This is a genomic window from Buttiauxella sp. AC038 (assembly GCF_979253565.1).
The window spans coordinates 3,630,855-3,746,197 of the sequence record NZ_CEEDCQ010000001.1; the positions used below are offsets into that span (position 1 = coordinate 3,630,855).

The following is a 115,343-nucleotide window of genomic DNA, read 5'->3' on the forward strand; positions in this document are numbered from 1 at the left end:
ATTGAAGAGATACTTCTCGAACAACTGAAGCAACATCTCAGTTAGTTTTAGTGCTATGTCCTGGTATGCGATTTTGCAGTCTGTGCACACCGGGGCGATAGCAGTTTCCGCACCACGAAGTGTTCTGCTATGATTGCCCTATCTGTGGCCAAATAGCAGCCACCATACCATTAAGTATCAAGAGGTTATTTTACTCATGGCAATCGTAGGCATTTTTTTCGGCAGCGACACTGGTAACACCGAAAATATCGCGAAAATGATTCAAAAACAGCTCGGTAAAGATGTTGCTGAGGTGCATGACATTGCTAAGAGCAGCAAAGAAGACCTGGAAGGCTTCGACATTCTGCTTCTCGGCATTCCAACCTGGTACTACGGCGAAGCCCAGTGTGATTGGGACGATTTCTTCCCAACTCTGGAAGAAGTTGATTTCAATGGCAAACTGGTAGCGTTGTTTGGTTGCGGTGACCAGGAAGACTACGCAGAATACTTCTGTGACGCATTAGGCACTATCCGCGACATCATTGAGCCGCGCGGTGCAGCTATCGTCGGTCACTGGCCGACTGCGGGTTACCATTTCGAAGCATCTAAAGGTCTTGCAGACGATGACCACTTTGTTGGCCTGGCGATTGACGAAGACCGTCAACCAGAACTGACTGCTGAACGCGTTCAGAAATGGGTTAAACAAGTTTCTGATGAGCTCAACCTGGCTGATATCATCAACGCCTGATTCTAAACCCTGGCTACTTTAAGATGCAGGCTGGCAATAAACCTGCATATTCAAGGGCGATGGGCATCAATGTGGCGAGACTATTGGGTTTCGCCACATTGATAGTTATTTCCGATTAAAATAATTGCTACAAATTTTTAACTTTTCAGCTTGTCCCTGTACAATGAACTCCTGACAAATAGCTATCAAGGCCATCAAATCGCGACTCAACCGCAATTTTTTAACTTGGTTATGCATAATACTTGCGGTTCCCATTTAGAAGGGGCAGTTCTATAATGAGACGCATTCATCTTAACGCTCACCCTGACTCCGAGCGAATCGTTAAGCAACAGGACAATTTCCGCATGACTGACAATAATACCGCATTAAAGAAGGCCGGCCTGAAAGTCACGCTTCCTCGATTAAAAATCCTTGAAGTGCTGCAGGGGCCGGTGAACCACCACGTCAGTGCGGAAGACTTATATAAACGTCTGATTGATATGGGCGAAGAGATTGGTCTCGCCACCGTTTATCGTGTACTAAACCAGTTTGATGATGCAGGCATTGTGACGCGCCATAACTTCGAAGGCGGCAAATCCGTATTCGAACTGACACAGCAGCATCACCATGACCACCTGATTTGCCTGGACTGCGGCAAAGTAATTGAATTCAGCGATGATTCAATCGAAGCCCGTCAGCGTGAAATCGCATCACGTCATGGTATTCGTCTGACTAACCACAGCCTGTACCTTTATGGTCATTGTGCTGAAGGTGATTGCCGTACCGACGAAAACGCACACGAAATCAGCGAAAAGTAATCTGCACCTCCGGCACCCAGAGTTGGGTGTCAGGCAATAAAAAAACCGGTGAGGAAGCTCATCGGTTTTTTTATTGCCTGAATACAGCGATTACTTATTGTTGGCGCGGATCTCTTGCCAGATTTTATCGCATTTTGCTTTCACGGCCTGGTCATTACCGGTACGTGTTGCCTGAATGCAGTTCTGGTAATCCAGGGTACGAACCGTTTCTTTCTTCGCAAACTCCTGGTGTTCCTTATCCTGAGCCAACACATTCAATACGCTTTGGCAGGCCTGAATTTTATCCGGATTGCCTTCTGCGGTGTTAATACAGGCGCTATACGCTTGTTTTAGTTTTGTGTCTTCCGGAGCCGTTTTAGGTTGTTGCTGCGCACACGCACTTAAACCTAACGCCATCACCACAGTCAGAACGATTTTTTTCATGTTTGATATCCTTAAGAAAACCGGGCGTTTTCACGCCCGGATTCGAATCAGAAGATGGTGAACGGTGCGATGACGATGAATTTCACGTCGCGCTCATCCTGGAAGATGTTGCCGTAACCACCGCCCCAGCTTGGGATGTCTGAATGGTTGTCGTACTGAGTGAAGTGCAGTTTGAACAGCGTGCCTTTCGCACGACCATCCTGAACGGTGTACAACGCATCAAGGCTGTACGCAGATTCTTTCAGGCGATTATCAGCATCGTAGTAACCGTCAGTGGTTGGTTTAGAGCTTGGTTTAGCATCCCATGCGTACACATAAGAAGCACCCACTGCCCAACCTGCCAGGTTCCAATTGCTCAGGTCATACATCGCGCCTGCAAATACTGCTTTTTCACCGTTGGCGTTGAAGTCAGAGCGGTTATCCCACCACACATCAAGACGACCGTTTGAAGATGCATAAGTTGGGGTCATACGCTGCAGGAAGTAACCTTGCTGGCCATCGGCCTTAACAATAGTTCCTTCAAGACGCAAATCAACCTGACCCACTCTGTATCCGAGAGTCAATGCCTGCAACCATGCAGTGCCGTCGTACAGATCGTTAACGCTGCCATCTGAAACTTTGTCACGCGTACCGTAGAACTGGTAGCTGGTTGTTAACGGGCTGCCCGCGATATCAAACTTATAGCTTGCTTTGGTGAAATACTGATCAACGTAGCCTTCAGCCTGCCCAAATGCCGCTTCGAGAATGAAATCATTTTTGAAGTCATACTTCGCGCCAAGAGAGTGTAAATATTCAACTTTGGTTTTTTTGTCGTTCTGATAGAACTTGTCCATTTCCAGGTGCCATGGAGCTTTGTACTCGTTGGTCCACATGTAGGAGAAGCTCAGCGCACCAGAATCGCCGTAATCAAAGTTTGCACCGGCTTCAGCGCCCTGGTAAGTACCAGGCATGAAGCTCCAGTGTGGTGCGAGCAAGGTTTGCCCGGTTGGCTGAATGTAACCGCCACGTGCCCAAACCGGGCCGTATTTGAATTTAGCTGCGGCTTTATAGAGGCTAATACCGCTCTTATCACCTGAGTAATCTTCGTCGTAAGCTTTGTTTACAGAGGAGAATGCGATTTCGTTCGGGTGACCGCTGTTACCATTTTCTGCCATTTCGATAGCAGTAAAGGCCGCAATATCCAGACCGAACATGTCAGCGGCGAAACCAGACTGGAAGTCCAGGTTGGCGTTCCAGGTGGAATGCGCAAGGTTAGTTTCATATTTATCAGTCGTAACATCTTTACGGTCACGCTCACGCTGCCAGTAATAAACACCACCGGTCAGAGTCGAGTCATCAACAAAGCCTGCTGCGCTTGCCTGAGGGATGACTACAAGTCCTGAAAGAGCCGTGACACCTGCAATTGCAAGCGCCAGTGCACTACGTTTGCCACTAAACGTACGCATATATTATTCCTCTTTGACGTATCAATAATCGCCGGACGTTAAAAGACGCCTTATGGCGAAAAAAAGTAAAAATGCCTAACGGCTAAAGCGGTTATGAATATTTGCCCGCATTACTGCTGCCCTTAAGACTATTTTTCGCGACGCGAATTATCAATGACTTTGTAAGAGTTCATTCCGATATTATGACAGAGAGCACATAATTTATGAGCATTTGTAACAAATAACGACACAAGAGTTTTATCTTGATAATTACTATTTATAAAATACAAAACTCCATATGAGAGCGCTCACATAATTAAAATAAGAATTTTTAATGTTCCGAGGTTGACCATAAAAAGTAGAGAGGAAGAAGTGTAAATAACATTAATTCGCAACGCGAATGTGAAGATATATTTAAGCAAATGATTATAAAGCGAAAAAAAACGCCGCAATTTGCGGCGTTTTTGTCAGATATTGACCTAGTAAAAAGGGACTATTCGCCCATTTTCGCCCAAGTATCACGCAAGCCAACGGTACGGTTAAATACCAGTTTTTCGGCAGTTGCATAACGGCTGTCCAGGCAAAAATAACCTTCGCGCTCGAACTGATACGCTTTGCCTTTTTCGGCATTTTGCAGACTTGGTTCGACGAAGCCTTGTTTGATAACCAGTGATTCCGGGTTAATCGTTGCAAGGAAATCTTCTGCAGCCCCTGGGTTTGCAACACTGAAAAGGCGGTCATAAAGGCGAATCTCAACAGGCAATGCATGTTCTGCACTCACCCAATGAATCACACCTTTAACTTTACGGCCATCAGCTGGGTCTTTGCTTAATGTGTCCGGATCGTAGGAGCAATGCAGCGTGGTGATATTCCCTGCATCATCTTTCTCAACGCGATCGGCTTTAATCACATATGCATTACGCAGGCGTACTTCTTTGCCCAACACCAGACGCTTATATTGCTTGTTGGCTTCTTCACGGAAGTCAGCACGATCGATATAGATCTCACGGCTAAACGGCACCTGACGGCTACCCATCTCTGGTTTGTTAGGATGGTTAGGCATCGTTACCATTTCAACTTCACCCTGAGGGAAGTTTTCGATGATAACTTTAACCGGGTCGAGAACAGCCATAGCGCGTGGTGCGTTCTCATTCAGGTCATCACGAATACAAGATTCCAGAGATGCCATTTCAACGGTGTTGTCTTGCTTAGTCACACCAATGCGCTTACAGAACTCGCGAATAGAAGCGGCGGTATAACCACGACGACGCAGACCAGAGATGGTCGGCATACGTGGGTCATCCCAACCCTCTACAACCTTCTCAGTCACCAGCAGGTTAAGCTTACGCTTAGACATGATGGCGTACTCGAGATTCAGGCGAGAGAACTCGTACTGACGCGGATGCGCAGGAATTGTGATGTTATCCAACACCCAGTCGTACAAACGACGGTTGTCCTGGAATTCCAGCGTACAAAGCGAGTGTGTAATGCCTTCCAGCGCATCGGAAATGCAGTGGGTGAAGTCGTACATTGGGTAGATGCACCACTTATTACCAGTCTGGTGGTGTTCGGCAAATTTAATACGATAAATCACCGGATCACGCATCACGATAAATGGCGAAGCCATATCGATTTTCGCACGCAGGCACGCAGTCCCTTCAGCGAACTCACCGTTACGCATCTTCTCGAACAGCGCGAGGTTCTCTTCAACCGTACGGTCGCGATATGGGCTGTTTTTCCCAGGCGAAGTCAATGAGCCGCGATATTCACGAATCTGCTCCGGAGTCAGTTCGTCAACATACGCCAGACCTTTATTGATCAGCTCAACCGCATAGTTGAACAACTGATCGAAATAATCTGAAGAATAACGCACGTTGCCAGACCAATGAAAACCAAGCCATTCAACGTCGTGCTTAATTGAGTCTACGAATTCGATGTCTTCTTTTACTGGGTTGGTGTCATCGAAACGCAGGTTGCACTGGCCTTGATAATCTTGCGCGATACCAAAGTTCAGGCAGATGGATTTTGCATGACCGATATGCAGATAACCATTTGGCTCTGGCGGAAAACGGGTGCAAATACTGTCGTGCTTACCATTGGCCAAATCTTCATCAATAATCTGGCGAATAAAGTTAGTTGGGCGGGCTTCTGCCTCACTCATCGCGGGTTCCTCTGTGCAAAAACTTTAGTTATCGACACATGATCTTATAAGCAAGCGTCGGAAACAACCTTTAGTTGCATAAATAAGGGTATCGGGGAGGACGGACGGGAGGGCATAAAAAAGCGGCTGGAGAAAAGACTCTCCAGCCGCTAAAGGCACAATCTTACCCTTCATACTTCAAGTTGCATCTTTGTTGGCTACGTTCACTCACCCGACAAATCTGCCAGGAGCAGATTTGAACGCTGTGAGTAGCACCCCGAAGGGGTGAGGCCCACGGATGGGCCGAGTAATCAACTTAGTACACTAAGCTCATCGGGACTCGTTCTCTTGCCGCCGCGATGCAACTCGCATTATTTTGGGTACATAACTCAGGAGCGATTATTTGCCTTTAATTTCGTACAGAGGTGTTTGCCCCGCAACAACAGAACCTTGTGCCTGGAGTACCAGACCACTGTAGTCGTCGATGTTGCTACAAACTACTGGGCTAATCATGGAGCGGGCATTAGCATTCAGGAAATCAAGATCCATTTCCAGAATCGGCTGGCCAGCAACCACTTCAGCACCCTCTTCTACCAAACGAGTAAAGCCCTGGCCGTTCAGTGCAACAGTATCAATGCCCATATGGACAACGATTTCTGCACCTTTCTCGGTTTCCAGGCAGAACGCATGGTTGGTATTAAAGATTTTTACGATAGTACCGGCAGCTGGAGCGACAACTGTTTTTCCAGTTGGCTTAACAGCAACACCATCACCAACAGCTTTGCTGGCGAAGGCTTCATCAGGAACCTGATCCAGCGCAACCACATCACCTGTCACTGGTGAAACCAGAGCAGCGATGGTTACAGCATTTGGAACTGCTTGTGGTTTAGCAGCAGCCACTGGCGCCGCGGCAGCTGTACTCACAGGAGCAGCAGCAACTTCACCTACAGTCTTCATAGAGTTGGCGATTTTCTCAGCTACAAAGCCAACAATAATTTGCACGCTGGTTTTGTTCAGACGGATAACACCGGTTGCACCCAGACGTTTCGCCAACGCTTCATTAACCAATGAAGAGTCTTTCACGTTCAGACGCAGACGAGTGATACATGCATCAATACCAGTCAGGTTAGCTGAACCACCTACCGCTGCGATGTACTGACGAGCCAACTCATTAACATCTTGATTGGTATTGCCGCTGACATTCACGTCCTGACCATCAGTTTCATCACCTGCAACAGCCAGTTCACGACCTGGAGTCAACAGATTGAATTTGAGGATAGTGAAACGGAACACAACGTAGTAAATCACGAAGAACACGATGCCTTGCGGAATCAGCATGTACCAATGTGTCGCCAGTGGGTTACGGGTAGAAAGCACCATATCCACCAGACCAGCACTGAAGCCGAAACCAGCAATCCAATGCATGCTTGCTGCGATAAATACAGAGATACCGGTCAGCACTGCGTGAATCAGATACAGAACTGGAGCCACGAACATGAAGGAGAATTCTAACGGTTCGGTGATACCAGTAAAGAAGGCAGCAAACGCACCCGCCATCATGATACCCAATACTTTGGCTTTATTTTCAGGACGCGCGCAGTGGTAAATTGCCAATGCAGCACCTGGAAGGCCAAACATCATGATTGGGAAGAAGCCAGCCTGATAGCGACCAGTAATACCAACGATACCAGTACCTTCAGCGATAGATTTAGCACCGCCAAGGAATTTAGGAATATCGTTAATACCTGCAACATCAAACCAGAACACGGAGTTCAAAGCGTGATGCAGGCCAACTGGAATCAGAAGACGGTTAAAGAACGCATAAACACCTGCGCCAATTGAACCCATTTTCTGGATGTGCTCACCAAAGTTCACCAGGCCGCTGAAAACGATTGGCCAGATAAACATCATGATGAAGGCAACAGCAATCATCACAAATGAGGTAAGAATTGGAACCAGGCGACGACCGCTGAAGAAGGACAACGCTTTCGGCAACTCGACGCTGCTGAAACGGTTGTACAACTCTGCGGAGATAATCCCCACCATGATGCCCACAAATTGGTTTTCAATTTTAGTGAACGCCAATGGAACCTGATCCAACGGAATGTGTTTGATCATGGAAACAGCGGCTGGCGAACAGAGAGTCGTCAAAACCAGGAAACCGACAAAACCGGTTAGTGCAGCAGCACCATCTTTATCTTTGGACATACCGTAAGCCACACCAATGGCAAACAGCACTCCCATGTGGTCAATGATTGCAGCACCAGATTTGATGAACAACGCAGCTAATGCGCTATCACCACCCCAGCTAACCGGGTCAATCCAGTAACCAACACCCATTAAAATGGCTGCGGCTGGTAGCGTGGCTACCGGCACCATCAGCGCACGGCCAACCTTTTGCATATAACCTAGAATACTCACGTTAATTCCCCCTATGAGACCCCGTTAAGGCTCGTTCAAAGCAGTTTTATTATTGTGTAACAAACCTTGAAAGCATGACGAAGATTCGCCAACTTTCAGAGTGTGTGAAAAATTAATTCGTATCGCAAATTAAACACCCTTTTTTTGTGATTAAAATCACCAAATATTGTTATTCCACTCCCCTTTGGCTAGCTATCGACTAAAACTTATTTTATCATCCGAAAAATCAAGACGGATTGATCCCGTAATAACTGGTTCTAAACTGGTTTACCCTTAGAGGGTTCGGATAACAATCTGGCTAAAGCTACTTTCTATTAACTTATGAGGTGAATGATGAGACTGATTCCCCTGGCTACCCCAGCTCAAGTTGGCAAATGGGCAGCACGCCATATCGTTAAGCGTATCAATGCGTTTAATCCGACAGCAGATCGTCCTTTCGTGCTCGGCCTGCCAACCGGTGGTACTCCACTTGAAGCATATAAAGCGCTGGTAGAGATGCACAAAGCGGGCCAGGTTAGCTTTAAAAACGTCGTCACCTTTAATATGGATGAGTACGTTGGTCTGCCAAAAGAGCATCCAGAAAGCTATCATACGTTCATGCACCGCAATTTCTTTGATCATGTTGATATTCCAGCGGAAAATATCAACCTGCTGAATGGCAATGCTGATGATGTTGACGCAGAGTGCCGTCGTTATGAAGAAAAAATTCGTTCATACGGTAAAATTCACCTGTTTATGGGTGGCGTGGGCAACGATGGTCACATCGCGTTCAACGAACCGGCTTCTTCTCTGGCTTCACGTACTCGTATCAAAACGCTGACTCATGACACCCGTGTTGCAAACTCCCGTTTCTTTGATGGCGATGTTACTCAGGTTCCAAAATTTGCGCTGACTGTGGGCGTGGGCACTCTGCTTGATGCAGAAGAAGTGATGATTTTGGTAATTGGTCATCTGAAAGCGCAAGCTCTGCAAGCAGCAGTGGAAGGCAACGTGAATCACATGTGGACTATTAGCTGTCTGCAACTGCACCCTAAAGCAGTCGTCGTGTGTGATGAGCCATCCACCATGGAACTCAAAGTTAAGACGCTGAAGTACTTCAACGAATTAGAAGCAGAAAACATCAAAGATCTTTAAATACTAACTTATACCCTAAATAATTCGAGTTGCAGCCAACATCCCTGCAACTTGAAGTATGAAGGGTATAACCGGGGGTACCTATGTTTGCATTAACTCACGGTCGAATTTATACCGGCCATGAAATTCTTGATGATCACGCGGTTATTATCGCGAACGGCCTGATTGAACGCGTTTGCCCGCGCTCAGATCTCCCTGCGGGTATTGAGACTCGCGATGTGGGCGGTGCAATCATCGCCCCCGGTTTTATTGATGTGCAGCTTAATGGTTGTGGTGGCGTTCAGTTCAACGATTCCGCAGATGCGGTTACCGTTGAAACGCTGGAAATCATGCAGAAAGCCAACGAGCGTTCTGGCTGTACCAGCTACTTACCGACACTGATCACCAGCAGCGATGAGCTGATGAAGCAAGGCGTGAAAGTGATGCGCGAATACCTGGCGAAATATCAGCACCAGGCTCTCGGTCTGCATCTTGAAGGCCCATGGTTAAACATGGTGAAAAAAGGAACGCACAATCCAAGCTTCGTACGTAAACCTGATGCAGAACTAGTTGATTTCCTGTGCCAAAACGCAGATGTGATCACTAAAGTCACTTTGGCACCAGAAATGGTTGGGCCTGAGGTGATTAGTAAACTGGTTGCTTCCGGCATTATCGTTTCAGCCGGGCATTCCAATGCCACTGTAAAAGAAGCTAAAGTCGGCTTCCGTGCAGGCATCACCTTCGCAACCCACCTTTTCAACGCAATGCCGTATATTACTGGCCGCGAACCGGGTCTTGCTGGGGCAATTTTTGATGAGCCAGATGTTTACTGCGGTATCATTGCCGATGGTTTACATGTGGACTATGCCAATATTCGTACTGCGAAAAAGGTCAAGGGCGATAAGCTGTGCCTGGTGACTGATGCAACTGCTCCGGCAGGCGCAAATATCGATGAGTTCATTTTCGCAGGAAAAACAATATACTACCGTGATGGTTTATGCGTAGATGAGAACGGTACGCTGAGCGGTTCAGCCCTGACGATGATTGAAGGGGTGTGTAACCTGGTTGAGCATGCGGGCATCGCATTAGACGAAGTCTTACGTATGGCCACCCTCTACCCTGCCCGTGCAATGGGTGTAGAGCAGCAATTAGGTACTATTGAAGCAGGGAAAGTCGCCAACCTGACGACCTTTACCCGCGATTTTAAAATCACCAAGACCTTTGTTAATGGTAACGAGGTCGTAACTGAGTAATTAAGGCATGACGACTGGCGGACAGGCTCAAATTGGTAATGTCGATCTGGTAAAACAACTGAATAGCGCGGCGGTATATCGCCTGATTGACCAACATGGGCCAATCTCTCGCATTCAGATTGCCGAACAGAGCCAGCTAGCACCTGCCAGCGTCACGAAAATTACTCGCCAGTTAATTGAGCGCGGACTGATCAAAGAAGTTGATCAACAGGCTTCCACCGGGGGCCGCCGCGCTATCTCAATTATCACAGAAACCCGCAATTTCCATGCTATTGGCGTACGTCTTGGCCGCCACGATGCAACCATCACGCTATTTGACCTTAGCGCTAAACCGATTGCCGAAGAGCATTATTCTCTTCCTGAACGAACTCAGGAAACGCTCGAGCATGCACTGCTAAACGCTATTGCCCAATTTATCGAACAAAACACACGTAAAATGCGTGAGCTGATTGCGATTTCCGTAATCCTGCCAGGCCTGGTCGATCCTGAAAGCGGTGTGATTCGTTACATGCCGCATATCCAGGTGAATAACTGGTCGTTAGTCGATAGCCTGGAAAAACAGTTCAAAGTGACCTGTTATGTGGGTCACGATATCCGTAGCCTGGCTCTTGCCGAGCACTACTTTGGTGCAACGCACGATTGCGATGACTCCATTTTGGTGCGAGTCCACCGTGGTACAGGTGCGGGGATTTTGTCTAATGGACGTATTTTTATTGGCCGCAACGGCAACGTTGGTGAAATTGGCCATATTCAGGTTGACCCATTAGGCGAGCGCTGCCACTGCGGGAACTTTGGCTGCCTGGAAACTATCGCCGCCAATGCTGCTATTGAACACCGTGTGCGCCATTTACTTGAGCAAGGTTATAACAGCCGCCTGACACTTGAAGACTGCGATATTACCGCGATTTGTAAAGCTGCGAACAAGGGCGATTCCTTGGCCTGCGAAGTGATTGAACATGTTGGTCGCCACTTAGGCAAAGCCATTTCCATCGCGATTAATCTGTTTAATCCGCAAAAAGTGGTCATTGCTGGGGAAATCATCGAAGCCGAAAAAGTGCTTCTCCCCGCTATCGAAGCCTGCATCAATACTCAGGTATTGAAAGCATTCCGTAAGAACCTACCCGTCGTGTGCTCAAAACTCGATGACCGTTCAGCCATTGGTGCCTTTGCTTTGGTAAAACGTTCGATGCTGAATGGCGTTCTGCTTCAACGTTTGCTGGAAAGTTAATCCAGTCACACGCTTTTTTACGCTATAGTTACGCCTTCTTTACGCCCTCCAGAAATGTGAGCATGAGCTGTTAATGACCATTCAGAATGTAATTTGTGATATTGACGGCGTGCTGATGCACGATAACGTCGCCGTACCGGGTGCTAATGAATTCTTAGCCCGCATCATGGAAAAGGGTATGCCGCTGGTTCTGCTGACTAACTACCCGTCGCAGACAGGTCAGGATCTCGCGAACCGTTTTGCATCCGCGGGTATTGATGTGCCGGACAGCGTCTTTTATACCTCCGCAATGGCAACCGCGGATTTCCTGCGCCGTCAGGAAGGAAAAAAAGCGTACGTTGTTGGTGAAGGCGCATTGATTCATGAGCTGTATAAAGCAGGCTTTACTATCACCGATATCAACCCTGACTTTGTAATTGTCGGTGAAACCCGTTCTTATAACTGGGAAATGATGCATAAGGCCGCCTACTTCGTAGCAAACGGTGCGCGCTTTATTGCGACTAACCCAGATACACATGGCCGTGGTTACTATCCAGCCTGTGGTGCGCTTTGCGCGGGTATCGAGAAAATTTCTGGCCGCAAACCATTCTGTGTTGGAAAACCAAGCCCGTGGATTATCCGCGCAGCACTTAACAAGATGCAGGCGCATTCAGAGCATACCGTTATTGTTGGCGATAACTTGCGTACTGATATCCTCGCAGGCTTCCAGGCTGGTTTAGAAACCATTCTGGTACTGTCGGGTGTTTCGACGCTAAACGACATTGATGCTATGCCGTTCCGCCCTTCCTGGATTTACCCGTCAGTCGCTGAAGTCGATATTATCTAATTCTTGATTCGCCCGGTTTTTGCCGGGCGTTTTATCGATTCAACAATCATTTTATCTTTCACTGAATGCCAGCCTGGCGATTTCACCAATAATTGCTGATCCGCTAATTATTCCGCTCATTTTCTCATCATTTTTCAGTAATCAATAATCACCATTGAACTATTTATCCCTCCAGGGCTAAAGGACTTGCTTTCACATCAATGATTGCGCATTTTCATAGTCATGCGATGCAGCATAACTATTTAATGGCTCAAAGAAGCATTACGGAGAGAGTTCTATGTGTTCAATTTTTGGTGTTCTGGATATCAAGACCGATGCGGTCGAATTGCGTAAGAAAGCACTCGAGTTATCTCGCCTGATGCGCCATCGCGGCCCAGACTGGTCTGGTGTTTACGCTAACGATAAAGCCATTCTTTCCCATGAACGTCTCTCCATTGTTGACGTTAACGCTGGCGCCCAGCCGCTATACAACAAAGAAAAAACTCACGCTCTGGCTGTGAACGGCGAAATCTACAACCATCAGGCTCTGCGTGCAGAATATGGCGACCGTTACGAATTCCAGACAGGCTCTGACTGTGAAGTTATCCTCGCGCTTTACCAGGAAAAAGGCCCTGAATTCCTTGACGATCTGCAAGGTATGTTTGCCTTCATTCTGTATGACGAAAAACAAGACGCCTACCTGATTGGCCGTGACCATATCGGTATCATCCCTTTGTATATGGGTTATGACGAACACGGCAACATGTACGTTGCTTCCGAAATGAAAGCGCTGGTTCCTGTTTGCCGCACTATTAAAGAGTTCCCGGCAGGCAGTTATCTGTGGAGTAAAGACGGTGAAATCCGCAGTTACTACCAGCGTGACTGGTTCGAATATGATGCAGTAAAAGATAACGTGACTGACAAAGACGAATTGCGTCAGGCGCTGGAAGATTCCGTAAAAAGCCACCTGATGTCTGACGTACCATACGGCGTGTTGCTGTCCGGTGGTCTGGATTCATCTGTTATTTCAGCAATTACTAAGAAATTTGCTGCACGACGCGTAGAAGATGAAGAGCGTTCAGAAGCCTGGTGGCCACAACTGCACTCCTTTGCGGTTGGCCTGGTCGGTTCTCCTGACCTGATAGCAGCGCAAGAAGTGGCAAACCACTTAGGTACTGTGCACCACGAAATTCATTTCACCGTGCAAGAAGGCCTGGATGCGATTCGCGATGTTATCTATCACATTGAAACTTACGATGTGACAACCATTCGTGCCTCTACCCCAATGTATTTGATGTCACGCAAAATCAAAGCAATGGGCATCAAGATGGTCCTGTCTGGTGAAGGTTCTGATGAAGTGTTTGGCGGCTACCTGTACTTCCATAAAGCGCCAAACGATAAAGAGCTGCATGAAGAGACCGTTCGTAAGCTGCAAGCTCTGCATATGTTTGACTGTGCCCGCGCTAACAAAGCAATGTCAGCCTGGGGCGTTGAAGCTCGCGTACCGTTCCTGGACAAGAAATTCCTTGATGTAGCGATGCGCATCAACCCGAAAGACAAAATGTGCGGCAACGGCAAGATGGAAAAACATATCCTGCGTGAATGTTTTGAATCTTACCTGCCAGCAAGCGTTGCATGGCGTCAGAAAGAGCAATTCTCTGATGGGGTAGGTTACAGCTGGATAGACACGCTGAAAGAAGTTGCGGCGGGCCAGGTCACCGACCAACAGTTGGAAACCGCAAGCTATCGCTTCCCGTACAACACACCAGGCTCTAAAGAAGCTTATTTGTATCGTGAAATCTTTGAAGAGTTATTCCCACTGCCAAGCGCTGCGCAGTGCGTTCCAGGCGGCCCGTCTGTTGCCTGTTCTTCAGCTAAGGCCATCGAATGGGATGAAGCATTCAAAACAATGAATGATCCATCAGGCCGTGCAGTAGGCGTTCACCAGTCCGCTTACAAATAATTGAGCAAAATGAAACACACGGGCCTACGGGTCCGTTTTTGTTTCTGCAATATACCTCACCTCTTATCTGGGCTTTTCCCTCACATATAACCACGAAATAACCGATTTTTGACGAATATTGCATCAAGCTGTTCGTAAGCTAATCAAACAGACAATTTACGCCAATTTTCGGGAAAAAATTGTTGACGCTAGAAGGCCAACTACGCATAATGCGCCCCGCAACGCCGATAAGGTTACGCAGAAAAAAGAAGGCTACTTAGCTCAGCTGGTTAGAGCACATCACTCATAATGATGGGGTCACAGGTTCGATTCCCGTAGTAGCCACCATTATTCTTTTTTAGCGCGGGAGTGGCGAAATTGGTAGACGCACCAGATTTAGGTTCTGGCGCCGCAAGGTGTGCGAGTTCAAGTCTCGCCTCCCGCACCATTTTAAAGCGTTGCATAGTTGGGGTATCGCCAAGCGGTAAGGCACCGGTTTTTGATACCGGCATTCCCTGGTTCGAATCCAGGTACCCCAGCCAATTTTTTGACATAGCACGTTAGTTTTGTGCGCCCACAGTTGGGGTATCGCCAAGCGGTAAGGCACCGGTTTTTGATACCGGCATTCCCTGGTTCGAATCCAGGTACCCCAGCCAGTCGAAGAATAAAGTTTTAAAATTAGGCTACTTAGCTCAGCTGGTTAGAGCACATCACTCATAATGATGGGGTCACAGGTTCGATTCCCGTAGTAGCCACCATATTTTTGGGGTATCGCCAAGCGGTAAGGCTCTGGTTTCTGATACCAGCATTCCGAGGTTCGAATCCTCGTACCCCAGCCAAAAATGAAAAGCTCGCTTCGGCGAGCTTTTTGCTTTTCTGCATTTGGATAATCTCGTCAGAATATAAGTCGGATGTCGCTAACGCTAATCCGACCCACAAAAACTATCGACTTATAACCCTAACGCATACTTCAGCGCCTGCCGTTTTAGCACGCCTCCGCGTTCTGCCGCCATCAGCCCTAAGTTTCGGATCACGCGCAACGGCCCTAAAGTATTGCTAAAACCTGCGTAGAACAGATCCATACCGCTTTGCATCAGGAAATTATCCGCCTGCCTGCGCGTCTGGTAGCGCTTCAAAATACGTGCATCTGCCCAGTGTTCACCGTAGCTACGTGCTTTAAGCATGACATCCAGCAACGCATCCACATCACGATAGCCAAGATTCACGCCCTGCCCGGCTAACGGGTGGATGGTATGTGCCGCATCGCCGATCAGTGCCAGCCCTTGTTGGGTGTATTGCAACGCATGGCGGCGAGTCAGTGGGAATGCACCGCTGGCGACAGGTGTTACCTGACCTAATCGTTCCGGGAAATTCGCTTCAATCGCCTTTTGCAGCTGCGGCATTGTCATATTCTGCAACTGGCGAATACGGGCCGGAGAGTCGTACCACACCAGCGAAGCCCAGTTATCAAAGAGGGGTAAAAACGCGTGCGGCCCTGCCGGGGTGAAATGCTGCCAGGTGCTATCGCCCGGCGTTTGTTCGCACTTAACCGTAATTAGCATGCACGATTGACGATACTGCCAGGCATGAATACCAATTCCTGCCCAACGTCGTACCTGCGAATTTGCTCCATCCGCACCAATCACCATCGGCACCGTTAAGGTCTGCTCATCGGCAAAATGGAGCGTCCAACGCCCTGCCTGCTGGTGCATGCTGTCAATGCGCGCGGGACACAGCAATCTGACATTTGGATGGGCTTCTAACGCCTGCCATAGCGCGAGTTGTAAAACCTGGTTTTCCACCATATAACCGAGTTCTGGTAGCCCAAGCTCCTGCGCATTAAAGCTAACGTGCGCACTTTCCCACTCCCAGGTTTCGAGCTGGCGATACGCATGGCTACGCATTGCCCGAACGGTATCCCACACACCAAGGGATTTGAGTAACGCGACTGAGGCGCTACTGATGGCCGAGATGCGTACATCAGGTGGGCTTGCGGCATCAAAAGCTGCCGGAGCCTGATGCTCAATCACCGCGACCTGAAAACCATTTTGCGCGAGGCCAAGGGCTGCAGCCGCACCGACCATCCCCCCGCCCACTACCGCAACATCAATTGACTCATTCAACATGATGATTTTGTCCTTAAATTGTCTATGTTGATTCTACCGGATTTTTACGCCAGTTTCGTAGGCTGGTCACATCAAGGCCAAAGCATTACAATACGCCGCCTGAATTCCTGGCTTTAACTGAGCAATGGCAAGTCGATGACAAAAAAACTCCATATCAAAACCTGGGGCTGTCAGATGAACGAATACGATTCATCGAAGATGGCCGATCTGCTGAATAGCACACATGGCTATACGCTTACGGATAACCCAAAAGAAGCGGACGTATTGCTACTCAATACCTGCTCGATCCGTGAAAAAGCCCAGGAAAAAGTGTTCCATCTGCTTGGCCGCTGGAAACTCTTAAAGCGTAAAAATCCCAATATCATTATTGGCGTTGGCGGCTGCGTTGCTTCACAGGAAGGTAAGCTGATTCGTAGCCGTGCACACTATGTTGATATTGTTTTCGGGCCGCAAACGCTGCATCGCCTGCCTGAAATGATCAACAAAGTGAGTGGCAACCGTAGCCCAATCGTTGACGTCAGCTTCCCGGAAATCGAAAAGTTTGACCGTCTGCCAGAGCCAAAAGCCGATGGCCCGACAGCTTTCGTTTCTATTATGGAAGGCTGTAACAAGTATTGTACTTACTGCGTGGTGCCTTATACCCGCGGTGAGGAAGTGAACCGCCCGTGTGATGATGTGCTGTTTGAAATCGCACAGCTCGCAGCGCAAGGCGTGCGTGAAGTGAATCTGCTCGGCCAGAACGTGAATGCTTACCGCGGGCCGACTTTCGATGGCGGTATCTGTTCATTCGCTGAACTGCTGCGCCTGGTGGCTGCAATTGACGGTATTGACCGTATTCGTTTCACCACCAGCCACCCGATTGAATTCACCGACGATATCATCGAGGTTTATCGCGACACGCCTGAGCTGGTGAGTTTCCTGCACCTGCCGATTCAATGTGGCTCAGACCGTGTGCTCAACCTGATGGGCCGTACCCATACCGCGCTGGAATACAAATCCATTATTCGCAAACTGCGCGCCGTACGTCCTGACATTCAAATTAGTTCTGATTTCATTGTTGGCTTCCCTGGTGAAACCCAGCAGGACTTCGAGCAAACCATGAAGGTCATTGGCGATGTGAATTTTGACGTGAGCTACAGCTTCGTCTTCTCTTCCCGCCCAGGCACACCCGCCGCCGATATGGTGGATGACGTGCCTGAAAAAGAGAAATTGCAGCGCCTCTATATTCTGCAAGAGCGTATCAACCAGCAGGCCATGGAATTTAGCCGTAAGATGGTTGGCACCACGCAGCGTGTCCTTGTCGAAGGCACCTCACGCAGAAACATTATGGAGCTGACCGGACGTTCCGAACACAATCGTGGCGTCAACTTTGCGGGCACCCCGGACATGGTCGGTAAATTTGTCGATGTCGAAATTACTGAAGTGGCCACTAACAACTCACTGCGCGGTAAAGTCGTTCGTACCGAAGATGAGATGGGGCTGCGTATTGCCGAGTCTCCGGAGTCAGTAATTGCTCGCACACGTAAAGAGAATGAGATAGGCGTAGGGTTCTATCAGCCTTAGTCCCCCCTAAATGCCCGTGGGTTCGCTAACGCCGTGACCCCATGGGCATTTTCATTGTTTGCACTTGCATTCTGAACAAGCCACCCAAATATCGAAAAGCAGGCTTGCGCCATCCGCCCACGCCGTAAATAATCATTTTTATGGCCTGCATTAATGCAGCAATACATTCTACTGGCCCTGCGAGGATAAGTTTGAATATCGAAACACGTGAAATTACGCTAGAACCCGCAGACAATGCGCGTCTGCTAAGCCTGTGTGGCCCATTTGATGACAACATCAAGCAGCTTGAACGTCGGCTGGGGATCGAAATCAATCGTCGTGACTATCACTTCAAGCTCACGGGCCGCCCGATTCTGGTCAATGCTGCCGCAGATATTCTGCGTAACCTGTATGTCGATACTGCGCCGATGCGTGGTGAAATTCAGGATATAACACCGGAACAAATCCACCTCGCCATTAAAGAAATTCGCGTGCTGGAACAGTCTGCCGAAAGCGTTCCAGAGTACGGAAAAGCGGTCAACATCAAGACCAAACGTGGCGTCATCAAACCACGTACACCAAACCAGGCGCAGTACATCGCCAATATTCTCGACCACGACATCACCTTTGGTGTCGGCCCAGCAGGGACCGGTAAAACTTATCTTGCGGTTGCAGCAGCAGTCGATGCACTGGAACGCCAGGATATCCGCCGCATTCTGCTGACCCGTCCGGCCGTCGAAGCGGGTGAAAAGCTCGGCTTCTTGCCAGGCGATTTAAGCCAGAAAGTGGACCCTTACCTGCGCCCGTTGTACGACGCGCTGTTTGAAATGCTCGGCTTTGAGCGTGTTGAGAAGCTGATAGAGCGCAACGTTATTGAAGTCGCGCCACTCGCCTATATGCGTGGCCGCACGTTAAACGATGCATTCATCATTCTGGATGAAAGTCAGAACACCACCATCGAACAGATGAAAATGTTCCTGACGCGCATAGGCTTTAACTCAAAAGCCGTGATTACCGGCGATGTCACGCAAATTGACCTGCCAAAAAATCTGAAATCGGGCTTACGTCATGCAATCGACGTACTGGCCGAAGTCGATGAAATCAGCTTTAACTTCCTTAATAGTGAAGACGTTGTCCGCCACCCGGTTGTGGCACGTATTGTGAATGCCTATGAAGCGTGGGAAAACGCGGAACAGGTTCGTAAAGATGAACTCGCAGCAGAGCGCAAGCGAGAAGCGATGGCTATTAATGCCGCCGCTCAGGAGAGTAAATGAGTCAGGTTATACTGGATTTGCAGGTCGCGTGTGAAGACGCAAACGGCCTGCCGACGGAAGAACAATTTCAGGCATGGCTTGATGCGGTCATCCCACAATTTCAGGAAGAGTCAGAAGTCACGATTCGCCTGGTGGATGATGCAGAAAGTCACGATTTGAACCTCACTTACCGTGGGAAAGATAAATCCACAAATGTGCTTTCGTTCCCGTTTGAAGCCCCTCCAGGTATTGAACTGCCACTGTTGGGAGACCTGATTATTTGCCGTCAGGTTGTGGAACAAGAAGCAAAAGAGCAACAAAAACCACTGGATGCGCACTGGGCACATATGGTCATCCACGGCAGTTTGCATCTGCTTGGTTATGATCATATTGAAGATGGAGAAGCCGAAGAGATGGAATCCCTGGAAACAGAGATAATGCTTGCTCTTGGGTATGCTGATCCGTACATTGCCGAGAAAGAATAGTCGCTACGGTAAATGATTACCGTAACGCATCAGGTGCAGGCAGCGAGCCATTAACTGCCTGCTATCTATTAATTAACCGAGGGGCCACAAACCTAACGCCATGAGCGACGACAATTCCCAAAACAGTGACACACCTGCCAGTAAGAAGGGATTCTTTTCCCTGATTCTCAACCAGCTATTCCACGGTGAGCCTAAAAACCGTGACGATCTGCTGACACTCATCCGTGATTCTGAGCAAAATGATCTGATCGATCAAGATACCCGCGACATGCTTGAAGGCGTGATGGATATCGCCGACCAACGCGTCCGCGACATCATGATCCCTCGCTCTCAAATGGTAACGCTCAAACACAACCAGACGCTGGACGAATGCCTCGATGTGATCATCGAATCGGCACACTCCCGCTTCCCGGTGATCAGTGAAGACAAAGATCATATCGAAGGGATTCTGATGGCTAAAGATCTGCTGCCGTTTATGCGCAGCGATACTGAGCCATTTAGCATGGAAAAAGTGTTACGTCAGGCAGTTGTTGTGCCGGAAAGTAAGCGTGTTGACCGAATGCTCAAAGAGTTTCGTCAGCAGCGCTACCACATGGCGATAGTGATTGATGAGTTTGGCGGTGTATCCGGACTTGTCACCATCGAAGATATTCTCGAACTGATTGTTGGGGAAATTGAAGATGAGTATGACGATGAAGAAGATGGTGATTTCCGCCAGTTAAGCCGTCACACCTGGACGGTTCGCGCTCTGGCCTCAATCGAAGATTTTAACGACACCTTTGCTACCCATTTCAACGATGACGAAGTGGATACCATTGGTGGATTGGTAATGCAGGCCTTTGGCCACTTGCCTGCCCGTGGCGAAACCATCGAAATTGATGGTTATCAGTTCAAAGTCGCGATGGCAGATAGCCGCCGTGTTATTCAGGTTCATGTCAGAATTCCGGACGACTCGCCACAACCGAAACTGGAAGATTAATTCAAAGATGTCTATAGCCCTACTCCTTCAACGCCAGCGTGTGCGTCTGCTGCTGGCGCTGCTTTTTGGTGCCTGCGGAACGCTGGCTTTCTCCCCTTACGATTTTTGGCCTGCCGCGATTGTTTCTCTGGCAGGGCTTCAAGGGCTGACACTAAATCGACGCGCTATTCAAAGTGCGTGGATTGGTTTCTTCTGGGGGCTGGGGCTATTTGGCTCGGGCATTAACTGGGTTTATGTCAGCATCGCGCAGTTTGGCGGAATGCCTGGCCCGGTTAATATCTTCCTGGTGGTGCTGCTTGCGGCTTACTTGTCGCTGTACACCGGTTTGTTTGGCGGTTTCCTCAGCAAGCTTTGCCCCAAAACCACCTGGTGGCGCGTGGCTATCGCAGCACCCATGCTGTGGCAACTCACCGAATTCCTGCGTGGCTGGGTATTAACTGGCTTCCCGTGGCTGCAATTTGGTTATAGCCAGATTGATGGCCCGCTAAAAGGCATCGCACCGATTCTCGGTGTTGAAAGCGTGACCTTCCTGCTAATGATTATCAGCGGCCTTCTGGTGTTTGCACTGCACGAGCGTAACTGGCGTCCTGCGGTCATTGCCACAGCCCTGCTGCTCCTGCCGTGGCCATTGCGTTCTATTCAGTGGTATCAGCCACAAACTGCACGCACGATTGATGTCGCGATGGTTCAGGGTGATATCCCGCAATCCCTGAAATGGGATGAAAACCAGCTGCTTAATACTCTGAAGATCTATCTCGATAAAACGCAGCCGCAGATGGGGAAATCCCAACTGATTATCTGGCCTGAATCGGCAATCCCGGATCTTGAGATTAACCAGCAGCAATTCCTGACGATGATGGACGACCTGCTGCGCTCGAAGCACAGCTCGCTCATTACCGGTATTGTTGATGCGCGTTTGAATAAGCAGAACCGCTACGACACATACAACACCATCATCACATTGGGTGAAGGCAACCAGTACAGCTATAACAGCGCCGATCGTTACAACAAAAACCATCTGGTGCCGTTTGGCGAGTTTGTGCCGCTGGAATCGATTCTGCGCCCACTGGCCCCGTTCTTTGATTTGCCAATGTCATCATTCAGTCGCGGCCCATATTTACAGCCGCAGTTGGAGTCCAATGGTATTAAGCTGACACCTGCGATTTGCTACGAAATTATCCTGGGAGAGCAGGTGCGCGATAACTTCCGCCCTGATACTGACTTCCTGCTGACTATTTCAAATGATGCATGGTTCGGCAAATCGATTGGCCCATGGCAGCATTTCCAGATGGCACGTATGCGTTCACTGGAGCTGGGTCGTCCGCTTCTGCGCAGCACGAACAATGGTATTACCGCCGTGATTAATGCTAACGGTGATATCGACGCAATGATCCCGCAGTTTACTCGCGAAGTTCTGGAAGCGAAGGTCACGCCAACGCGCGGTATTACGCCATATGCACGCTTTGGCAACTGGCCACTGTGGGGCGCAACACTCATCTTTGGCTTTGCCTCTGTTCTGTTGGCACTGCGCACACGCCGCAAATCCTGATTCTGCATTACCTAAAAATGGCCAGCTCATGCTGGTCATTTTCATTTCTGGCACAACCTTTGCAAAATATTACTCACTAGAAAGATACAAAATGCTGAATCACTACCCTGTGAGCAGCATGAAGCATTGAGATGCACCAAACGATGACAAACCCAGCACCAAAGTAGTGCAATGGAAGATTTTTGCCTCTAAACGGTGCGGCACGCTTCGCAAAAATAAACATCTGGATAGCAAAATCTTTACATTAAGCTAGGTTAAGTGTTAACAAAAAGACAAAGAATTAAGCTTATTCAATAACACACAACAACAAAAATATACCTGGCAGCATTCAGCCACTGCGGCTCGAGGGACGACAGGTAAAACACTCACAACGGGTATCAATGCCTCATGGCATTAAGATAAAGGAGTTGGTAATGCAATTACGTAAACTAGCCTCAGCTTTGCTGGTTATGGGTTTAGGCGCTGGAATCGCACACGCCGAAGATGCTAAACCTGCAGCTCAACAAAGTACTCTTGATAAGATCGCCGCAAACGGCGTCATTGTGGTCGGTCACCGTGAGTCTTCTGTTCCTTTTTCTTACTACGATAACCAACAAAAAGTCGTCGGCTATTCACAGGATTACTCCAACGCTATCGTTGAAGCCGTGAAGAAAAAGCTCAACAAGCCTGACCTGCACGTTAAGTTGATCCCGATTACTTCTCAGAACCGCATTCCATTGCTGCAAAACGGCACCTTTGATTTTGAATGTGGTTCCACCACTAACAACCTCGAGCGCCAGAAACAAGCATCGTTCTCTGACACGATATTCGTCGTCGGTACCCGTTTGCTGGTTAAGAAAGGTGGCCCGATTAAGGACTTCGCTGACCTGAAAGGCAAAGCAGTTGTTGTGACTTCTGGGACCACTTCTGAAGTTCTGCTGAACAAGCTGAATGAAGAGAAGAAAATGGATATGCGTATCATCAGTGCTAAAGACCATGGTGACTCATTCCGCACTCTGGAAAGCGGTCGTGCCGTTGCCTTTATGATGGATGATGCCCTGCTGGCTGGCGAACGTGCTAAAGCGAAGAAACAGGATAACTGGGAAATCCTCGGCACTCCGCAATCCCGCGAAGCCTACGGCTGTATGCTGCGTAAAGACGACCCAGAGTTTAAGAAGCTGATGGATGACACCATCGCTCAGGCACAGACATCTGGTGAAGCGGCGAAATGGTTTGATAAGTGGTTTATGAATCCAATTCCACCGAAAAACATCAACATGAACTTCGCTCTGTCTGACGACATGAAAGCCCTGTTCAAAGAACCAAACGATAAAGCACTGAACTAAACATACCCATTAGCATTCGAGTTGCAGGTAGGCGGCCAGTGAGCTTATCCCGATGAGCTTACTTCAGTAAGTGATTCGGGTAAGTGAGTGCAGCCAACACCCCTGCAGCTTGAAGGATGGTGGGTATAGAACAAGGGGCCGGGATGACCCAGCCCTCTCGATTGACGAACTGAAGCTCGGACAGACTATGCGTCGGATGGCCGTTCCCCATCCGGCGTGAAAGTACCCCCAAAATCTCAGGCATAGATCTGAAATCGGGGTACAAGCTTCTCATCAATCTTCGAGGGTAGCGCAGCTCGCTACCCTCAATTTTTTCTCGGAGTATGTTATGTCTATAGACTGGAACTGGGGAATATTTCTACAGCCCGCCCCGTTCGGCAACACCACCTATTTGGGCTGGATTTGGAATGGCTTCCAGGTCACCGTCGCCCTGTCCATCTGTGCATGGATAATCGCTTTCCTCGTCGGCTCTCTGTTCGGCATTTTACGTACCGTTCCCAATAAATGGCTGTCGAGCCTTGGCACGCTGTATGTCGAGTTGTTCCGTAACGTGCCGCTTATCGTGCAGTTCTTTACCTGGTACTTAGTGGTGCCGGAATTACTGCCTGAAAATCTCGGCATGTGGTTTAAATCTGAGCTTGACCCGAATGTTCAATTCTTCTTGTCATCGATGATTTGCCTTGGTTTGTTTACCGCAGCTCGTGTATGTGAACAGGTCCGTGCAGCCATTCAGTCACTGCCTCGCGGGCAAAAAAATGCCGCACTGGCGATGGGTTTGACGCTCCCACAAGCTTACCGCTATGTGCTGCTACCAAACGCCTATCGCGTAATCGTGCCGCCAATGACATCTGAAATGATGAACCTGGTGAAGAACTCAGCTATTGCATCAACCATCGGCCTGGTCGATATGGCGGCGCAGGCGGGTAAATTACTGGATTATTCCGCACACGCTTATGAATCCTTTACAGCAATCACCCTCGCGTATGTCCTCATTAACGCTGTGATTATGCTGGTGATGTATGTCGTTGAACGCAAAATTCGCCTGCCTGGCAATATGGGAGGCAAATAATGTACGAGTTTGACTGGAGTTCTATTCTCCCCGCGATGCCTTATCTGATGCAGGGGTTGATCATTACCCTGAAAATCACCGTTACGGCGATTATCTTCGGTATCGTGTGGGGTACGCTGCTGGCGGTGATGCGCCTGTCGCCGATTAAGCCCATAGCCTGGTTTGCCAGCGCCTACGTCAACGTTTTCCGCTCTATCCCGCTGGTGATGGTGCTGCTGTGGTTTTATCTGGTTGTGCCAGGGATCCTGCAAAAAGTGCTGGGGCTTTCACCGCAAACAGATATTCGACTGATCTCTGCCATGGTGGCGTTTTCAATGTTTGAAGCCGCCTACTATTCAGAGATTATTCGTGCCGGTATCCAGAGTATCTCTCGAGGGCAGTCCAATGCCGCCCTTGCGCTGGGGATGACGCACTGGCAATCAATGAAACTGATTATCCTGCCACAGGCGTTCCGCGCCATGGTGCCATTGCTGTTAACGCAAGGTATCGTCTTGTTCCAGGATACGTCACTGGTATATGTGTTAAGTCTGGCTGACTTCTTCCGTACCGCTTCCACCATTGGTGAGCGCGACGGAACCCAGGTCGAAATGATCCTGTTTGCCGGTATGGTGTATTTCGCAATCAGCCTGAGTGCTTCGCTGTTGGTCAGCTACTTGAAGAAAAGGACAGTGTGATGATTTCCCTGAAAAATGTTTCTAAATGGTATGGTCACTTTCAGGTGCTAACCGACTGCTCAACAGAAGTCAAAAAAGGTGAAGTGGTGGTCGTTTGTGGGCCATCGGGTTCCGGTAAATCAACGCTTATCAAAACGGTAAATGGACTTGAGCCGGTGCAAAAAGGCGAGATCGTGGTTAACGGCACCCAGGTTAACAACAAGAAAACCAATCTTGCTGAGTTACGCTCGCACGTCGGAATGGTGTTCCAACACTTTGAGCTGTTCCCGCATCTGTCGATTATCGAAAACCTGACGCTTGCTCAAGTAAAAGTGCTCAAACGCAACAAAGAAGAGTCGCGTAAAAAAGGGCTGAAACTGCTCGAGCGCGTTGGGCTAACCGCTCATGCCGATAAGTTCCCGGCACAGCTGTCCGGCGGCCAGCAGCAGCGTGTCGCCATTGCGCGTGCGCTGTGTATGGACCCCGTGGCAATGCTGTTTGATGAACCGACCTCGGCCCTTGACCCTGAGATGATCAATGAAGTGCTGGACGTTATGGTTGAGCTGGCAAACGAAGGGATGACCATGATGGTGGTGACCCACGAGATGGGCTTTGCCCGTAAAGTGGCAAATCGCGTGATATTTATGGATGAAGGGAAAATTGTTGAAGACTCGAATAAAGAGGATTTCTTCAACAACCCACAATCTGAGCGTGCAAAAGACTTCCTGGCGAAAATCCTGCACTGATTCGGTATTAAGTCGCACAATCACCCTCTCGAGCGGTGGTTGCGCGGCAAAATCACTTCATAGTCTCGTTCATTAACGCTGTGACTTTATTCATCACCGGACCTGCGTCCTTCACGCCTTTACTCTCTTGCTCTTTCACCCATTTGCTTTGCACATCCTGGTAATGGGTCGCCGTTTCCCAATGCTTAACTTCATCAGGTTTCAGCTCGCGAATAGCCACGCCGTTATCACGCAACTCACTCACCATGCCATCGAAACTGCTGTCCATAACCGAGCCTAAAGTTTGATACGCTTTTTGAGCGGCGCGTTGAATGGCTTGCTTGTCTTGATCGGCAAGTTTATTCCAGGTGTCTTTATTCATCACCAACGGATAAACATGGCCCAACCACAGATCTTTGGAGATCAAAACATTAGGAGCCGTTTTATGCACGTTGAGCTCAAAACCGCTGTCGACGTTAACCATTAATCCGTCCAGACTTCCCGCTTTCAGCGCGTCATAAATTCCCTCGCCCCACGGCATAGAAACGGGAATTGCACCGCAATTTTTCAGGAAATCCTGATGCCAGAAACTGGCTGAACGCCACTTTGTTCCTTTGATATCACCTAATGCGCTCAGGGGTTTAGTACTGAAAAAAGCCACGGGATAGCCGGTCGCAAGGAAGATGTTAACCACATTTTGCTTTGCTAACTCAGCCTGGAACTCAGGGATAGTGGCGTAAGCCTTGCGGAAAAACTCAACCTGTTTTTCACCCGTTGGCCCAACAGGGAAACTTTTGAAGATCTGCTGCAGGGGAAATTCCTTCGCCGTGTATTCAGGCACCACGATTGCCATATCAGCAACCTTCCCTTCTTTAACGACACCCAGAGCATCATAGCTACGAGCCAGTTCACTGTTCCAGTGATCGTCAACCTTCAGGCGGCCGTGCGATTCCTTCTCAATTTCGGTAAAGAAAACGTTCTTGATAAAGCTGGTGCGCATCCCGCCCAGTGGTTCATGGTCGGAGTATTTCAGGATTTGAACTGCCGATACCGTGGTGGGCATCAGCATCATGGTGAGGAAGACGGCCAGAATTTTTCTGGCCAGGGGTTTTCGTTGCATTGCGGTTCCTTCGCGTTGTGAAAATTAAGGTTCAAATGGGCGACGGCTAAACTGGTTATGCCCACATTTCGGGCAAACGGGCAGCACATCAGGGGTATAAATCGCCAGGTGGAAATGGCAGTTCTCGCAAACCAAATTGCCAAGGCCGACCACTTCACCGCTATGATAAACGCCGTGGTGGTTGAGGTCCTGGAAAACTTCGCGCCATTCGAGCTGCGTTTTGTCGGTGATATCAGCCAGTTCCTGCCAAAGACTCTCTTTAATGACGCGCATGAAGACGCTGTCGGTAAATTCATCCTGGCTTTCGTTATAACTGCGAGCAAACTCTTCTAAATCACGGCGGACTGCACGCGTCACTTCATCTACTTCGGTACGAGTCAGCTCCCCGGTTTCGTTCATGCGTTTACGCGCGCTGTCGACCAGTTCGTCAATATCGCGCTCTCCATTGCGTAACCGTTCGGTGAGTGAGGCCACCAGTTCACGGTAAAATTGAGCAACCTTGTTCATCGTCTACCTGCCTCCTTGAAGAGTTTCATGCGTTCAGTGTCATGTAACTGACTATAATAGTAGACCTTAATCGGGCATCTCTTTGTTAGATTGACCACAAGCAAGGTAAATATCTGCAAATGAGAAATGGTGATCACGGCCCTTGAAAGGCTGTTTTGCCGCACTCTTATCGGCTATGCTATGCGGATCAAATCACACGTTAGGAATGAAACCTAACCTGTAGCTGTTTTTCATCACAGGACCATTGGCTGCCATGCAAGAGCAATATCGCCCGGAAGAGATAGAATCCAACGTACAGCTTCACTGGCAAGAGAAGCGTACTTTTGAAGTAACCGAAGACGAAGGCAAAGAGAAGTATTACTGCCTCTCGATGCTACCCTATCCTTCTGGCCGACTACACATGGGCCACGTTCGTAACTACACCATCGGTGACGTTATCGCACGTTACCAGCGCATGCTTGGCAAAAACGTTCTGCAGCCAATCGGCTGGGATGCGTTCGGTCTGCCAGCAGAAGGGGCGGCGGTAAAAAACAACACTGCTCCAGCGCCATGGACTTACGACAACATCAACTACATGAAGAACCAGCTCAAAACGCTGGGCTTTGGTTATGACTGGAGCCGTGAGCTGGCGACCTGTACCCCGGAATATTACCGTTGGGAACAGCAGTTCTTTACTCAGCTGTACACCAAAGGGCTGGTTTATAAAAAGACCTCCGCGGTTAACTGGTGCCCGAACGACCAGACTGTTCTTGCAAACGAACAGGTTATCGACGGTTGCTGCTGGCGTTGTGACTCCAAAGTTGAGCGTAAAGAGATCCCACAGTGGTTTATCAAAATCACCGCTTATGCAGACGAGTTATTAAACGACCTCGATACGCTGGACCATTGGCCTGAGCAGGTCAAAACCATGCAGCGTAACTGGATTGGCCGTTCCGAAGGTGTTGAGATCACTTTCGATGTGGAAAACAGCGCTGAGAAACTGACTGTTTACACCACGCGTCCGGACACCTTTATGGGCGTGACCTATCTGGCCGTTGCCGCAGGTCACCCAATCGCGCAGCAAGCCGCACTGAACAACCCAGCGCTGGCTGAGTTCGTTGAAGAGTGCCGTAACACCAAAGTTGCCGAAGCAGAAATGGCAACGATGGAGAAGAAAGGTGTTGCGACTGGCGTTAACGCTATTCACCCACTGACCGGTGAGTCTGTTCCAGTTTGGGTAGCAAACTTCGTCCTGATGGAATACGGCACCGGTGCTGTAATGGCCGTTCCTGGTCATGACCAGCGCGACTGGGAGTTTGCGACCAAATACGGTCTGCAAATCAAACCGGTTATTCTGAATGCCGATGGTAGCGAACCAGACTTGACGGCTTGCGCAATGACCGAAAAAGGCGTTCTGTTCAATTCAGGTGAGTTCGACGGTCTGGACTTCCAGAACGGCTTTAACGCTATTGCCGACAAACTGGCAGCCAAAGGTGTTGGCGAGCGTAAAGTTAACTATCGTCTGCGCGACTGGGGTGTTTCCCGTCAGCGTTACTGGGGCGCGCCAATTCCAATGGTGACTCTGGAAGACGGCACCGTTATGCCAACGCCTGCAGATCAGCTGCCTGTTATCCTGCCTGAAGATGTCGTAATGGACGGTATCACCAGCCCAATTAAAGCTGATCCTGAGTGGGCAAAAACCACTATTGATGGCAAACCTGCGCTGCGTGAAACCGATACCTTCGATACCTTTATGGAATCTTCCTGGTACTACGCGCGTTACACCTGCCCGCAGTACGACAAAGGTATGCTGGATTCCAAAGCAGCTAACTACTGGCTGCCGGTTGATATCTACATTGGTGGCATCGAACACGCCATCATGCACCTGCTCTACTTCCGCTTCTTCCACAAACTGATGCGTGATGCAGGCATGGTGACCTCTAACGAGCCCGCCAAACAACTGCTGTGTCAGGGTATGGTTCTGGCTGATGCGTTCTATTACACCGGTGTTAACGGTGAGCGTAACTGGGTTTCTCCGGTTGATGCGATTGTAGAGCGTGACGAGAAAGGCCGTATTATCAAAGCCTGCGACGCACAGGGCAATGAACTGGTCTATGCTGGCATGAGTAAAATGTCGAAGTCGAAAAACAACGGCATCGACCCGCAAGTCATGGTTGAACGCTACGGCGCAGATACTGTTCGCCTGTTCATGATGTTTGCCTCTCCTGCAGATATGACGCTGGAATGGCAGGAATCTGGCGTTGAAGGGGCTAACCGCTTCCTGAAACGTGTCTGGAGACTGGCTTACGAGCACATCAGCCGCGGTGCAGCTCCAGCGCTTGACGTTGCAGCTCTTAGCGAAGATCAAAAAGCATTGCGCCGTGATGTTCATAAAACCATCGCGAAAGTGACCGATGATATTGGTCGTCGTCAGACCTTTAACACCGCAATCGCTGCCATCATGGAATTGATGAACAAACTGGCGAAAGCACCACAGGACGGCGATCAAGACCGCGCGCTGCTGAATGAAGCGCTGATTGCTGTGGTTCGCATGCTTTATCCTTTCACCCCGCATGTTTGCTTCGATATGTGGCAGTCACTGGGTGGCGAAGGCGATATCGACAACGCACCATGGCCACAGGCTGATGAAAAAGCGATGGTCGAAGACTCGCTGCTGGTGGTTGTACAGGTGAACGGTAAAGTTCGCGGCAAAATCACTGTTCCAGCGGATGCAACGCAAGAACAAGTGCAGGAACGCGCAGGTCAGGAACATCTGGTTGCGAAATATCTTGAGGGTGTGACCGTACGTAAAGTGATTTACGTTCCGGGCAAACTGCTCAATTTGGTTGTGGGCTAAGCGCAGGAGGAACCGTGCGACATCCCTTTATCAGCTTGTTAGTTACTTTGGCGGTGCTTGTCACTGCCGGGTGTGGTTTTCACCTGCGTGGCAGCACGCAGGTTCCTGATCAAATGAAAACCTTGATCTTCAACTCTGGTGATCCGAACGGCCCACTAGCGCGTGAAGTACGCTCTCAGTTGCGCCTTAATGGCGTTACGATAGTCAGCGATACCGGAACGGGAGTTCGCAAGGATATTCCGTCGCTGCGCTTACTAGGCAGCTCACTCGGAAAAGATACTGCATCTGTCTTCCAGGATGGTCGCACAGCGGAGTATCAAATGGTTATGACAGTTTCAGCGCAGGTGCTGATTCCGGGTCATGACATTTATCCAATTAACGCCAGAGTGTATAAGTCATTCTTTGATAACCCACTTGCTGCACTGCAAAAAGATGCCGAGCAAGATTTATTGATCAAAGAGATGTACACCACTGCAGCTCAACAGCTTATTCGTAAGCTGATGACCGTGCATGTTGCTGATGTCGCTGAAACCGAAGCAGCTGAGACGCCGGTTAAAGGCAAAACCTCAACTTCTACGCCAGCAACGCCAGCAGGCCGCACTTCGACCACGCTTTCGGCCACATCTGGTAGCCAATGATAAGGTTGTACCCTGAACAACTTCGCGCGCAGCTCAATGAAGGGCTGCGCGCGGCGTATCTGCTACTCGGTAACGATCCGCTATTACTCCAGGAAAGCCAGGATGCCATTCGCCAGACGGCTGGTACCCAGGGTTTCGAAGAACACCATACCGTTCAGATTGATGTCAGTACCGACTGGCAAGATCTGTTCTCGATTTGCCAGGCTTTAAGCCTGTTCGCCAGTCGCCAGACACTTCTGTTGCTGTTACCAGAAAATGGTCCAAACGCTGCGATCAATGCCCAACTAGAAACTCTGGTGTCCCTGCTGCATGACGACATTCTTCTGCTGGTGCGTGGTAACAAATTCACCAAAGCTCAAGAAAATGCAGCGTGGCTAAGTAAGCTGGCCGAACGTTGCGTTATTGTGACCTGTCAAACTCCGGAACAGGCTCAATTGCCTCGCTGGGTAGCCCAACGAGCTAAACAGATGAATCTCACACTCGATGATGCGGCCAACCAACTGCTGTGTTATTGCTATGAAGGAAATCTGCTGGCACTGTCACAAGCCCTGGAACGTCTTTCGCTGATTTGGCCTGATGGTACGTTGACCTTGCCTCGGGTTGAGCAAGCGGTAAACGATGCAGCTCACTTCACTCCATTCCATTGGGTGGATGCGATTCTGGCAGGGAAAAGTAAGCGTGCATTGCATATTCTGCAACAGCTCCGGTTGGAAGCCAGCGAACCAGTGATTTTGCTGCGAACAATCCAGCGCGAGCTACTGCAACTGGTTAATCTTAAACGCCAGTCAGCGCATACTCCGCTACGTACTTTATTTGACCAACAGCGCGTGTGGCAGAATCGTCGTGCGCTGGTGACGGAAGCACTCAATCGCTTATCTGCAGAACAGCTTTATCAGGCGGTGCGTTTGCTGAGTCAAATCGAAATGACGCTGAAAAAAGATTACGGCCAGTCGGTCTGGGCCGAGCTGGAAGGGCTTTCTCTTTTGCTGTGCCATAAAGCACTGCCGGAAATTTTCATCGATGGCTAAGAGTGCGCCGAGGTTAACTGCTCTGTATGGCGGGACATTCGACCCCATCCATTACGGGCATTTAAGACCGGTCGAAGCACTGGCAAAACAGGTGGCACTGCAACAAGTCACTATCATGCCGAATAACGTCCCACCACATCGCCCTCAGCCACTGGCGAATAGCCAGCAGCGTAAGACAATGGTGGAGTTGGCTATTTCCGGGAACTCGCTATTTAAGCTAGACGACCGTGAATTACAACGTGAAACACCGTCGTACACCGTTGAAACTCTGGAACAGTTGCGTGCTGAGATTGGAGCTGAACAACCTTTGGCGTTTATCGTGGGACAGGACTCCTTGCTTAGCCTGCAACGCTGGCATCGTTGGGAAACACTGCTGACGTTATGCCACCTGCTGGTTTGCCAACGTCCCGGATATTCTCTGTCGATGAACACACCTGAGGAACAGCAATGGCTTGAAGCGCATCAAACAACTTCGGTTGAAGAGCTCCATAGCCAGCCTGCCGGTCAGATTTACCTCGCGCAAACGCCAATGTATGACATTTCGGCAACGGCTATCCGCCAACGATTAGAGCAGCATCAAACCTGTGATGATCTACTCCCCCCAGCAGTCGCTGAGTTTATTCGCCAGCACAATCTGTATTGCTGAGAATGCGCTGCATGGCAGCCAGCAGTTTGTCGTTGTCGACAGGGCTTTTAATCGCCACACGGTAATAGCGCGAATCTAGTCCCGGATAATTTGCACAGTGACGAATTAAAATATTCTCTTCCAGCAACCGTTGTTGCAGATCTAAACCTTCAATTTCGCAACGTAGAAAAATATAGTTCGCCCGTGGAGGCCATACTTTAATTCCCGATAGCTCACCAAGACCTTTAAACAAGCGAGGTTGTTCGGTGCTTAGCCAACGATAACTCGCCTCAATATAAGCCCTGTCATTGAGAATCACCTCTCCTGCCAATGCCGCAAACGCATTAATGGTCCAGGGTTCTCTTTGTCTTCGAATACGTCCAACCACTTCTGTATTGGCACTCACCATATAACCAAGTCGCAGACCGGCAATAGCAAAAAATTTGGTGAGTGAGCGCAGAACATAAAGTCGGGAGAACTTTGCTAAGTGCGGAATCAGGCCTGGCTCATTGGGTAAAAAATCGAGGAAGGCTTCATCAAGAATTAAATCAATATGGTTTTCCTGGCAACGCTGCGCAATGGCCAAAAGCAAAGATTTCTCAGGCATCAAACCTGTCGGGTTATTCGGTGTGCATAAAAACAAGCAATCCAAATCGGGCGTTAATGCCTGCAATAATGATTCATCAGGTTGCCAGCTTTGTTCTTCACTAAGATGAAAATCAATTATTTCGCAATTAACTCGCGTTAGCGCACGACGATATTCAGCAAAACCCGGCGTCAATAACAGCGCCTTATGTGGCAAGAGTTGCTGTACTAGATTAAATATCAGCTCCGTTTCGCCATTACCTGCCAATACCCATTCTTGAGGGACTTGATGATGTTCGGCCAAAGCCTGGTGCAGCGCGCGATATTCAACGTCAGGGTAACGTTCAGCAATAGCCAGGTTTTCGGTAATGGCGCGCTTCAATGAATCGGGCATACCCAATGGGTTAATATTGGCACTAAAATCGATAAGTGAATTCGCATCCACACCCATAACAGCTGCAGCTTCAATGATATTGCCGCCGTGCTGACTACTGAACGCCATACGTCCCCCAATAAAACAGACTTCGAACTTGAGGTGCAATGATACACTTATGCCAGTGCCAGCCAATGTTTGCGCGAGGATGAGATGAAATTATGGTTAGTGCGCCATGGACAAACCCAGGCAAATTTAGACGGTCTTTACAGTGGCATTTCTGAAACTCCACTGACTGCGGAAGGCATCAACCAGGCCGAAGCGGTAGGCGATATGCTAAGTCATGTTGCTTTTGAGAAGGTGCTTTGCAGTGAGTTGGGCCGGGCGCAACACACCACTCAATTGATTCTCCAGCAACGTAAAATCCCTGTAGTTACCGAACCACGACTTAATGAGATGGATTTTGGTGACTGGGAGATGCGCCATCACCGTGATTTACAGCGTTTGGATAGCGAAAACTACGCCGCATGGTGCAACGACTGGCAGAACGTTATTCCCCGCAATGGTGAGGGCTTCCAGCTTTTTTCCCGCCGTGTCAGCGAGTTCTCCGCATCGTTATCCACGTTGCCAAAAGATGAAAATGTTTTGATTGTGAGCCATCAGGGCGTACTGAGTCTGCTTATCGCTACCCTGCTCAACATGCCGCCCGCGTCATTGTGGCACTTTGTAATTGAACAAGGGGCATGGAGTTCAATTGAGATTCGAGAAGGGTTTACCACACTCAGGACTCTCAATAACCGGGCTATTTGTCCGCCGGTGCAATAAGTTGCCAACGTCTCTGGTATCGTCAACCATTGACACTACACCTCAGACTGTTATGCTCCGCTGCCATAATTTCCTGCCCGCAAGCATGACTTTCCAAAATAGTTTTACAAAAATGGCGATGCAAACCAGGCCACTCGGTGGGATGATACCCCGCTTTGAGCGCCGCATTGCCGAATTGTCAGTAAAGCTGCCCCATTATGGGTATCATGCGGGCTAAATCGAACACACTCTACTTTTCCCAGGGGGAACACTTGCAGGGTAAAGAATTTCAAGATTTCATCGTTGATAAAATCGACGACCTCAAAGGCCAGGACATCATTGCTCTGGATGTTCAGGGTAAATCAAGCATCACTGATTGCATGATTATCTGTACCGGCACCTCTAACCGTCACGTTATGTCCATCGCTGAACACGTCGTAGAATCATCTCGCAAAGCCGGTTTTGAAGCTTTGGGCGTGAAAGGCGTGAATGCGACTGACTGGGTGGTTGTTGACCTTGGCGAAATTATCGTCCATGTGATGCAAGAAGAAAGCCGCCAGCTATACGAATTGGAAAAGCTCTGGGGTTAATGAGTGAAGCTGCAATTAGTAGCAGTTGGCACCAAAATGCCTGACTGGGTGCAAATCGGCTTTACCGAGTACCTGCGTCGTTTTCCCAAGGATATGCCATTCGAACTGGTAGAAATTCCTGCGGGAAAACGCAGCAAAAATGCCGATATCAAACGCATTCTAGAAAAAGAAGGCGAAATGATGTTGGCTGCAGCCGGCAAGGGCAACCGAATTGTCACGCTGGATATCCCAGGGCAACCTTGGGATACACCGCACCTTGCCGTGCAGCTTGAACGCTGGAAACAGGATGGTAGAGATGTAAGCTTGCTGATTGGCGGCCCAGAAGGACTCGCTCCAGCATGCAAAGCTGCGGCAGAGCAAAGCTGGTCACTGTCCACTCTGACAATGCCACATCCTTTAGTTCGGGTGCTTGTAGCAGAAAGCCTCTACCGTGCGTGGAGCATTACGACCAACCATCCTTATCACCGTGAGTAGATATCGTCAGGTAGAACAAAGCTGCGGATGAAATTACAGAATTCTTTTCGTGACTATACAGCTGAGTCTGCGCTTTTTGTGCGCCGGGCGCTGGTCGCGTTTCTAGGCATTTTGGTGCTAAGCGGTGTGCTTGTCGCCAACCTTTATAATTTACAAATCGTCCGTTTCACTGACTACCAAACTCGCTCGAATGAAAACCGCATAAAACTGGTCCCCATTCCGCCTAGCCGCGGCATTATCTATGATCGCAACGGCACACCACTCGCCCTCAACCGCACCATTTACCAAGTGGAAATGATGCCTGAGAAAGTGGACGACGTGCAGGCGACGCTTGAAGCGTTACGTTCAGTCGTAGATTTAACTGACGACGATATTGCCAACTTTAAGAAAGAGCGAGCACGTTCTCATCGCTTCACCTCTATTCCGGTGAAAACCAACCTCACCGAAGTGCAGGTTGCCCGTTTTGCCGTGAATCAGTACCGTTTCCCGGGTGTTGAGGTCAAGGGCTATAAACGTCGTTTCTACCCCTATGGCTCAGCACTGACACATGTCATTGGCTACGTTTCCAAAATTAACGATAAAGACGTTGAACGCCTTGATAAAGACGGCAAGCTGGCAAACTACGCCTCAACGCATGATATCGGTAAGCTCGGTATTGAACGTTATTACGAAGATGTCTTGCATGGCCAGACGGGTTATGAAGAAGTTGAAGTCAACAACCGTGGCCGTGTCATTCGCCAGCTCAAGGAAGTGCCGCCACAAGCTGGGCACGATATCTATCTGACTATCGACCTTAAGCTACAGAATTACATTGAAACCTTATTAGCAGGAAGCCGTGCAGCAGTTGTGGTCACCGACCCACGCACCGGCGGCATTCTGGCGCTTGTTTCGATGCCAAGTTACAACCCGAACTTGTTCGTTGATGGCATCTCAAGCAAAGACTATTCCGGTTTGCTCAATGACCCGAACACGCCGCTTATTAACCGTGCAACGCAAGGGGTTTACCCTCCGGCTTCCACGGTGAAACCGTATATGGCGGTATCCGCGTTAAGTGCTGGGGTAATCACCCGCAATACTTCCCTCTTTGACCCAGGCTGGTGGCAGTTACCTGGTTCTGAAAAACGCTATCGTGACTGGAAAAAGTGGGGCCACGGCCGCCTGAACGTCACCAAAGCGCTTGAAGAATCCGCTGATACCTATTTCTATCAGGTCGCTTACGACATGGGCATCGACCGTATGGGCGAGTGGATGCGTAAGTTTGGCTACGGGCACTATACCGGTATCGATCTCTCTGAAGAGAGGTCCGGCAACATGCCAACACGCGAATGGAAGCAGAAACGCTTTAAAAAGCCATGGTATCAGGGTGACACAATTCCTGTTGGTATCGGCCAGGGCTACTGGACCGCGACTCCGATTCAAATGAGCAAAGCAATGATGATCCTGATTAACGACGGCATCGTTCGTGTCCCTCATTTTTTGTCGAGCACCGTTGAGAACGGCAAAAAAGTGCCGTGGCAGCAGCCGGTTCAACCGCCGGTTGGCGATATTCACTCAGGTTACTGGGAAATTGCCAAAGATGGGATGTATGGCGTAGCCAACCGCCCTAACGGTACAGCCCATAAATACTTTGCCAATGCACCGTACAAGATTGCTGCGAAATCAGGGACGGCACAGGTCTTTGGTCTGAAAGCTAATGAAACTTATAACGCTCATAAAATTGCTGAACGCTTACGCGACCATAAATTGATGACTGCGTTCGCCCCTTACGATAATCCACAGGTTTCCGTCACCATGATTCTGGAAAACGGCGGCGCAGGCCCTGCTGTAGGCACCATCATGCGCCAGATCCTCGACCATATTATGCTCGGGGACGACAATACGGTTCTGCCTACTGAAGCACCGGCAGCAGCAGGTGCAGAGGATCAATAATCATGACTGATAATCCAAATAAAAAGTCGTTCTGGGATAAAATCCACATCGATCCGCTCTTCCTGGTGACCATTCTGGCGCTGCTTATCTTTAGTGCGCTGGTAATCTGGAGCGCCAGTGGCCAGGACATGGACATGATGGAGCGTAAAATTGGCCAGATCCTGATGGGGCTGGTTGTGATGATCGTGATGGCGCAAATCCCGCCTCGCGTGTACGAAGGCTGGGCTCCTTATCTGTATATTGTCTGCATAATATTATTGGTGGCGGTGGATGCGTTTGGAGCGATATCCAAAGGTGCACAACGCTGGCTTGACCTCGGTATTGTGCGTTTCCAGCCGTCCGAAATCGCAAAAATTGCCGTGCCGCTGATGGTGGCGCGCTTTATTAACCGCGATGTCTGCCCACCAACACTGAAGAATACCGGCATCGCGCTGATACTCATTTTCATGCCGACGCTGCTGGTTGCCGCTCAGCCCGATCTGGGAACGTCTATTCTCATTGCCGCATCAGGACTGTTCGTGCTGTTCTTATCCGGTATGAGCTGGAAACTTATCGGTGTTGCCGTGCTATTGGTTGCCGCCTTTATTCCGATTCTGTGGTTCTTCCTGATGCACGATTACCAACGTGCACGCGTAATGATGCTGCTTGATCCGGAAAGTGACCCTCTCGGTGCTGGCTATCATATTATTCAGTCTAAAATTGCTATTGGTTCTGGCGGATTACGTGGCAAAGGTTGGTTACACGGAACACAGTCGCAACTCGAATTCTTACCCGAACGCCACACTGACTTTATCTTTGCAGTACTTGCCGAAGAGCTAGGCTTGGTGGGTGTTCTGGTGTTACTGGCGCTCTATCTATTGCTTATTATGCGCGGCCTTATCATTGCCGCTCGTGCTCAGACCACATTTGGTCGAGTAATGGCTGGTGGGCTGATGTTGATTTTATTCGTATATGTGTTTGTTAACATTGGTATGGTTAGTGGTATCTTACCGGTGGTCGGCGTACCTTTGCCGCTGGTGAGCTACGGGGGCTCGGCCCTGATCGTTCTGATGGCCGGGTTTGGTATCGTGATGTCGATACATACCCACAGAAAAATGTTATCAAAAAGCGTGTAAGTGGATGAGGTGCGTAATGGTTAAGCGTTGGCTTGGGATCTGTGTCGTTGCTGCAATACTGGCTGGCTGCTCGTCTGATGACGGTGATCAACAACAGGTAAACCAGCAACCGCAACCGGCGGTGTGTAATGGACCGACGGTTGAAATAAGCGGTGCGGAACCGCGCTTTGAACCGTTGAGTCCTTCGGCTAATCAGGATTACGAAAATAACGGTAAACGCTACAAAATCGTGCAGAATCCGGCAAACTTTAGCCAGGCAGGTTTTGCCGCTATTTATGATGCGGAACCAGGTAGCAACCTGACAGCATCAGGCGAGCCATTTGATGCGACTGCCCTGACTGCTGCCCATCCAACACTTCCTATTCCAAGCTATGCGCGTATCACAAACCTCGCAAATGGGCGCATGATTGTCGTGCGTATTAACGATCGTGGTCCTTATGGCAATGATCGTGTCATTTCATTATCACGCGCCGCAGCCGACCGTTTGAACAACTCAAACAACACCAAAGTACGCATCGACCCAATTATTGTTGCCCAGGATGGTTCCATGTCCGGACCTGGGACTGTGTGTACAACTGTTGCCAAACAGACCTACATCCTCCCCGCTCGCCCTGATTTAAGTGGTGGAATGGGCAGTGCTTCTTCAGGAATGCCAACAGAAGCTCCGCAAGGTGAAGTACGCGCTATTAGTAACTCCTCACTGAAAAGTGAAGACACAACCGGAGCCCCAGTAAATAGCAGTGGTTTCTTAGGTGCTGCAACTCCACTGGCCCCCGGCGTGATTGAAAATGACCAGCCTGTAGTTGCCCCGGATCCTGCAGTAGCAGCAACACCAGTTCAAACGGCAGCACATGTACAACAAAATGCACCGGTTACTGCGCCAGGCTCAGTTCAGGGTAACGTACAGACAGCAGCTCCAGTTGCCACAGCTTCCGGGCGTTATGTCGTTCAGGTCGGTGCAGTCAGCGATCAGACTCGTGCAACTCAGTGGCAGCAAAAACTTAGCCAGCAATTTGGCGTGCCGGGCAAGGTTTCCACTAACGGTGCTATGTTCCGTGTACAGCTTGGGCCATTTGGCAGTCGGAACGAAGCTGCTGCTGTGCAACAACGTTTAATGAGCGAAGCCCAGCAGCAATCTTTCATCACTAACGCACCCGCTATGTAAGTGGTTGTGTCTGGCATCCGTCGTGCGTCAATTAATGTAAATTCCATTAACAAATGATGCGCAAAGACGGATGCCAGCAAAAATCGCTTTTGCTATAGTAAGGCACTTTTTTATTCCCATCATGGATGTCGTTGTTCTAATCATGAATACAGCCCCTTCTTTTCGTTTTGTTAAACGCCTGGCGCTCACTACGGCCCTCACTCTTTCGGGGATGGCTGTCGCACACGCTGACGACCTGAACATTAAAACAATGATCCCAGGCGTCCCGCAGATTGATGCGGAAGCGTACATCCTGATCGATTACAACTCCGGTAAAGTACTGGCCGAGTCTAATGCTGATACACGTCGTGATCCTGCAAGCCTGACCAAAATGATGACCAGCTACGTCATCGGTCAAGCGATGAAAGCCGGTAAATTTAACGAAAGCTCGATTGTGACTGTTGGACAGGATGCATGGGCGACCGGTAATCCGGTATTTAAAGGTTCATCATTGATGTTCCTGAAACCTGGCATGCAGGTGCCAGTATCTCAGCTGATTCGCGGTATTAACCTGCAATCAGGTAACGATGCATGTGTTGCAATGGCCGATTTCGTGGCCGGCAGCCAGGATGCATTTGTTGGCCTGATGAATAGCTATGTTTCCGCATTGGGTCTGAAGAATACCCATTTCGGGACCGTACACGGTCTCGATGCCGAAGGCCAATTCAGCTCAGCGCGTGATATGGCGTTGATTGGCCAGGCGCTGATTCGCGATGTGCCGAACGAATACGCTATCTACAAAGAGAAAGAGTTCACCTTCAACAATATCCGCCAGACAAACCGTAACGGCTTGCTGTGGGATACCAGCCTGCAAGTTGATGGCATCAAAACTGGTCATACCGATGCCGCAGGTTATAACCTGGTGGCCTCTGCAACTGAAGGCCAGATGCGCCTGATTTCTGCAGTACTTGGTGGACGTACGTACAAAGGTCGTGAAACCGAAAGCAAAAAACTGCTGACCTGGGGTTTCCGTTTCTTTGAAACTGTCTCGCCACTGAAAGCCGGTAAAGAGTTTGCTTCTGAGCCAGCCTGGTTTGGTGATAACGACCGTGCATCGCTCGGGGTTGATAAAGACGTTTATCTGACAATCCCTCGTGGCCGCATGAAAGATCTGAAAGCGAGCTATGTACTTAACACCACTGAACTGCATGCACCACTGCAGAAAAACCAGGTTGTTGGTACCATCAATTTCCAACTCGATGGAAAAACTATCGAGCAACGCCCACTGGTTGTCCTTCAGGAAATGCCAGAGGGTAATTTCTTCAGTCGTATCATTGATTACATCAAACTGACATTCCATCATTGGTTTGGTTAATAATTGAACACTTGAAAGAATAGAAGTCATCCCCATATACTATGAATCAAAGCAACTCCCGCCCCTCCAGGCGGGAGTTATCATTTTTAATGCCGTAACGCTGGAGCTACCATGAAAACCAATCTGAAAGAATTGCTCGAATTCCCGACTCCCTTTACTTACAAAGTGATGGGTTTGGCGAAACCCGAGCTGGTTGATTTGGTCATTGAGGTGGTGCAGCGCCACGCACCTGGTGACTACACCCCGCAGGTTAAACCGAGCAGCAAAGGTAATTACCATTCTGTATCGGTTACCATTAAAGCGACTCACATTGAGCAAGTTGAGACCCTATACGAAGAGCTCGGCAAGATCGAAATCGTTCGTATGGTGCTGTAATTCATACCCGGCCAATAGGCCGGGTACTGCTTTTTGCCCCGGTGATATATACTCCCTCATCTTTCTAACCTGCCGGAGACGATGTTTTGTCTCAAGATACTATTCAAATCCGCCAACTTGGCCTGCAACCCTACGAACCCATTTCTCAGGCGATGCATGATTTTACCGATACCCGTGATGAAACGACCGCCGATGAAATTTGGCTGGTAGAACACGAGCGTGTCTTTACACAAGGCCAGGCAGGTAAAGCGGAGCACGTGCTCGTTCCTGGTGATATACCCGTGATTCAAAGCGACCGGGGCGGCCAGGTCACTTACCATGGACCAGGTCAGCAAGTGATGTACGTGTTGCTTAATCTTAAACGTCGTAAGCTCGGTGTTCGGGAACTGGTCACCATTCTTGAGCAAACCGTGGTCAATACCCTTGCAGAATTACAGATAGAAGCTTATCCACGCGCGGATGCTCCTGGTGTCTATGTTGATGGACGTAAGATTTGCTCTCTGGGTTTACGTATTCGTAAGGGCTGTTCATTTCACGGGCTGGCATTGAATATTGATATGGATCTCAGCCCTTTTCTGCGAATCAACCCTTGTGGATATGCAGGTCTTGAGATGACACAGGTCAGTTCACTACGTGCTGGAACGTCACTTGAAGATGTACAACCATTGCTCATCAATAAATTCATCGAGTTATTGAATAATCCGCCGGTTAAATACTTACCTGCTTAGTATTTATTATTCTGACAACTGCATCCTGCACAAATTATAGGCTGCGTAGTCACATCGACCTCCCGGCGGTTGCTATGAGGTCGATTTGCTAATTGTTAACCTCGAAAAGCGCACAATCCAACAACTCATTTACAATTCTTTCCCCATTTACTGCTCTGTCAGGCTGATTTATTCCCTTCAGTGATGATATACTTCGGGCGCTATTAAAAAATAGTTGATAAATAAAACATTCGATTAGCCTGATTTTTTTCAGCAACTGGAACACGTACGATATGAGTAAACCTATTGTAATGGAACGCGGCGTCAAGTATCGCGACGCCGATAAAATGGCTCTGATCCCGGTTAAAAACGTGGTCACTGAGCGCCAGGAGCTGTTAAGAAAACCAGAATGGATGAAGATCAAACTTCCATCTGATTCGACCCGAATTCAGGGTATCAAAGCGGCAATGCGTAAAAATGGTCTGCACTCTGTGTGTGAAGAAGCTTCCTGCCCTAATCTGGCGGAATGTTTCAACCACGGAACGGCAACCTTTATGATTCTTGGTGCAATCTGCACTCGTCGCTGCCCATTCTGCGATGTGGCTCATGGTCGCCCTGTTGCACCAGATGCCAATGAACCAGCCAAATTGGCCCAAACTATCGCTGACATGGCATTACGTTATGTCGTCATCACATCAGTTGACCGTGATGACCTGCGCGACGGTGGAGCTCAACATTTTGCCGATTGCATAAGCGCAATTCGCGAAAAAAATCCGACCATCAAAATTGAAACATTAGTGCCAGATTTCCGTGGGCGAATGGACAAAGCGCTAGAAATTCTTACCGCTACGCCGCCTGATGTGTTCAACCACAACCTGGAAAACGTACCGCGTATTTATCGCAAAGTACGTCCTGGCGCTGACTACAACTGGTCGCTGAAATTGTTGGAGCGTTTTAAAGAAGCGCATCCTGATATCCCAACCAAGTCAGGTTTGATGGTAGGTTTAGGCGAAACGAACGCAGAAATTGTGGAAGTGATGCGCGACCTACGTCGCCACGGCGTCACTATGTTGACTCTGGGCCAATATTTACAGCCAAGCCGTCATCACTTGCCAGTGCAGCGTTATGTTAGCCCTGACGAGTTCGAAGAGATGAAAGCAGAAGCTCTGGCTATGGGCTTTACCCATGCAGCTTGCGGCCCGTTTGTTCGCTCTTCATACCACGCAGATCTACAAGCTAAAGGTATGGAAGTTAAATAACGATGTAACAAATCGTTACCTTTAATTTGCGCCAAGCACAATAAAACCGGCATAAATGATGCCGGTTTTTTTATATCTGGTCGAAAGCTGCGTCGTGATCAGTCTTTATGCGTAATACGGTCAGTTGTTGCATCCGTATCGTTGGCAGACTTAGCGGTAGTCTCGTCTTCATTCATGGCTTTCTTGAAGCCCTTGATTGCCGAGCCGAGATCACCACCCAGGGTGCGCAACTTCTTGGTGCCAAATAACAAAACAATCAGCGCACCGACCACCAACAACTTTGTAATACTAATCTCACCCATAACAACCTTCTTTAATCATGCGTGCCGTGGATACGGCGAACAATACACTGAGACAATTAACGGTCATTTTCTCGCGCGATACAATAGCAACCTGTAACAAGTTGAATCAAGATCGACTTAAAAAACATCATAACAATTTGGGTAAGCCAAACCGGCGGTTTTTCAATACAGGTAACATGGCCCTTACTTCAGTTAAATATTCGCTATCCAACTCAGCATAGATCAAAGCCGGTCGCTGATTTGCCGATGCAATGACAACGCCGAGCGGATCCACAACTCGACTATGACCAATGTTTTTATTACCGCATTCACCTGATGCCACAACATAACATGTGGTATCAAGTGCACGAGCCGCCAGTAACGTTGACCAATGCATCTCTTTATTTGGGCCACGTAACCATGCCGCAGGTAAGACTAAAATATCAGCGCCCGCTAAAGCCAGACTCAAAGCCATCTCCGGAAAACGCAGATCGTAGCAGGTCATTAACCCCACTTTAAAACCTGCGACCTCAATTAAAGGTGGCAATACATCACCCGCATCAACCAGGCGCGATTCTTGTACATTAAACGCATCATAGAGATGAAGTTTCTGATACCGAGCTATCACCTCGCCGCCACGAATTACCAGCAAAGTATTTGCCGCACGGCCCACCGTGGTTTTGATATGCAATGTCAGTATGGTGGTCAGATTATCATTACGACTCTGCTCGCAAAGCTTATCGATAAATTCGTCGTCCATGGTTTGCGCTGATTTTACTGATAAATCGGGGTCGCTATCATCACGAGCCAGGACAGCCTCGGGTAATACCAGCAATTGTGCCCCTGCTGCTCGCGCTTGCGTCATCAACTCCTGGCAGGTTTGTACATTTTCCTGCCATACCTTGCTCACCGCAAATTGCCCTACTGCAACTTTCATTGTCATCTCTCAACAGGCTGCGAATAATTTCAGTATACCGGGTGTGAAACTTCCCATGCTGAAGTTACACTCAAGCACTTTAAAATAAGAACGAACAGGAAACTATCGTGTTGCAGATGCTTTTAGCCGTGTTTATTGGCGGTGGGACAGGAAGTGTTGTGCGTTGGTTATTGAGTATGAAGCTCAACCCAGTACATGCGGCGATTCCCGTCGGGACATTGACTGCAAACCTGGTCGGCGCGTTTATTATTGGGCTGGGGCTGGCGCTGTTTACCAGAATGACCCACCTTGACCCTGTCTGGAAACTGCTAATCACCACAGGTTTTTGCGGAGGCCTTACGACGTTTTCAACTTTCTCGGCAGAAGTTGTTTTCTTATTACAAGATGGCCGTCTGGCCTGGGCTGGATTGAATATGCTGATTAACCTCGCAGGTTCACTCACCATGACTGCCGTCGCATTTTGGTTAGTTTCTTTAGCCTACGGTCATTGATTCAAGCCACGTTAAGGTTAGCTTAATTTTTGTCTGCCACTCTGGATCAAAATGAGTGTGAGGCAAACTTATGAAAGAACGTGTTGCGGGATGGACAGCGGTGCTGATGAGCACGCTGATTGTGATGTGCTTTGTGAAAGTTTATCTTTTCCCTTAAATTTAAAGCAAAAAAACCCGCCTTAGCGGGTTTTTATATTCTACTGGTAAAGCCTTAGATAGGCATTACGTTTGCAGCAGATGGGCCTTTGGCACCGTTAGTGATTTCAAACTCAACGCGCTGACCTTCAGCCAGGGTTTTGAAACCATTGCTCTGGATTGCAGAGAAGTGTACGAACACGTCTTTGCTACCATCTTCCGGAGTAATGAAGCCAAAGCCTTTTGACTCGTTAAACCACTTAACGTTACCTTTAATCTTAGACATCTAAATTACCTTTACATGAAAAACGACACAAATGCTGTGTCGGGCATCAGTACACCAATTGTGATGGATTTTGTCCAGCCCAGAATTGCTAAAAAGTGATAAAAATTACTACCTATTTTAAAAACTGTGCAGCAGTCCGTATTTTTGAATACCAGACAGCAAAAATACGCGATTTATATGATTCCAGACTACCAATGCCCATCAGAATTGGAAGCGTACCCAGGCAAAGTAAACGTTACCGTTGTTGTACGTGCCGGGTATATAAGTCATCTGGAACGTTGCAGGGCCATACCCTACCGATGCCAAAGGTAGAATCACGGGGATCGGAATGTAGTTCCAGTTATCACGCGCTGTTGCCCCCAGTGTATAGCCCAGACCAAGACGGAAGTTATCATCAGTCAAAGGACGCCAGATCTTCTCCCAGCCATAGCCACCGATAGGTTCCCATTTGTTATAGGAATCTTTGAACGCCATCAGATATAAACCATGCCAGTTACCGCTGTCATCCCAACGCGTTTGCCCGAACCCAATACCCCAAGGCCGTTCGTTATAGCGATCTGTTTTTTCTTTATCGTAGGCAAAGCGAGCATGCCAGGTTATTGCGGGCACATATAAATCATAATGTTGCGGCTCGTTCCACGTTTGTGAAACGTTATCAGACAAAGTATTCCAGGCGTCACCTAATACATTATTTTGGCTCGCCATTGCAGCAGGCGGTACCATTAATGGTGATGCAAAAATAATAAAAGAAAAGATGATTTTATTTGTTAGAGTCACATTGATTTCCACTTCAAAATCCAATACACAGCCTAACAAATTATATATTAACAAAAGCTAAATAAACCTATGGCTAATTCCTAAAAAACCCTTTCACGCCTATTTGAACATCCCATAAAAGTCACCCCTATTGTTTTTTTCAAGCTAAAAAAACAACAGGGGCAACCGACTATTATTTATGTTTTTTTAGTAACACATACATTGCTGGGATGACCAACATCGATAGCAATGGTGCGGTAATCATGCCGCCAATCATCGGGGCTGCAATACGGCGCATCACTTCTGACCCAGTACCATCGCCCCACATAATCGGCAATAAACCCGCCATTATCGTCGCAACAGTCATCACTTTTGGCCTGACGCGTAGCACTGCTCCCTCATGTAGGGCGCGCATTAGCATGGGTTTTCCTCCCTGTGGATCTAGCGCTTTATGCCTCGCAATCGCTTGATTTAAATAAAGTACCATTATTACGCCAAATTCAGCTGCTACCCCAGCCAATGCAATAAATCCTACCGCACCCGCAACGGATAAATTATATCCCAGCAAATATAGCAACCAGACACCACCAACGAGTGAGAATGGTAAAGTCCCCATTATTAACAACGCATCACTTACACGGGAGAATGTTACATAAAGCAAGACGAAAATAATAACCAGGGTGAATGGTAAGACTATTCTTAATTTAGCACTCGCGCGCTCCAAATATTCAAATTGACCAGACCAGGATAATGAGACGCCGTCAGGTAATTTCACCTGCTGGGAAACTGCACGCTGCATATCTTCCACTGCTGATTTTAAATCGCGTCCACGTAAATCCACATAAACCCAATTAGATAAACGGGCATTTTCACTTTTCAACATTGGTGGGCCATCAGTGATGCTGATGTCTGCCAATTCAGAAAGCGCAATCTGGCTACCATTTGCGGTAATTACCGGCAAGTTTTGCAATTTTTGGACGTTGTCACGTATTTCGCGTGGGTAGCGAACGTTGATCGGATAGCGTTCACGTCCCTCAATCGTTTCACCGATATTTTGCCCACCAATCACCGTTGCGACTAATGACTGTAACTCTTTGACTGAGACGCCATAGCGCGCCGCTTTAAGCCTGTCGATATTTATATCAACATAGCGCCCGCCACCGAGTCGTTCCGCAAGAGCGGATGTGACACCAGGAACTTGCTTCACCACCCGCTCGATTTGCTCAGCCACCTGCTCAATAGCGGCAATATTATTGCCATTTACTTTAATGCCTACCGGGCTTTTGATACCCGTCGCTAACATGTCCAGGCGGTTACGGATAGGTGGCACCCAAACGTTAGCAATCCCCGGTACTTTCACCACGGTATCGAGTTCACTAACCAGCTTGTCCATCGTCATTCCTGGCCGCCATTGATCGCGCGGTTTAAAACGAATAGTGGTCTCGATCATGGTCAGCGGCGCAGGATCGGTTGCGGTATCTGCGCGCCCAGCTTTACCAAATACCGTCGCCACTTCAGGTACGGTTTTGATTAAGCGGTCTGTCTGTTGCAGTAAACGTCCGGCTTCACGTGCGGAAATACCCGGTAGCGTTGATGGCATATACAGCAAATCACCTTCATCAAGCGGCGGCATAAACTCACTTCCAAGTCGGCTCAGCGGCCATAACGTCGCCAGTAATACTAACCCTACAACCAACAGCGTGGTTTTCGGGCGCGCCAGCACTTTATCCAGCAGTGGTTCATAGGCGGCTATCAGCCAACGGTTGATAGGGTTAGCCTTCTCATCAGGAATTTTTCCGCGAATGAAATAGCCCATCAGCACCGGTACCAGCGTGATACCCAACCCCGCAGCAACAGCCATAGCGTAGGTTTTGGTAAACGCCAGTGGCGAGAACATGCGCCCTTCTTGTGCTTCGAGGGAAAATACAGGAATAAAGGAGAGCGTGATAATCAGCAAACTACAGAACAATGCCGGCCCCACTTCCACCGCCGCCTGCTCAGAAATTCGCCAGTAATCAGCACCAGAAGGTTGCTTATCAGGATTGTCATGCCGCCACTGTTCCAGCACTTTATGCATATTTTCAATCATCACGATCGCGGCATCAACCATTGCCCCAATCGCAATGGCTATCCCGCCCAGCGACATAATATTGGCGTTCACCCCCTGGTAGTGCATGACGATAAACGCGCCCAGAATCCCCAGCGGCAGGGTTATCATCGCCACAAGTGCGGAACGGAAATGGAACAAGAATAGTGCGCAGATAATTGCCACTACGATGAACTCTTCCAGCAACTTGTGGGAGAGTGTTTCAATAGCATTTTCAATCAGATGTGAGCGGTCATATACCGGAACGATTTCGACACCCGCAGGCAAACTCTTCTGAACTTGCTGGAGCTTCGCTTTTACCGCATTAATCGTATCCAGCGCATTTTTACCGTAGCGCATTACGATGATGCCGCCCGCAACCTCGCCTTCACCATTAAATTCCGCTACGCCACGCCGAATTTCAGGCCCCATGCGCAGTGTTGCTACATCGCTCAATAACACCGGCACGCCTTCACGTGTGGTGATCACTACCTGTTTAAAATCATTCAGGTTCTTCAGGTAACCTGCTGTGCGCACCATATATTCGGCTTCACCCATTTCGATGACCGAACCGCCACCTTCCTGGTTAGCACTTTGCACTGCACTAATAACTTGTTGATGTGTGATGTTCAGCGCCCGCATGCGCTGTGGATCGAGAACAATTTGGTACTGTCGAACCATGCCGCCTACGCTCGCAACTTCCGAAACGTTCGGCACAGTTTTTAGCTCAAATTTAAGCGTCCAATCCTGAAGAGCGCGTAAATCTGCCAGGCTATGTTTGCCGGTTCTGTCCACCAGCGCATATTCATAAACCCAACCCACTCCCGTCGCATCCGGCCCTAACGAAGCTTTAGCTTCAGGGGGTAACTGAGACTGAACCTGGCTTAAATACTCCAGAACCCGCGAGCGCGCCCAGTACGGATCGGTGCCATCTTCAAACAAAATGTAGACATATGAGTCACCAAACATCGAAAAACCGCGCACAGTTTTCGCGCCTGGTACCGAAAGCATGGTAGTGGTAAGCGGATAAGTAACCTGATCCTCAACAACTTGTGGCGCTTTGCCTGGGTAATTGATACGAATGATCACCTGTACGTCAGAGAGATCTGGCAGCGCATCCAGCGGTGCGCGTTGCAACGACGAAATTCCCCACGCCGCCATCATGATCGCCGCAAGCAACACCAGCAGCCGATTTTTAAGTGACCAGCGAATAACGGCAGCAATCATTTCATTGCCCCCGCCATCGGCATCAGATGAGTGATTACTGCGCCATGTTCGTCATCCATTGTGAAACTGAACATCACGTTGTCGCCAACCTTTACACCCTGCGCGTCAGCCGCCGATTTCAGTGCGAAGTCCATGGTCATCGCCCCCCACTTCAACGCCGCAATAGGCTTATGCGCAAGGGTGACAGCATCATCAGTAATTTCTTTCACCACTGCCTCGCCTTGGTATTCCTGGGTGGCAGTAGTTGCAGCTATCTCCTGTGGCAATGCGCTGCGAAGGCTTGCTTCGGAATCAATCAGGAACTGCCCGGAGGTCACAACTTTATCGCCCTCTTTCAATCCTTGTTTAATCTCAACCCAGCCATTTTGCGCCGCCCCAACCACTACATTCACCGGGTTGAAATGACCATCATCCTGAGCGACTAACACCCGGCTATTGCTGCCCGTTTCAATCATCGCCTCTTCTGGAATAGCCAGAACTGGAGGGAGATTAAGCTGCCTGGCTAGTTTCACATTGAGATACATCCCAGGCTTGAGCTTCATTTGCGGATTGTCCAGCACGATGCGCGCTTTAAGCGTTCGGGTAGTCGTTTCCATATTGGGTAACAACTCACTCACTCGCCCATGGAAAACCTCACCAGGCCAGCTGTCACTTGCGGCCTGAATTTCACTCCCCACTTGCAGCACCTGGGCCTGGGTTTGCGGGTAATCAATCACAATCCACACAGATTCGAGGCTGGCAATTTCAAATAAAGGCGCTGTTGCCGCGACCTGCGCACCCTCGCGTGTATCTAGCTTATTGATGTAGCCTGCTTGTTTAGCACGCACCGTCACACGAGTTTGCGGTTTCCCGGTTTTCTCCACCTGGCGAATTATTTCCGCAGGCATAAACTGAAGTTGCAGACGTTCTCGTGCGGCGGCACTTAATGCGCCATCTCCCAAACGACGCACCGCCAGATACTCTTGCTGTGCGGCCGTCCATTCAGGTATCCACAACTGCGCAAGTGGTTCACCCGCTTTGACGAATTGCTGCGGCGCATTAACAAACAACTTCTCAACAACGCCATTGGCACTGGCCGGAATAATCTGCACGCTACGTTCATCTGTAGAGACAGTAGCAAAAGCATCAAATTGATATTTCAGCGTTTTTTTCTCAACCAACGCAGTTTTGATTCCGAGGTTTTGTTGTTGGCGAGCGCTCACCGTCACACCACCATCTTCGGTAGCTTCATCGGCATAACGCGGTATTAAGTCCATATCCATAAACGGCGATTTACCCGGCTTATCAAAGCGCTGACCTGGCGTCATCGGGTCATACCAATAAAGAACTTTTCGTTCTGGCTGAACAGCTTGTGTAGTGGTGGTGGAGTGGCTTTGTTTACCCGCGTAATAGCCTGCACCAAGTGCTGCCGCGATAGTGAGCGCTGACAATGAAATTTTCGTTATGGTGTTCATTATTGGTTGTTTTCCTGTGGCGTCAGATAACGAATGGCGGCCCAGGTTTCAGCCACATTTTTTTCTGCACTATGCGCGGTCAGTTCGGTATCAAGCAGAGTACGGCGAGCATTGAGTAAGTCGGAGAGGGTCGATTGCCCGGAACGGTATTGCGCTTCAACCAGCGAGAGGCGCTGGCGCTGCAGAGGCAATATTTCATCTTGCTGGCGCAACCAGAGTGTTTGGGCTGCCTGATACTGCGCGACAAGTGTGCGCACCAGTGCTACACGCTCACGATTCGCCAATGCTAATTGGTCGTTGGCTTCCATAGATCGGGACATATCTGCCGCAAGGTCTTTATCCTGACGCTGCGATTTAAACATGGGTAAATCGACGGTAAACATCACGCCAGCCATGTCATCGTAATCATCCGCACGATGAGCATAAAAAACCTCAACACCGACGTTCGGTTTCGCCGCTACCGCTGACTGTGCCGAACGAGCTTTGGCTACATCGGCCTCGCGCGCCGCCTCAATCACTTCTGGGTGCTGCCCGACATTTTGTTCCAGTAATGCCGGATCTGCAGGCAAACGCTGATAACGCGGCAACGTACCGCTAGTTTTATCAATCTGTTTATCCGTCAATTGCAGTAAGCGCGTCTGGGCCAGAGCTACATCACGCTGCGCGAGCGTGACTTTGTCCTCCATCCCTAAGAGCGTCATGCGAATATCCACAACGCTTGAAGCCGGTGAACTACCGCTAGCGACTGTCGCTTTTTGCACACCCACCTGGCGCTCGGTTTCGCCCACCAGTTTTTGCGCCGTTGTAAGCACTTTTTGCGATAACGCCAGATCAAGCCAGGCCTGAGCAGTCGTTTTTTGTAATGTCGTCCGAATCACTTCGGCTTTGGCTGCGCTGCTGGCGGATTGAGCCAAAATAGTTTCGGCTTTACGGTCGCGTTTATCCTCGCTGACATACTCCTGCATGACGCTAATGCGTTGCATGGTCATGCCTTCACGAGTAAATCGATGGCTATTGCTGCCCTGCACCGGGACATTTTCAATGCCAAATTTCAATTTAGGGTCAGGTAGCTGGCGTGCGGAATCAGCCATTGAACTCAGCGCATCGCTCTGATTACGGTTAGCGGACAGTTCAGCGGAATAATTTTCAGCAGCGAACAGGGTCTGTTGCAGGCTGAACTCTGCCGCATTTGCGGCAGAGACAGACACAGCAAACAGCACCCCGCCGAGCCACAAGCTCAAGGAATGTTGTTTCATGATGACCTCAGTTACTTAGTCGGGGTAACCGAAGCGATTTTGTAGCCTTCAGACTGCTGGCTGAAGGTGAAGTCAACCGTTTCACCAGCTTTCACCACCGGCAATGCTCCCGCTTCAGGCAAGCTGAATGTCATGGTCATTGCTGGCCAGTTAAGGGCCGCGATAGGTTGATGGGCGATGGAAATGGAATCGTTGGTGACTTTCTTTACCACACCATGGCCGTGGTAAACCTCAGCGGCCATTGGCTGAGCCATCGACATTTCATGATTCATATCGTGAGAAGCGGCGTGAGCCACGGTAAAGAAAGTAGATACAGACAGCGCAATGGCTGTGAAGAAACGTGCAGAAATAGCAGACATAAAAATCTCCAGAACTAAAGTCAAAGGATGAAATCCGTAAGGGATGAACCAAGACAGTGCTGGAGTTATTCTCTAAAACGACAAAACCGTATTGTGGCCGGAGGGCCAGTTGCAGGCGGGGTTAATAAGGCAACCGAGGTAACCGTTTCGGTACATTCGGGGATCACTAAGGCCAGAGTGTCGGTGACCGGTAATGCGGCCAAAGCACTATAGCCGTTATCTTTTTGCATCACGTCCGGAATGCAGTGTTTATCACACAGCGTTCCCTTCGCTTTCACCATATCCCAATGGTTTTTCATCAGCATATGCTCGCTATGCTGAACGGAAAGGGATGGCGCACTAATTTCTACCGGGCAGTCATGCGATGCCACTGCGACCTGGCTGTTGACAAACAGCCAGCCAAACGCCAACAGCAGCATCAAAAGATGCTTTCTGAGGAAGCGTAAACGGCTTGTCGACCAGAAAGTGGATTGCAACTTGATTACCCCAAAATATACGAGGCGGCAGTATAAGCATTAGACCTTTTTATTTTAAAGAGATTTTTGGTTGCTTTACATTTAGATGGGTAATTAACAATTATGTAATATAATTTTAATTAAATAATCCTCATGTGATTATTAACAGAGCAATAAGCGATATAAATATATACCGCTAATCAATAAGTAAATGTCATAATTGCAAGGCTGCCGACAAAAGTGTCATAGCAGCAGAACGAAGCTTACTAAATTTGATGCTCATCAGAAATCTGCTCGAACGATTCAGGCAGATTGGCACCGTTTTCGCCGACGACTGCAAAGCGTCTTATTTTTTTATTTTCTGGCATGGCGTTGCGTTCAGGTACTACTCACCCGCTTCAATGGGTAAAGATGCCGAACGCGACAGGGGACTCAAATGCTAACTACTCTTGAATTACTTATTGGGGTTGTGGTTATTGTCGGTGTAGCTCGCTACATCATCAAGGGCTACTCCGCGACCGGCGTATTATTCGTCGGTGGTTTAACATTACTGATTATAAGTGCCCTGATGGGCCACAAGGTTTTACCTGGCAATGCCGAAAGCACCGGGTATACCGCAACCGATATTGTTGAATATGTCAAAATCCTGCTGATGAGCCGCGGTGGCGATCTCGGCATGATGATCATGATGCTGTGCGGTTTTGCAGCTTATATGACACATATCGGCGCCAACGACATGGTGGTTAAGCTTGCATCTAAGCCGCTGAAATTAATCAACTCACCCTATATTCTGATGATCGCCGCTTATTTCGTGGCTTGTCTTATGTCACTGGCGGTTTCATCTGCAACCGGCCTGGGTGTGTTGTTGATGGCAACGTTGTTCCCGGTTATGGTGAACGTGGGGATTAGTCGTGGTGCGGCGGCAGCAATTTGTGCTTCTCCTGCGGCAATCATCCTGTCTCCAACTTCTGGCGACGTAGTGCTGGCGGCAAAAGCTGCAGAAATGTCATTGGTTGATTTTGCCTTTAAAACCACCGTGCCAATTTCTATCGCTGCCATTATTGCCATGGCGATTGCCCACTTCTTCTGGCAGCGCTACCTGGATAAAAAAGAAAATGTCAGCCACGAAATGCTCGATGTCAGCGAAATCCAGACTACTGCACCTTCTTTCTATGCCATTCTGCCATTTACACCAATTATCGGCGTGCTGATTTTCGACGGCAAATGGGGTCCACAGCTGCATATCATCTCTATTTTGGTGATCTGTATTCTGATTGCCGCGGTGATTGAATTCTTCCGCAGCTTCAAAGCACAAACCGTTTTCTCCGGCCTTGAAGTCTGCTATCGCGGGATAGCTGATGCCTTCGCAAACGTGGTTATGCTGTTGGTTGCTGCGGGTGTATTTGCACAAGGCCTTAGCACTATCGGCTTTATCCAGAGCCTAATCTCAATTGCTACCTCGTTCGGTTCAGCAAGTATCATTCTGATGCTGGTGCTGGTCGTACTCACCATGCTGGCAGCAATGACTACCGGCTCCGGTAACGCACCGTTCTATGCCTTTGTCGAGATGATTCCTAAACTGGCTCACTCATCTGGTATCAACCCTGCATACCTGGCGATTCCGATGCTGCAAGCCTCCAACCTTGGACGCACCATTTCTCCGGTTTCCGGTGTGGTTGTTGCGGTTGCGGGTATGGCAAAAATCTCTCCATTCGAAGTGGTAAAACGTACGTCAGTACCCGTTGCTGTTGGTCTGATTGTCGTGATTATTGCCACCGAAATTCTGGTGCCGTCTGCAGCTATTCTGCCTTAATCTTTAGCTTTGCAATAAGCGCCTCATTGAGGCGCTTTTTTTATGTTTAAATAAAGTGACTTCTGGAAGCCCGAGCGAGAAAACGATGAAATTAATGTGGCAAAACACGCTAATCCTGACTTCCCTACTGGCCACCAGCCATCTGTCACAAGCGGAAGAACTCACCGCCAAACAGTATGCCGATTTCGACCGTTACGTGTTGGCTCTGTCCTGGCAAACCGGTTTTTGCCAGAGCATGCATGAGCGTAACCGCAACGAACCTGCCGAATGTAAAACGCAGCAAGAGCAAAATGACAAGCGCACTTTCTTAACCGTGCACGGCCTGTGGCCAGGTTTGCCAAAATCGGTTGCGGCGCGAGGCGTGGATGAAAAACGGTGGATGCGCTACGGCTGTTCAACCCGCCCGGTGCCGAACATGGCCGAAGCTCGCGGTTCGCAAAAATGCCAGGCGCCAGTACCTGCGCTATCAACAGATATCGCCAGCAAACTTGCGGGCGTCATGCCAGGGGCTGGAGGTCAGTCGTGCCTTGAACGCTATGAGTTCGCAAAACATGGCGTGTGTTTTGGTTTTAACCCCAATGCCTATTTCGGCACCATGGTTCGCCTGAACAATGAATTCAAACAAAGCGCTTTCGGTGATTTTTTGGCAACAAACTACGGCAAAGTCGTCACGCGAAAAGCGTTCAATAAAGCGTTGGAAAAGAGCTGGGGAAGTGATGCGGTGAAGGCGGTAAAACTGACCTGTAACGGTAACCCTGCATACCTGACGGAAATGCAAATCTCGCTGGCAGCGGCAAAAATTAATAGCCCGCTTAATGAAAGCTCGTTTGCCACACAAAGAAATCCAGACAACTGCGCGAAGCAGTTCCGCCTGGATGCTGTGGGTTACTGACGGTTAAGCAACGTGTGGTTGTTTAGCCGACTCATCTGCGACTGGCTTTCCATTATCTGGAGTCAGATCGCAGTTCTTTGGTAACGTCAGGGTTATCAGTGCCGCAATAACCAACGAACCAGCCAGGGCGCAGACTGCCATGTTCTGCCCGTAGAGATAAATCATCATCCCCACCAACCATGGGCCGCAGAAGCCCCCCAGGTTACCTAAACCGTTAATTACACCACGTGCCCCGCCGGCAACTTCTGGAGATGCAATTCGACCCGGAATCGACCAGAACGGACTAGTTGCAGCCTTCAGGAAGAACCCGCACACCACTAAAGCAATGTAGGCCGCAATAATGTTATGACGTAAAACTACCGATGCCAGCAACGCCGCGGCAAAGCACAACAGTGAAATCATCACCCACAGTCGGCGTTTACCTGTTTTATCGCTCAGCATTGAAATGACATAGATACCGATAATCGTCGCGACAAACGGCACTATAGCCAACAGCCCAACACCCGCCATATTCGCGCCGGTAAGATTTTTGAGGATGGTCGGCAGCCACAGCGTGTAGCCGTAATCACCGGTTTGGTAGAAAAAGTTAAGTGCCACCAGCTTCATTAGACTGCTGTTACGAAATACGTCGCGCAACGGTGCATTACTTACCGGCTGCTTCAGGCTTCGCGCTTGACGATCGCGTTCAAATTCCGCCAGCAGGTATTCACGCTCTGCAGCAGGTAACCAGCGAGCTTCCTGCGGACGGTCGCTAATCAGCCACCACCATACAGCCAACACCACAATCGACAGCAGGCCTTCGATGATAAACAGCCAGCGCCAGTCCAGACTCTGAATAATCGCACCCGAGATTGGCGCTGTTACCATACCGCCGATGGGAGCGAACATCATGACAAAAGCATTAGCACGCCCAATCTCACGGTCCGGGAACCAGTTGCTGATCATCGTCAGCACAACTGGCAGCATCCCCCCCTCGGCGACACCAAGCACAAACCGTAGAACTAAGACCTGATAGTGGTTGGTGACAAAACCTGTGGCGACAGAAACGATAGCCCACGCCACCAGCGACCAGGCGATAAACCGTTTACCACTACCGTTCACCGCCGCACGCCCACCGGGGATCTGCAAGAAAAGATAACCGATGAAAAATATCCCACTGGTGAGACCTGCCATTTGGCTGGTTATACCTAAATCAGCCTCCATTCCACCGGGAAGTGCGAAACTAATATTCACCCTATCCATAAAAGAAATAATACAGGCGATTAAAATAGGCGCGACCACGCGCCACCAGCGGGTGCCGGGGATTTTCTTTTCCATGGTATTTATCCGTGACAATAAAAGTCATTGCCCTTTTTAATAAAGGGCTCCGGGAATTAATTAATACGGTGCGGCAGAACCTTATGATTGAAATAAGCCTCAACGTTTTCAAATACGATATTACTCATACGCTGGCGTGTTTCATGTGTGGCGCTGGCAACATGCGGTTGTAATACCACATTCTCCATACAGATTAATTCAGCAGGTACATTAGGTTCATTCACAAAAACGTCCAGCCCAGCACCGGAAATATCACCATTTTGTAAGGCGGTAATTAAGTCCTGCTCACTGATAATACTGCCGCGAGCGATATTAATGACCAACGCATGTTTAGGCAGTGCCTCGAATACTTGTCGATTCACAATGCCGTGACTTGCCTTGCCACCCGATACCGCAACAATAAAGAAGTCACTATTGCGGGCAAGACTTAATACATCTTCACACCAGTGATACGGCAGCGAGCTATCCATTTCGCGATCGGTGTAATAAATTTCCATATCAAAGCCGATGGCACGACGGGCAATGGCACGGCCAATATTCCCCATCCCAAAAATGCCGATACGTTTACGGCTCACCTGGGTTGCCAATGCAGGGCTTTCCTGGAGCCAACGCCCTTCTCGTACAAAGCGGTCACCCTGGCAAAGCTGACGAGCGCTACTCAACAGCAAACCGAAAGCCAGGTCGGCGACATCATCAGTGAGCGCACCGGCAGTAATGGTCACCGCAATATCGCGACGGCGAGCATATTCAAGATCCACCGCATCAGTGCCGACACCAAAAATGGCAATCACACCGACCTGAGGCAGATTTTCCAGCACGGCGGTAGTCACGCCGATATCACCCCGCGTCACAACAGCACCAATTTGTGCGCCGTTGTCAGCAAGCCAGGCCGCAGCGTCAGACTGCTGGTAAAGGCGATGAACGGTGTAATGCCTGTCCAGCTGCTGCTGAAGTGCATCCATCACTGGAGCAATAAGTAATACGTGTTGGGTAGGTTGCGACATGGTTCCCCCGGTTAAGTCAGCTAAGTCAATATTTCTGCTTAACATCAAAGCCTTTTTAAGCGCAGGGTTTTGCGACGTAGGTCACGCCAATCCATGTTAGAAAACCGTGTTACCGTTAGCGTGATCGCTTCAGCATTTAAGCGACTAAAGCGTGCCGCCAAGAGATAAGCGATAGTGCAAATCGACTTGTTCAATTGTTGGTTGTTTATTGATTTTCTTCAATAAAATTTCCGTGGCGACTTTCCCTATCTCAAAGCGTGGCGTGACAACACTGGCAAGTTTTGGAACCGTAACCTGGCCGATTTCAAGGCCGTGAAAACCAGCAATTCCCATCTGTTCCGGCACACGAATGTTGGCAGCCAGGCATTCTTGTAACACGCCTGCGGCGAGATCGTCATTAGTACACAAAATACCGTCCATCTCCGGGTACATCTGGCGCGCCATCGCCATCATTCCTGTTCCTACGCTTACAGAAGAAACTTTATTTGGCATTAGCCGTCCGTCAGTCAAACCCGCGTCAGCCATGGCTTTGCAATACCCTTCATACCGCTTGATATCACGCACATCGGCCATCGAACCTAGATAGATAATCCGCTTCTTGCCGCTGGCAATCAGCATATTGGTCATATCAAATCCGGCCCGGAAGTTATCAAAGCCGACGTTAATGCGCCCGCTACCAGATACCAGGTCCATCACTTCAGCCACAGGGATTCCGGCAGCACTTAAATACTTCTCGGTCCGCAGCGTATGCACGGTTTCCGTCAGGATAAGTCCCGCAACGTTAAAACCCAGCACTGTGGTAATTTGTTCTTCTTCGCGCTCGCGGTCGTAATCGTAATTAACCACCAGCGTCTGGTAACCCATCGGCTTTGTTACGGATTCAATACCTGCCAGTAAATCGGCAAAAATCTGGTTATTAAAGGAGGGAATAATGACGCCGATTCGCGGCTGCATATTGCTCGCCAAGGCCCTGTTTTCAGGGTCAGGCATATAATTGACTTCCGCCATAACTTCAGCAATTCGGGCGGCAGTTTCCGGGGCGACTTTATCCGGCGTGCGCAAATAACGGCTGACGGTCATTTTTGTCACCCCCGCAAGGGCGGCAATGTCCTGCAATGTAATGCGCTGGTACTTCATCTGGTTTTCCTGATAACCCGCGGGAAAAGGATTATGCCTCGCATCCTTAACAAAAGAAAAGCTACCACACTTCACACTCCAGGTATCATGCGGGCGTAACACCTTTCGCAGTGATCTACTTCACAGTTTTGCCCGCTCTGAACCGCTTTGATAAGGGATATTAAATACGATGCAAAAATAACAGGAATTCACCATGACGAATTTGTTTACGCTCGACAACAAACGCGTGTTAATTACCGGCTCTGCACAAGGAATAGGCTTTTTATTAGCACAAGGTCTTGCTGAGCATGGCGCTGAAATTATCATCAATGATATTACTGCTGAACGCGCCGAACATGCGGCAATGAAATTACGTGACAGTGGTTATACCGCCTGGACTGCTGCATTTAATGTTACCGACCCGGAAGCGGTGGAAACTGCGATTGAAAATATCGAGCAAGAGATCGGGCCGATTGATGTATTAATTAATAATGCGGGCATCCAGCGCCGCCATCCATTTACTGAATTTCCGGTTAATGAATGGAACGATATTATTGCAGTAAATCAAACTGCCGTATTTTTAGTTTCACAGTCTGTTTCACGACGCATGGTAAAACGCCAGGCCGGGAAAATAATCAATATTTGCTCAATGCAGAGCGAACTGGGCCGCGACACAATTACACCATATGCCGCAGCAAAAGGAGCGGTGAAAATGTTGACCCGCGGTATGTGCGTGGAGCTGGCGCGCTACAACATCCAGGTTAACGGTATTGCACCGGGTTACTTCAAAACAGATATGACCAAAACGCTGGTCGACGACGAAGCTTTCACCCAGTGGCTATGCAAACGCACACCAGCGGCTCGCTGGGGCGATCCTGAGGAGTTGATTGGTGCTGCGGTGTTCCTGTCATCAAAAGCGTCCAACTTCGTGAATGGCCACCTGCTGTTTGTTGATGGCGGCATGCTGGTTGCGGTCTAAAGGGGGAAATATGATTATTGATAAACTTGAGAATGCCGCTCAAAACCCGGTGTACCCAACTGTGATTCGCCATGCGTTACAAGCAATTATCGCAAACCGTCCGCAGCAATTGGCCAACGGCAAATACCCGATTGAAGGCGAACTTATCTATTTCTCGGTGTTTGATGGCAAAACTAAACTGCTGGAAGAACAACGCCCCGAACTGCATGCCCGCTATATTGACGTACATATCGTACTGGAAGGCGAAGAGATAATCGGTGCCGCACCGGTGGATCAGCAGCAGCAACAAGACGGTGAGTTCGATGAGCAAAATGATATCGGGTTCTATAAAAACATGGGCTGTGAAACATTGATAAAACTACGACCGGGGGACCTGACGATTCTTTTCCCCGGCGAGCTTCATCGCCCTATGGCAACGCTAAATGAACCGGCTGCGCTGAGGAAAATTGTGGCGAAGATAGATATGAGTTTGATTAGCAAATAACAGCTGTTGAATTAAATACGGAAGACAAAAAACAATCAGTTCACTATTAGTTCCGGGTTTGCAGGCATATGCTTTGTTTATCAAATGCGGAGGTAATTATGAACACAACGAAACGTTTTTTAATGCAGTTAAAAGCCCAATTCGAACGTGAAGAAAAAGCGCATAAGCTGTTGGGTTTGATTTGGCTTTCACCCCAACAGCGCTATGAAATTTTAAAAGAGATTATGTTGCCGGTCGCGGTTAAATGAGTGGCTGAATGGCGGGTAATAGTCACTTACCCGCCTACAACAACTAACCTTTCAAAAACGCCAACAAATCAGCATTAACCCGGTCTTTCTCCGTAGTGCAAATACCGTGTGAGCCACCTTCATAAACTTTGAACGTCGCATCTGGCAGTGTTGCCGCTGTCACCTTACCGCAGGTTTCAAAGGGCACAATCTGATCGTCATCGCCATGAATAACCAGCGTCGGAATGGTCATTTTCTTCAGGTCTTCGCGCAAATCGGTTTCCGAGAACGCTTTGATACAGTCATACAACGCTTTGATGCCGCCCTGCATGCCCTGCTCAACAAAACTTTCTCTGACACCTTCTGAAATTTCAGCCCCCGAGCGGTTATAACCGTAGAACGGCAAAGTCAGCTCTTTGAAGAAGTCCGCGCGGTTCGCACGCACGCCTTCGCGGATACCATCGAACACATCAATAGGTACACCGTTTGGGTTGAAGTCCGTTTTGACCATGATCGGCGGAACGGCACTTATCAGCACCGCTTTTGCCACACGGCTGGTGCCATGGCGGCCAATATAACGCGCCACTTCCCCGCCGCCGGTTGAATGCCCAACGTGGACCGCATCCTTGAGATTGAGATGCGCGGTCAGTTCGGCAAGATCATCGGCGTACTGGTCCATGTTATTCCCATCCCAACTTTGCGATGAGCGCCCATGCCCTCGCCTGTCATGAGCAATAACCCGAAATCCCTTCTGCCCAAGGAAAAACATCTGGTCTTCAAACGCATCCGCCGTTAATGGCCAGCCGTGGCTGAATACTACCGGTTGCCCTTCTCCCCAATCCTTAAAGTAAAGAGAACTGCCGTCCTTTAACGTGAGTTTGTCGTAATGGCTCATGATATCTCCGGTTCAGGTGATGACCGCACAAGGCCTGAGTGAAACGTGCCTATAAAGAGTAATGCAAGTTTTGCCCATGGCAGGTTTATTTACGGTCAGCAATTAATCAATGCGGCTTATGGACGGTTTCTTTCGATAGTTTGAACTTGCTCTCAAAATGTTAATAAACATGGCGCACTCCATTCCCGAAGACGTCATGTTACCGATATCATGTTACCGGTATCAGAGAGCTGGTGAATTATGCTTAATGCATATCTTGCCTATTAATTCGGCGCAGAGGACAAACATATGACCGAAATAACAGCACATTACGGCGCAGGGACCCTACTTGGGATCGCAGCTTGTGCAGTCGTACTCCTACTTATTCTCATCATGCGCTTCAAAGTGCATGCATTCTTAGCATTAACTCTTGTGAGTGTTGTTGTTGCACTGGTCACCGGTGTGCCGTTCGATAAAATTGTCCCAACGATTTTGGGCGGTTTTGGGAGTACCCTGGCAGGCGTTGCCCTGCTGGTTGGCCTTGGTGCCATGATTGGTCGTTTACTTGAAATTTCTGGCGGTGCCAAAGTATTGGCTGACACACTGGTCGGGAAATTTGGTTCACACCGCGCACCACTGGCGCTTGGCGTTGCATCTTTGCTGTTTGGCTTCCCAATCTTCTTCGATGCGGGCCTGGTAGTAATGCTGCCAATTATTTTCAGCGTAGCAAAACAATTCGGTGGTTCCACGCTGAAATATGCGCTGCCTGCCGCGGGTGCATTCGCTGTGATGCACGCACTTTTGCCACCGCATCCGGGTCCGGTTGCTGCAAGTGAATTGCTGGGCGCGAACATTGGACTTCTGGTCATTGTTGGCCTGGTAATCGCGATTCCAACCTGGTATCTCGGTGCGTATCTGTTTGGCCTGTATGCTGGCAAGAAATTCGAAGTACCATTGCCTTCTTCTTTCCTCGGCAATGTAGAGGCTGATCCAAACCACCAGCCACCATCTTTTGGCACTGTTTTGTCGATTCTTCTGCTGCCATTGGTGCTGATTTTCCTTGATACTGGCCTGAACACAGCAACCGTGCTCGGTTGGGTAACTGCTGACAATACCGTGGTTCAGTTCCTGCGTATGTTGGGTAAAACCCCAATTGCATTACTGATAACGGTGTTCTTTGCTCTTGCTGTGTTTAGTGGTCGTCATAGCCGCCAGCACCTGGAAAAAGTGTGCGATGGCGCGCTTGGCCCAATCTGCGGCATCATTTTGGTGACCGGTGCGGGTGGTATGTTCGGTGGCGTTCTGCGTGCCAGCGGCATTGGTGATGCACTTGCGGGTATCTTGTCTGATACCGGTATGCCGGTAATTGTAGCCGCGTTTGTTATCTCTACCGCTCTGCGTGTGGCACAAGGTTCTGCGACCGTTGCTCTGACTACCACTGCGGCACTTATCTCGCCAATGGTTGCGGCAACTCCAGGCTTGAGCCAGTTCGATCTGTGCTTCATCGTGGTAGCAATTGCAGGTGGTGCGACTGTTCTGTCTCACGTTAACGACTCCGGTTTCTGGCTGGTTGGCCGTTTCCTGGAAATGGACGAGAAAACCACACTGAAAACCTGGACTGTGATGGAAACGCTGATTGGTACTATCGCTTTCCTGTTCGCATTAGTAGGTAGCATTATTCTCTAACTGCAGTTTGTGACTCAGGTCACTTTAAACTATACGTTAAGCTCAGTATTATCACTGCAGACCAAACCCTCACTCTTACCGGTGAGGGTTTTCTTTTGTAAGGTCCCCATCAGGCACATGAGTGCCTGTTTTTTTACACGGAGAGAAATATGTCCAGACCAGCCATTATCATTAATGAACTCGATGCCGAGCGTATTGACCGTTTGCTGGAGCAACCACAATTTGCTAACCAGCCGGTAGCTACAGTGCTGAACGCAGAACTGGACAGAGCAGAAATGTGTAAGCCTGAAGATATTCCGGCTGACGTCGTTACGATGAACAGCCGCGTAAAATTCCGCGATCTCTCCTCAAAAGAGGAGCATGTTCGCACGCTGGTTTACCCGGTAAACCTAACAGACAGCGACAATCAACTCTCAGTCATGGCGCCGGTTGGCGCAGCACTGCTGGGTTTGCGTGTTGGTGCGACAATTAATTGGACGTTACCGAACGGTAACCAGACGCATCTGGAAGTGCTGGAGTTGCAATACCAGCCGGAAGCCGCTGGCGAGTACCACCGTTAAATGATGTGTCCCCCTTTTCTTGAAGGGGGACAATAATTGTCAGGCCGATTCCCTTAGCACCAACTCTCCTGAAATAATAATCTTCTGAGCAGGCAGCGCCGGCTCTTTAATCTTATTCACAATCAATGTTGCCGCCTGTCGGCCTGCTTCTTCGCTGGATGCCGAAACATAGGTAAAGCGCGGTGAGGTGAGATTAATGTGCATCATGTCTTCGAAGCCAATTAACGAAACCTGCTGAGTCAAAAACACGTCTTTACCGACCGTGCGCCCAACCTGTTGGATACCATTGAGGCAGCCAATAATTGCTGATGGTGAATGGCAGAGCATTGCGGTGATTTTGCTGTTTTTCTCAAGCAATTGACGTGTTAAACGTGCAGCATTCTCGGTGTCGTTTTCACAAACTGGAGCCCACTCTTCGCGAAACGGCAAATTGTATTGAGCCAGTGCATTGCGATAGCCCAGCAAACGCTCTTCGCGCATCAAGTTCGATGCAGTTCCACCCAAATAGGCGATATTTCGGTGTCCACGGTCAAGCAAGTAACGCGTTGCCTGATTTCCGGCCTGGCGATTATCTCGACCAATGACATCCCGATGGCTGCTTACAGTCGATTCAGCGATGATGACTGTTGGCAACGGGCATTGTGCAATCAGCGCCGGAATAGAGGCTAAGCGGTGGTTAGCATCCAGATAAATAACACCCGCCACGCCTTGCTGCGAAAAAGATGTTAAACACTGTTGAAGCTGTTGATCATCGTCCTGCGGGTGACCCAGAAAAACCATATAGCCTTGTTTTTCCAGATAATGGACGACGCTTGCCATAACGTTTACACAAAAGGAGTCATTGAAATCACGGATAACCAGGCCGATAAGATTTGAGGTGCTGGAACGCAGGTTCGCCGCCGCAACGTTATGGACGTAGCCAAGCTGTTTGATCGCAGCGTTAACCTTTTCAATAGTTGCCTCAGAGATCTTACCTTTTTGGCGCAGCACCAATGACACGGTGGAGACAGAAACTCCCGCCAGTTGGGCTACATCAATAATATTGACCTTTTTCATCCCGTTCCTTTGCACCAAATATCCTTGTTATCAATACCATAAAGCCCCCAGTAAACATACCGGGGGCTAACTATTTTGCATCTCTTTCCCCTATAGCATTCAAGTTGCAGGAAGGCGGCAAAAGAACTTAGCCCCAGGAACTTACTTGAGTAAGTGACTGGGGTAAGTGAATGCAGCCAACGCATCTGCAGCTTGAAGGATGACGGGGAAAGTTATTTACCAATCATTGTGGACATCGTCTGTGCGATAAATTGAGCTCGTGCGCCAAATATCACCTGAATGCCCGAGTCGCCAACAAACACTACGCCGCGCGCGCCGAGACTATTGAGACCGTCTTTGTCTACACGGTCGCTTTTTTCCACTTCCAGACGCAGACGCGTAATACATGAACCAACAGAATTAATGTTCTCTGCACCACCCAGCAAGCCGATAATATCGCCAGCAAGTTCAGTGTCAGTTTTATCATTAGCGTTGGCAGTAATATCAGCGCGACCCGGTGTTTTCACATCGAAACGACGAATAACAAAACGGAAAGTGAAGTAATAAATCAGCGCCATCGGTATACCGACAATCACAGCCGACAAGAAGTTAGTCTGATAACCGTTGAACGACGGCAAAATGCCGAAGGAAATATAGTCAATCATCCCCGCCGAGAAAGACTTGGCGATATGCGCATGCAGCAGGTACATACACATGTAAGACAGACCAGCCATAATTGCGTTGAATACATACAGGATTGGCGCAACAAAGATAAAGGTAAATTCAACCGGTTCAGTAATGCCTGTCAGGAAACAGGTCAATGCCGCAGAGAACAGAATACCGGAGGCAATTTTCTTATTTTTGGTGTTCGCTTCGTGGTACATCGCCAGACATGCCGCAGGCAGTGCAAAAAGCATCAGTGGGAATTCACCCTGCATGAATTTGCCTGCATTATGGTAGCTGTCGCTGCTAAAGGATTTCACACCTTCTTCTAGCATCTTGAACCAGATTGTCTGGTCACCGTGGATAACCTGGCCTGCTGTAGTCGTGTACTCACCAAATGAATACCAGAATGACGGATACCAGATGTGGTGTAGTCCCAACGGAATTAACGCACGTTCAACCAGGCCGAAGATAAAGGTTGAAAGCGCCTGATTATCACCATTCACAATAACCGACAGCGCATCAATTCCCGACTGGATATATGACCAAATCCATGGCAATGCCATCCCGAGCAGGAAGGATAAAAACGCGGTAGCAATGGCAACAAAGCGTTTACCCGAGAAGAAACCAAGGAATTCAGGGAGCTGCATGGTGTGGAATTTGTTATAGCACCACGCGGCCAGAATGCCGGAAATCAGGCCACCAAACACCCCCATCTGCAAGGTGGGAATACCGACCACCATGGCATATTTGCCGCCCGCCGCCGCCATTTCTGGCGTGATATGCATCACCGTGCCAATCGTGACGTTAATAATAAAGACTGATACCGCCGCCGACAGTGCAGCAATCCCCGATTCAGCAGCCAAACCCACAGCCGAGCCAATCGCAAACAGCATCGGCAGGTTGTCGAAAATCACCCCACCCGCATTCATCATTAACGGCAAATGGAATTTATCGCCGAAGGCCAGTAACAAGCCTGCCGCCGGCAACAAAGAGATAGGCAGCATTAATGCGCGGCCTATCATCGACAATTTAGATAACGATTTTGTAACACTTGATAGCAAACTCATAAACAATCCCCCGGTGTTGACGCCGCCTACGCGTTTTTGGTTTTACGCGTTTTTATGCTTGGTAGAACGTTCTAGTAGAACGTTCTACTTATACTGACGAAACGTTTTTTGCCCGGCAACTAAAATATGCGTTGTAGCCATACTGTTATCGAATATTTGAAGTTGAGCAGGTTTTGACCTGCAATTTATGGGGACTTATTGGAAGTGAATAGATGTTGTAAGGCAGATAAGCTCGCGTCATCCACCAAAAAACATGATGCCGTTAGCGCAAATTCTTACGTACAACAAACAGCAAGAACGCCATCAGCAAGCCCGGCAACCAAACCCATTGTAGCTCAGACCAAATTACCGCCTGACCACGGGGTTCGAGGTAGCGAGAGAGCTGAAAAGGTGCGACACGAATCACCTGCCATGGCGCAAAAAATCGTTCATCTGACCACGGCCATAGCCAGCCAACACCCTTGCCGCCGGTCGTAACCGAGTCCAACAGGCTATGCGAAAGCAGAGACACAGTCAGGAATAACCAGACGCGAACAAAACCTGCGCGGAACCAACGATAGCCAAATAGACACAGTAGCGGCACCACAAATGCAAACAGCAAAGAGTGCGTGAACCCACGGTGACCAAAAGCATTGCCATACGCCACGCCAAATTTAAACGCCAGTACATCGGCATCCGGCAACATCGCCAGAATGATCCCGCCCAATAGCAGACGTGGAGGAATAATTTTTTTGCCAAGCCCTAATCCTAAACAAATGGGTACCGCAGCGTGAGTGATGATAGTTGGCATAGAAGGCGTTGTCTGGTGAGTGGAAACAGCAGAATAGCTCAGGATAAACAAAAAGAAACCAGGCTAAACATCCGAAACTGGTCGCAGCTTCCCTTCTACCTGCCAGTGCGAAAGGGAATGTTTCACCGTGATAATTTATGGCTTCGAGAGCAGGGTCTTCACACTAGAATCTGCCAATCGACATCTCATATCTGCCGCTATAAAATCTGTAAACGTAGACATTTGTCGACTTTTCATCTAAAAGTTCTGCGGTTGGCATTAGACAAATCCCGCTAACTAATAATAATGGCTGAATGTTAAAGAGCGGCAACTCAGCTAGCCGCCAGGCATTTCGCCACGTATAAACACAACCGCACACCCTCTTGGAGAATTTATGCAATCCTCGGTTAACAACAACGAGAGCCGAACCTTCTTCGGTCATCCTTACCCGTTAGGCTCACTGTTCTTTACTGAGATGTGGGAGCGATTCTCGTTTTACGGGATCCGTCCCTTACTCATTTTGTTTATGGCAGCAACGGTTTACGACGGCGGTATGGGGCTTGCGCGTGAAAGCGCATCGGCAATCGTCGGTATCTTTGCTGGTTGTATGTATCTGGCGGCGCTGCCTGGTGGGTGGCTTGCTGATAACTGGTTGGGGCAGCAGAGAGCAGTTTGGTATGGCTCGATTCTCATTGCCCTCGGTCATCTGTCGATTGCGCTTTCCGCATTCATGGGTAACAACCTGTTCTTCATCGGCCTGATGTTTATCGTTCTTGGCTCTGGCCTGTTTAAGACATGCATCTCAGTCATGGTCGGAACGCTGTATAAAAAAGGCGATGCGCGCCGTGACGGCGGTTTCTCGCTGTTCTATATGGGCATCAACATGGGTTCGTTTATTGCCCCCCTGATCTCCGGGTGGCTGATAAAAACTCACGGCTGGCACTGGGGCTTTGGTATTGGCGGTATCGGAATGCTAGTTGCGCTGGTTATCTTCCGTGTGTTCGCCGTTCCGGCCATGAAACGCTACGACAGTGAAGTGGGCCTGGATTCAACCTGGAACAACCCGGTGTCTAAGAAAAACGGTGTCGGTGGCTGGTTGCTGGCACTGGCGGTGGGCGTGGCCGTTATCGTGACGCTGATTGCAAAAGGTGTGATCGTCATTAACCCTGTTGCAGTTGCCAGTGTGCTGGTATACGTGATTGCAGCGTCGGTAGCGCTCTATTTTATCTATCTGTTCATGTTCGCGGGACTTAACCGCAAAGAGCGCGCCAGGCTGCTGGTTTGCTTTATTCTGCTGGTTTCTGCGGCCTTCTTCTGGTCTGCGTTTGAGCAAAAACCCACTTCGTTCAACCTGTTTGCGAATGACTACACCGACCGCATGATCGGCGATTTTGAGATCCCTGCAGTGTGGTTCCAGTCAATCAATGCGCTGTTTATCATTTTACTGGCACCGGTGTTTAGCTGGGCATGGCCGCGCCTTGCACGTAATAACATCCGCCCAAGTAGTATCACCAAGTTTATCATCGGTATTTTATGCGCCGCTGCGGGCTTTGGTTTGATGATGCTGGCAGCACAAAACGTTCTGAACAGCGGCGGTGCTGGTGTGTCTCCACTTTGGCTGGTGGGAAGCATCCTGATGCTGACACTCGGCGAGCTGTGCCTGAGTCCAATTGGACTTGCGACCATGACGCTGCTGGCTCCAGAAAGAATGCGTGGCCAGATGATGGGACTGTGGTTCTGCGCCAGCGCGCTGGGTAACCTTGCGGCAGGCCTGATTGGCGGTCACGTGAAAGCCGACCAGTTGGATATGCTGCCTGACCTATTCGCGCGTTGTTCGATTGCGTTACTGATCTGTGCGGCTGTACTGTTCGTGCTGATTATTCCGGTACGCAAAATGCTGGAAAATGCTCAGGTGAAGACAGAACAAAAACCAGTGAGCAATGCCTGAGTCATATCGTCACCCGCAATGAGGCCGGTCTGATGGCAGGCCTCATTCTTTGAGCAGGTCCGGAAATATTTATAGAATTGCAGAAAATTAATTCAGAAGGGAAACCCTCGCTGGAAAGCGAGGGTTAAACGGGAAGTTTAAGCTTCGACCGTAATGCTCAGTGTTTCAAAAACCACTGTCTGACCCGCAACGATTTTGCAGCGTTTGCGGGTTTCTACTTCGCCGTCTACTTTCACCAGCCCTTCTGCAATCACCGCTTTCGCCTGTGCGCCGCTTTCACACCAGCCTTCCAGCTTCAGCAGATCGCATAATTCAACGTGTGGGTGTTTACCTAATGAGAAGGTCGCCATTTTATTCTCCATGGACATCATGATATTCCTCGCAAGCCTGCAAGGTATTCTGGATAAGAGTGGCGACGGTCATTGGGCCAACGCCACCCGGAACCGGCGTAATATACGAGGCTTTGGCAGCGGCTTCATCATAATTTACGTCACCGACCACTTTACCGCTCTCCAGACGGTTAATACCCACGTCCACCACAATCGCCCCTTCCTTGATCCACTCGCCGGGAATAAAGCCTGGTTTGCCCACCGCGACGATGACCAGATCGGCGTTCTCAACGTGTTGACGTAAGTTTTTGGTGAAGCGGTGTGTGACGGTTGTGGTGCAACCGGCCAACAGCAGCTCCATGCTCATCGGACGGCCAACAATGTTGGATGCGCCAATCACTACCGCGTTCAAACCGTAGGTGTCGATATTGTAGCGCTCAAGCAATGTCACGATACCACGCGGCGTACAAGGGCGCAGACGCGGCGAACGCTGGCACAGGCGACCTATGTTGTAAGGATGGAAACCATCAACATCTTTATCTGGGTCAATACGCTCCAGAACTTTCACGTTATCGATACCTGCGGGCAGCGGTAACTGCACCAGGATACCGTCAATTTCTTTATCTGCGTTGAGCGTATCAATCAGCTCCAGCAGCTCTGCTTCAGAAGTCGTGTCAGGCAAATCATACGAGCGGGAAATAAAGCCCACTTCTTCACATGCCTTACGTTTACTTCCAACATAAATTTGCGAAGCAGGATTCTCGCCAACCAGAACAACCGCAAGTCCTGGAGCACGTTTTCCAGCGGCAATTCGGGCTTTCACTTTTTCAGCAACTTCAAGCCGTACCTGCTGCGCAATCGTTTTACCGTCAATAATCTTTGCTGCCATCAGTCAGATGATTCCGTCTGTAATCGAAAAGGGAGGGGATTGTTTCTATTTTGTCAGAAGCGCGGCTCGCTGTCAGGCATTGTTAAGCCTTTATGCTCAATTGTCGCGCAGGCAGTTCAAAAGCCATTGACTCGTAAGGTACTGACCGTATAATCCGAATCCGCAATGCTTCCGAAAGGAATACAGTGCGCCCTTAGCTCAGTTGGATAGAGCAACGGCCTTCTAAGCCGTAGGTCACAGGTTCGAGCCCTGTAGGGCGTACCATTTAAAATCAATGAGTTAAGCAAAACCCCTCACTAAAAACCACGCATCCAAATAGTTTATGTAACGGCTGGTGTAAGTAAATTTTCTCAACACCCATCAACGCTAATGTGGATTAGCCAGCATCCCCGGATAGTGCTTCGCCACGATATCATTCATCTTTTCAGTCAGATTGCCCCGCTTAAAAGTGATGTGCGCCGTTCCCTTCTGGAAGTAACGGATACTGAAGAAATCATCTTCGTAAACATCCTTCGACGGGTTGTCCCGAATATGCTCCATCAATCGAGTAGTAACATCGCCACGGTTGTCGGGTATCGGTTTACCATCCAGCAGAAATAGCATTCGCTCCAGATCCGCCAGTTGATCCCGCCGTCAGCCCCAGTTCAGACTAAATCCCCAGCGATTATGACTTACCAGATTATTGATGATGATCTTCTTACCGAAGCTGCAGGGACTATTGGTTTTGTAATCCCACGACAGCCCTTTAAAGACATTGATAATGCCACGCTCAAATACATCCATTTTGTTCCAATGTAGCTCCTCAAAAGTACTGAGGATATTCGCCTCGCTGATGGCAGGCAGATCCCCCTCCTCCAGGTTCTTATACCACTGGTCGCGGGCCTGAGCATCCATCAAGGCCATCATGCCAGACTTCAACATCAAGTCTCGCCAGATACTACGGTCAATATTGCGGGTGATGGCAGGCAGCGCTTTATCTACCTTTTCGGTCATCCAGCTATCGTAACGGTGCCCCGCTTTCATCGCCCAGTCTTGCGCTGTACCACCGCCAATTTCTGAAGTTAGCCGTGAAATGGCATCAAGCTGCTCAATGAGTTGTTCAATCTGTTTAAGTGCGGAATCGCGGCCAGTGACCACACGTTCAATATTGGTCGAAAGGATGAGTTCGTTGTGATCTGTTAACACGTCGGGTTCTGTTTGCATTGTTAACCGTCCATTAAAGCAAACACGCCTGCCGGGAGTGGCAGACGCATTATGCGATAAATAAAAAGGGTGGAAAGTGCAGAGGTAAAAATCAGGAATGAGGTTCGAAGAATTTAAGTATTTATTAATCCGGTAGCTCGCCTTGCTCTGAGAATATCGGTAGCGGTCAGGAATGGCGTCTGCTCCTGCCACGTAAACCCCTTGCGATCAGTGCGTACCAGTTCATAACGTTCCACCAGGAAATTCACCGCATCAGCAAGCGTGATACCCGCCTCGATATGTTCCTCGATGGCCGCATCATCATGGAATGGTGTGTCGTTGAGCGTCAGGCCGTAATGGTGCTCCAGCAGATACGTTAACAATTGCTGCCAGACCTGCACGGGCGACAGGCGTGACAAAACCGGCACCGTGACCGGTACAGTTGAGGTTTGCATGAGTTGAGTCTCTTAATAAAGGAGGAAAAGGTTTGAAGAATTACGATGCAGGGATAAAGCTAAAAATCAGTCTTTAACCTGTTTTGAGGGATAAATTGCGATATATACATACCCATGACTACCCAACGTATCGGCTTCACAGGTCAACCCATTACGGTACAGCGTGACGCAGTGCGCGTACCGGGGATTCAGTTCACAGGAGAGCAGCATCAGCTCCAGATGTGCGACAAAATGAGGGAAGGCTTCATCCAGTTGTAGGGCCTGTACCTCACTGAACATACCGGTGAATCCTGCCCGGTCCGCCAGAAAATGCAGACGATGGCCTTCCTGCACCAGCCGTGCTCCAAAACACGGTGTGATATCTCGTTTAAGCCCCCAGGTTTGGGTAGCGTCTTTGTTCATAATTTTATTCCTGTTAAAGAAGACCATGTTCGGCGAATGAGAATATTTGCTTGCCGCCGACAATCAGGTGGTCAGGCACCCGGATCTCCACCAGCATCAACGCCTGTACCAGTCGTTGGGTGATGGCTTTGTCTGCCTGGCTCGGAGCAACCTCCCCTGAGGGGTGGTTATGGGCAAATATCACTGCTGCCGCGTTAAAGTACAGGGAGCGTTTCACCACCTCGCGGGGATGAACTTCAGTGTGACTGATGGTGCCGGTAAAAAGCGTTTCGTGGGCAAGCAGTTGGTTCTGGTTATTGAGATACAGCACGACAAACTCTTCGCGCTCAAGGGTTCCCATCTTCAGCCTGAGCCAGTCGCGAGCAGCCTGCGTGGAAGTAAACGCCACACCCGGTTCGCGCAGGTGCTGGTCAAGCAGACTCAGGGCTCGTTTGATGGTGCGCAGTGAGGTCAATGGCAGTTCCGGTGTAAAGAGAGTCAGTTGTTTCCCCATGACAAAACTCCTTAATCAATGATGGCAAGAATGGCATGGGATTCGGGATGATTCAGGGCGTAGTCGCGCAGGCGGTAGTAATGCTCTGTCATGCCATCGCACTCCGTGCGACAGGCGTGGTGGCTGTACTCAATCAAACACACAGCAATGCCTGCGGCTTCGTCGCTCATTTCCGCATTGTTGCCATTCATGTTGTTAAACAATGTCCATTTCTCATCATTCTCAGCTTCGGGTGCCATAAATGCACCACCATTGCTGAGTGTATGGAAATGCCAGATGCCACCGCTGTAGTCTTCACAGAAGCGGTCCATCCAGCCAAAGATACGGGTCTCGATAAAAATCCACTGTGGGATACGCCCGAAGTGCAGCGGCCAGAAATCCAGGCGCTGTTCATCGAGTACCAGGCTGGCCGTAATGAGGGTAGACATGTGTGAATCACTCATCAGCGAGTGGGCTGTATCAGTTTGTGTGGTCATGGTGTTGCTCCGTAATAGAAAAGCCAGTCGCTAAGGGCTGGCGTGATGTAGTTGATAAAAATCGGGATAAAGCGGGTGAGTCTGAAGAGAGAAAACGTTGTTGCGATTGAATGCAAAAGGCCCCTGCTGCGAGAACAACAGGGGCCTGGCGTGGTTATGTGATGCCCCGTAAATGGGGCAGATGCGTTATCAGAACGCGACTTTCGGCGTTGCCTGAACGTTGTAGCCAGCAGCACTGTTACCGCTGATGCTACGGGGACTCACCGAGTGTCGCGTACGCTGCTCGCCGCAGAATGTGCAGCATTCTTTACAGGCCATACATCGCTGACGGGCGAAACTTAGCCCTGAAACAGGGCGTTGCAGAGTGATGATTTACCCGCACCTGTTTTGCCCTAGACACCGATAACCGGTTCGTAGTTTGTAAGCTGACGTATTCGCTGCATGAGCTGCTCTGAGGCCCATTGCGGTAATTACGTAAGTGAGTTCTGCAGAGACTGCAACACCTCCTGATTTTTCATGACATCTCCTTAGACAAAGAAAACAAAAACGGCGAATCCTTGATGGATTCGCCGTCATGATGGTTCGTTCAAGCTGATGATATATATCTAAATTTATTTAAGATTAAGTATCAGATTATGCGACCAAGAGTCAAGGTCAGGATGTGTATGCCGCAAGGCTAACTCCAAGGCCTATTCAGTAAAAAGCTGGTAGCAAAACATGAGCTCAACGACTGCCATTACTTTAGACACATAGACGAAATAGTGTCTGTTTAGTTTTGATTTTTAATGTATTCATTTGAAATAAAAGGAAATAAAAACATGGCATGTAACTTGCTTTGTTTTATTTATCAAAGCTAACTAAACACTTATAACATTCGCTCACTTTTTCGATAGTGGGTTAAAAACTACGAATGTAGAAATAAATCCGATATTTAACCCTGAAAACTAGTGGTTAGAAAATAAAAGACAGGTGTATATATGACCAAAAATGCTGCATTGTTACTTGCGCCGGGTGTTGAAGAAGCTGAAGCAATTATTGTTCTTGATATTCTCGAACGACTGGGGATTAGCGTAAAGAAAATATCGTGTAGTGATGATAAGCATATCCAAAGTTATCATGATGTTGGTATCGTGGCAGATACTTTGCTTCGCGAACAATTCGATAATTACTTTGACGCAGTCATCATACCCGGTGGCCCAAAGGGGACAGTAAACCTTTCAGAAAATACAATGGTTATTGATTTCATAGAAAAACATGATCGCCTCGGAAAATTAATATGCCCTATATGTTCAGCGGCTGCGAAAGTGCTTGCACCTCATGGTTTACTTAAAGGAAGGAGGTATGTTTGCTCCGGGACTCTTTCTGAAGGAGTTACAGACGGAATCTATGTCGATGCCCCAGTTGTTCGGGATGGAAATCTGATAAGTGGACAAGGATTAGGAGCTGCTTTTGATTTCGCATTCAACCTCGCAGGTATACTTACCCTGGATTATGAGCGTACTTTTCGTCAGGCTGAACATATTAACTACAAGTTGACTCTGATTGAAAATAGCTAGCAAACCATAGAGACTGCCAATTTAATAACCAAAGTATTCGGCTTCATATTACCCTTATATTCACAACTGAAATAAATTCGGAAGGACATGAACAGCGACTAAAGCACCAGGAACTTGGCAAGTTGTCTAGGGAGGATTGAGCAAACAACCAGTTAGTGTCGAATTGAATATAAAATCACATATTGATCATAAACCATATCTATCCATATCATTGTTATTGCTACGGTTTAATTGATGGTCTGTTTTTTGCATGAATGTATTCAGTTAACTAATCAAGGCACTGAATATGACATTACTTTATCAAAACCCTATTATACATGCCGATTATGCCGATCCTGACGTTATCCGTACTGGTGATGATTTCTGGATGGTTGCGTCCAGTTTTAACCAACTTCCAGGTCTGCCACTGCTGCATTCTCGTGATCTGATTCATTGGCGCATTGTTAATTATATTGTAAAGCGACTTCCCTCACCTGAATACGATATTCCTCAGCCTGGAAAGGGGGTCTGGGCACCTTCTATTCGTTTCCACAACAATCGGTTCTGGGTTTTTTACAGCCAGCCTGACGACGGAATATTTGTGACTCATGCCTATGATCCTATGGGGGAATGGAGTGAACCCCATTGCCTGAAAGCTGCCCCTGGTTGGATTGATCCTTGCCCACTCTGGGATGATGATGGAAGAGCATGGTTGGTTAACGCGTTTGCATTTAGCCGAAGTGGTATCAAAAACAAACTACAACTCACTGAAATGGCACCAGATGCCTCCCGTTTGTTGGATGAGGGATGCGTGATTTTTGATGGTACACCGTCACATCCCACGCTGGAGGGCCCTAAACTGTATAAACGAAATGGGGAATACTGGATATTCGCCCCAGCAGGTGGAGTAAAAAGGGGGTGGCAAACGGTCATGCGTTCTCAAGAATTGACAGGGCCGTGGCAGTATCGTGATGTTCTCCATCAGGGTAGCTCTGCCGTAAATGGTCCGCACCAAGGTGCATGGGTTGAACTTATGAACGGGCAGAGCTGGTTTTTCCACTTTCAGGATAAGGGCGTATATGGTCGCATCGTTCATCTCCAGCCAATGTGCTGGTCAGAAGATGGCTGGCCATGCATTGGCGAGAAACTTGATAAACATGGGAAGGGGCAACCTGTCTTGGTACAATCGTTGCCTACGCTTCCTTTGACGCCCTGCGAGTTACAGACCAGCGACAATTTCCTAGACGGTATCCCAGGGTTGCAGTGGCAATGGCAGTCAAACCCCCAGCAAAACTGGTTGCGCCCTGGAGCGCAGGGTTTGCATTTACGCAGTGTTCCTGCCGTTGCCGATCTCAGTATTTATCATTTACCACATCTGTTGCTGCAAAAATTTCCTGCAGAACGGTTTACCGTAACCACTTTGATAGACCTGTCGTTAAGCCTTGAGGGCGATGAAGGTGGTGTGGTGATATACGGTCAGCGTTTTGCTGCGCTTTGCGTAAAGTGCTCTACTGGTCGTCGGCAACTCATATTTCGTCATGGCTGGATAAATGATAACGGTTATCTTGATGAGACATCGTTGACATTGGCCGATGTTACGGAGCTGGAGCAGGTAGAGCTTAGTTATCATGTAGATTATGGTGGTTTGGTCAGATTTACCTGGTGTTCACCAGGTAGAACATGGCAGCAGGTAGAGCCAGGGTTTTCAGCCGGAGCCGGTAAATGGATTGGAGCGAGGATGGGGATTTACGCACGCGGAGCGTTAACCGGCGGTGAAGGGGCTTTCCTTTTCAAATCATTCCGTATCATAACCGAGTAATAACAGCAGGGCAGTCAGGCTGCCCTGCTGGGTAAAACATCAATCGAAATAGTAACGGATACCTACACGGAGACGTACCTGGTTATCATTATTCTGATCTTTGTCTAACCATGCGATTTCTGTATAGGGCATCCAGTTTTTATTCATACGATAACGGGCAACAATACTGGGTTCCCAGTGTGTTTTCTTTCCGTTAGATGCATAATAATCACCTGTATTAACAAAAAATTCTGGGTTTAGCTGAAGCCATAATTTATCTGTAGCCTGATAGTTTAGAAATAAGTCAATTTGGTGAGTGTCGTTATAATCCATATATCCGTTGTAATCGGTTTCTTTATGCGTCATATGATTATAGCGATAACGTGTGCTAAAACTCAGCACCTTGTTTAATTTATAATCAAGGCTAATGTAGGGGGCAATTTTCGTCCCTGCTGAGTCAATATCACTCAATCCTCCTGGGGTAATACTCCATTTGTCATTTAGCGGAACCGGATACCAGCCCTCGAACTCCTGAAAGGAACTTTTCATCTGGTCAAAATTATGGCCCAGATCATACATGGCAGACACAAGTACCCCTGCACCATTATCGAAAATATGCCCCCCACCAATTTTATACTGATTTTTTTCAGGACCCCATGTATGAGCATAGCGATTATCAACCCATGTCGCAGCAGCCAGTGCATTGAGGGATAAGCAAGACAATGGTAATCCTATAATAATTGCATGTAATTTTTTCATTTTTATTCCTGTAGATCTTGATATGATTTTTGTTAATATTTTGATGTGAAAAAAGACATAATTAACAAAGCAATTCCTGTGCCAAAAAATAAAATTAAATAATTACATGGAGTTATGCGTAAGTGTGCAAAAGTATTTAGACACTTAGCTTGAAAGGTTGGTATTAATATCGTTTGAGAGGTGAATATAAACACTATTCAGGGTATTCATCACATCTTGCGAGAAATTTCGTACAGTAACGGTTCACCTCTTGACCAGCGTTGAAATTCTTCAAATACGCAATCTGCGAGGCGACGCGTTTCATTATTCAGAGCACCGGCAATATGGCTGGATAACCTTACATTCGGTAAAGTATACAGCGGCGAACAGGCTGCTGGTGGCTCGGGTTTAGTGACGTCCAGTACTGCGGTTAGATCCGGTCGCTCCTGTAATACGGTAATAAGTTCCTCTTCGTTAACCTGTGACCCTCTTCCTGTATTAATAAATACGGCGCCTGGACGCATGCGACGGAAAAGATCACCATCAAGAATACCAATATTATCTTCCCGGTCAGGAAGATGATTACTGATAACATATGCGTGGGAAAATTCCTGTTCAAGGGAAATAAGACGTTTTGCACTGCGGGAAGGAACCACCATGACATCAAGATTAAATGGTTGTAACAAATGCTGTAATGTTTGAGAGATAGCTCCGGCACCGATTAATGCCACTCGTTCATTGTAAACACCTGGGGCCGGGTGATGATTTGCCAGTGATTCAAATTTGTCAGAGCCAGTATATTCTCGCTGATTTCTGAAATAACCTTTGCACCCCAGTAAAATTTGCGCGAGACAAAATTCAGCGACCTGGATAGCATTTGCCATCCAGGCGCTGACTATTTTTATACCTCTGGCTAACAGCGGTCCTGAAAAATAATCTGTTTTTCCAGCAGCATAAAATACGATTTTTAATTTTGGCATCGCATCTAATTGCGCCTCAGTAAAGTTTATCATTCCCATGTGGAAAAATAGCCTCGACGTTCTGTAGTTCATTTCGATACCGGGAAATATTATCCGGTGTGATTAAATCAGGAAAAAATGCGCATAATTCCGAAATACTCTTAAGTACAGCGGGAGAATATACCTGAGAAAACTTTTTAGGTTGTTTTGAGAAAGCAGCGGCATACCAGGCCATAGCGTTACCTTAAATATTACTGGGTTCTTATATGCTGAATAACCTGGGGATATGGTATCCCAAGGAGAGATTTATTTGTTCAGAGCAGCACGAATAACAGAAATGAGGGAAGGGCCTGCGTAGAAACTATTAAAACCGGCTGGCTGAGCCACTGACAGATTCACTTTGGCAAGTATCAACCCATAGCTCTGATTCGTTTTATCTATCCAGGCATAGGTTCCGGCCCAGCCTGGACTGCTGATCAATGTCGGGGCCTCATACAGATCAACCTCTTCCCGCCATTCGCCAAGGCCATAGATATCATGGCGGTTGCTTCCCCGAACCGTCTGGACATAGCGATTAACCTCGCCGGGTGCGATCTGGGCCTGACGAATCTGATCGCTTTGCATAAAGGCAATCGCTGAAGCGCTTAATATTTGTTTATTCTGATACTGACCATCTTGGGCGATCATCTTCAGGAAACGTTGATAGTCGGCAAGTGTAGTACGCGCTCCGCCAGCCAACATGGGGCTGAACCCCTGTTCCGAACTGACGGGCGTGAAGGCCGTATGCGTCATTCCCAGTGGTTTGGCGATACGTTGATAGAACAGCGTATTCCATGATTTACCGCTAGCCACTTCAGCCATTCGCCCGGCCACCTGCATTGCCAGGCCACCGTAATTGAAGGTCTCGCCAGCTTTGCTGACACTTTTGAGCGGATGGATGTGTGCGACGGATTCCGCTAAGGACTGATAGTGATCTTCAGGTTTGTCTGCGGGTTGGTAATCAGGGTAGCCTGATGTGTGTGACAATAGCTGGCGCAGAGTAGCGCGCCCTTTTTCATCAGTAAATTCCGGTAGCCATTTGCTAACAGGATCATCCCATGAAAGCACTCCGTCATCTACCATTGAGGCAATAGTGGCGGCAGCAAGCCATTTTCCGGTGGAGGCGATATGCACCTCTGTTTGTGCGGTATAGCCGCCATAATATTTTTCAAATACTGTTTTATCATCCTTGACGATAATGACGGCAGCCCCCGGGTAATATCCTTTTTCGACCCAGCTTGTAATCTGTTGATCTACTCCCGCCAAAGAGGACTCTTTTGCCAGAGCATTTTGTCCGCTGAATGCCAAACAAAGCGTGCAGCCGATTAAGATATTCTTCATAGCTATCCTAAAATAATCCCCTCTTGCGAGGGGATGTGGATTAAATAATACCGATCCCGGCAGCACCAAAACCAATCGCAATCAGCATAATCAACACCCTATTAGGGCTGACTTTTTTGTTGAGCAGTTTCAGACACAGCAGGACCAACGCCAGAGGAATTAGACCAACACATATTTTGTCGAGAATTTCCTGCAAAACAAACGGCTGCCCGGCAATGGTTGTTTTGAAGGTGGTGGTGAATTTCACCATACTTGCGCTCATCGCGCCGACCATCATAAGCCCCATAATTGACGAGGCCTTAGTTATGCAGCTGAGTAACCCTGACTGGGTGGCTTCTGCGATGTACTTCGAGCCGAGTCGGTACCCCATCACACCACCGTAATAGCGAAGCAGGTAGCTCGGGATGTTATAAATCAGCAGGAACAGCAACGGGCCAAGGGGGTTACCCTGCGAGGCCAGACCAATTGCAATGCCTGTCGCGATGATACGCAGTACGCCATAGAAGAAGGAGTCGCCCACGCCGGCAAATGGCCCCATTAACGCTACTTTAATCCCGTTGATACTTGAGGTATCAAAATTAGGGTTGGCCGCATTCTCTTTTTCCATAGAGAGCGTCAGACCCATGATGAACGGGGCAATATGCTGGTTAGTGTTAAAAAACTGACTGTTTCGTTTCAACGCTTCCAGATAACGATGCGGGTCACCAGCATAGATTTTTTTCAACATCGGCGCTAACGCCCAGCCGTAGCTTAGCCCTTCCATGCGGGTGAAGTTCATCGAACCCAGCAAAGGAAACTGGCGAATAAACAGCTGACGAAACAGTTTCTTTTCACTTTTATCATCGCTGTATGTACTGACATGTTTCATATGGATATCAGTCATTGAAGAACCCATCCTTATCATCAGCCGACGCAGGCGTTGCTGCTGTAGTCGCGGCTTGTCTGTTAGTTTTAAGTTGATTGAATTCATTGAAGCAGAGGTAGACCGCTACTGAGCCTGCAATTATTGCGATACCCATTATTGGCAACTGCAGATATGCAGCCATCGCAAAGCCAATGAAGAAGAACGCGGCGATGTTACGATTCCACAATGCTTTCAATAGGATAGCAAAACCTAACGCGGGTAAAATACCGCCAACGGCCGTCATACCTCGCATTACAGTCGGAGGTATACTTTCCACCAGGCTGCGGATCACATCTGTACCAAACAGGATGCCGAAGAAGGCAATTAACGCGAACGGAATCCCATAGAAAAAGGTCATTCCGAGAGTCAAACCTAGTGCTGCCCGGTCACGTCCTTCCTCAAGCAGCGCATCGTATTTCTCAACCAGCGCGGTATAAACCAGCTTCAGCACCTGGTAGACAAAGACGGCCAGCAAACTTATAGGTAATGCCAGAGCGACTGCGACGGCAGGTTCTGCGTGAGTCAGAATGGTGAATGCTGTTGCCAACACTGACCCAACAGCCAGGTCCGCCGGAACAGAGCCGCCGATGGTAATGGTGCCGAGAAAAATCAATTCCAGTGAGGCGCCGATAATGATCCCCTGCTGTAAATCACCGAGCACAAGCCCAACGAGGGCTCCGCAGATTAATGGACGTTCAATCAGAGGCTGTCCCAGCGTGTGATCTGCGGTTTTCACCAGGAACATCACCAGCGCAACAAGTAAAGCTGACGTTAACATGGCATTCTCCTTAACGAGCTGAGTTTTCCAGCATCTCAATCAGGTTTTTAACTGGATGAGAAGGAAGAACCTGATATTCAACACCGACGCCACGCTCCGCTATCGCCTTGAAATCAGATACATCTTCAGGAGTCACATAGACGGTGTCACTGATGCGTTTTTTGGCGGACAGGTTATCGGTGATACGCCCGAAGTTAGCCACATTGAGCGTTTTTATTGCGGGAACCTGCTCAACAAGACGGCGGGCATCAGCGGCATTGTTGACGATGACCATGATCTTCATGCTTTCAGAACGCGGGTCATTGAGCACCTCACCTGCATCTTTTACGGCCATAATGGCGCATTTGGCTGTGTCCGGTGCCGCCATACGCAAAGACATCTTCTGCACCTCGTTATTCACTATCTGATCGTTCGCGACCAGAATGCGGTTGACACCCAGGTGTTTTGTCCAGACAACAGCCACCTGGCCATGGATAAGACGATCATCAATTCGAACTAAAGAAATCATGTGTAGCTCCGGTTAACAGAAATAAGGGGTCCAGATGCGGGAAAGACGAACAAGGGCTTCGAAATAAAAATAATCGCCCCATAAATTGGGTTCGTTGATCCCCATATTGCGGCCAAAGTTATAAACACCTTCTCGCAGCAGGCCGTCTTGCTGATGTGCAAAGTAATGTGCGCGCAGGTTATGCATCATGAGTGCAATTGCATTGTTATAGGCTGGACGCATTGGGTCGGTCAGGGGCAAGACTTTTAACAGTTCAGCCAACCCGCAGGCAGCGATAGCCGCTGCTGAAGTATCGCGGTAGGCGTTGTCCTGTTTTGTGAAAATCAAATCCCAGTAACAGACGTAATCGTCCGGTAAACGGTTGAGGAAGTAATGGGATAATCTGCGTGATAGCTCAGGTTGAGAGGCATCGCCGGTATGATTAAAACTTAAAGCGAATCCGTAAATACCCCATGCCTGGCCACGCGCCCAGCATGATGAATTACTGAATCCCTGGTGAGTATCTCCACGAAGCGGCTGACCGGTATGAATGTCCATATAGTAGGTGTGAAATGTGGAGGCATCTTCCCTAACCAGATAGCGAGCAGCCTGTGTCAAATGACGTGTGGCCGCTTCACGATAGTGGGTGTTACCCGTCTCATCCGCCGCCCAGAACAGTAGCGGAACGTTAAGATTGCAATCAATGATCATGCGACCCTGTCGGGCAGGGTCCTTTAAATCACCCCACGCCTGAATCACACCGGCAGTGGTATTAAAACGTTGATAGAGCAGTTCAGCGGCTCGCAATGCCAAACCGCGAGCGCGAACATTCCCTGTCAATTGCCAGGCATTCACACAGGAAAGCAGATAGAGAAAACCAAGATCGTGCGTGTCGACTTTAATGTTTTTATCCAGTCGCTCTTCAAAACTGTCGAGCAGTGATTCCGCCACATCCCGGTATTTTTTTTCACCTGTCACTTCCCAGGCCAGCCACAACATTCCGGTCCAGAAACCTTCAGTCCAGTCGACTTTTTCCACCGCCGGGTATATGTCGCCTTTCGCACTGGCCGCAGGGAACGTCGACATGAAGCGTGGCAGCATGGCATCGATTTTTACCAGTACTTCAGAAATGGCTTCATTCAGCCAGGCTTTGCTCATTTCTACCTGTTGTATCGAATAGCGGGTATCAAGTTTCTCGAGGGTTATCGTCACAGACTGTTCTCCCCAGAAAAGAAATCATCACTATCATTGCGGACACTTGATGGCATCGCCTGACGAGCCGAGATAATTTCTGGCAGAGTATTCATGTACTGCATCGCGTTAGTGGCTGCATCAATCGCATCTGTCAGTCGCTGTGCTGTATCCGTGTGTTCAGACATGCAAAACTCCATCAACATAATTAGATTTGCGCCGCTTATCACATGAGCATGGGGATATTTGACCATCATCTGTACGGCCGTATTGTTGACGCTGCCACCGGCCATATCGGTAAACAACACCAGTTCATTACCCCTGTCTGCTGCCTGTTGAGCAATGTCTTCAAAGTAAACTGCCAGTTCCGCTGTAGAACCAATCTCACCGCAATAAGCACAGATTGGAGTGACACCATGAGCCTCGCCAATCAACAAATTCAGACCTGAAACAATGCCTTCGGCATACTGGCCATGAGTAGCGATATACATCTCTCGCATTACGCGTTCCTTTAAAAAATTAATTTAGCTTTATCTGTTTATGCATTCTTCGTGCCATTATTTTATCTATTTGATTTAAAATGAATAAAAGGCAATTTAAGACACAGCGGATAGTGTTGAAAACAGCGGAATAGAGTAGTGTCGACGTGGCCTGTTAGTGAGCCCGACAGGCCGGAATAGTCAGATGAATTCATCAGTCGAAATCCACGGTTCCATAATTTCAAATATCATGAGGATTTCGGTAAGGGGCAGGGTAATACGGTATTTGCGGTTCAGAGCCTGGAAAAAAGTATCATGTACAGCGACAAATGCCTGCTGCTGAAGTGTTAATTCCACTTCTTCCCGGTGACGTACACCATTGTTCACCATCACCCGTTCAATCATCAGGGCAATGTGCATAAACAGATTAATTCGCAGATAGCTCTCAAAATGAATCTTATAAAAACCTTCATACTGTTTAATGACGGCTTCAACTTCATTAATGATGACGACAGGATTCAGGAAACTTAACCGGCTGGCGATCCCTTCAACTGTAAACAGTTTTACTATCTCTTCCACCATCGGTTCAAGTGCGTCTTCCGGAAGCAGACCGTTAAAATAATCACGTTTCAGTACCTGTGTTTTTTCTTTAATCAGCTGTTCGACACTGAGCAGAGGAATGTAGCCGGCCTCAAGTTCAGTTGTGGTGATGATAAGCCGTGTGCCGTTAAGCGCGGGGTCGGCATGCGTGATTTTCCATTTTAAATCGTCATATTCCATGGTGATGACATCGATATCCATCTGCCCCTGATAGCGCTGAACAATATCTTTTAATTTGCGGGAAATCCCTTCGCCAGAAATACAGGAGATAATTATTTTATTACCGGGTAATACCCCAGCATAGTAGCGAGTTTCTACTTCGTATGCGCCGCGCGCACTCTCAATAATTTCCTCTATTGACAGGCGCCCCTGAATTTTAGATGCGATATCCAGTGCCATCATGGTAGATACATTGTTAATGACCAGCAATTCGCCATGCAGATGCAGCTTAATCTCTTCGTATATTTCTTTGAGTGAGCCCATGTCGACCAAAATAATCAGCCCCGCACCTTGTTTCAGGCGGGAAACATGCGCTATCAACAAATCGATAATCTGACGCGTGGAGGTCGAATTTGGCATGTCGAATGCTTTAAAATAATAACCACCAGTTAGTTGGTTCGCAATGCCCGCTATGCTGGAAGCAGTGGAACGGCCATGTGATACGATAATTCCCTGAATAGGATCGTCCTCACCGGCCAGTGTGTGAAATGCACAACTTAGCAATGGATGTAATAACGCAAGTTGCTGCTGAGAGATGTGTTTGACCAACTGGCTGATACACGCTTCCGCAAGTAAGATTGCTTTACCTGAAACATATTCGGAAATGCTTTTCAGTTCATTCAGCGATTCTTCTTCCTGATGAGCATTCAATGCATAGCTCAGGCACAACCAAACCGTTTTCCTGATTTCAGAATTAAATTCAATGCCGCTCAGGCTTTCCAGTTCATTAATTGCCTGCATTGTTTTTTGCCAGGTATAGCCGCTGTACAATGCGTCAGGTAAAAGCGTGCCATTTATCGTAGTCAGCAGTTGCTCCATCTTACGGTTCAGTAGCATTACGTTTCCGCTGTGACAGAAATCCCGGAAAATGACATCATCGCGCATGGCTTTAGGTAAAAGGGATCCGATATCCAGCGCTTCCGCACCTGGCGAGGATGAAACCACCAGCAATTCTCCTCCCGAATTCATCCCTTGCAGCGTAATAATCTCGCCATGAGGCGTATCACTCCAGGCAGTGGCGCACATTACTTTGATTTGATTTTTTAACTCACCCACATTTCCGCGTACGGGGGAAGTGGCTAGCTGGTGCATTAGTTGTGTATCGAAATAAATATCGCGCTGCAAACTGAGCGCTTCTTTATGTAAGAAACAGGTTATCTGTGCGATGCGCTCGGTCAGAGGGCGGGAGATATAATTGGGAATAGTCAAACGGACCGGAATACGTCTGCGAAATGTATTCAGTAAAACCGTGTCGATATTTTCAGTGGTGGCGAATATAAACCGTATAGAGGCTGGATGTTGAGTTCGACTATCACCAAGACGATAAAAATACCCCTTATCCATAAACAGAAATAATTTTTCCTGATTCTCCGCCGATAAACGGTGGACTTCATCAAGAAATAGAATGCCGCCATTTGCATCATCAAATACACCCTGTTTTTCGCGGTCAGCCCCGGTAAATGCGCCACGTGTATACCCAAATAACGTAGCTGAAAGTAACTCAGGGTTGTTTGCGTAATCAGCACAGTTGAGTTCCACGAAAGGTTTATCCATAGCGATAACTTTTCTTTCGCGCGCATATTGGTGAAACAGCGTGGCTAAGTAGCTTTTCCCCACACCGCTTTCCCCTGCCAGAAGTACGGGCAACCCTCCTCCAGGATAGTCCACTGCTGAACGACATAGTGCTACAGCTTCAGCAAGGCTGCCGTTTACACCAATCAGTTGCTGAAACGCATCCAGTTTCTTTGCGGCGACCGCTCGTGACGGCCCGGTTCTTTGAATATCACTGAGCACATAAAAACGTACCGGGCGGGTATTTTCTTTCTTCAACCGTCCATCATCACATAACCTATTCAGATAATGGCTTACGACACTACGATTAACCTGCATAAAATCTGCGCAGTCGTGAGCTGTAAATCCTGATGAACTGGAAGAATAATGAGTGATAATTTTGTTAAACAGCTTTTCTTTAGCCGACAGTGCCATATTTTCAAAGACCTGCGTGTAGAGTAGAAAATAGTGTCTAAAAAAATAAATACTAGACACTGAAAAATCAATTAGACACTGAGCATTGTACGCCTCAATAAAAAAATGAAATGCCATTTTGATATTTATGTGATCTTGTTCTCGTTATTGATGCGGCTTCCAGAGTGTAAAGCAAGGGACATGCAGAAAAGAATGATGAATTGAGTACTGCCGTGACTATGTAATAAGCATGTTATTAATTAGACACTGTGGTTTTTAGCCAGGGAACATATATTCCCTGGCTAAAAACCGATTTCCTATTAAAAGCTGCGTACTTCCCCATTAAGTTATCCCAATGTACCAACCATTGCCGTTTACAATGACGATCTCCGGTATGGTGATGGTGCTACCTTCAGGGACCAAAATCTGGCTGGTTGCCGGTATTACCGACATGAGAAATGGCTTCAACGGCCTGGCTGCAAAAGTGCAGGCGGCGCTGAAAGATGACCCGATGTCGGGGCACGTCTTTATCTTCCGGGGACGCAGTGGCAGTCAGGTCAAACTGCTCTGGTCCACCGGCGATGGTCTGTGTCTGCTGACGAAACGACTTGAACGCGGCCGCTTCGCCTGGCCGTCGGCCCGTGATGGCAAAGTGTTCCTGACGCCCGCGCAGTTGGCGATGCTGATGGAAGGCATCGACTGGCGACAACCTAAACGGTTGCTGACATCCCTGACCATGCTGTAGGCCTCTTTATCCTGGTTGTCGCAGAATAAGCCTGGTAAAATGCGGGCTTATGAACGACACCTCTTCTGACGACATCCCTCTGCTGAAAAAGCGCCTGGCTGAACAGGAAGCGTTGATCCACGCCCTGCAGGAAAAGCTGAGCAACCGGGAGCGCGAAATAGACTATCTGCAGGCGCAACTGGATAAGCTTCGCAGGATGAACTTCGGCAGTCGTTCCGAAAAGGTCTCCCGCCGTATCGCACAGATGGAAGCCGACCTGAACCGGCTGCAGAAGGAAAGTGATACGCTGACCGGTCGGGTGGATGACCCGAAAGTGCAGCGCCCGCTGCGTCAGACCCGCACCCGTAAACCGTTCCCCGAATCACTCCCCCGCGATGAAAAGCGGTTGCTGCCGGCAGAGGTATGCTGCCCGGACTGCGGCGGTGTACTGAGCTATCTGGGCGAAGATACCACCGAACAGCTGGAACTGATGCGCAGCGCCTTCCGGGTTATCCGGACTGTACGTGAAAAGCATGCCTGTACTCAGTGCGATGCCATCGTGCAGGCCCCCGCGCCTTCGCGGCCCATCGAGCGGGGTATAGCAGGACCCGGGCTGCTCGCCCGGGTCCTGACCTCAAAGTATGCAGAGCACACGCCGCTGTACCGTCAGTCGGAAATATACGGCCGCCAGGGTGTGGAACTGAGGCGCTCACTCCTGTCGGGGTGGGTGGATGCATGTTGCCGGCTGCTGTCACCGCTTGAAGAGGCGCTTCGAAGCTATGTGCTGACCGACGGCAAGCTCCACGCCGATGACACGCCAGTGCCGGTGCTGTTGCCGGGCAATAAAAAGACGAAAACCGGGCGGCTGTGGACATACGTTCGTGATGACCGCAATGCGGGCTCAGCATTACCGCCAGCCGTGTGGTTCGCTTACAGCCCGGACAGAAAAGGCATCCACCCGCAGACCCATCTTGCGGGCTTCAGCGGAGTGCTTCAGGCGGATGCGTATGCCGGGTTCAACGAGCTGTACCGCAATGGCGGGATAACGGAAGCCGCCTGCTGGGCTCACGCCCGCCGTAAAATCCATGATGTGCACGTTCGCACCCCGTCAGCCCTGACGGAAGAAGCCCTGAAACGTATCGGCGAACTGTATGCTGTTGAGGTGGGGATAAAGGGAATACCGGCAGAACAGCGCCTTGCTGAACGTCAGCTGAAAACGAAGCCGCTACTGAAAACACTGGAAAGCTGGCTGCGTGAAAAGATGAAAACGCTGTCGCGACACTCGGAGCTGGCGAAGGCGTTCGCATACGCCCTGAACCAGTGGCCGGCGCTGACGTACTATACAGAAGATGGCTGGGCGGAAGCAGATAACAACATCGCTGAAAATGCCCTGCGGATGGTCAGTCTGGGCCGTAAAAACTGGTTGTTCTTCGGTTCTGACCATGGTGGTGAGCGGGGAGCACTGCTGTACAGCCTGATCGGGACGTGCAGACTGAACGACGTGGATCCGGAAAGCTACCTTCGCCATGTGCTTGAAGTCATAGCTGACTGGCCGGTCAATCGGGTCAGTGAACTGCTCCCCTGGCGCGTAGAGCTGCCAACTGAATAACACATCCCCGTCAATACGGTTCTCGCTGGACGCTTACGCATGGATTACGGGGATGCTTACAATTGCACTACTAGAACCTTCTTTCAGATACGGTCGATAGGATTAGCTTTCTTATCCTCCCAAAGTCCCCCTTCTCAGACTATTCGCAACCCGAGCAATCCAGATCAAATTTCAAGGGATCACCGTTGTACACAGAGTGCCGATTTAGGGATAGTACCGACTGCGTATCCTGTTTTTAATTGGAAAAACGGTGGTTAAGATGAATATCTATGAAGAGCAATATCGACTATTAAAGCACAATGGTGCGCAGGCGTGGGCTGGTGAAGGTTATAAGCGAGCACATCAACAATTAGCTGTCATTCTGCAAGAATTAAAACAACGTAGTATTCTCCCCTCCCCCGGAGCTTCATTTCTGGAATTAGGCTGTGGAAATGGTGCAATGTCTTCTCAATATATGGCAGAGCGTGGCTACGAAGTATCCGGTGTTGATATTTCACAAACTGCAATTGAGTGGGCGATAGAGCGATTTTTGACACTTGGGCTTAAAGGGCATTTTACCCAGGGCGATGTCTGCCATCTTAAGCAGCTGGAAGCAGCTTCATATGATGTTATTTTTGATGGAAGTTGCTTGCATTGCCTTATTGGTCCACAGCGTGAGTTGTGTCTTGCAGAAATAAGACGTCTGATAAAACCAGAAGGTACGGTTGTTATCAGTACTATGGCTGGGAAACCGAAAAAACCTGAGGATTTACGAGATTTTGATGCCGATAATTATCATTTAATGAGGAATGGCCAGCCATGGAGAACCTTAAAGCCTCTTACATTGCTGGAAGAAGAGATCAGCAAGCAGGGATTCTCGATTATTTACACCGACCTGAATCATAATCCATGGTGGGATCATGCCACTATTTGTTGTAAGCCATCATAGAAATGATAATGTGTTGTAAGCTCAAGCCATCTCATTCAACTCAATCAATTTCCCGCGGTAAAATTTTATATCTCCTGAGCCTTCTAACTCTCTTACAACCTTCTGAACGGCACTCCTCGATATATTATTTCTGGATAGAATAAAATTGTACACAGAAGTTGTGTGTCTTTCTGGTTCATCTAAAGCCCAAATTTCCTTCAAATGTTCAATAACGATTTCCCTGGCTGATGATTTATGAATTAGTTTTCCTTTAGGCATGCAAATATATAAATAGCTTCTAATTATAAAGAAAGCATCTTGCCACAAGTTTTTCTCTGTAAATAAGTCAAAAGCAATATTCGAATCAAGTATCCACATAGAACATTCACTTTTACACTGAATGAAATGTGTCAGCCCAATATCATGTATATGCCCAAGCCCAATAACTGCGGGCGCTTTAATAGAGTTAGTCAGTAGCCCATCTTCAATACGATGAATGGTTACAACGCCAGATTTAAGGAATGCGACCTGATTATCTTGAATGAGCTCTACGTGCTGCCCCTTTTTCTAACTGCAAAAAATGCATGTTTACATTTTTCTACCTCTTCACCGACTACTTTTACTGAGCGCGCGACATCCGTTCGACTGTTCATATCATAAGTGCCCTATTAATACCTTCTGGATTAATTTAAAGTATTACTTCTTCAATCGGCACAGGCTTACCCGTGTGGTATCCCTGTAACCAATCTACACCTATTCTTATTAGCTCTTGCCTGATCTCTTCATTTTCAACAAATTCTGCAACGACCTGCATTTTCTTGATTTTAGCAACGGTGCAGAAAGATCTAACTAAAAAGTGATTTAAGTCATCATGAAGAATCTTGCGGATAAATGAACCATCTATCTTAAGAATATCAGCTTCTATTTCTTCCAAGCGAGAATAGCTAGAGCAACCGGTACCAAAGTCATCAATAGCTATTTTGCAACCAAGACTGCGCATCTTTTCAAGCTTTAAAGCGGCTACTTTAGTATCAATAATGTCCGTTTCGACAATTTCAAAAATAATTCTGTCCGGTGATATTTCATACTTCTTGAATAGCACCGTCAAATGGTCAATAAAATAGATATGATGAAGCGTCCGCGGGGCTAAATTAATACTAAATTTACTTTCAGATTTTGATTCATCAAGTGACTGTATAAATCTGAATGTTTGTTCAATAACAGTCATATCTAACTGAGCAAGGATACCTGCTTGCGCTGCAATAGGTAGAAAAGCGTCAGGAAATAACAGCTTTCCATTTTTGTTTCTGATACGGATCAGTACTTCATGATAGTATGAATCTGTATGCGATGAGATTATAGGTTGAGCCATAAGCACAAACGACTGGTTATCAACAGCACTTTGCAGCTCACTCCTGATATTGTCATTACTCGTTATATTGCTTGCCACAGTCAAACATTCGTTGTCATCCCAAGTCACCATCACCGGAACTTCACTATTTATAGAATCCGCGGCGACAGCAGACAACTTTCCAACAATCATCAATAAATTATATTTTTCTGGCAAGCTCAACATATAAGTCAGACCAGAATTAATGCCAAATGTATTTTTGCCGTACGAGAAACGGTATGCTTTAACTAAAGAATAGATGTTGTGAATATGCTCTTTATCAGGTGTGCCCAGTCGTATATAAAGCCCGTAACCTGGTTGATAATATATATCTTCATTATCCTGGAGATGAGGAAGAAGATAGGCGGTCAATGACTTAACGAACATAAATCTAATGCTAAGGCCATGCGTTTGAGTCAAAGACCAAAGCTCAGGGCAGTGAATTAAAGCGAGCCCTGCCCCTGGATATTCAACAAGAGATCTCTTGAGCGCATAAACATTCGGCAAGCCAGTATAATACTCCGTTAGCATGAGTCTGGTTATCTTTTTTATATATGAGCGATTACTTGAAACCAGCACTCCAGATAAAACTAAAGAGAAGGACACAACTAATATTGTGGCAGAGGCAGTTGCCAAAGGTTCAAGGATTTCAAGTTCACTGATGGCGTAATTATATTGTATATAACCATCGCTGTGGAATCCGAGCAGAATTAAAATAGCGCTCCAGATGGGAACAATAAATGAATGACCAATAGTTACTGTTCCCCAGACCATTATCGGGAGAAGCAATAACAAACCATACCCTGTAAATAATAAAAATATATGCTTAGTAGATAGTAAGCAATACATGATACCAATGAGAGAGCATAACCATATTACCCGATAGACTACTCGCGAACCTGAAAATATTATTTTCTTTTGTTCATTAAGGTAACGCGAACACCATGCGGTATTGCTGATACATCTAAGAATAAGATAACAGAATGGTACACCAGTAAGGCAAGATGTCATCATCCACTGAATGTTAATCAAGTTTTTGGTGCTAAAAAAATCACCATATAAAACCTCATCAAAATGGAATAAAAACAACATTAACTGATGGACAAACTCAAACACTACAGAGTTAAAAACAACCAACCAACCGATACGATGAAATGTTAATTTGTACCGCCCGAAACTAACTGCACCTTTGCTTCCAACAGATATAAAATATATCAGACAACTGATTGAAGCGGCCAATAACTGTGAGTAAACAGTGAGGTTTTGCAATACGGATTGCGTGTTTAAGCTGTAGATAAAAAGCAGTCCGAGTGCCGGCATGGCTCTGACACCATATAAAACCAGTAGCGCAGTAAACAATGGTAGCCTGAGATCATAAAATGTCAGAGCATATCCACCTACTTCAGCACTACTCATTAGTAGACTAAAAACGTAATGAAACAGAAACAACAAGAAACAAGCTTCAATCATGCATTTAGTCGTATTTCTGGTTTCTGTACTTATTTGCATTACACAACTTTCCATCTTTCAATATGTACAAAAAAACATCCGTGTGAGATTAAGCCCCGCTTTAACATCATGATGTTAATTGCAGCTCCTTTTCATAGGTTGAAACATTATTAGAGCAATGATGATTTTCTTTCAGGACCTGGCATAATTTTTCAACTGGTAATGGACGCCAGAAAAGGAACCCTTGTGCCAGTTCGATACCAACTGAACAGACCTGGGCAAGTTCCTGGTCTGTTTCAATCCCTTCAATAAGAACCTGGCGCAGCTCATCTTCAGTTTCAACACCTTCAATAACAAGATTGCAGTGCGTGAGTCGGCACAGTCTGGTTACTTGTTTTAAAAACTGCAGCCCACCATTTTCAGCTAGCCCCTGCACAAGTGAACGATCAAGCTTTATCTTGTCGAGTGGATATCGTGTCAGATAATTCAGTGTTGAGTACCCCGCCCCAAAATCATCGAGAGCAATACGAATCCCCATTGATTTTAATTTTGTCAGCACCGAGGCCACATTGACCGGGTCGATAACAGCTTGCGACTCTGTGATTTCCATCTCAAGAGTCCAGCCTGGAGGCAAAGGTTTATCCAGCACTTGGGATATGACTTTAAATAATCTCTTATCTAGCAGTGTCTGCGCCGAGATATTGACCGACAGAGTCATTTCATTAAATTCTTGAAGATGATGATGTAGATAATTAACAGATTGCTCGATAACCCAAAAATCTATATCTGCCATCGCTTTGAGGCGATCATAGTATTGTAGGAAAATAGGTGGCGTAATTTTCCCATCTTCACCCTGATGGCGGATTAATGCCTCTACCCCAATAATTCGACGGTCGGAAATCCGTACCTGAGGCTGAAAATAAAGAATGAAATGACCACTCGATTGTAAATGTTGCACCTTGCTCAGTGCATCCAGATAAGATTTTTCTTCGGACTGAAGCGTATGCCCAGGAACCAGGTCTAAATTTGTCGGTGGTAAAAATAAATTCAGCTCAGGGGTTTTTAGTTTGCTAATAGACCATTTTCTGACAAATGGTGTGTAGATAACTGCGCTTACGCCAATAATAACGATATTCAGTATAATGGCGGAGACCGACCCCCCAGTGGCAAGCCAGGTGCTCAAAATAGGTGGAACGCTCCAGTTTACCGCTTCAGAAACCGGCGGTACCAGATGCCAGACAGTTGCCGTGTACGCTAACGTATAGGACACCGCTGGCACCAGAACAAAGGGGATAATCAGCAAGGGGTTCATGACTATCGGCAACCCAAAAATCAAGGGTTCGTTCACGTTAAACAGTGACAGAGGAAGCGATAAGCCAAGCATATGCCGGTGGGGAGATTTTTTATTTAGCAGTATACATAGCAGCATTCCCAGAGTGTTTCCTGTACCGCCCATCGTGCACCAGATATTATAAAAAACAGGGCTAATGATGTTTAGCTGTGCTTGCCCTGCATGCCAGGCAGCAATATTGCTATTCATTTCGGAAATAAAACCAGCATCAATATCGGCACAAATAAAATACCCATGAATTCCAAAGAACCACGGTATGCAGCGTAGAACAATATAAATCAACCCATCGATGAAGTTATCAGGGTAAGAGTGCAGTAGCGTTTGAGATATTACTGGGAAAACTAAAAGGTATAGGGAATGGGCCAACACACCAATAATCAATGTGGCAAAGGAGATAATGAGTACAGAACATAAGAAAAGAGCGGATGTTTTCCGGCTTTTGCTTTTCAGGAAATGAATCGAATCGACTAAAGCGATGGCCTTTTCCAGCAAAAAATTGACAGTGATGCCGGAAAGCAATGCTAAAGGAACAGTGATATCAAAGAAGAAAAGCTTGTCATTACTTATAACTCGGCTAATAAATAGCAAGCTACAAAAATTAATGGTCAGAAAGTGGATAACTGAATAGCGATTACGAATTGCCCAATGCAAAGCCATAAAGGCATTTATTGCGATTGGCATAAAGTCTGTAAGCGTCTCTTGTAGCTGGAACAACTGTACAGAAAAACGCCCCCACCCCAATTGATCACAGATAATCGAGCTAATGAGAAGTAGTGCGCGGATGATGGCAAAGGGAACAATGGCTAAAGAGCTTGCAACAATAGATTTTATAATTCGGTTATTAAATAACAAAATCCTGCTGTTATTAAGCTGATAAATAAAAGTGTTCTGAAACCATGTGCTCATCTCAAAAATACTCTTTTTTGGACATTTATTGCCTGGCTGACAACTATATTTATAAAAATTCTGAATATTTCCAAATGTTGAATTTTTGGTATGAGTTCTAATTCATCAGATTTTCTTATCAGTTAGTGTTGCCGGAAAGATGCATATATTTTGCCGCTTATGATGCAACGCAACCGCGCTTGTTAGTGCAGTGTTAGTCAGGCAGTCATTAGCATGCTTAATATATAAACACAGATCGATATAAACGATCAATAAATTAATTTCGATAGATTTAATCAATAGGTCTCATAGATCATTCGCCAACAATAGATCGATAAAACCTATCAATTTGTTTAGTTATATGATTAAGTTTTAAGGAAATGTTAACGCATTTCGCGTGGTGTCTTTAATTATGGAAAATTAAATTCGAATATTTACTTCTAAATATTACGCGAGAAGAGATACGATAGAATAAATAAGCGGATAATAAACGAACAGCAATGTAAGTGTTTGTTACATATGTTTATTTTATATGAAGACAGCGTTTTAAAGGCCAACTCACGTTGCTCGCATTAATTTATTGTAAAAATAGATTAATTTACAACCCATGGTCTGGTGAGCAGCAAAGCTTTTTTTGTAGGATTATCGCATTAATTGTCTTAACAGCCCGTGGTTGTGCTAGGCATTTTGATTTGAAATAACTAGTACAACATCTTCCACACAGCCTATTTTTATTTCACTGGTTCTATTTATTTTACTCTTGTCGATAAGTAATAAAGACTGCGCCGCGCGCTTCATGAGTAATGATTTAAATTCAGCATTGTAAGTATTGGAATCCCATAGCACGCCATCCTTATCAACTCCCTCACAAGAAAAAAGAAACAGATCGATATCCAGTTCTTTAACTTGGGAAATAATTGCAGGGTTGACATAACAAGCATATTTACGTTGAAGCAAGCCACCGGAACTAATGAGCTGTATATTTTCCCATTTTGCCAGTTCCTGGCAAATACGCACACTATTGGTAAAAACAGTGATATCAATATCCGGGAGTTGTTTTGCCAGATACCAACATGTTGAACTCGCATCGAGCGCAATAGTCATTCCAGCACTAATCCACGGTAGTGTCTGGCGCGCAATGTCGGCTTTGCTGGCAAAATGGCTTTTGAGGCGAGCGCTAAATGGGTCTCCACTGTCATGAGTGTCGCGCTTGATGCTTTTAGCTCGCCCATGCTGGCGAATGATTTTTCCCTGCGTCTGTAGTGCATTCAGATCACGGCGGATGGTTTCTTTACTGACCTTTAATAGCTCGGCGAGATCTTCAGTTGTTAGGGTTTCATGTTGTCGTATGAGTTCTACTATTGCCGCATGGCGCGCCGTTTTCACAAGCACTCTCCTCTACCTGAAAAAACCATGCGCCGGTGGCGCATGGCAAAACAAGGAGTCTGAGACTACGGCGTAACCCCTTTTTTTAACAGAATATTCCCGTATTTGGCGGTCTCACCTGTGATGACGATCGCAAATGCCTGCTGCGCTCGTTCATAGAATGCGAAGCGATCAATACGGCTGACTTTATGTTGCGGCTTATCACCAAATAAAGCCTGCAAATACCGAGTTTCAACACTTGGGTCTAATTTATCACCTTCAACTGCCGCCATCATGACAAGCGGAGGCGCGTAACTATCGAGTTCAAATAACGGAATAATTGCGGCCAGTAACTCGCTCACTTTTAAACCATCGGCACGGATAACATTCGGGCCCATGCTATGGGCAGGAAAATGCGCATCTGAAAAAATGATTTCATCGCCGTGGCCCATTTCAGCCAATGTTTTAAGTAGCTGAGGCGAAATTAATGGAGATATGGTTTTTAACATCGTTAAACCTCTTCAAATACTTCGGAGCACTGGCAAGCGAAGTCTTGATATTGCGCGCTTTGCTTGCCTGGATAATAAGACTGGTAGCGATAGTTAACTTGCTGGCGTGCTTGTTCTGGTGAGGTGTAAAAGTCGACACCACTCCAGGCAAACATTGCTGCTCCCAGAACGGTCGTTTCTGCATCTTGTAATACTTTGATAGGTAGATTGAGGACATCCGCTTTAATTTGGTTCCACAGTAGATTTCGGCTCCCTCCCCCAACCAGCAGCAACTCTTTAGCTTTAAAACCGCCGATATCTTCCAGCACTATCAAATTTTGCTGTAGCTGCCATGAAAGACTCTCTAACGCCGAGCGATAGAAATGCCCGCGTTCTGTATGCAGATGCACACCACTCCAGCCTGCCTGCTCGCGCCTGTCGAGAAGTTGGCAGTTCATACGTAAACCTTCGCAGCCTGGTGGGATCATTTTGGCTTCAGCAATCATCTGCTCATATACAGTAGGCAATGTTCCATGCGGCCAATACAGCTTACGAACCCATTCCAGAACACCGGAGGCCAGCCATTGCAAACCGGGATTAAACAAGCCAGAACAGCTATCAAGCTCGCATGTTGAACCTGCAAAACGTGGCAGCAATGAGGTGTTAACCTGTGGGGTGCGTACCATCAGGATTTCCCATGTTCCTGATGAAAGCACTGGCTGATCTAACCCCGCGCCGGAACCAAACAACGCAAACTGGGTATCATGCCCGGCTGAAATAACCGCTGTTCCCGCTGGTATTCCAAGGCGTTGTGCCATATGAGGTAAGAGATTGCCGATATGTTCACCTGCGGCGACAAGACGTGGAAACAGCTCTATCGGCAGGCCGGTTCGCTGAAAAATAGTCTTGCTGAAGATTTCCTGCCGAACATCTAATAATTGGCTGGTTCCCGCCATAGTGCGGTCTGTCGTGAATTCGCCGGTTAGCCGCTGATTGATCAATGAAGAGATAAATAGCCAAGCGTGCGCTTTTTCCAGTAACTCAGGGCGATTCTCTTTTAGCCAGATAAGTTTATATAACGTGTTAAAACTGAACTGACCGATACCCGAAATAGTTTGTAGCTCGCCGGGGGTGATATAGCGGTCAATTTTTTCCATAATTTCTGACGTGCGGGGGCATTTCCAACTAATTATCGGATAAATGAGCTCCCCTTGGGCATCCACTAGCGCGCCATCCACACCAAACGTTGTGACACTCAATGCGTGAATTTTATCGCCTTTGAGCTGCGGAATAATTTGCATACAGCAGTCAGAAAAGCGCTGCAAAATGTCATCGAGCGACCAAATGTGCCATTGGTCATTTTCTTCAGCTGCAAGGCTTACATTAGGTAAAGCCGCTTTCGCGACCACATTGCCTTGCGAATCCACGGCAATGGCACGGATGTTAGTGGCACCACAGTCCAGAACAATCACCACATCACGCTTCATGATGCTTCCTTTGATAAGTATAAATGTGCCCCCCTCAAGACAAAGGGAGGCGACAAAGGGGCCTGGTTATAAGCAGCCCCATGGAGCATTATTTTTTATACAGTGGCCCGTAGTTTTGGCAGGCGCGATAGTCCTGGCCTTCCACGTCCATACCATGAGCACCCCATGAAGATGGGCGATAAATGTCACCGTCCACCACGTTATGCATACACACTGGAATGCGCAGCATTGACGCAAGGGTAATAAGGTCAGCACCCACGTGGCCAATAGTCAGAACACCGTGATTCGCGCCCCAATTTGCCATCACAGAGTAAACATCAGTGAATGGGCCTTTGCCTGTCAGGCGTGGGGCAAACCATGTGGTTGGCCATGTTTCATTAGTGCGCTTATCCAGAATGTCGTGCACATCTTTTGGTAGCTCAATGCTCCAGCCTTCTGCAATCTGCAAGACCGGCCCAATGCCCTTAATAATATTGATACGGGACATCGTGAATGCCACGCCACCGCGAGTGAGGAAGCGTGATGAATAACCGCCGCCACGGAAATATTCATGGATGGCCGGGCACCATTCGGTAGCTTGCAGGCAATCATCAGCCTCTTTCTTGCTGATTTTCCAATGCGGCTTCATGGTTGGCTTGCCCTGCTCGTCAAGCTGGCGGCATGAACCATCAAGCGCTGCGGAACCTGAGTTAATTAAGTGGATAATTCCGTGCTCAGCATGCCCGGTCAAATCGGTACCGGTTACGCGTTTGACCGCTTCTGGTGACCAGTAAGTACGCACGTCAGCAAATACCTGGGCTGTGCCCGTGAGCATATGGCCAAACAACATTGCCACACCGTTCAGACTGTCATTTTCGGTCGCAAGCACATATGGTTTGCGCACCCCATTCCAGTCAAAGGAGCTATTTAACAAGGCTTCAGCGGTATCACCATTCGGGTATTGATCCGTCCAGTGACGTTGCCCCTGGAAACCGGCTGCGATGGCGTTATATCCAAGGGATTCTTCAACAAAACCTTTTTGTGCAAGCGCAGGATTTCCTGCATCATGTCGCGGATACACATCGCCATCAGCAGGCTTTCACGCAATACCTGACGGCTGCTTTCAGGGGAGCGGCGATATTGTTCCGTGTTAAGATCCGGCCCATAGCGGAAGTTTTTATCGGCCCAGGCCAGCGCCAGCTCTAGTTCCTGTTCATCATAAATTTTCTGATCCATACGACGACGTAGCTCAGTCATATCAACAGACTGCACTTTCATGCCAAGCCAGGATTCAAAGAAATTGTGGTCCACAATGGAACCGGCAATCCCCATTGAAACGCCACCCAGAGACATATAGCTTTTGCCTTTAATACTCGCCACAGCAAGGCCTGCCCGGGCGAAACGCAGCAATTTTTCTTGTACATCTGCAGGAATAGATTCATCGCCGCCATCTTGTACGTCATGACCGTAGATTGAAAACGCGGGGATCCCTTTTTGGCTGTGGGCAGCTAACGCCGCGGCCAGATAAACTGCGCCCGGTCGCTCTGTACCATTGAACCCCCAGATAGCTTTCGGGCGGAACGGGTCCATATCGATGGTTTCACTGCCATAACACCAGCAAGGCGTCACAGTAATGGTAAGGCCAACATTCTGTTTACTGAATTTGTCGTCACAAGCTGCTGACTCTGCCATTCCGGCGATGCAGCCATCAGCGATAATGCATTCAACCGGTGAACCACAGGCATGGTGCAGTTGTTCGCTCAGCAGTGCTGCCGTGGCTTTCGCCATATTCATGGTCTGCTCTTCCAGTGATTCACGTACCCCCATACGGCGGCCATCAATCACAGGGCGAATACCAATTTTTGGTAGATTTTTAGACTGGTGTTGGCTGTTCATTTTATTCCTCAAATTAATCAGTAAATTGAACTTATTAAGGTTGAATTGCTTAAGCCGTTACACGCGGCATTACGTTTGATCTGAATTTGGCGAAAATGAAAATAATGGCGAAGCACAGCGCGGGGATGATTTCAGCAGTCGGGATATTGCCCGCCGCATCACTGACGAACCCCATAATCGGTGTGACAATCCCGCCACCGACAATAGTCATCACGATAATGGATGAACCATATTTGGTATCCTGTCCCAATCCCTTGATGCCTAAGGAGAAAATTGTTGGATATTGAATGGACATAAACATGCTGCATAAGGTCAGAGCTATCAGGCCAAGATGCCCCCCATCACTGCGGAGATAATGCACAGCAACATGGAAACGAAGGCATAGATTGCCAGGACTTTAAAAGGTGCATAGCGGCGGATTAACCATGTGCCACTGAAGCGTCCGATGAAGAAACAGACCATGGTGGCGGTAAGATAGTTGGCGGCAAACCCTGGTGTAGTCCCCGGTAACTCTTCGATAGCGTAACGAATCAGGTAACTCCAACAGGCTGTTTGTGCGCCGACGTAGCAAAACTGAGCTAATACAGCCCAACGCCAGTGGCGAATACGCAGCAGGCGAGATATGGAAGCCATGACTGAACCTGCTTCTTTACTGTCGTCATGGGAATCACTTTGAATCGAAGGAAACTTGGTCAACGCAATTAACAGCGCCACAACTAATACAACCGCTACGATTATCATGTAGGGCGACTGAACGGCGAGCACCAGGCTGTGGTTATAAGCACCAAGCTGCTCAGGCGTCATACTCTTTAATACATCATCTGATTGATGTGGAACGTGGGAAAGAATTAGGCCCTGCCCAAATACTACGGCAACAATAGCCCCGAAAGAGTTAAAGGTCTGGGCTAAGTTAATTCTATAGTGCCCTGACTCCTCAGGACCTAATACAGTAACAAACGGATTTGCTGCAGTTTCCAGGCAACCAAGGCCTGCGGCTATAATAAACAAGCCGATTAAAAACAATGAATAGCTCATGCCTTCCGCTGCAGGCCAAAATAAAGCTGCACCGATGGCATACAATAACAACCCAGTAATAATACCGGCTTTATAACTCATCTTCTTCATCAATATCCCTGCTGGGATAGGAATAAGGAAGTAGCCAAAATAAAATGAAGACTGAATAAGTCCAGCCTGGAAATTTGTTAACGTAAAAGCCTGTTGGAACTGCGGTAGTAAAATATCGTTAAGATTGTTCGCTACAGCCCACAGGAAAAAGAGTGAACATAATAATGCAAAAGGAATGGCATAGTTCCCTTTGCGCTCATGGCTGGCAACGCAGTAGCTCTCTGACTGAATTGAAACTTGTCCCATAGCACCCTCGTTAAATATTAAGTACATCTGCTTTTATTTCCGCAGCAACATAATCAATACAGTCAGCTAATTTCTAATCTGACAATCATGCTACTTGTGCGGTAAGTGGAGCTATTCTTAAAACAAAAAACGCTTAAAAATATGAGTTCAGTCACATTAAGCATTATTGGCAGGTGAAGTGTGAGCATGATCACTTCAGTAAAAGAATTAATATGCCCGTTTCCGTCATACATTGAATAAAAAACACAACATGCATGCCCGAATGATTTTATTTATTTTAAAACGGGCACTTTTAAATATTTAACGACATGAATTGTCATGAATTGCCCGTTTAAATCCACTTGAGATAAAACGGACATTTTTACTATTTCCATAATTGCGTTATTCAATCTAAATAAGCCATTTAACTTGATGAGGATCACACTTCCACAACTGGCAACTTCTTAATAACTCTTGCTGTATAAAGATAAAAATCACATTCCCCATTCATGTTTATTTTTTATTCAAGAAGTTTAGAGAGGCAATAAAATGGAAAGAGATTTACTCGCACGTGAAATCATTCACACCTGTCTGGAAATGACTCGCCTTGGTCTAAATCAGGGAACCGCTGGCAACGTCAGTGTGCGTTACCGGGATGGGTTACTCATCACCCCCACTGGCATTCCTTATGAAAATCTCACAGAGGAGCAGATTGTTTATATTGATGCCGACGGTAAACATGAAGAGGGAAAGGTTCCTTCCAGCGAGTGGCGCTTTCATCAGGTGGCTTATCAGACTCGTCCAGATGCCAATGCTGTCGTACATAACCACGCGGTAAATTGCACAGCGATATCCATTCTTAACCGCCCAATTCCGGCCATTCATTACATGATTGCCGCAGCAGGCGGTAGCACCATTCCTTGTGCGCCTTACGCCACCTTTGGCACCAAAAAACTTTCTGAGCACGTTGCGGTAGCGCTTAAAAACCGCAAAGCCACGCTTTTGCAGCATCACGGCATGATCGCTTGTGAAGCGAACTTACAGAAGGCTCTTTGGCTGGCTCACGAGGTTGAAGTTTTAGCGAAGCTCTATCTTTCAACTCTGCCAATCACTGATTCCGTTCCGGTCTTGCCTGATGAAGAAATCGCCATTGTGCTTGAGAAGTTTAAAAGCTACGGCCTGCGTGTAGAAGAATAAACCCGCCAGAAATTCATTTCTAAGCAAGGATTGTCATGATGACCAAAAGAATGATTTTGAATGAAACGTCATGGTTTGGGCGTGGTGCTATCAATGAATTAGTGCCAGAAGTTATGCGCCGGGGTTATGGCAAGGCACTAATAGTGACCGATGCCCAATTGGTTGCCTGTGGCGTGGTAGAAAAAGTGACATCAAAACTGGATGCTGCTGGGCTTCATTACCAGGTTTTTGATGCCGTTACACCTAATCCAACAATCAAAGTAGTACAGCATGGGTTAGCAGCTTTTCACCAAAGTGGCGCCAATTATCTGATTGCCATTGGTGGAGGATCTCCACAGGATACCTGTAAAGCTATTGGCATCATCAGCGCTAATCCAGAATTTGAAGATGTACGTAGTCTGGAAGGTATGGCCCCAACACGCAGCCCAAGCGTGCCGATTTTGGCGATTCCAACCACAGCGGGTACTGCGGCAGAAGTGACCGTCAACTACGTCATCACTGATGAAGAAAATCGCCGCAAATTTGTCTGCATCGACCCTCACGATATCCCGCTGGCCGCTTTTATTGATGCTGACATGATGGACGGAATGCCCCCTTCATTAAAAGCAGCAACCGGGGTCGATGCGCTAACCCATGCCATCGAAGGCTATATCACTCGTGGCGCCTGGGAGCTCACTGATGCTTTGCATCTCAAAGCCATTGAAATTATTGCATCTTCTCTTCGGGACTCAGTTGCAGGTAAAGCAGAAGCCGTTGAGAAAATGGCATTAGGGCAATATGTGGCAGGAATGGGATTTTCAAACGTAGGGCTAGGGTTGGTTCACGGGATGGCGCACCCGTTAGGTGCGTTTTACAACACACCTCATGGCGTCGCTAATGCAATTTTGCTGCCGCACGTGATGCGCTACAACGCAGAGTTTACCGGTGAGAAGTATCGTCATATTGCGCAGGCAATGGGCCTTGAAGTAACTCATGCAACTCTTGAACATGCGCGAGAAGAGGCAATTCAGGCAGTAGAATCTCTTAATCGTGATGTTGGTATTCCCGCGACATTAAGAGAAGTTGGGATGCGTAAAGAAGATATTCAGGAGCTGGCACAGGCAGCGTTTGACGACGTGTGCACGGGAGGAAATCCTCGTGAAGCGAAGATTGAAGAGATTGCCGAGTTATATTTAAAGGCACTATAAATTGCTTTGAATAACAATAAACTATTCAATTATTAGGGGCTGCAAACATAGCAGCCCTTACTTTGAAGTTACCAATCTAAAAATGGTAATCGTCGGCGCACATGAGGTGCTGACTCAAATATTCCCTTTGCCATAGCTTCTCCAATTTCCGCACAGACAGTCAGCCCCTGAACGAAGGGTTGATCGTGCATCAGATAAGGCAGCGCCCCAAAAGCAATGCGCCCACGAACAGATTCCGGTTGTAATAATATGTAGTCCTCACCGACATCTGGAATATCATCGCCGCCAGACTCGAGCTGTTTTCGTAAGGTAGTAAACGGTAGATCTTTGGTCTTAAGCGGCCTCTGCCCACGGGCATCAATAAATACGTCAAACTCATAAACATTTTGCCCGACGGAAATCGCCGTCTGTTTCTCTTTTACATCCATCTTATAATCCGGCCCAAGCGTAAGAATGCTGATTATCCCGGCCTCGCGTAATGCCAGTAAACGGCGAATAGATTGCGATGGTATTGCTGCATAATTGTCGATGAACACTCGTGCAAGGCCCACGTCAAAGCGCTTTCTGTCCTGCTCGTCCAGATAAGGCACAATCAGTTGGACGGCTTCATGTAACCGAAGGATCACGTAACGCCACGGAACTGTTCGCTTGTCGCGTTTATTGCGTTCAACTTCATAAAGATTGGCTTCAGCCCAGTGAAACGGGTCGTTGATTTTCCTGTCAGCAAACCAGGCTTTAGCAAAACTATCCGCATCCAACGTATTAAGCGCCAGATGTTTGCTCCAGGCCGGGTCTGCATGTTCAATTTCCTCAACCATAAGGCCGAAAACTCGATTGAGAAGACCATCGGCCCCTGCTGAAATTTCGTGATTAATCGCCTCTTGTGTCACGACAGTTAATGGCTCGTAAGGGATTGGGCAGTAGAAATCAGCTTCCGGCAGAATCCCCGAACGGGACATAAGCACAATGTTAAGCTTTTCACTTCCCTCATCGAGATTGAAATGGATTTGCTCTCGCTCCGATTCAACAAACTCCCCATGCTGGATGACCACTGCCATCGCGGCATCCAGAGCACTCAACGATGTCCCCATAATTCCGACTTTACAGGCAGCAATTTTAGCCTCCATCAGCCCTGACCATGGGCTTGGGAAAAAGGTGCGAGTCGACTTCTCCTCATCAGGCCATACGTGCCCGGTGGCAATCACGGCGAGATCAAACAACGCAGGCGAAGGTTCGCCTTCTGCCCGCAGTTTTACTCCCTCGGTAGTCGCCTCAAGATCGGTGACCTGGCAAGATTCATGAACCTCCACGCGGAACCCTTGCTCTTTTGCCTGAACAACCAACTCCAGAAACTGATCGCGGAAGTACTCGCCAAGAAGGATACGCGGTAGAAACTGTCGGATATGAAGTGAGTCATGGCGAACACCATAACGCGCCAGATGATCTTCACTTTGGCTGCGCAACCAGTCGATGTAGGTCGAAAAAATAGGCGGGATTTCGATGCTGGCAATATTGGCCAGCATCATTCGGGAGTTTTCTTCATCGCTGTAAGGCATACCAACCCCTGCCTCACTGCCCTGCTCATAGATAGTAATGGACAGTGGCACTTGCTTCTTCAGAAGGGAGAAAAGAGTGTAAATGCCCGTAGGACCCGCGCCGACAATAGCGATTCTTTTCATCAATCTGTACCCACCGTTGTTATAAAGTCTTCCATCTCTCTGTTGAGATTAGGCTCATTCAACGGTTTCTGGCAATTTATCTGCCAAACAAACTCGTTTTACCTGGCATGGGTTACCCGCAGCAATGACTCCGGCAGGAATATCATGTTTCACTACGCTTCCTGCACCAATAGTGCTGCCTTTACCGATAGTTACACCAGGCAAAATAATAGATCCTCCACCGATCCATACATCATCGCCAATATTTATCGGCCTTGCGTTGCCAATATGTTGGTTTCGCGTATCAGGGTCCAGCGGATGCTGAGCGGTATAAATTTGTACATCAGGAGCAATAAATACGTTATTACCAATAGTCACTGGCGCACAATCCAGTAGCACAATGTTGAAATTAATAAATACATTATTACCAATATGGGTATTACAGCCGTAATCAATACGCATCCCTTTTTCAAAATGAACATTCTCGCCAACACGACCAAATATTGTGCGAATTAATCTCTCTTTCTCGGTAACGGCACGGGCACTCAATGCATTAAATTCATCAACGATATCGCGTACTCGGTAACGAATTTCACGTAACTCTGGGTCGTTAATATTATAATTTTCACCACTTACCATTTTGCTAAATTCGCGCATTCTCAACTCCTCATAGGCAATTGATGTTGTTAAATCATATTTTTTAGACCTGATAAATAACTACCTTTCATAAACTGCATAGTCAGCACAAACGTCAATATATTCAGTTGGTTCTTACAATATCGAAAAGCAGAACAAAATTTATCCATACCAATTATTTATATTTTTATGACCTCGCCTCACAAAAACGTCTAAAAAATCAATCCATCTTATTGTTATTTATGTAATTAACTTGTTATTCACTGTATTTATCAATTATGTCGCACTCATCACACAAATGATCACAACAGCAAAATAATCCATATATCTGCCTACCAGGAGTCAGACGTTTTCTGGAAAGATCTTATAAAGTGCTGTCATTGGTTTTCGGGAACTACATTGAGCTTGCGGGATTTTGGAGATTTATTATGTCTAATGAAGTACTGCCTGGTTACCCCAGTCACCTCAATACCAGAGCGCGCGACTCGCGCCGAATGACACTGTTTGTTTCCGTTTCTGCGGCGGTAGCGGGCCTGTTGTTTGGACTTGATATCGGCGTGATCTCTGGTGCTCTACCCTTTATTACTCAGCATTTTACTTTAAATAGCCAACAGCAAGAGTGGGTTGTGAGTACCATGATGTTAGGTGCAGCAATCGGTGCACTCGCAAACGGCTGGCTCTCATCTGCGTTGGGTCGCAAATATAGTCTTATGGCAGGGGCGATATTATTTATTATCGGTTCACTCGGCTCAGCACTCGCGCCAACGGTTGAAATATTGATGGTCTCGCGCGTCGTCCTTGGGATGGCTGTGGGGATTGCTTCATACACAGCCCCTCTGTATCTATCTGAAATGGCAACGGAAGATATTCGCGGGAAAATGATCAGCATGTATCAGCTGATGGTTACGCTGGGTATTTTGCTGGCGTTCTTATCAGATACAGCCCTGAGCTACAGCGGCGACTGGCGAATGATGCTTGGCGTGTTGGCAATTCCGGCATTCCTGCTGCTGATACTGGTCGTATTTTTGCCCAATAGCCCACGCTGGTTGGCCGCTAAAGGGCGCCATATTGAAGCCGAAGAAGTATTAAGTAAATTGCGAGATACCTCGGAGAAAGCGCGCCAGGAATTGCAGGATATCCGTGAAAGCCTCAAGTTAAAACAGCACGGTTGGGAGCTGTTCAAAATGAACAGCAACGTGCGCCGAGCCGTATTCCTTGGCATGTTGTTGCAAGCGATGCAGCAGTTCACCGGCATGAATATCATTATGTATTACGCGCCAAAAATCTTTGAAATGGCGGGTTTCACAACCACGCATGAACAGATGATGGCAACCATTGTTGTCGGCCTGACGTTTATGCTCGCCACCTTCATTGCTATTTTCATGGTCGATAAAGCAGGACGTAAACCGGCGCTGAAGATTGGCTTTAGCGTTATGGCTGTTGGCACACTGGTGTTGGGTTATTGCCTGATGCAGTTTGATAATGGCAATGCTTCAGATGGTTTGTCTTACCTGTCTGTCGGTATGACTATGATGTGTATCGCAGGCTATGCGATGAGTGCCGCACCTGTGGTTTGGATTCTGTGCTCTGAAATTCAGCCGCTGAAAAGCCGTGATTTTGGGATTACCTGTTCAACCACCACTAACTGGGTGTCGAACATGATAATTGGTGCAACATTCCTGAGCCTGTTAGATGCAGTTGGCCCGGCGGCGACATTCTGGATGTATACCGCGCTTAATATTGCATTTATTGGCGTCACTTTCTGGCTAATTCCAGAAACGAAAAATGTCACACTGGAACACATCGAGAAGAAACTTATGGCGGGTGAAAAGCTGCGTAATATTGGGCAGTAACTCTTCCAGTACAATAATCCCTGACCTCATCAGTCAGGGGTTATCTATTTCATCTGGCAATTAAAGTGAGTTATCCATGCCGAATGGGTAACTCTCAATACAATTGCGACCATTATTTTTTGCCTGATACAACATTTGGTCTGCTTTGTTAATAAGCCGCTGGTAATCAGGGTGGTTATCGAATTCGACCAAACCTGCACTGATGGTGACATTAAATGAAGTGTCTACATCAACTTCAATCATCTGGCTGGCAATATGGTTGCGCAGTCGCTCCGTCAGGACTTGAGCCTGAGACAGTGTCGTTTCCACCAGCAACAACATAAATTCCTCGCCACCGTAGCGGAAGACATAATCACTACTGCGTACATACTCATGTAACCAAGTCGCAATATTTTTTAGTGTGTTATCACCAACGGCGTGACCATAGTTATCATTGATTTTTTTGAAGTAATCTATGTCCAATAAAGCGATAGTAAAAGGCTTACCGGACCTAATAGATAAACCAATCTCACGTCCCATAATCGTAGGGATAAAGCGACGAGTAAGTAGCTTGGTCATTGGATCTTTGCCATTCTCACTCTTCACTATCTCTTCGAAAATAGAGCTAAGAATCATATTAACCTGTTCAACATCTTGTCTTAACATGCGTAACAGATGAATGCGACTAAAAGCATCTGAGGATTCATTAGCAAACTCAGTGATAATAATCCTATCTATTTTTTGGATTAACGAGTCGATTTTTTTAATTAAATCTGGCTGCCTGAAAATATGCTGGCCTTTATGAGCAAACCATAGCCCAAATTCAGAATCACTGAGTAGCACTCGCTCTTCAAATGGCAATTCAGTCGCAATATTATAAATAAACTGATTTTCCCAATCTTTCAAAGCCCCTAACTGACGTTCACGCTCAACGTTCATATCATCATATACAGTCAGCAGGCGAAAATGTTCTTGATCGTGCATCATTTTCTGATGTGATGGCGTAAAAGCAATCGTCATGACTTCAATTGCGGAATCTATGGCCATGCCACTAAAAAAGATAGCATCGCTAATTTCTTTTGCTGAGATCTGTGGTTTATTTAATAGTAATTGAAAAAGCTCATACTTCAGCTTTCTGGCACCACGGGCGACAAGATCGATAGGTAGACCAATACGCGCATGAACTTCACCAACCTTGCGCTGATGAGCAATTAACTCTGATAAATCTTCACACGAACTACCCAGCACCTTGCGCAACCAGTTGTTCATACTGGCACTAAGTCTCTCTTCAACCTGGGTCGTGCTAAGGAATAACTTCGCCTTCTCATCCTGCAACATATATTGATAATACGCATCAACCAGTTGCCTGACCTCCTCATCACTAAGGCTCATGAGGGTCTGATGAGTTGCAGCATTTGTATTATTAATTAACAACTGCCACTCATTTTTAATAATGTCGTAATTAAGAGGTTGGATGTTTTTCATAAGTGTAACATTTATTCTTCGCGAGATATTATTTCTATTAAGGAATTCCCCTGTGAGCGGGATATTATATCAACCTCTCTTTTTTGTATAATATTATCCATTCCAGCCGTATATAATATCTTTACTTAAACTTGCCACTTTTGAACACATTCAACCGCTTTAAATACGTCAATACTTCTGCTATGAAACCCAGTATTGCAGCAATAGTGAAAAACGTTGCTCCTGATAAAAAAGATTACTTTAAATTCCCCAACTGCTTGCGGATATGGTGCTGTAGCACCGCCAGCATGCTGGCCCCAGACAACCCAATCATCAGCGCACCATTCACCGCTTCCAGTGGGCCAAGCAGTTTCCATTTTGCACTCATCACGATATCGCCATAACCCAACGTGGCAAAATTGACACCGGAGTGATAAACCGCCTCTTGCAGTGAGGAAAACTCCCCCAGCCACAAAAACAAAATCCCCCACAGCATTATTTGCAGCAGGTTACCGATTAATACAATGATGATGATGCCAAACAATGCCAATACACCGTACAACATCCCTTCCCTCTGATGAAAGCGCTTGATGTAAAAGCGAATGCACCAAATAGACATAAGTGATTGCAGCAACATATTGCACAGGATGACAGGCATCCCAGTTATCAAGACCAGCAACATTTTAACCCCCTTAGTCGGTTTCGGCCGCTGGACGACCAGCCAGATGCCAGCGTTCAAGAACCACCACACACGCCCAGCCATACAGGGCAACAGCAACATATAGAGAGCAGCGCATCAGCGATGCCAACCAGACATCTTTACCGGAAGCACTGTCCTGAATGGCAGGGCCAAACAGAATCAGGCAGGTGACCCACGCATTACTCCAGAAAGAGGGGGTGAATCGGCTAGCCGCCAGCCGCACTAAACGTCGCGCAACCCAAAGGCTAACGAGAGCCATCCAGAGCACTAGCATCAGGAATGAAGGCCAGATGCTAAGCCCAAACCACAGCACCACCGCCAACAGCGCCCCCATCAGAGTCGATAGCACCAACTCTTTCCCGACCTGTTTTGCCGCAAGAGTGTTGGTTTGCTGTGCCAGCATCACAGTTTTCATCACTGCCGGGATATAAAACGCAGGGTTGCTTAATGCTAACAACCACACCGGCAATACGATAAGCACCGCACGTAGAGCCAGCTGGTGTGGAGATTTAGGAGGCAGTAGCACCTTAGCTGCTGAGGAAGGAGTGGCCTGCGGGGGGAACAGTACTAACGCAAACCGGTTAACCACCGTACCAATGATGATGCCAAGCCCCATCATTTGGGCAATACCAATAGCAAGTGACTGCTCGATGAGTCCGGCAATCGGAATGATGGTAATGGCCGTCGTCAGTAGCATGGCCTGGGTTCCCTTCCCTCTAAGCCCCATCAGCATCAGCAGGTAAAGCAGCAGCGCCGTAAACAGCAATGCAGATAATGGGTAGTGCGTCAGTAAAGGCACCATCAGCACGCCACCAACCATGGTCATCGTTAGCACTAAGCCAACAATAATCCCCTTTTGATGGGTAAAGGTTTCCCCTGACACAACACAATCCAGGCCATAATGCAGCCCAAATGTGGCATCGGTAGCGCAAGGCCGTAGCAGACCAGCGCCGCAATGGCCGATCCCACTCCAATTCTCAGTACCGCACGATCCCCGTTATGCATGGCCTACCTCAGTAGATATACGAGAACCAGCTCATCAGTCGTATGTAGATGCTACCGAAGAAGCTCATGACGCCAGCACCATTGGCATAGACCAACACATCAGCCTGCCCACCGACCCGCAAGTTTTTAACCGGAGGGAAATCGTCTTTAACAAAGGCAATTTTCACCGGGAACCGCTGCGCCTGACGTAGCCAGTCACGGCTATTATCGACCGCAGGCAAAACACCGGCGGGCTGGCTTTGCGTCGCACTTACGCCATAACTGATGCTGCGCACCTGGCCTTTGAAAATATGCCCCGGCATGCTGTCGAGCAAAATGGCGACCTCATCACCGATATTCACATTACCGATGTTATTTTCGGTCATATCCGCGCTAATCCAGACATCGTTTATCGCCACCAGCGTCATAACGGGTGCCCCTGCGCCAAGAAACTGGCCGATATCAGTCCGCAGATCCGTCACCAGACCGCGGTTAGTCGCAACAACTACGGTATTTTTCCGGTCCAGTTCGGCTTTTTGCACCGCAGAACGAGCGCTCAGCAGTTGTGAGTTTTTTTCCCCGGAAACGCCCGCCGCTTCAGTCGCTCTACGCACATCAGCGGCGGCTGCTGCCATCTGGCTACGCGCGGTTTCCCGCGTGGCTTGTGCCACTTCGAGGCGACGAACTGAGATGGTGCCGGGATCTTCACGATACAAACGCTCCTGACGTTCAGCGTCTTTAGCCGCATTTTGATAAGCGGCTGTCGCCGCCTGTAAACCCGCTTTGGCCGCGGCAATGGTTTCATTATTGGCTTTGACCGAACTGAGCACTGTTTCATAGTCCGAACGAGCCTTAGCCAACGCGATGTCATAAGGCTCGGGATCAAGCTCAAACAGCTTATCGCCCGGCGAGACCTCCTGATTATCGCGAACATAGACCTTTTGGATTTGCCCTCCCACTTCCGCAGCAATGGGGATAACAAATGCCTGAATCCTTGCCTGAGAGGTATAAGGCGTGAGGCGGTCCGCCGCCAGATACCAGCAAAGCAATAAAATGATGACCACGAGGAGACCTATCACTCCACGTCGACTGGCTTGCCCCGCCGGAGATGAGGATTCTGTCATTGCTGTTTACCTTCTTTGGGTAACGTTGCTGATGGCAAAGGGGCATCCAATAAAGGCACCCAGTTATCACGCTGGCGTAAATGAGCATCGGTTTGCTTATCAACCAGTGGGCGTTCCCGCCCTTTCTCCCAACCACCGCCCAGAGCCTTATAGAGCGTAATCAAGTCACGCATCAGGGCACCACGGCTATTCACTAGCCGCTCCTGTTGATTGAACAAGGCTCTTTGTGAATCCAGTACACGCTGGAAGTCAGCCATACCTTCACGATATTGGGTGTTGGCGATATCCAAAGAACGGTTTGCCGCTTGCCCAGTTTGGGTCAGCAGATCGATCTCTTGTTTGTCATTGGCGTAAGCAACGGCTGCATCATCCACTTCACGTGCAGCCTGAAATACCGTATCCCGGTAGCGTTCATGCAGTTGCAGGAACCGCGCATCTTGTACCAGCACCTGGTTACCCAGCCGCCCTTGATCAAGCAAGTTCCAGCTAAATGTCGGCCCCGCCGCCCAGGACAGAGTGCTACTACCGCCATTTCGGGCGCTAATTCCCACGCTGCCAATAAGAGAAATAGACGGATAGAGTTCAGTTTCTGCCACGCCTATTAAGGCTGACTGTGCCGCTAATTGCCTTTCAGCCGCTCGCACATCAGGTCGGCGACGCAGCAAATCTGCAGGCAATTCCGACACCAGCGCCAGGTTGCCCTTCGGAAGAACCCCTGTGCTATCGACCATTTCGGGTAACGGACCTGGTTTTCGCGCCAGTAGCACGCTCAATGCGTTCTGGCTCTGACGCAGGCTGGTTTCCAGTTGAGGAATACTTGAGAGGGTTGATAGATATTGGGTTCTCGCTTGCTGTACATCCAGCTCAGCACTGTTGCCGCTGAGGAACAAACGCTCTGTAATTTGCAGGCTACGCTGCTGAATTTTGGCGTTATTGCGGGTAATTTGCAGGCGCGCTTCAAGCGTACGGATATTCACATACAGCTGTGCGACTTGTGCCGCCATCAGCACCTGAATATCGTCATATTGCGCAAGCGTTGCGAAGTAACTCGCATCGGCAGATTCAACACCACGTTTGAACTTGCCCCAGAAATCTATCTCCCATCCCAGGTTAAAGCCCGCGCCGTAGTTGGTGCTAGCAATGTAACGGTCATCATGTAGTTGACCGCCAGTAACGACTTGCCCATCGCCAATGGTTGCCTGAGGTGAGAGTAAGCTTTCTGCAATTCCCAACTGTGCACGTGATTCCAGCAGGCGCAGACCGGCAATTTTAACGTCAGGGTTTTTCCGTAAGGCCTCGTTGACGAGCATGGTAAGTGTTGGGTCATTAAGCTGTATCCACCACTGGTCATAACTGTTCTGGGATACGCCAGATGCCATGCTCTTCGTCACCGGCTGCCATTGCGTCAGCTCCGGAACTTGCGGGGTTTTATAGTCGGGTCCCAGAGTGGTACATGCGCTCAAGACCAGGCTTGCGCCCCCCGTTATCAGGAGGCGCCTGAATCTGTCTTCACAGAGCATCTTGCCCGCTCAACGTCGGGCCAGACGGACCTTCTTTGACCCAGGCCATGAAGATTCTATAACCAATAGAAAGCAGTGTCGCGCCAATAAACATGCCGAGAATACCGTTGGTTGCCATACCTCCCAGCGCCCCCAACAGCACCACAGGCATTGGCACATCTACACCGCGCCCCAACAACAAAGGTTTCAGCACGTTGTCAGCCATACCGGCAATAATCAGCAGAATGGTGAAAATGATATTCAGCACCGTTCCATTGTCGCCCGTCATCCACATAATCGCGATAGCCGGAGCGGTAACCAGTATCACTGGAACCTGGGCAATACCCAGAATCAGAGCCAGAACGAAGAAGATCCCCACGGCAGGAATACCGGCGAATGCCATCACAATACCGGCCAGCAACGCCTGAATGAAGGCAACACCAATAACCCCCATCGCTACTGCTCGAATAGTATTGGTACAGAGTTTTGTCAGGGCAGGACCTTTTCTTTCATCGGTGATACGTGTGGCGATACTCGTTGCACTTGCTGCACCTGGAGCGCCCCAGGCCATCATGATGCCGGCGACGATAAAGGAGAATACAAAGCCAATCAAACCGCCACTCATGCTAGCCAGAATGGTAATTACCTGGCGGGTAATCTCACCTAGCTGCGGGCCATAGCTTTTTACTAAGGCCGGTAAATCTGTCGCAGCCTTCATCCACACGACATAGATTTTTTCGCCCACAATCGGTATTGCCACCAGGCGATTTGAAGGTTGCGGGATGACCAGGCTATCGCTGGTGACTTTCGTAATAAGTACACTGACGCTATCACCCAGGGAGCTAATCATCGCGATGGTAGGTACAACGATTAGCAACACTCCCAGCAACACCAGCAAGGTCGCAGCCCATCCCTGTTTATTTCCCATACGCGCAGCAAAACGTTGATGAAGCGGATAGAGAGTCACTGCCAGAATAAGTGCCCACAGCAGCATATTCATAAAAGGCGAAATGACAGTAAAACAGAAGGAGGCTAATGCGAGGATGAGACCAAATTTGATGAACATATCCAGAAATCTGGCAACCAGTCTTTTCTCAGCTAAGGGGGTATCATTAATTTCCATGATGCAGTTATTCCAGGTGATAGTGACTACGTAACTATCCAGATCTCAAGCATTAATGACCGGGACAGCAGATCGCTGGCATTGCATTTTAAAAGATAAGATTGTGCCCAGTAATATAAACCCGTTGGTTTTTATTAACTATTTTGATAATAGAACAAACAGACATTACTGCAAAAA

At 48.1% G+C, this 115,343-nt stretch carries 102 protein-coding genes, 7 tRNA genes and 4 pseudogenes (1 of these 113 only partly in view); 55 read left to right on the top strand and 58 right to left on the bottom strand.

The genetic code is table 11. The features are described from left to right. From ybfE to fur, 3 genes are all read left to right on the top strand, one after another. Nucleotides 1–45, top strand: the 3' portion of a protein-coding gene (ybfE, locus tag AC0IXI_RS17315; protein ID WP_064517087.1) for a LexA regulated protein. 237 nt of this gene lie to the left of the window's left edge; only the last 45 of its 282 coding nucleotides appear in the window; its start codon lies beyond the left edge, outside the window; the stop codon is at nucleotides 43–45. 151 nt (nucleotides 46–196) lie between these two features. After that, nucleotides 197–727 (top strand): flavodoxin FldA, encoded by a 531-nt coding sequence (gene fldA / locus AC0IXI_RS17320; RefSeq protein WP_064517084.1) that lies wholly within the window; start codon nucleotides 197–199, stop codon nucleotides 725–727. Nucleotides 728–1,071: 344 nt separating this feature from the next. Then, entirely contained in the window at nucleotides 1,072–1,524 is a 453-nt protein-coding gene (gene fur, locus AC0IXI_RS17325) for a ferric iron uptake transcriptional regulator (protein WP_034456677.1), read from the top strand. 90 nt (nucleotides 1,525–1,614) lie between these two features. On the opposite strand, the gene chiQ is transcribed toward fur, so the two are convergent. The 4 genes from chiQ to nagE form a co-directional block, all read right to left on the bottom strand. After that, nucleotides 1,615–1,947 carry a ChiQ/YbfN family lipoprotein gene (gene chiQ / locus AC0IXI_RS17330; protein ID WP_134183753.1) on the bottom strand — a complete coding sequence of 111 codons (333 nt, stop codon included), beginning with the start codon at nucleotides 1,945–1,947 and terminating at the stop codon, nucleotides 1,615–1,617. 47 nt (nucleotides 1,948–1,994) lie between these two features. Beyond that, nucleotides 1,995–3,392, bottom strand: coding sequence for a chitoporin ChiP (chiP, locus tag AC0IXI_RS17335; protein WP_134183755.1), 1,398 nt, complete (start codon nucleotides 3,390–3,392; stop codon nucleotides 1,995–1,997). Between the two features lie 472 nt (nucleotides 3,393–3,864). Next, nucleotides 3,865–5,532, bottom strand: coding sequence for a glutamine--tRNA ligase (gene glnS, locus AC0IXI_RS17340; RefSeq protein WP_134183758.1), 1,668 nt, complete (start codon nucleotides 5,530–5,532; stop codon nucleotides 3,865–3,867). A gap of 378 nt (nucleotides 5,533–5,910) precedes the next feature. Next, complete coding sequence (gene nagE, locus AC0IXI_RS17345) at nucleotides 5,911–7,932, bottom strand: N-acetylglucosamine-specific PTS transporter subunit IIBC (RefSeq protein WP_074392049.1); 2,022 nt, start codon at nucleotides 7,930–7,932, stop codon at nucleotides 5,911–5,913. A 333-nt stretch (nucleotides 7,933–8,265) separates the two neighbouring features. On the opposite strand from nagE, the gene nagB reads away from it, so the two are divergent. The 11 genes from nagB to AC0IXI_RS17400 all read left to right on the top strand — a co-directional run bounded on the left by nagB (nucleotide 8,266) and on the right by AC0IXI_RS17400 (nucleotide 15,112). After that, nucleotides 8,266–9,066 (top strand): glucosamine-6-phosphate deaminase, encoded by an 801-nt coding sequence (gene nagB, locus AC0IXI_RS17350; RefSeq protein WP_064517071.1) that lies wholly within the window; start codon nucleotides 8,266–8,268, stop codon nucleotides 9,064–9,066. An 83-nt stretch (nucleotides 9,067–9,149) separates the two neighbouring features. Further along, complete coding sequence (nagA, locus tag AC0IXI_RS17355) at nucleotides 9,150–10,298, top strand: N-acetylglucosamine-6-phosphate deacetylase (RefSeq protein ID WP_134183760.1); 1,149 nt, start codon at nucleotides 9,150–9,152, stop codon at nucleotides 10,296–10,298. A gap of 7 nt (nucleotides 10,299–10,305) precedes the next feature. Next, complete coding sequence (gene nagC / locus AC0IXI_RS17360; protein ID WP_064517067.1) at nucleotides 10,306–11,526, top strand: DNA-binding transcriptional regulator NagC; 1,221 nt, start codon at nucleotides 10,306–10,308, stop codon at nucleotides 11,524–11,526. Between the two features lie 73 nt (nucleotides 11,527–11,599). Continuing rightward, nucleotides 11,600–12,352 carry an HAD-IIA family hydrolase gene (locus AC0IXI_RS17365; RefSeq protein WP_034456689.1) on the top strand — a complete coding sequence of 251 codons (753 nt, stop codon included), beginning with the start codon at nucleotides 11,600–11,602 and terminating at the stop codon, nucleotides 12,350–12,352. 277 nt (nucleotides 12,353–12,629) lie between these two features. After that, entirely contained in the window at nucleotides 12,630–14,294 is a 1,665-nt protein-coding gene (asnB, locus tag AC0IXI_RS17370; RefSeq protein WP_064517065.1) for an asparagine synthase B, read from the top strand. Between the two features lie 250 nt (nucleotides 14,295–14,544). Further along, nucleotides 14,545–14,621 (top strand) — tRNA-Met (locus tag AC0IXI_RS17375). A gap of 15 nt (nucleotides 14,622–14,636) precedes the next feature. After that, nucleotides 14,637–14,721 (top strand) — tRNA-Leu (locus AC0IXI_RS17380). A gap of 19 nt (nucleotides 14,722–14,740) precedes the next feature. Next, nucleotides 14,741–14,815 (top strand) — tRNA-Gln (locus AC0IXI_RS17385). 39 nt (nucleotides 14,816–14,854) lie between these two features. Then, a tRNA-Gln gene (locus tag AC0IXI_RS17390) sits at nucleotides 14,855–14,929 on the top strand. A gap of 25 nt (nucleotides 14,930–14,954) precedes the next feature. After that, nucleotides 14,955–15,031: transfer RNA gene (locus AC0IXI_RS17395), tRNA-Met, on the top strand. A 6-nt stretch (nucleotides 15,032–15,037) separates the two neighbouring features. Further along, nucleotides 15,038–15,112: transfer RNA gene (locus AC0IXI_RS17400), tRNA-Gln, on the top strand. A 111-nt stretch (nucleotides 15,113–15,223) separates the two neighbouring features. On the opposite strand, the gene ubiF is transcribed toward AC0IXI_RS17400, so the two are convergent. After that, the gene (ubiF, locus tag AC0IXI_RS17405) at nucleotides 15,224–16,399 is read right to left on the bottom strand and encodes a 3-demethoxyubiquinol 3-hydroxylase (RefSeq protein ID WP_471682836.1); all 1,176 of its coding nucleotides are present in this window, start codon (nucleotides 16,397–16,399) and stop codon (nucleotides 15,224–15,226) included. A 135-nt stretch (nucleotides 16,400–16,534) separates the two neighbouring features. Here ubiF and miaB point away from each other — a divergent pair, with 135 nt between their 5' ends. The 9 genes from miaB (at nucleotide 16,535) to AC0IXI_RS17450 (ending at nucleotide 26,000) form a co-directional block, all read left to right on the top strand. Continuing rightward, a complete protein-coding gene (gene miaB / locus AC0IXI_RS17410; protein ID WP_064517061.1) occupies nucleotides 16,535–17,962 on the top strand; it encodes a tRNA (N6-isopentenyl adenosine(37)-C2)-methylthiotransferase MiaB in 1,428 nt (475 codons plus the stop codon). A 191-nt stretch (nucleotides 17,963–18,153) separates the two neighbouring features. Continuing rightward, on the top strand, nucleotides 18,154–19,215 hold the full coding sequence (locus AC0IXI_RS17415) for a PhoH family protein (protein WP_064517059.1): 1,062 nt from the start codon (nucleotides 18,154–18,156) through the stop codon (nucleotides 19,213–19,215). Further along, nucleotides 19,212–19,679 carry an rRNA maturation RNase YbeY gene (gene ybeY, locus AC0IXI_RS17420; RefSeq protein ID WP_413497979.1) on the top strand — a complete coding sequence of 156 codons (468 nt, stop codon included), beginning with the start codon at nucleotides 19,212–19,214 and terminating at the stop codon, nucleotides 19,677–19,679. Before AC0IXI_RS17415 ends, ybeY begins: the two co-directional genes overlap by 4 nt. A 100-nt stretch (nucleotides 19,680–19,779) precedes the next feature. Then, on the top strand, nucleotides 19,780–20,658 hold the full coding sequence (corC, locus tag AC0IXI_RS17425; RefSeq protein WP_034494022.1) for a CNNM family magnesium/cobalt transport protein CorC: 879 nt from the start codon (nucleotides 19,780–19,782) through the stop codon (nucleotides 20,656–20,658). A gap of 7 nt (nucleotides 20,659–20,665) precedes the next feature. Continuing rightward, nucleotides 20,666–22,207, top strand: coding sequence for an apolipoprotein N-acyltransferase (gene lnt / locus AC0IXI_RS17430; protein WP_471682837.1), 1,542 nt, complete (start codon nucleotides 20,666–20,668; stop codon nucleotides 22,205–22,207). Nucleotides 22,208–22,620: 413 nt separating this feature from the next. After that, entirely contained in the window at nucleotides 22,621–23,532 is a 912-nt protein-coding gene (locus AC0IXI_RS17435) for an amino acid ABC transporter substrate-binding protein (RefSeq protein ID WP_151992880.1), read from the top strand. Between the two features lie 328 nt (nucleotides 23,533–23,860). Next, on the top strand, nucleotides 23,861–24,601 hold the full coding sequence (locus AC0IXI_RS17440; RefSeq protein WP_034456698.1) for an amino acid ABC transporter permease: 741 nt from the start codon (nucleotides 23,861–23,863) through the stop codon (nucleotides 24,599–24,601). Next, nucleotides 24,601–25,275: a glutamate/aspartate ABC transporter permease GltK gene (gene gltK / locus AC0IXI_RS17445; RefSeq protein WP_134183770.1), complete on the top strand. Its 675-nt coding sequence runs from the start codon at nucleotides 24,601–24,603 to the stop codon at nucleotides 25,273–25,275. The genes AC0IXI_RS17440 and gltK overlap by 1 nt, the downstream gene beginning before the upstream one ends. Then, nucleotides 25,275–26,000: an amino acid ABC transporter ATP-binding protein gene (locus tag AC0IXI_RS17450; protein ID WP_232864269.1), complete on the top strand. Its 726-nt coding sequence runs from the start codon at nucleotides 25,275–25,277 to the stop codon at nucleotides 25,998–26,000. The genes gltK and AC0IXI_RS17450 overlap by 1 nt, the downstream gene beginning before the upstream one ends. Before the next feature lie 52 nt (nucleotides 26,001–26,052). Here AC0IXI_RS17450 and dctP read toward each other — a convergent pair whose 3' ends face one another. Continuing rightward, the gene (gene dctP, locus AC0IXI_RS17455; protein ID WP_471682838.1) at nucleotides 26,053–27,099 is read right to left on the bottom strand and encodes a TRAP transporter substrate-binding protein DctP; all 1,047 of its coding nucleotides are present in this window, start codon (nucleotides 27,097–27,099) and stop codon (nucleotides 26,053–26,055) included. 24 nt (nucleotides 27,100–27,123) lie between these two features. Further along, nucleotides 27,124–27,606: a zinc ribbon-containing protein gene (locus tag AC0IXI_RS17460; RefSeq protein WP_064517046.1), complete on the bottom strand. Its 483-nt coding sequence runs from the start codon at nucleotides 27,604–27,606 to the stop codon at nucleotides 27,124–27,126. Between the two features lie 253 nt (nucleotides 27,607–27,859). Between AC0IXI_RS17460 and leuS the strand changes: the two genes are divergently transcribed. From leuS to nadD, 4 genes are read left to right on the top strand one after another with little or no spacing between them, the layout of a single operon-like run. Next, nucleotides 27,860–30,442 carry a leucine--tRNA ligase gene (gene leuS / locus AC0IXI_RS17465; protein ID WP_471682839.1) on the top strand — a complete coding sequence of 861 codons (2,583 nt, stop codon included), beginning with the start codon at nucleotides 27,860–27,862 and terminating at the stop codon, nucleotides 30,440–30,442. Between the two features lie 14 nt (nucleotides 30,443–30,456). After that, entirely contained in the window at nucleotides 30,457–31,080 is a 624-nt protein-coding gene (lptE, locus tag AC0IXI_RS17470; RefSeq protein ID WP_471682840.1) for an LPS assembly lipoprotein LptE, read from the top strand. Further along, nucleotides 31,077–32,108 carry a DNA polymerase III subunit delta gene (gene holA, locus AC0IXI_RS17475; RefSeq protein WP_424222478.1) on the top strand — a complete coding sequence of 344 codons (1,032 nt, stop codon included), beginning with the start codon at nucleotides 31,077–31,079 and terminating at the stop codon, nucleotides 32,106–32,108. Before lptE ends, holA begins: the two co-directional genes overlap by 4 nt. Continuing rightward, nucleotides 32,101–32,754 (top strand): nicotinate-nucleotide adenylyltransferase, encoded by a 654-nt coding sequence (gene nadD, locus AC0IXI_RS17480; protein WP_471682841.1) that lies wholly within the window; start codon nucleotides 32,101–32,103, stop codon nucleotides 32,752–32,754. Before holA ends, nadD begins: the two co-directional genes overlap by 8 nt. Here nadD and cobD read toward each other — a convergent pair. Then, the gene (cobD, locus tag AC0IXI_RS17485; protein WP_134183783.1) at nucleotides 32,726–33,820 is read right to left on the bottom strand and encodes a threonine-phosphate decarboxylase CobD; all 1,095 of its coding nucleotides are present in this window, start codon (nucleotides 33,818–33,820) and stop codon (nucleotides 32,726–32,728) included. The genes nadD and cobD overlap by 29 nt on opposite strands. A gap of 84 nt (nucleotides 33,821–33,904) precedes the next feature. Here cobD and AC0IXI_RS17490 point away from each other — a divergent pair, with 84 nt between their 5' ends. From AC0IXI_RS17490 to lipA, 10 genes are all read left to right on the top strand, one after another. Next, a complete protein-coding gene (locus AC0IXI_RS17490) occupies nucleotides 33,905–34,516 on the top strand; it encodes an adenosylcobalamin/alpha-ribazole phosphatase (protein ID WP_064517031.1) in 612 nt (203 codons plus the stop codon). Between the two features lie 251 nt (nucleotides 34,517–34,767). Then, nucleotides 34,768–35,085 (top strand): ribosome silencing factor, encoded by a 318-nt coding sequence (gene rsfS, locus AC0IXI_RS17495; protein WP_064517029.1) that lies wholly within the window; start codon nucleotides 34,768–34,770, stop codon nucleotides 35,083–35,085. A 3-nt stretch (nucleotides 35,086–35,088) separates the two neighbouring features. After that, entirely contained in the window at nucleotides 35,089–35,559 is a 471-nt protein-coding gene (rlmH, locus tag AC0IXI_RS17500; RefSeq protein WP_064517027.1) for a 23S rRNA (pseudouridine(1915)-N(3))-methyltransferase RlmH, read from the top strand. Between the two features lie 27 nt (nucleotides 35,560–35,586). Beyond that, nucleotides 35,587–37,488 (top strand): peptidoglycan DD-transpeptidase MrdA, encoded by a 1,902-nt coding sequence (gene mrdA, locus AC0IXI_RS17505; protein WP_064517026.1) that lies wholly within the window; start codon nucleotides 35,587–35,589, stop codon nucleotides 37,486–37,488. Between the two features lie 2 nt (nucleotides 37,489–37,490). After that, nucleotides 37,491–38,603 carry a peptidoglycan glycosyltransferase MrdB gene (gene mrdB, locus AC0IXI_RS17510; protein ID WP_064553411.1) on the top strand — a complete coding sequence of 371 codons (1,113 nt, stop codon included), beginning with the start codon at nucleotides 37,491–37,493 and terminating at the stop codon, nucleotides 38,601–38,603. Nucleotides 38,604–38,619: 16 nt separating this feature from the next. Beyond that, on the top strand, nucleotides 38,620–39,768 hold the full coding sequence (rlpA, locus tag AC0IXI_RS17515; RefSeq protein ID WP_413497989.1) for an endolytic peptidoglycan transglycosylase RlpA: 1,149 nt from the start codon (nucleotides 38,620–38,622) through the stop codon (nucleotides 39,766–39,768). 142 nt (nucleotides 39,769–39,910) lie between these two features. After that, entirely contained in the window at nucleotides 39,911–41,122 is a 1,212-nt protein-coding gene (gene dacA / locus AC0IXI_RS17520) for a D-alanyl-D-alanine carboxypeptidase DacA (protein WP_034457229.1), read from the top strand. 111 nt (nucleotides 41,123–41,233) lie between these two features. Further along, nucleotides 41,234–41,497 carry a DUF493 family protein YbeD gene (gene ybeD, locus AC0IXI_RS17525; protein ID WP_034456720.1) on the top strand — a complete coding sequence of 88 codons (264 nt, stop codon included), beginning with the start codon at nucleotides 41,234–41,236 and terminating at the stop codon, nucleotides 41,495–41,497. Between the two features lie 86 nt (nucleotides 41,498–41,583). Next, nucleotides 41,584–42,225 (top strand): lipoyl(octanoyl) transferase LipB, encoded by a 642-nt coding sequence (lipB, locus tag AC0IXI_RS17530; protein WP_134183791.1) that lies wholly within the window; start codon nucleotides 41,584–41,586, stop codon nucleotides 42,223–42,225. Between the two features lie 272 nt (nucleotides 42,226–42,497). Further along, entirely contained in the window at nucleotides 42,498–43,463 is a 966-nt protein-coding gene (gene lipA, locus AC0IXI_RS17535) for a lipoyl synthase (protein WP_064517014.1), read from the top strand. A 98-nt stretch (nucleotides 43,464–43,561) separates the two neighbouring features. On the opposite strand, the gene tatE is transcribed toward lipA, so the two are convergent. Together tatE and AC0IXI_RS17545 are read right to left on the bottom strand one after the other, a co-directional pair. After that, a complete protein-coding gene (tatE, locus tag AC0IXI_RS17540; RefSeq protein WP_064517012.1) occupies nucleotides 43,562–43,765 on the bottom strand; it encodes a twin-arginine translocase subunit TatE in 204 nt (67 codons plus the stop codon). A 127-nt stretch (nucleotides 43,766–43,892) separates the two neighbouring features. Further along, entirely contained in the window at nucleotides 43,893–44,681 is a 789-nt protein-coding gene (locus AC0IXI_RS17545) for a deaminated glutathione amidase (protein WP_424221362.1), read from the bottom strand. Nucleotides 44,682–44,788: 107 nt separating this feature from the next. Here AC0IXI_RS17545 and crcB point away from each other — a divergent pair, with 107 nt between their 5' ends. Further along, nucleotides 44,789–45,172 (top strand): fluoride efflux transporter CrcB, encoded by a 384-nt coding sequence (gene crcB / locus AC0IXI_RS17550; protein WP_064517008.1) that lies wholly within the window; start codon nucleotides 44,789–44,791, stop codon nucleotides 45,170–45,172. 211 nt (nucleotides 45,173–45,383) lie between these two features. Here crcB and cspE read toward each other — a convergent pair whose 3' ends face one another. The 7 genes from cspE to AC0IXI_RS17585 all read right to left on the bottom strand — a co-directional run bounded on the left by cspE (nucleotide 45,384) and on the right by AC0IXI_RS17585 (nucleotide 53,207). Continuing rightward, complete coding sequence (gene cspE / locus AC0IXI_RS17555) at nucleotides 45,384–45,593, bottom strand: transcription antiterminator/RNA stability regulator CspE (protein ID WP_004100146.1); 210 nt, start codon at nucleotides 45,591–45,593, stop codon at nucleotides 45,384–45,386. Between the two features lie 201 nt (nucleotides 45,594–45,794). Then, entirely contained in the window at nucleotides 45,795–46,352 is a 558-nt protein-coding gene (gene pagP / locus AC0IXI_RS17560) for a lipid IV(A) palmitoyltransferase PagP (protein ID WP_279586334.1), read from the bottom strand. A gap of 190 nt (nucleotides 46,353–46,542) precedes the next feature. Further along, on the bottom strand, nucleotides 46,543–49,662 hold the full coding sequence (locus AC0IXI_RS17565) for an efflux RND transporter permease subunit (protein ID WP_471682842.1): 3,120 nt from the start codon (nucleotides 49,660–49,662) through the stop codon (nucleotides 46,543–46,545). Beyond that, nucleotides 49,659–51,116 (bottom strand): efflux RND transporter periplasmic adaptor subunit, encoded by a 1,458-nt coding sequence (locus tag AC0IXI_RS17570; protein ID WP_471682843.1) that lies wholly within the window; start codon nucleotides 51,114–51,116, stop codon nucleotides 49,659–49,661. Before AC0IXI_RS17570 ends, AC0IXI_RS17565 begins: the two co-directional genes overlap by 4 nt. Next, nucleotides 51,116–52,372, bottom strand: a complete 1,257-nt coding sequence (locus tag AC0IXI_RS17575; RefSeq protein WP_471682844.1) for a TolC family protein — start codon at nucleotides 52,370–52,372, stop codon at nucleotides 51,116–51,118. Before AC0IXI_RS17575 ends, AC0IXI_RS17570 begins: the two co-directional genes overlap by 1 nt. A gap of 11 nt (nucleotides 52,373–52,383) precedes the next feature. Next, nucleotides 52,384–52,731 carry a copper-binding protein gene (locus AC0IXI_RS17580; RefSeq protein WP_471682845.1) on the bottom strand — a complete coding sequence of 116 codons (348 nt, stop codon included), beginning with the start codon at nucleotides 52,729–52,731 and terminating at the stop codon, nucleotides 52,384–52,386. Nucleotides 52,732–52,796: 65 nt separating this feature from the next. Next, nucleotides 52,797–53,207: a DUF2946 domain-containing protein gene (locus tag AC0IXI_RS17585; protein WP_243839595.1), complete on the bottom strand. Its 411-nt coding sequence runs from the start codon at nucleotides 53,205–53,207 to the stop codon at nucleotides 52,797–52,799. A 415-nt stretch (nucleotides 53,208–53,622) separates the two neighbouring features. On the opposite strand from AC0IXI_RS17585, the gene dcuC reads away from it, so the two are divergent. After that, nucleotides 53,623–54,999 carry an anaerobic C4-dicarboxylate transporter DcuC gene (gene dcuC, locus AC0IXI_RS17590; RefSeq protein WP_471682846.1) on the top strand — a complete coding sequence of 459 codons (1,377 nt, stop codon included), beginning with the start codon at nucleotides 53,623–53,625 and terminating at the stop codon, nucleotides 54,997–54,999. A 94-nt stretch (nucleotides 55,000–55,093) separates the two neighbouring features. Further along, on the top strand, nucleotides 55,094–55,891 hold the full coding sequence (gene rna / locus AC0IXI_RS17595) for a ribonuclease I (protein WP_471683245.1): 798 nt from the start codon (nucleotides 55,094–55,096) through the stop codon (nucleotides 55,889–55,891). 3 nt (nucleotides 55,892–55,894) lie between these two features. Here rna and AC0IXI_RS17600 read toward each other — a convergent pair whose 3' ends face one another. From AC0IXI_RS17600 to AC0IXI_RS17610, 3 genes are all read right to left on the bottom strand, one after another. After that, nucleotides 55,895–57,208 carry an MFS transporter gene (locus AC0IXI_RS17600; RefSeq protein WP_064516995.1) on the bottom strand — a complete coding sequence of 438 codons (1,314 nt, stop codon included), beginning with the start codon at nucleotides 57,206–57,208 and terminating at the stop codon, nucleotides 55,895–55,897. 56 nt (nucleotides 57,209–57,264) lie between these two features. Beyond that, complete coding sequence (locus AC0IXI_RS17605) at nucleotides 57,265–58,212, bottom strand: 2-hydroxyacid dehydrogenase (RefSeq protein ID WP_471682847.1); 948 nt, start codon at nucleotides 58,210–58,212, stop codon at nucleotides 57,265–57,267. A gap of 144 nt (nucleotides 58,213–58,356) precedes the next feature. Beyond that, nucleotides 58,357–59,349: a LacI family DNA-binding transcriptional regulator gene (locus tag AC0IXI_RS17610; RefSeq protein WP_471682848.1), complete on the bottom strand. Its 993-nt coding sequence runs from the start codon at nucleotides 59,347–59,349 to the stop codon at nucleotides 58,357–58,359. Nucleotides 59,350–59,542: 193 nt separating this feature from the next. Here AC0IXI_RS17610 and idnO point away from each other — a divergent pair, with 193 nt between their 5' ends. The 3 genes from idnO (at nucleotide 59,543) to AC0IXI_RS17625 (ending at nucleotide 61,039) form a co-directional block, all read left to right on the top strand. Next, complete coding sequence (gene idnO, locus AC0IXI_RS17615) at nucleotides 59,543–60,307, top strand: gluconate 5-dehydrogenase (RefSeq protein ID WP_151992910.1); 765 nt, start codon at nucleotides 59,543–59,545, stop codon at nucleotides 60,305–60,307. Between the two features lie 10 nt (nucleotides 60,308–60,317). Continuing rightward, entirely contained in the window at nucleotides 60,318–60,791 is a 474-nt protein-coding gene (locus AC0IXI_RS17620) for a NanQ anomerase/TabA/YiaL family protein (protein WP_064516987.1), read from the top strand. 98 nt (nucleotides 60,792–60,889) lie between these two features. Continuing rightward, a complete protein-coding gene (locus AC0IXI_RS17625) occupies nucleotides 60,890–61,039 on the top strand; it encodes a hypothetical protein (RefSeq protein WP_166671955.1) in 150 nt (49 codons plus the stop codon). Between the two features lie 43 nt (nucleotides 61,040–61,082). Here the strand turns inward: AC0IXI_RS17625 and AC0IXI_RS17630 are convergent, their stop codons facing one another. Next, nucleotides 61,083–61,913, bottom strand: a complete 831-nt coding sequence (locus tag AC0IXI_RS17630; protein WP_134183813.1) for an alpha/beta fold hydrolase — start codon at nucleotides 61,911–61,913, stop codon at nucleotides 61,083–61,085. Between the two features lie 288 nt (nucleotides 61,914–62,201). Here AC0IXI_RS17630 and AC0IXI_RS17635 point away from each other — a divergent pair, with 288 nt between their 5' ends. Together AC0IXI_RS17635 and rnk are read left to right on the top strand one after the other, a co-directional pair. Further along, entirely contained in the window at nucleotides 62,202–63,578 is a 1,377-nt protein-coding gene (locus AC0IXI_RS17635) for a GntP family permease (protein ID WP_064516983.1), read from the top strand. 149 nt (nucleotides 63,579–63,727) lie between these two features. Beyond that, nucleotides 63,728–64,138, top strand: a complete 411-nt coding sequence (gene rnk, locus AC0IXI_RS17640) for a nucleoside diphosphate kinase regulator (RefSeq protein WP_064516981.1) — start codon at nucleotides 63,728–63,730, stop codon at nucleotides 64,136–64,138. Between the two features lie 39 nt (nucleotides 64,139–64,177). Here the strand turns inward: rnk and malI are convergent, their stop codons facing one another. The 3 genes from malI to AC0IXI_RS17655 form a co-directional block, all read right to left on the bottom strand. Then, nucleotides 64,178–65,194 carry a Mal regulon transcriptional regulator MalI gene (malI, locus tag AC0IXI_RS17645; RefSeq protein WP_134183817.1) on the bottom strand — a complete coding sequence of 339 codons (1,017 nt, stop codon included), beginning with the start codon at nucleotides 65,192–65,194 and terminating at the stop codon, nucleotides 64,178–64,180. 212 nt (nucleotides 65,195–65,406) lie between these two features. Then, nucleotides 65,407–66,906, bottom strand: a complete 1,500-nt coding sequence (locus AC0IXI_RS17650) for a PTS transporter subunit EIIC (RefSeq protein ID WP_413497999.1) — start codon at nucleotides 66,904–66,906, stop codon at nucleotides 65,407–65,409. 262 nt (nucleotides 66,907–67,168) lie between these two features. Further along, nucleotides 67,169–67,696: a metal-dependent hydrolase gene (locus AC0IXI_RS17655; protein ID WP_064516975.1), complete on the bottom strand. Its 528-nt coding sequence runs from the start codon at nucleotides 67,694–67,696 to the stop codon at nucleotides 67,169–67,171. Nucleotides 67,697–68,069: 373 nt separating this feature from the next. On the opposite strand from AC0IXI_RS17655, the gene AC0IXI_RS17660 reads away from it, so the two are divergent. Continuing rightward, a complete protein-coding gene (locus tag AC0IXI_RS17660; protein WP_471682849.1) occupies nucleotides 68,070–69,623 on the top strand; it encodes a peptide MFS transporter in 1,554 nt (517 codons plus the stop codon). A 137-nt stretch (nucleotides 69,624–69,760) separates the two neighbouring features. Here AC0IXI_RS17660 and ybcJ read toward each other — a convergent pair whose 3' ends face one another. Both ybcJ and folD read right to left on the bottom strand, forming a co-directional pair. After that, nucleotides 69,761–69,973 (bottom strand): ribosome-associated protein YbcJ, encoded by a 213-nt coding sequence (gene ybcJ / locus AC0IXI_RS17665; protein WP_064516971.1) that lies wholly within the window; start codon nucleotides 69,971–69,973, stop codon nucleotides 69,761–69,763. A 1-nt stretch (nucleotide 69,974) separates the two neighbouring features. After that, nucleotides 69,975–70,841, bottom strand: a complete 867-nt coding sequence (gene folD, locus AC0IXI_RS17670; RefSeq protein ID WP_064516969.1) for a bifunctional methylenetetrahydrofolate dehydrogenase/methenyltetrahydrofolate cyclohydrolase FolD — start codon at nucleotides 70,839–70,841, stop codon at nucleotides 69,975–69,977. Nucleotides 70,842–71,028: 187 nt separating this feature from the next. Between folD and AC0IXI_RS17675 the strand changes: the two genes are divergently transcribed. Beyond that, nucleotides 71,029–71,105: transfer RNA gene (locus AC0IXI_RS17675), tRNA-Arg, on the top strand. A gap of 102 nt (nucleotides 71,106–71,207) precedes the next feature. On the opposite strand, the pseudogene AC0IXI_RS17680 reads toward AC0IXI_RS17675, so the two are convergent. The 6 genes and pseudogenes from AC0IXI_RS17680 to AC0IXI_RS17705 form a co-directional block, all read right to left on the bottom strand. Beyond that, nucleotides 71,208–72,044: pseudogene (locus AC0IXI_RS17680) on the bottom strand (DUF4942 domain-containing protein). A 113-nt stretch (nucleotides 72,045–72,157) separates the two neighbouring features. Then, a complete protein-coding gene (locus AC0IXI_RS17685; RefSeq protein WP_471682850.1) occupies nucleotides 72,158–72,478 on the bottom strand; it encodes a TA system toxin CbtA family protein in 321 nt (106 codons plus the stop codon). Between the two features lie 66 nt (nucleotides 72,479–72,544). Then, nucleotides 72,545–72,880 (bottom strand): type IV toxin-antitoxin system YeeU family antitoxin, encoded by a 336-nt coding sequence (locus AC0IXI_RS17690; protein ID WP_471682851.1) that lies wholly within the window; start codon nucleotides 72,878–72,880, stop codon nucleotides 72,545–72,547. Nucleotides 72,881–72,893: 13 nt separating this feature from the next. Next, nucleotides 72,894–73,373, bottom strand: a complete 480-nt coding sequence (radC, locus tag AC0IXI_RS17695; RefSeq protein WP_471682852.1) for a RadC family protein — start codon at nucleotides 73,371–73,373, stop codon at nucleotides 72,894–72,896. Between the two features lie 11 nt (nucleotides 73,374–73,384). After that, complete coding sequence (locus AC0IXI_RS17700; protein WP_471682853.1) at nucleotides 73,385–73,849, bottom strand: antirestriction protein; 465 nt, start codon at nucleotides 73,847–73,849, stop codon at nucleotides 73,385–73,387. Nucleotides 73,850–74,190: 341 nt separating this feature from the next. Then, nucleotides 74,191–74,280: pseudogene (locus AC0IXI_RS17705) on the bottom strand (GTPase family protein); the annotation flags it as partial. Between the two features lie 546 nt (nucleotides 74,281–74,826). Between AC0IXI_RS17705 and AC0IXI_RS17710 the strand changes: the two are divergent. Together AC0IXI_RS17710 and AC0IXI_RS17715 are read left to right on the top strand one after the other, a co-directional pair. Further along, nucleotides 74,827–75,405, top strand: coding sequence for a DJ-1/PfpI family protein (locus AC0IXI_RS17710; RefSeq protein WP_471682854.1), 579 nt, complete (start codon nucleotides 74,827–74,829; stop codon nucleotides 75,403–75,405). 286 nt (nucleotides 75,406–75,691) lie between these two features. Beyond that, nucleotides 75,692–77,203, top strand: a complete 1,512-nt coding sequence (locus tag AC0IXI_RS17715) for a glycoside hydrolase family 43 protein (protein ID WP_471682855.1) — start codon at nucleotides 75,692–75,694, stop codon at nucleotides 77,201–77,203. A gap of 39 nt (nucleotides 77,204–77,242) precedes the next feature. On the opposite strand, the gene AC0IXI_RS17720 is transcribed toward AC0IXI_RS17715, so the two are convergent. The 9 genes from AC0IXI_RS17720 to AC0IXI_RS17760 all read right to left on the bottom strand — a co-directional run bounded on the left by AC0IXI_RS17720 (nucleotide 77,243) and on the right by AC0IXI_RS17760 (nucleotide 86,903). Continuing rightward, nucleotides 77,243–77,941, bottom strand: a complete 699-nt coding sequence (locus AC0IXI_RS17720; RefSeq protein ID WP_287109690.1) for an oligogalacturonate-specific porin KdgM family protein — start codon at nucleotides 77,939–77,941, stop codon at nucleotides 77,243–77,245. Nucleotides 77,942–78,150: 209 nt separating this feature from the next. Then, nucleotides 78,151–78,972, bottom strand: coding sequence for an NAD(P)-dependent oxidoreductase (locus AC0IXI_RS17725; protein ID WP_471682856.1), 822 nt, complete (start codon nucleotides 78,970–78,972; stop codon nucleotides 78,151–78,153). Nucleotides 78,973–79,185: 213 nt separating this feature from the next. Next, entirely contained in the window at nucleotides 79,186–80,259 is a 1,074-nt protein-coding gene (locus tag AC0IXI_RS17730) for a serine hydrolase domain-containing protein (protein ID WP_471682857.1), read from the bottom strand. 40 nt (nucleotides 80,260–80,299) lie between these two features. Further along, the gene (locus tag AC0IXI_RS17735) at nucleotides 80,300–81,142 is read right to left on the bottom strand and encodes a PTS system mannose/fructose/sorbose family transporter subunit IID (RefSeq protein WP_287109695.1); all 843 of its coding nucleotides are present in this window, start codon (nucleotides 81,140–81,142) and stop codon (nucleotides 80,300–80,302) included. Further along, nucleotides 81,135–81,941: a PTS mannose/fructose/sorbose/N-acetylgalactosamine transporter subunit IIC gene (locus tag AC0IXI_RS17740; protein ID WP_471682858.1), complete on the bottom strand. Its 807-nt coding sequence runs from the start codon at nucleotides 81,939–81,941 to the stop codon at nucleotides 81,135–81,137. Before AC0IXI_RS17740 ends, AC0IXI_RS17735 begins: the two co-directional genes overlap by 8 nt. A gap of 10 nt (nucleotides 81,942–81,951) precedes the next feature. Beyond that, nucleotides 81,952–82,449, bottom strand: a complete 498-nt coding sequence (locus AC0IXI_RS17745; RefSeq protein ID WP_471682859.1) for a PTS sugar transporter subunit IIB — start codon at nucleotides 82,447–82,449, stop codon at nucleotides 81,952–81,954. 12 nt (nucleotides 82,450–82,461) lie between these two features. After that, a complete protein-coding gene (locus tag AC0IXI_RS17750; RefSeq protein WP_471682860.1) occupies nucleotides 82,462–83,640 on the bottom strand; it encodes a glycoside hydrolase family 88 protein in 1,179 nt (392 codons plus the stop codon). Further along, on the bottom strand, nucleotides 83,637–84,119 hold the full coding sequence (locus AC0IXI_RS17755; protein ID WP_471682861.1) for a PTS sugar transporter subunit IIA: 483 nt from the start codon (nucleotides 84,117–84,119) through the stop codon (nucleotides 83,637–83,639). Before AC0IXI_RS17755 ends, AC0IXI_RS17750 begins: the two co-directional genes overlap by 4 nt. A gap of 180 nt (nucleotides 84,120–84,299) precedes the next feature. Beyond that, on the bottom strand, nucleotides 84,300–86,903 hold the full coding sequence (locus AC0IXI_RS17760) for a sigma 54-interacting transcriptional regulator (protein ID WP_471683246.1): 2,604 nt from the start codon (nucleotides 86,901–86,903) through the stop codon (nucleotides 84,300–84,302). A 376-nt stretch (nucleotides 86,904–87,279) separates the two neighbouring features. Between AC0IXI_RS17760 and tnpB the strand changes: the two genes are divergently transcribed. The 3 genes from tnpB (at nucleotide 87,280) to AC0IXI_RS17775 (ending at nucleotide 90,143) form a co-directional block, all read left to right on the top strand. Then, nucleotides 87,280–87,627, top strand: coding sequence for an IS66 family insertion sequence element accessory protein TnpB (tnpB, locus tag AC0IXI_RS17765; protein ID WP_471683247.1), 348 nt, complete (start codon nucleotides 87,280–87,282; stop codon nucleotides 87,625–87,627). A gap of 49 nt (nucleotides 87,628–87,676) precedes the next feature. Beyond that, the gene (tnpC, locus tag AC0IXI_RS17770; RefSeq protein ID WP_471682862.1) at nucleotides 87,677–89,215 is read left to right on the top strand and encodes an IS66 family transposase; all 1,539 of its coding nucleotides are present in this window, start codon (nucleotides 87,677–87,679) and stop codon (nucleotides 89,213–89,215) included. A 259-nt stretch (nucleotides 89,216–89,474) separates the two neighbouring features. Beyond that, nucleotides 89,475–90,143: a class I SAM-dependent methyltransferase gene (locus AC0IXI_RS17775; RefSeq protein WP_471682863.1), complete on the top strand. Its 669-nt coding sequence runs from the start codon at nucleotides 89,475–89,477 to the stop codon at nucleotides 90,141–90,143. 21 nt (nucleotides 90,144–90,164) lie between these two features. On the opposite strand, the gene AC0IXI_RS17780 is transcribed toward AC0IXI_RS17775, so the two are convergent. From AC0IXI_RS17780 to fucP, 9 genes and pseudogenes are all read right to left on the bottom strand, one after another. Next, nucleotides 90,165–90,500, bottom strand: coding sequence for a helix-turn-helix domain-containing protein (locus AC0IXI_RS17780; protein ID WP_471682864.1), 336 nt, complete (start codon nucleotides 90,498–90,500; stop codon nucleotides 90,165–90,167). A gap of 310 nt (nucleotides 90,501–90,810) precedes the next feature. Beyond that, the gene (locus AC0IXI_RS17785) at nucleotides 90,811–93,021 is read right to left on the bottom strand and encodes an EAL domain-containing protein (protein WP_413498002.1); all 2,211 of its coding nucleotides are present in this window, start codon (nucleotides 93,019–93,021) and stop codon (nucleotides 90,811–90,813) included. Nucleotides 93,022–93,088: 67 nt separating this feature from the next. Beyond that, nucleotides 93,089–95,218: an EAL domain-containing protein gene (locus AC0IXI_RS17790; RefSeq protein ID WP_471682865.1), complete on the bottom strand. Its 2,130-nt coding sequence runs from the start codon at nucleotides 95,216–95,218 to the stop codon at nucleotides 93,089–93,091. Nucleotides 95,219–95,875: 657 nt separating this feature from the next. After that, the gene (fucR, locus tag AC0IXI_RS17795; RefSeq protein WP_413498004.1) at nucleotides 95,876–96,583 is read right to left on the bottom strand and encodes an L-fucose operon activator; all 708 of its coding nucleotides are present in this window, start codon (nucleotides 96,581–96,583) and stop codon (nucleotides 95,876–95,878) included. A gap of 65 nt (nucleotides 96,584–96,648) precedes the next feature. Beyond that, a complete protein-coding gene (gene fucU, locus AC0IXI_RS17800) occupies nucleotides 96,649–97,071 on the bottom strand; it encodes an L-fucose mutarotase (protein ID WP_413498005.1) in 423 nt (140 codons plus the stop codon). Nucleotides 97,072–97,073: 2 nt separating this feature from the next. Then, on the bottom strand, nucleotides 97,074–98,537 hold the full coding sequence (gene fucK / locus AC0IXI_RS17805) for an L-fuculokinase (RefSeq protein WP_471682866.1): 1,464 nt from the start codon (nucleotides 98,535–98,537) through the stop codon (nucleotides 97,074–97,076). An 88-nt stretch (nucleotides 98,538–98,625) separates the two neighbouring features. Continuing rightward, nucleotides 98,626–99,366 (bottom strand): hypothetical protein, encoded by a 741-nt coding sequence (locus AC0IXI_RS17810; RefSeq protein WP_471683248.1) that lies wholly within the window; start codon nucleotides 99,364–99,366, stop codon nucleotides 98,626–98,628. A gap of 33 nt (nucleotides 99,367–99,399) precedes the next feature. Next, nucleotides 99,400–100,412: pseudogene (gene fucI / locus AC0IXI_RS17815) on the bottom strand (L-fucose isomerase); the annotation flags it as partial. A 49-nt stretch (nucleotides 100,413–100,461) separates the two neighbouring features. Further along, nucleotides 100,462–101,783, bottom strand: a pseudogene (gene fucP, locus AC0IXI_RS17820) (L-fucose:H+ symporter permease). 528 nt (nucleotides 101,784–102,311) lie between these two features. On the opposite strand from fucP, the gene fucA reads away from it, so the two are divergent. Beyond that, nucleotides 102,312–102,959: an L-fuculose-phosphate aldolase gene (gene fucA / locus AC0IXI_RS17825; RefSeq protein ID WP_134183838.1), complete on the top strand. Its 648-nt coding sequence runs from the start codon at nucleotides 102,312–102,314 to the stop codon at nucleotides 102,957–102,959. A 38-nt stretch (nucleotides 102,960–102,997) separates the two neighbouring features. Further along, complete coding sequence (gene fucO, locus AC0IXI_RS17830) at nucleotides 102,998–104,146, top strand: lactaldehyde reductase (protein ID WP_413498120.1); 1,149 nt, start codon at nucleotides 102,998–103,000, stop codon at nucleotides 104,144–104,146. A gap of 68 nt (nucleotides 104,147–104,214) precedes the next feature. Here fucO and AC0IXI_RS17835 read toward each other — a convergent pair whose 3' ends face one another. Beyond that, nucleotides 104,215–105,825, bottom strand: a complete 1,611-nt coding sequence (locus AC0IXI_RS17835; RefSeq protein ID WP_471682867.1) for an FAD-NAD(P)-binding protein — start codon at nucleotides 105,823–105,825, stop codon at nucleotides 104,215–104,217. A 54-nt stretch (nucleotides 105,826–105,879) separates the two neighbouring features. Next, entirely contained in the window at nucleotides 105,880–106,461 is a 582-nt protein-coding gene (locus AC0IXI_RS17840) for a sugar O-acetyltransferase (protein ID WP_471682868.1), read from the bottom strand. A 407-nt stretch (nucleotides 106,462–106,868) separates the two neighbouring features. Between AC0IXI_RS17840 and AC0IXI_RS17845 the strand changes: the two genes are divergently transcribed. Then, complete coding sequence (locus AC0IXI_RS17845; RefSeq protein WP_134183844.1) at nucleotides 106,869–108,293, top strand: sugar porter family MFS transporter; 1,425 nt, start codon at nucleotides 106,869–106,871, stop codon at nucleotides 108,291–108,293. A 60-nt stretch (nucleotides 108,294–108,353) separates the two neighbouring features. Here the strand turns inward: AC0IXI_RS17845 and AC0IXI_RS17850 are convergent, their stop codons facing one another. The 6 genes from AC0IXI_RS17850 to AC0IXI_RS17875 form a co-directional block, all read right to left on the bottom strand. Next, the gene (locus AC0IXI_RS17850) at nucleotides 108,354–109,757 is read right to left on the bottom strand and encodes a diguanylate cyclase (protein WP_471682869.1); all 1,404 of its coding nucleotides are present in this window, start codon (nucleotides 109,755–109,757) and stop codon (nucleotides 108,354–108,356) included. Nucleotides 109,758–109,992: 235 nt separating this feature from the next. Further along, nucleotides 109,993–110,418, bottom strand: coding sequence for an ion channel (locus AC0IXI_RS17855; RefSeq protein ID WP_413498010.1), 426 nt, complete (start codon nucleotides 110,416–110,418; stop codon nucleotides 109,993–109,995). Nucleotides 110,419–110,428: 10 nt separating this feature from the next. Further along, nucleotides 110,429–111,319, bottom strand: a complete 891-nt coding sequence (locus AC0IXI_RS17860) for a hypothetical protein (protein ID WP_471682870.1) — start codon at nucleotides 111,317–111,319, stop codon at nucleotides 110,429–110,431. A gap of 130 nt (nucleotides 111,320–111,449) precedes the next feature. Next, a complete protein-coding gene (locus AC0IXI_RS17865; protein ID WP_134183853.1) occupies nucleotides 111,450–112,544 on the bottom strand; it encodes an HlyD family secretion protein in 1,095 nt (364 codons plus the stop codon). Beyond that, entirely contained in the window at nucleotides 112,541–114,007 is a 1,467-nt protein-coding gene (locus AC0IXI_RS17870; RefSeq protein ID WP_243839596.1) for an efflux transporter outer membrane subunit, read from the bottom strand. Before AC0IXI_RS17870 ends, AC0IXI_RS17865 begins: the two co-directional genes overlap by 4 nt. 46 nt (nucleotides 114,008–114,053) lie before the next feature. Continuing rightward, a complete protein-coding gene (locus AC0IXI_RS17875; RefSeq protein ID WP_134183855.1) occupies nucleotides 114,054–115,166 on the bottom strand; it encodes an AI-2E family transporter in 1,113 nt (370 codons plus the stop codon). Nucleotides 115,167–115,343 lie beyond the last annotated feature (177 nt).

Bases quoted from the DNA above. Each gene is read 5' to 3' on its own strand.
- AC0IXI_RS17785 (WP_413498002.1), bottom strand. From the start codon at position 93,021: ATGCAAATAAGTACAGAAACCAGAAATACGACTAAATGCATGATTGAA.
- AC0IXI_RS17685 (WP_471682850.1), bottom strand. From the start codon at position 72,478: ATGCAAACCTCAACTGTACCGGTCACGGTGCCGGTTTTGTCACGCCTG.
- ubiF (WP_471682836.1), bottom strand. From the start codon at position 16,399: ATGTTGAATGAGTCAATTGATGTTGCGGTAGTGGGCGGGGGGATGGTC.
- AC0IXI_RS17720 (WP_287109690.1), bottom strand. From the start codon at position 77,941: ATGAAAAAATTACATGCAATTATTATAGGATTACCATTGTCTTGCTTA.
- AC0IXI_RS17850 (WP_471682869.1), bottom strand. From the start codon at position 109,757: ATGAAAAACATCCAACCTCTTAATTACGACATTATTAAAAATGAGTGG.
- nagA (WP_134183760.1), top strand. From the start codon at position 9,150: ATGTTTGCATTAACTCACGGTCGAATTTATACCGGCCATGAAATTCTT.
- fucU (WP_413498005.1), bottom strand. From the start codon at position 97,071: ATGTTAAAAACCATATCTCCATTAATTTCGCCTCAGCTACTTAAAACA.
- AC0IXI_RS17490 (WP_064517031.1), top strand. From the start codon at position 33,905: ATGAAATTATGGTTAGTGCGCCATGGACAAACCCAGGCAAATTTAGAC.
- AC0IXI_RS17655 (WP_064516975.1), bottom strand. From the start codon at position 67,696: ATGCCAACTATCATCACTCACGCTGCGGTACCCATTTGTTTAGGATTA.
- AC0IXI_RS17460 (WP_064517046.1), bottom strand. From the start codon at position 27,606: ATGAACAAGGTTGCTCAATTTTACCGTGAACTGGTGGCCTCACTCACC.
- malI (WP_134183817.1), bottom strand. From the start codon at position 65,194: ATGAAAAAGGTCAATATTATTGATGTAGCCCAACTGGCGGGAGTTTCT.
- ybeY (WP_413497979.1), top strand. From the start codon at position 19,212: ATGAGTCAGGTTATACTGGATTTGCAGGTCGCGTGTGAAGACGCAAAC.
- rlpA (WP_413497989.1), top strand. From the start codon at position 38,620: ATGGTTAAGCGTTGGCTTGGGATCTGTGTCGTTGCTGCAATACTGGCT.
- holA (WP_424222478.1), top strand. From the start codon at position 31,077: ATGATAAGGTTGTACCCTGAACAACTTCGCGCGCAGCTCAATGAAGGG.
- folD (WP_064516969.1), bottom strand. From the start codon at position 70,841: ATGGCAGCAAAGATTATTGACGGTAAAACGATTGCGCAGCAGGTACGG.
- fldA (WP_064517084.1), top strand. From the start codon at position 197: ATGGCAATCGTAGGCATTTTTTTCGGCAGCGACACTGGTAACACCGAA.
- AC0IXI_RS17865 (WP_134183853.1), bottom strand. From the start codon at position 112,544: ATGACAGAATCCTCATCTCCGGCGGGGCAAGCCAGTCGACGTGGAGTG.
- AC0IXI_RS17580 (WP_471682845.1), bottom strand. From the start codon at position 52,731: ATGTCTGCTATTTCTGCACGTTTCTTCACAGCCATTGCGCTGTCTGTA.
- AC0IXI_RS17440 (WP_034456698.1), top strand. From the start codon at position 23,861: ATGTCTATAGACTGGAACTGGGGAATATTTCTACAGCCCGCCCCGTTC.
- radC (WP_471682852.1), bottom strand. From the start codon at position 73,373: ATGGGGAAACAACTGACTCTCTTTACACCGGAACTGCCATTGACCTCA.
- AC0IXI_RS17755 (WP_471682861.1), bottom strand. From the start codon at position 84,119: ATGCGAGAGATGTATATCGCTACTCATGGCCAGTATGCCGAAGGCATT.
- AC0IXI_RS17735 (WP_287109695.1), bottom strand. From the start codon at position 81,142: ATGACTGATATCCATATGAAACATGTCAGTACATACAGCGATGATAAA.
- AC0IXI_RS17600 (WP_064516995.1), bottom strand. From the start codon at position 57,208: ATGGAAAAGAAAATCCCCGGCACCCGCTGGTGGCGCGTGGTCGCGCCT.
- AC0IXI_RS17660 (WP_471682849.1), top strand. From the start codon at position 68,070: ATGCAATCCTCGGTTAACAACAACGAGAGCCGAACCTTCTTCGGTCAT.
- miaB (WP_064517061.1), top strand. From the start codon at position 16,535: ATGACAAAAAAACTCCATATCAAAACCTGGGGCTGTCAGATGAACGAA.
- AC0IXI_RS17730 (WP_471682857.1), bottom strand. From the start codon at position 80,259: ATGAAGAATATCTTAATCGGCTGCACGCTTTGTTTGGCATTCAGCGGA.
- dctP (WP_471682838.1), bottom strand. From the start codon at position 27,099: ATGCAACGAAAACCCCTGGCCAGAAAAATTCTGGCCGTCTTCCTCACC.
- gltK (WP_134183770.1), top strand. From the start codon at position 24,601: ATGTACGAGTTTGACTGGAGTTCTATTCTCCCCGCGATGCCTTATCTG.
- lnt (WP_471682837.1), top strand. From the start codon at position 20,666: ATGTCTATAGCCCTACTCCTTCAACGCCAGCGTGTGCGTCTGCTGCTG.
- AC0IXI_RS17780 (WP_471682864.1), bottom strand. From the start codon at position 90,500: ATGTGGATACTTGATTCGAATATTGCTTTTGACTTATTTACAGAGAAA.
- AC0IXI_RS17745 (WP_471682859.1), bottom strand. From the start codon at position 82,449: ATGATTTCTTTAGTTCGAATTGATGATCGTCTTATCCATGGCCAGGTG.
- AC0IXI_RS17690 (WP_471682851.1), bottom strand. From the start codon at position 72,880: ATGAACAAAGACGCTACCCAAACCTGGGGGCTTAAACGAGATATCACA.
- glnS (WP_134183758.1), bottom strand. From the start codon at position 5,532: ATGAGTGAGGCAGAAGCCCGCCCAACTAACTTTATTCGCCAGATTATT.
- asnB (WP_064517065.1), top strand. From the start codon at position 12,630: ATGTGTTCAATTTTTGGTGTTCTGGATATCAAGACCGATGCGGTCGAA.
- AC0IXI_RS17835 (WP_471682867.1), bottom strand. From the start codon at position 105,825: ATGAAAAGAATCGCTATTGTCGGCGCGGGTCCTACGGGCATTTACACT.
- AC0IXI_RS17700 (WP_471682853.1), bottom strand. From the start codon at position 73,849: ATGACCACACAAACTGATACAGCCCACTCGCTGATGAGTGATTCACAC.
- fucO (WP_413498120.1), top strand. From the start codon at position 102,998: ATGACCAAAAGAATGATTTTGAATGAAACGTCATGGTTTGGGCGTGGT.
- idnO (WP_151992910.1), top strand. From the start codon at position 59,543: ATGACGAATTTGTTTACGCTCGACAACAAACGCGTGTTAATTACCGGC.
- AC0IXI_RS17740 (WP_471682858.1), bottom strand. From the start codon at position 81,941: ATGTTAACGTCAGCTTTACTTGTTGCGCTGGTGATGTTCCTGGTGAAA.
- AC0IXI_RS17725 (WP_471682856.1), bottom strand. From the start codon at position 78,972: ATGAACTACAGAACGTCGAGGCTATTTTTCCACATGGGAATGATAAAC.
- mrdA (WP_064517026.1), top strand. From the start codon at position 35,587: ATGAAATTACAGAATTCTTTTCGTGACTATACAGCTGAGTCTGCGCTT.
- nagC (WP_064517067.1), top strand. From the start codon at position 10,306: ATGACGACTGGCGGACAGGCTCAAATTGGTAATGTCGATCTGGTAAAA.
- AC0IXI_RS17760 (WP_471683246.1), bottom strand. From the start codon at position 86,903: ATGGCACTGTCGGCTAAAGAAAAGCTGTTTAACAAAATTATCACTCAT.
- ybeD (WP_034456720.1), top strand. From the start codon at position 41,234: ATGAAAACCAATCTGAAAGAATTGCTCGAATTCCCGACTCCCTTTACT.
- nadD (WP_471682841.1), top strand. From the start codon at position 32,101: ATGGCTAAGAGTGCGCCGAGGTTAACTGCTCTGTATGGCGGGACATTC.
- AC0IXI_RS17715 (WP_471682855.1), top strand. From the start codon at position 75,692: ATGACATTACTTTATCAAAACCCTATTATACATGCCGATTATGCCGAT.
- AC0IXI_RS17840 (WP_471682868.1), bottom strand. From the start codon at position 106,461: ATGCGCGAATTTAGCAAAATGGTAAGTGGTGAAAATTATAATATTAAC.
- fucA (WP_134183838.1), top strand. From the start codon at position 102,312: ATGGAAAGAGATTTACTCGCACGTGAAATCATTCACACCTGTCTGGAA.
- lipA (WP_064517014.1), top strand. From the start codon at position 42,498: ATGAGTAAACCTATTGTAATGGAACGCGGCGTCAAGTATCGCGACGCC.
- AC0IXI_RS17565 (WP_471682842.1), bottom strand. From the start codon at position 49,662: ATGATTGCTGCCGTTATTCGCTGGTCACTTAAAAATCGGCTGCTGGTG.
- AC0IXI_RS17545 (WP_424221362.1), bottom strand. From the start codon at position 44,681: ATGAAAGTTGCAGTAGGGCAATTTGCGGTGAGCAAGGTATGGCAGGAA.
- AC0IXI_RS17610 (WP_471682848.1), bottom strand. From the start codon at position 59,349: ATGAAGTACCAGCGCATTACATTGCAGGACATTGCCGCCCTTGCGGGG.
- mrdB (WP_064553411.1), top strand. From the start codon at position 37,491: ATGACTGATAATCCAAATAAAAAGTCGTTCTGGGATAAAATCCACATC.
- rnk (WP_064516981.1), top strand. From the start codon at position 63,728: ATGTCCAGACCAGCCATTATCATTAATGAACTCGATGCCGAGCGTATT.
- rna (WP_471683245.1), top strand. From the start codon at position 55,094: ATGTGGCAAAACACGCTAATCCTGACTTCCCTACTGGCCACCAGCCAT.
- AC0IXI_RS17810 (WP_471683248.1), bottom strand. From the start codon at position 99,366: ATGTTGTTTGGCCATATGCTCACGGGCACAGCCCAGGTATTTGCTGAC.
- tatE (WP_064517012.1), bottom strand. From the start codon at position 43,765: ATGGGTGAGATTAGTATTACAAAGTTGTTGGTGGTCGGTGCGCTGATT.
- fucK (WP_471682866.1), bottom strand. From the start codon at position 98,537: ATGAAGCGTGATGTGGTGATTGTTCTGGACTGTGGTGCCACTAACATC.
- tnpC (WP_471682862.1), top strand. From the start codon at position 87,677: ATGAACGACACCTCTTCTGACGACATCCCTCTGCTGAAAAAGCGCCTG.
- ybcJ (WP_064516971.1), bottom strand. From the start codon at position 69,973: ATGGCGACCTTCTCATTAGGTAAACACCCACACGTTGAATTATGCGAT.
- AC0IXI_RS17365 (WP_034456689.1), top strand. From the start codon at position 11,600: ATGACCATTCAGAATGTAATTTGTGATATTGACGGCGTGCTGATGCAC.
- AC0IXI_RS17635 (WP_064516983.1), top strand. From the start codon at position 62,202: ATGACCGAAATAACAGCACATTACGGCGCAGGGACCCTACTTGGGATC.
- AC0IXI_RS17875 (WP_134183855.1), bottom strand. From the start codon at position 115,166: ATGGAAATTAATGATACCCCCTTAGCTGAGAAAAGACTGGTTGCCAGA.
- AC0IXI_RS17570 (WP_471682843.1), bottom strand. From the start codon at position 51,116: ATGAACACCATAACGAAAATTTCATTGTCAGCGCTCACTATCGCGGCA.
- chiQ (WP_134183753.1), bottom strand. From the start codon at position 1,947: ATGAAAAAAATCGTTCTGACTGTGGTGATGGCGTTAGGTTTAAGTGCG.
- AC0IXI_RS17790 (WP_471682865.1), bottom strand. From the start codon at position 95,218: ATGAGCACATGGTTTCAGAACACTTTTATTTATCAGCTTAATAACAGC.
- AC0IXI_RS17450 (WP_232864269.1), top strand. From the start codon at position 25,275: ATGATTTCCCTGAAAAATGTTTCTAAATGGTATGGTCACTTTCAGGTG.
- AC0IXI_RS17855 (WP_413498010.1), bottom strand. From the start codon at position 110,418: ATGTTGCTGGTCTTGATAACTGGGATGCCTGTCATCCTGTGCAATATG.
- AC0IXI_RS17605 (WP_471682847.1), bottom strand. From the start codon at position 58,212: ATGTCGCAACCTACCCAACACGTATTACTTATTGCTCCAGTGATGGAT.
- AC0IXI_RS17775 (WP_471682863.1), top strand. From the start codon at position 89,475: ATGAATATCTATGAAGAGCAATATCGACTATTAAAGCACAATGGTGCG.
- AC0IXI_RS17650 (WP_413497999.1), bottom strand. From the start codon at position 66,906: ATGAGTTTGCTATCAAGTGTTACAAAATCGTTATCTAAATTGTCGATG.
- AC0IXI_RS17625 (WP_166671955.1), top strand. From the start codon at position 60,890: ATGAACACAACGAAACGTTTTTTAATGCAGTTAAAAGCCCAATTCGAA.
- AC0IXI_RS17710 (WP_471682854.1), top strand. From the start codon at position 74,827: ATGACCAAAAATGCTGCATTGTTACTTGCGCCGGGTGTTGAAGAAGCT.
- AC0IXI_RS17845 (WP_134183844.1), top strand. From the start codon at position 106,869: ATGTCTAATGAAGTACTGCCTGGTTACCCCAGTCACCTCAATACCAGA.
- chiP (WP_134183755.1), bottom strand. From the start codon at position 3,392: ATGCGTACGTTTAGTGGCAAACGTAGTGCACTGGCGCTTGCAATTGCA.
- leuS (WP_471682839.1), top strand. From the start codon at position 27,860: ATGCAAGAGCAATATCGCCCGGAAGAGATAGAATCCAACGTACAGCTT.
- AC0IXI_RS17620 (WP_064516987.1), top strand. From the start codon at position 60,318: ATGATTATTGATAAACTTGAGAATGCCGCTCAAAACCCGGTGTACCCA.
- dcuC (WP_471682846.1), top strand. From the start codon at position 53,623: ATGCTAACTACTCTTGAATTACTTATTGGGGTTGTGGTTATTGTCGGT.
- dacA (WP_034457229.1), top strand. From the start codon at position 39,911: ATGAATACAGCCCCTTCTTTTCGTTTTGTTAAACGCCTGGCGCTCACT.
- nagB (WP_064517071.1), top strand. From the start codon at position 8,266: ATGAGACTGATTCCCCTGGCTACCCCAGCTCAAGTTGGCAAATGGGCA.
- AC0IXI_RS17575 (WP_471682844.1), bottom strand. From the start codon at position 52,372: ATGAAACAACATTCCTTGAGCTTGTGGCTCGGCGGGGTGCTGTTTGCT.
- fur (WP_034456677.1), top strand. From the start codon at position 1,072: ATGACTGACAATAATACCGCATTAAAGAAGGCCGGCCTGAAAGTCACG.
- corC (WP_034494022.1), top strand. From the start codon at position 19,780: ATGAGCGACGACAATTCCCAAAACAGTGACACACCTGCCAGTAAGAAG.
- AC0IXI_RS17630 (WP_134183813.1), bottom strand. From the start codon at position 61,913: ATGAGCCATTACGACAAACTCACGTTAAAGGACGGCAGTTCTCTTTAC.
- AC0IXI_RS17435 (WP_151992880.1), top strand. From the start codon at position 22,621: ATGCAATTACGTAAACTAGCCTCAGCTTTGCTGGTTATGGGTTTAGGC.
- cobD (WP_134183783.1), bottom strand. From the start codon at position 33,820: ATGGCGTTCAGTAGTCAGCACGGCGGCAATATCATTGAAGCTGCAGCT.
- cspE (WP_004100146.1), bottom strand. From the start codon at position 45,593: ATGTCTAAGATTAAAGGTAACGTTAAGTGGTTTAACGAGTCAAAAGGC.